We start from the raw sequence: 112,559 nt of genomic DNA on the forward strand, positions 1-112,559 counted from the left end.
GCAAGGTCGACCGGGCTTTCCCAATCCCAAGAAGACTCCTCGGGGAGACCGGATATGCATTCGCTCAGGTCGGCATCTGGTTTCGTGCGACGCCGTTGCACGGCGATAAGGATACGCCGGAGCACAAGACAGACGCCAACCGAGGCAACTGCTGCTATCCCGCCCAGGACGGCGGGATCTGCGTTGTTCGCGTAAATTTCGGCAAAGTGATTTGGCATTGCCGTGCCTGTGCGCTCTTGCGTGTATTCTCAAGCTCGTGAAGCTGTGTCCGGTCCCTCACCTTGGTGCTGGCTAAAGCCTTTGGTCGCTCTCGAAGCTGTCATTTTCTTCGAGGTCCCTCCAGTGCCCGAATTGTCGTTGCATGGCGGAGCGCCGGTCGCGCGCTTCCGGTGCAGATGGCGTTTGTTTGAAACGAACTTGAAGATGCCGTGGCCGCCAATTGTCGGCCGCCGAGGCGCACGCGTGTGAAAAGCCGACTCGCATCTCTGCATCTCGACGTTCCGAGAGTTCTCCCACGGTGCGTATCGTTCCGCATTTCCGGCTTTGGACGGTCCATCCTGATCTAAGCTAGGTCACAGGCCGTCACGGTCAACCGTCACTCACATTAAAGTCGATCGGCAGCACTTCGGCCATGCAAAACGGCCATTGCAGCGCCCGCTCCTGGCGGCGAATCTGGGTCGGTGCATGCACCGGCAAGGGCCGCGATTTATCTTGTCCGTCAGGACGTGGCAGGTCTTCCCGGGTATTGGCGGCCGCTCGATGACCGGGATGGAGCTTCGTCTCATCGTTGCGGGCTTGGTCCGGCGGTTCGGCAGAGCCTGCCGTGGCAAACAGCGATCCGGCGATACGCTTTTCGTCACCCATGGCAGGGGAACCTTGCTGGTCGAGTAGGCGTTCATACCGCGTCTGGCCCGGGGAGGAACAAATGAACCTGCAGAAGATCTACACCGCATTGCTAACCGCAGACCTTGCGGCGGCCGAAGGCTGGTATACGAAGCTGCTCGGTCGTGGACCGGATTACCGGCCGATGGACACGCTGGTGCAGTGGGAGCTCTTCGGCCAGGGCGGGGTAGCGCTTTCAACCGACAGCGAGATTGCCGGCAGGGGCGTGATGTTCCTTATCGTCGACGATGTTGCGGCCGAGCGCCGTAGGCTGCATGGCCTGGGGATCGTGCTTGAGGACGATATTGAGGGCGACTACTCGACGCTGGCGCAGGTGCGTGATCCTGACGGCAACCTGCTCACGCTGGCGACGCCGCCCTCGCGGCCCTATCCGCCGGCATGATCCCGGCGCAAGAGCGAAAGCCGCCTCACGCAAGAAACGTCGCCGTCAAAGGCGGTTTGTCTACCATATTCACGGCTCAGGAGTTTAAGTCCCCGAAGTTCAAAATCGCGCTTGTGGTGCACAGAGTGACTGCCAATGCCGTCAGAGGCGCCAGCTTTCAGTGCCGATTGGTTGCGCCGCGAGATGTTCACGATGCCCTCCACGGGCGCTACGAATCGGCTGACGTGCGGAGTCGTCGGCTGTGAAGAAGGTCGATTTCGCTGACGGCGGTTGCGATCAGGGCCGGAAAGACTGGGCTGGTAAATGGGCGTGCGCCGGTTGGATCGTCCAGAGCGGTGATTAGGCTGTTCGTGGCTGGATCGGCGGCGCTGCGGGGGTGGCGAACAGCGCCAGGAAGAGCGCACACAAAAGCCTCAGCCAGTTGAGCAGGAGGCTGAAGTTATAGCCGACGGCTGCAAGGACAGCGTTGTTGGCATCGCCCTCGGAGAAGGCCAGGAAGTTGCGGCCCATGCGGTGGTCGTTCTTGAGATGGCCGATGACGGGTTCTACGGCGGCCCGGCGTCGCAGCGCCCGTTTGACGGCCTGGGTGAGGCCGCGCTTGTAGCCGGCGACATGGACCTTGAACATCTTGTCCTTCGGCGCGTTGTGGCCGCGGTAGCCGGCATCGGTGACGATCTTGCCGAGGCTGACGCCGATGGTGTCCTCGATCGCCGGGATGATGGTCGCCAGCGTGTGGCCGTCATACGGATTGCCGGGCAGCGCCTTGACATGGGCGACGAACTGGCCGCCGCGGCTGCGCTGCAGCGGGGTGGCGACGGAGACCTTGACGCCGAACTCGTAGGGCTTGTGGGCCTTGCCCTTGCCAATGCACTCGACCTCCGGAGCGTGCAGGGAATACACCTTCTTGCCCCGCTCGCGCTGGCGCTGGTCTCTGACGCGCCGGGCCAGCGACAGCGGCAGGGCGAAGGCCTGCATCAGCTCTGGCCGCATGGCGAGCTTGCGGGTGATGTCGCGGATCACCGCTCCCAGCATGGTGCGCAGGCGCTTGAGTTGCCGGTTGGCCCGCTTGAATTGCTTGGCATGGGCATAGCGCTGATGCTTGATCAGCGCGATCTTGCCGACCCGCGCATAGGACTGGCGCAGGGCAATGCCATGCTTCCTGGCCAGCTTGACCAGCCGCTCGCGGGCGCGATGCATCAGCTTGGCGTCGGTCGGGAAGGTGATGGCCTTTTCCTGCACGGTAGTGTCGACGATTACCGCGCGGAAGTCCGACGGCTTGGCCGCCCCCAACCTGGTCGCCGCCGCAAGGCTCTCCTGGAGCAGAGCCGTGAGCCGCTCTTCGCCCATGCGCAGGCGCCAGCGCGTCAATGACGTGCGGTCGAAGGGCAAGCGGTGCTGGAAGAACTCCTCGCCGCAGAACAGCTGGTAGTAGGGATTCTCCAGCCAGCGTTCGCACAGGCTTTCGTCGGACAGGTTGTGCATCGACTTGAGGATGGCCAATCCCGCCATCAGCCGGGTCGGCAAAGGCGGCCGGCCAGGATCGTCGTCATAGACCTCGCCCAGCCGTTCTTCGAGGAAACGCCAGTCGATCGTCTTGGCCAGCTTCACCAGCGCATGATCCATATTGAGAATGTGGTCGAGCCGGGATCGCAACAGGTCCGTCTGGCCGCTCTCGCGCCGTTCCTTCGGTCGCATCGCTCGCTTCCCTCGCTGCTTCGTCATCGTCTCGAATCACGCAGAACAAGCGCATCCAATTTGCCGGAAACCGCAGCCCAAAGCCACGAAATTCGGCAATCTGAAAACCGAAATCAGGGGAAATTGTTAAACGGAATCAAAGCATTCCGAGTTCTTCACGGACGACGGAGTCAGCCGGCGCGCTGAAATGTACGCTGACGTGTCCTACGGGGGGAGTTTAGGTCTGCCCGGCCATGTCCTTGAATGTGAGTCCGGCCTTTTTGAGCGAACCGAGGAAGAAATCGACGTCCTCTGGTCGAATGATCCGCATCGCGACCTCCTGCCGGAGGTTCTTGATCAAGCCTGGCGCATTTTCTTCAAGCCAGACACGCTCGCGCCGGGCGTCCGCTTCATATCCGCCCTCGCCGAAAATCGCGGCCGCGATGGTGTGATAGTTGGCATTGCCTGGAACCGTGGCTTTCCTGATCCACATGGCCGCCTGCGGATAATCGCCGCGAAAATAGGCGCAAAGGGCAAGCGCGGTCTCGTAATAGGCTAAGGGACCCGGATTGCGTGTCCGAGCTTCCGCGACCAGCGGGCAGCCGTCGTCCCAGCCTCCTGAAAGCGCCAGCCGGTAACCGTACTCGCCCATCAGTTCGGTATCGTTGGGGTTGATGATCAAGGCACGTTTGCCCACGGACAGCGCCGCCTCGATCTCTTTACCGAAATAGAGCGCGAACATTTCCGCCTGCAGGCCGCGGATGTTGAGCGGGTCCAGGCCCACGGCCCGCCTGGCCGCGGCAAGAGCGCGAGCGATCGAGGCCGAAGTCGCGGCTTCGTCGGAAGGATAGAGGAATCGAATTTCGTCGATATAGGCCTGCGACAGCAGGCCCCAGGCCGTGGCGTAGCCGGGGAAACGTTCAACGGCCTTCTCCAGGCAACCGCGCACCGCTGGAAGTGCCTTTTGGTCGAGCTTCGCCCGGTATGCGTAGAAGGAGAGCGTGCAAGAATAGGCAGCCCAATCCTCGGGAGGATTCGAGACGTGGAGCGAGGCGTCGGCCTGAAAGATCACGCCATATGTCTGGGCCAGGCTCGTCGCTACTTTCTGTGCGATATTGGCCTCGGTCTCGAGAAGCGCGGTTACTTTCATCTCTCCATCATAACTGTCCGCCCATAGGACGGAGCCATCGGCGCGGTTGATAAACCTGACCCGAAGCCGGAAGGAATCCGCCGACAGGTGGACGCTTCCCGCAAGAACAAAGCGCGATGGCGCGACCGAATTTTCGGAAGACTGGACGACGATGACATCCTTGAACTTAGAGAGTTGCCCGACAATTTCCTGTGTCAATCCGCTTGCAATCGCCCTGGAGGCTTCCGTTCCTGAAAGATCGTCGAACGTCTCGACCAGCAGTCGCGGAATCTCAGGCGAAGTTGGGCGGACGCCGCCGCTCGCCAATCCCAACGCCAGAACGGCCAATGCCGCGACGGTAGCCGCGAGAGCTACCGTCAGCCATGATGCCCTCATCCATCGAGGAAGGGTCGGGACTTTCTCTGCCCAGTTAACCGGCAAGACCGGCTCAACGGTCTCGGGGGGCGATCGCGCCGAGAACGTTGGAACGTAACCGCCCTTCGGAATCGTGATGAGAATTGGATCGTCGTGTCCGGCAGTCAGGTAGTAACGCTCGAGCCCGCGCCGGAGGTGGCCAGCCTCGATGCGGACAATCGGATCCGTCTGCGGGTCGAAAGACATATCGCGGCCGAACACTTCGACTGCGATCGAATAGGCCTTGATACGGTCACCGCGGCCCGCCAACGTCTCCTCCACCACATGGCTGAGGAAGCGGCGCTCGCGACCGGTTGCATCGAAGTCCGCGCTGTTGAGGATAAGGGCAAGCTGGGCGCGACAATCCTCTGGGGGCAACCCTATGCCCCTCGCTGCGGCTGGTTCCGCCCGGATCACCTTGGTTTTCCTCACCTGACGTTCTGGGGTGACTACTCCAGTTATATTTCTTTTTTCGCCAGTCACCCCTCACCGCACAATTTACATGCGCGAGCTAATTCCCGCAATACTCCTAGTAGTAGTAGTCTGAACGATAACATCCGGATGAAGGCGAAGATTGTGCAGCAGCGGCGGATGACACCGATCGACAGATAGGCGACGTCACCGGCAGCGCAGTTTGCATTTACGATTCTATAGGCTTGGCGCCCACCGAACTCGCTACGGATGTTCAGAAATTACCCTGTCACCCACGTAACTTACATTCCGCAGCCGGCTCCATGCGATAGGGTAAGGTGGTTTCGGGAAAATACGAATTTGCGCCATGAGGATGGACGACGAACCGGCTGATAGACAAAGAGCGGTCTCGGCGGCGGTGCGCCGTTTCCCGCAATTTGAATTGGCGATCCATCGGCTGATGGACCGAAATGAGGGCTTTCAGGATATGTGCGAGGAACTTGCTGAAGCGGAGCTCGCACTGTCGAGGATCGACATGGTCGCGCCGGAAGTGCGCGAGTCTAGACGAGCCGAATGGCAGGAGCTGGTGGATCGGTTGGTTGGGGAAGTCGGAGCCTTTCTGCACGCGGACGCCACCCGCAAATCACGCGTCATTCCTTGGCCGCCACGGTGAGCGGCCAAAATTAGCGGAGGCTGGCTTGGAATTTCTGTCAGGCAATCGACCTCTGCAAACCATGGCAGCCATGCTCCCGGCCCTGCTTGTCGTCACGGCGGCGTGGGCCCAGGATGACACCCAGGATCTCGCCAAGAAGCTATCCAATCCGATCGCCTCGCTGATCAGCGTGCCGTTCCAGTTCAACTACGACAGCGGCTATGGCCCGAACGACGGTGACAAAGCTTATGTCAACGTGCAGCCGGTCATCCCGATCACGCTCAACGACAACTGGAACCTGATATCGCGCACCATCTTGCCGATTGCCTGGCAGCACGACATTGCAGGACCATCCGGCGACCAGTCCGGGCTCGGCGACATAACCCAAAGCCTGTTCTTCTCGCCTTCCCAACCCACGGCGAGCGGGATCATTTGGGGTGCCGGCCCGGTGTTTCTATTGCCCACCGCGACTGACGAGTTGCTTGGCGGAGAAAAATGGGGAGCGGGACCGACCGGCGTCGTCTTGAAGCAATTCGATGGGTGGACGGTCGGCATGCTGGCCAACCACATTTGGTCATTTGCAGGCGACAGCGACCGCAGCGACATAAATTCCACTTTCCTGCAGCCTTTCGTCGCTTACACGACGAAGGATGCCTGGACCTTCACGCTCAATACCGAGAGCGCCTACAACTGGGAGGCGCATCAATGGTCGGTCCCGATCAACTTCCAGGTCTCGAAGCTGGTTGTGATCGACAAGCAGCCAATCAGCCTCTTCGCCGGTGTGCGGTATTGGGCGGTAAGCCCCGATAGCGGACCCGACGGCTTCGGATTCCGCACGGGAATTGCCCTGCTGTTCCCGAAGTAGACCCAGAACTGTCCGTCCGTGACAGCCACGAACAAATGAACCGCTGTCGACATGAAAAACGATCAAAATCCGATATCGATTAGCTGGGCAGCATGAATACATATATGTTGTCACTGCGGCGTGCAGGGCGATCGCATCGGACATGAAGTAAAAGACGGAAATTAGAGGGGACTTCGATATGGGAATCATCCGAGCTCTCGTGTTGGCTTCGGCGGGAACAGCGGCAGCGCTGTTTGCGGTGCCGGCGATCGCCGCGGACGCTGCGACGCAACTTCCTGAAACCGCACCCGCGCCTGCTGAAGCCGCGCCCGCGCCGGTCTGGACCTTCACCGCAGAGCCCTATTTCTGGATGGCGGGCATGAAGGGCAGGGTCGGCGTGAGGGGCCTGTCGCCGACGGATATCGATGTCGATTTCAGCCAGGTTTTCGACCACATCGATTGGTCTCCCCCGCCGGTCATGTTTGCCGGTGAGGCGCGCAATGGCCGCTACGCTCTTTTCACCGACTTCATCTACCTGGGACTCGAGGCCGATGGCACGTCGGCCGGCCCGTTGGCTCTTTCGGCCGAAGTGAACATGAACGCGGTGGTGTGGACCTTCGGCGGCTCCTATCGGGTCGCCGACAATGGCACCGCGACCTTGGACGTTCTGGCCGGCGGACGGCTCTGGTACCTGGATACGGATATGACCGTTACTGGCCCTCTCGCCGTAAGGGAGGCCAGCGGCAGCAAGACTTGGGTCGACCCCTTGATTGGCGTGGCCGGCGATGTTGCTCTCGGTAACGGATTCGGGCTCCATGGCGAGGCGGATGTCGGTGGCTTCGGTGTTGGCGCCGACATCGATTGGCAAGTGCAGGGCACGCTTCAATACCGGTACAGTGATTCGGTCACGCTGGAAGCGGGCTATCGCTACCTTGCCGTAGACTACGAGGACGACGGATTTGTGTTTGACATAGCAATGCAGGGACCAATCATCGGCGCCAGATTTCGGTTCTGATCGGGTCTGCGCCGGGGGTTCAATTAGATCATGGCCGCGTGTTTGAGTAATCGCATCGCGAAGTTCGCGCCAGCAGTACAGTGCTGATCGTTTTCGCTCCCGGTTGCAGGGTAGCTTTTGCTGCCCGAGGACGCTTTGGGACGATTTCGAAACGGGAGGAGAGTTTGGGTAATTGTTTCGTGAGCCTGTCCAAGGTCAGGCGTATCAGCAACGTTTTGCTGGCGTCGGCGTTGGTTGGCCTGCTGTGGGGGTGCGCGTCCCGTCCGACGAATGTGCTGCTGCCCGTGGCCGATACCTCCCCTTCCTCAAGCAAGGTGGAGATGCTGGTCGCAACGACCCGCAGTCGTTCCTCCAACCCGGCACAAATGTATACGGGCGAGCGGGGACTGGCCCCTTCGTTCGCGGAAATCACGGTGTCGATCCCTCCGGCATCGGTCCGCAAGGTTGGAGAGGTGGCTTGGCCCAAGAAGCTGCCATCGAACCCGGCAACTGATTTTGCAGTCGTGCAGGCCCAAGAATTGACGGTCCAGACCGCGAAGGAGTGGCTTAGCGCCTCCGTCAGGAAGAGCCCGGATCACAGCGTCCTCGTCTTTATTCACGGGTTCAACAATCGCTTTGAAGACTCGGTCTATCGCTTTGCGCAGATCGCGAAGGATACGGGCACGCAGAGTGCCCCGATCCTGGTCACATGGCCCTCCCGAGGCAGTGCGCTGGCGTATGGCTACGATCGTGAAAGCACCAACTACACGCGAAATGCCCTCGAACTGCTGTTCCAATATCTGGCACGCGATCCTGAAATCAAGGAAGTTTCGATCCTCGCCCATTCGATGGGCAACTGGCTTGCGTTGGAAGGCTTGCGCCAGATGGCCATCCGCAATGGCAGACTTCCAGCGAAGTTCAAAAACGTCATGCTGGCCGCGCCTGACGTCGATGTCGACGTGTTTCGCACTCAGATTGCCGACATGGGCAAACAGCACCCGCAGTTCACCCTCTTTGTCTCGCAGGATGATCGCGCGCTCAAAGTGTCGCGACGGGTCTGGGGCGATATCCCCCGGCTCGGATCGATTGATCCGGAACAGGCTCCATACAAGGAAGAACTCGAGAGCAACAATATTACCGTCATCGATATGACGAAAGTCAAATCGGGAGATCGCTTGCATCACGGCAAATTCGCGTCGTCGCCGCAGATCGTGCAACTGATTGGGACGCGTATGGCCGGCGGCCAGACGTTGACCGACAACAGGATAGGCCTGGGCGACACGATCATTCAGGCAACGACCGGTGCGGCGGCTGCGGCCGGCAGCGCGGCAGGGGTGGTGATTGCGGCACCTGTTGCAGCTGTCGATCAAAACAGCAGGGAAAATTTGGGCAGTCACATCGGCGCCCTGACGGGTTCCGAGACCAGCCAGAAATCGAACCCTAGCAGTAAGGATTGCGCTGTCTCCTCTCCGACTAGGAAAGACTGCAAGAAATAATCATTCGTCGAAGCCAAAGCGGCAGCACTGAGGCCGATGACGGGGAGTCAACTGCATCCGCAGGAACGTTGCCGCGATCCCGTCTGGCTGAAAAGGGGAATGAATGCGTCGCATCGCTCGGATCTCGCTTGCCATCATCCTTTCGCTAGCCGTCGCAATCCTGACTGCCTGGGCCGGACTTGCCATGTGGTATCGCCTGCCCGTGGCTGAGCTTGGACGGGCTCTGGCCAGCGTCCTTTTCATCTTGTTCGGCCTCGTCACTATCGTCGCGCTCTTCAGCCGGTTTCGCATCAGGGCGTTTGTCCTGTTTGCAGCTGCGTTAGCTGTGGTTCTGGTTTGGTGGAGCACCATCAGGCCTTTCGATCACGCGGACTGGGCGCTCGACGTCGCCCGTCAGGTGACCGGCACCCACGACGGGAACCTGTTGACGCTGACTGATGTGCGCGACTTCGAATGGCGTAGCGCTACTGATTTCACTGAACGCTGGACAACGCGGACCTACGACCTCTCCAACCTTCAGACGGTCGACCTCTTCATGTCTTATTGGTCCGGGACCAAAATCGCCCATGTCATCATGAGCTTTGGCTTCGCAGGCGGTGAGTATCTTGCCTGGTCCATTGAGGTGCGGCGCCATGGAAGCGGCAAGTTTTCTCCCGTGGCAGACCTGTTCAAGAGCAATCCCCTGGTCATTATTGCGGCTGACGAGCGAGACGTCGTCGGCGTCAGGTCAAACGTTCGCGGAGAGGACGTCCAAATCTATCGGCTAAAAGCGTCACCGGAGGCGGCCCGGGCGCTCTTGCTGGAATACGTCTTGGACGCAAATACACTTTCCACGACTCCGGAGTTCTATAATTCCATCACGACGAACTGCACGACCACGATCGTCAAGATGATGCGAGCGGTCGGTGACGTGGTCCCGCTTGACTGGCGCCTCATCGTTAACGGTTATCTTCCCGAATATGCGTATGCACGGGGTGCACTCGATGTCAGCTTGCCGATGTCGGTTTTGAGGGAGGCAGCCCACATTGACGGCCGTGCGCGAGAGTCAGGCCTTTCGCCAGATTTTTCGAGATTGATCCGGATTGGCGTGCCATCTCCCATCCCAAATGCGCATTGATCTGCATCATGTCCGGCAAAACGCGTACGCATCGTCACTGACCGACGATATATGCAACGATTCCAGGACGCTGGCGCGAATGCCGGTGGTCCAATGATGTCGCTTCGAACTGCCCGGTAACGCTGCGAGCCGGCGAGGGATAACCGGTTGTCCGCCGCCATGAGGGTCCCATTGCAGCGCGTGCCGCGGTGCTCTCGGCCTTCGCGGCGATCAATGCCGACATCAAGAAAATGGCCAAAGCTTCCACGGCCTGCGACCGATTGATGACGCTCCCCGGCGTCGGTCATCTCATCGCGCTCGCAGTTACCGCCGCCGTGGATAATCCCGGCCGCTCAGGAACGGGTCACTGCGTGAGGCACTTGTGGCCCATTGCCATTGCCTTGTAAGTCCCCTTCAGATCGACGACAAAGGCCCCCTTGGTTTCCGGAAACACGATCATTTCATATTGCTTCGCTACGTCGCGCTTGAACTTCGGGTCGTCGGTCAAGATGTAGCCGCCAGAATATCCGCCCTTGAGTTCGCCGCTCGTGCTGGTGGCCACACCCTCGTAGAGACGGCCGCCGATGGAGACGAAGATTTCCGACTTGGTCCCGTTCTGAAGGCCGATATCCTGCTTCGTGAACACGCCAAGATACCCAACCTCCCGATTTGCGGTAACGCCCATTTGCACCGCACTTGGGCCATCCGTGTGCACGATCAAGCAGTCTCCGCGGGTTTGATTGGCATAGACGGTCCAGCCCTCGACGTCGTCCCCGTATCGGACAAGCACATCGCTGGCCTTGGGAAGGGGGTTTTGATCTTGTGCGTAGGCTGCCATCGCAGACGAAAGTGCTACTGACGTTGCCGCGAAGAGTGTCGTGAATTTTCGCATTGATATTCCCCTTTGTGTGCAGGCTAAATTGTTTCTGACTATGAGCGCCCTATTCGATTGCTCAGAGGCTGCTGTCCTCTTGCGGGGCGAGGCGATATTACGCGCTGACCTTGGCCGATCGGCTCACGCCAGGGAACGTAAATAACTGTAACCTACGGGCTAATGCTGGCCAGCGCACTGCGGACCGTTCAGTCCTCGACGCCATCGACAAATGGCGGTTGGCACACATACGAACGCCGCCTAATGTCTTGCCATCCGACTATGTTCGTCAGAACGTCCGCAACGACCGCATGATTTCCGGTTTGATCCATTGCGGCCGTTCCTGAGAGATAGCCGACATTCCGCGAAGGGCTATCTCGCGACAGCCATTGCCCTTTGGTTGGATGTCGGTTTTGGCACGGCCCGAATTCCGTTCGCTCGGAATGCGTCAAAAGACCAGGGTCCCGTCCTCGAGATCGGCAATACCTTTGCTCAATGCCTTTGCTTATGAAGGGCTCCAAGCCAAGAACACTAAGTCTGATCGCCATCTGCGTAACTCCCGTCGTCTCGTTGGGGCTATTAGGCCAAGTCTCCTGCGCCATTCGCATTCCCTTCTTGAAGTCGGCGTACTGAATATCCCCTGTCGCTCGAAAGGGGGCATTGTCGGGGATACTCGTCACTCCGGCGCTTTTGGCCGCCGCTCATCGAGCGCGATGACCACGGCAGCGTCCAACGCGCTCTCGATCTCCTTAGCCAGATAGCTAACGAGTTCCAGGTATTCAGCGCGAAATTTATCGCGTTTCGGCGCAGTCGAACTCTCCCATTTCCGGGCTTCTGCCTCGGCATCGGCGAGATCGATGCACAATGTGCAAAAGTCTTCATTGCGCAAAGCCAGTTCCTCGATCGCGTGACTTCGGTCGGGAAAGTGGCGTTTGGCAGCCGTCAGTTTTTGATCCAAGTCAATGTCACTTCCCCACGTCCGGCAATAGTTCTCATTCGCGGAAAATCGCGGCGCGGACAATTCAGGTCATAATGATGGACCGATGAGCGTTCGAGGAGTATGTTACTGTAGTCTCTGCTCGTGGCTGGACGTCTAGGGGTGCACCACGCGAGGCACGGGGGATGGTTAGATGCAGATTTTGGAGCAAGCAGCGCATGCGCTTGCTCAGGCATCGCGACCGCCGCCCTGCCCGGAAGAAATCCGCGCTCAACTCGATCGCATTCTCTCCAGTCCCGAATTTCCGGTTCCTGCGCGCGGATGTGCTTTTCTTCGCTACGTGGTCGAGGAAACCCTCGCGGGTCGGGCGTCACGTATCAAGGGCTACTCCATTGCAATTGAAGTCTTCGAGCGCGACGAAAAATTCACGCAGGACGATCCGGTGGTTCGTATCGAGGCTAGCCGTATACGTCGTGCGTTAGAGCGCTATTTTCTGGTTGCCGGTCAGGAAGATCCGATCCGTATCGAAATGCCCAAGGGCGGGTATATCCCCGTCTTCACTTGGAGTATTTCGAGCGCCGACGCTGCAGAACCTGCGCTTGCCAAGGCTGCCGAGGTTCCGCCAACTTCGAACCGTACCTCGTGGGAACGGACCCATTGGCTGGTAACGGCGGCCCTGGCGATTCTTGTCTGCCTGACGACCATTGCCTATTGGACCTCCGGCCCGTCGGTGTTCCAACCTACTTTGCCGTCGGCACAAGGGGTCAATCCAGAGGGGCCGACGCTGGTTGTCGCGCCATTTGTCAGTCTTGGCGAAACATCGGAAGCTAAGCTTTACGCACTTGGTTTTACAGAGGAATTGCTGACTGCGCTCCCACGCTTTAAGGAGCTCACGGTATTTGGCCGCGAGACATCTGAAGCCCTGCCGCCGCAGGCCGGAGCCTCACACGTCCGTGAGCTACTCGGGGCTCGCTATTTGCTTGAAGGCGCCGTGCGCGTGTCACGCGATCGGGTAAGGGTGACCGCTCGCCTGGTTGAAACCGAAAACAATGCGATCCTGTGGTCGCAGACCTATGACGACGATCTGGGCTCTCGCGACCTTTTTGTCATTCAATCGGACGTAGCTGCCCAGGTTGCTACAGTTGTGGCCCAGCCCTACGGCGTGATCCATCAGGCCGATGTAGCGAACCCTCCGCCGAATGATCTTGATACTTACCATTGTACGCTGCAATTTTATTCTTACCGCTTGGAATTGAGCGTTCAACAGCATGCGGCAGTCCGCGACTGCCTTGAACGAGCCGTCGCACGCTTTCCCTCCTATGCTACCACCTGGTCGATGTTGTCCATTGTCTATCTCGACGAAGACAGGTTTGGCTTTAACCCGCGAGCAGGCGCGGCCACATCGGTGCAGCGGGCCCTTTCCGCGGCGCGCCGAGCGGTCGATCTCAATTCGGGCAACACGCGTGCACTTCAGGCGTTGATGACAGCATTGTTCTTCAACCAACAAGTAGAAGAGTCGATAGAAGTCGGGGAAAGCGCACTAGCCCTTAATCCCAACGATGCCGAGTTTCTCGGCGAATTCGGCACCCGATTGGCATTGGGCGGCGAATGGCAGCGTGGAGCGGAGATCGTGCAGCAAGCCCTCGTCTACAATCCGGGCGCCGGCGGTTCCTATCATACAGTCCTCGCGCTCGCCGCCTATATGCAGGATGACGACAAAACGGCTGTGGCCGAGATCCAGAAGGCCAATCTGCAGAAACTCCCGCTGTTTCATGCCGTCGCGGCGGCCATCTATGCACAAGCCGATATGATGGCTGAAGCTACCCGGGAGGGCGAAATATTCGTCAAGATGCACCCGGAGTTTCTCTCCAACCTCGATTTCGAACTCGTGAAGCGCAACATCCGGGTGCAGGATCGGGCACGCATAGTCGCGAGCCTCCGGAAGGCCGGTCTGTTGCCCTCAAATGACGAAGCAGCGAGGACGTCGTCGCAGTAACAGGGCCTAAAGTTTGGTGCTCTATCAAGTTAGATCCATTCAATAGGCGCCTTACGCACCCAAGTCAGAGTCACGTCTCTGCGACTGGGCGAAGCTGACCGTTGCGCTTCCGACAGACCCGATCGATCTCAGCACGACAGAGACTCTCCGATGCTACGGGCTTCCTGACAGAAGGGCGTTTAACTTCTCGCGTCTGAGGCTAGCGCCTGATCCCGCCTTCGGCGGCGTGATCAAGGATGATGCGGGAGGACATGCAGGCCATCGCAGTGGACGGCAAGCCGATTCATCACATGCAGTCCGGGCCGCAATAAAGGCCGCACTGCAGATTGCAAGACCAGCGAACGCCTGAGCCCAGCGGGCTCAGGTGACCCAAGGTGGGTGTGAGTTTAGCGGAGGAATTGAAAATGATGCAGAAATCAGCCGGGTTCGCCAGGGCAGCGATGTCAGCCACGGCGTTGGTACTCGTGCTCGGCCTGGGAGCGCCCACCGCCGCACGGGCCGACGAGACTCACGCCAAGAACATGCTGAAAGCCATGTCAGATTATCTCGCAGCGCAGCAGATGATTTCGTTTGGCTACGATACCAACCTTGAAATGGTCACCAAGGATCATCAGAAGCTCCTGTTCGCAAGTTCGGGCACTGCCGCCCTCGGCCGCCCCGACAAGATTCGCGCCACGCGCGACGGCGGCTTTGCCAGTGTCGAGTTGATCTTCGACGGAAAGACACTCACTCTGCTGGGCAAGGATGCCAACCTCTACGCCCAGGCCGAGGTCCCAGGCGATCTTGACCATCTGATCAACGAGCTACGCGACAAGTTGCACAGGCCCGTCCCGGGCGCCGATTTGCTTATGTCCAACGTCTACGACGTGCTGATGGACGGCGTGACCGATGTGAAGGACCTCGGCAGCGGCGTGATCGGTGGCACCGAATGCGACCACTTGGCGTTCCGGGCCAAGGAGGTCGACTGGCAGATCTGGATCGCGCAAGGTGCGAGTCCCTATCCCTGCCGTTATGTCATCACCTCCAAGGAGGTGGATCAGGGCCCGCAATACAGCGTCCAAGTCAGGGACTGGAAGACAGGGAGCGAGGTTGCGGTCGATGATTTTGCCTTCAAGAACGCGACCAATGCCAAGAAGGTCGAGGCGACGGAACTCACAGATACGGATGAATTGCCAGCTCAGTTTGCTCCAGGAGGTAACTAAAGACCATGACAATCAAGATGAGACTTATTCTACTCGCCGCGGCAATTGGAGTTCTTGGGATCGGAGTTTCTGAACGGCTTGCGGCTCCGGGTTCGTTTGGCTTCGTCTCGAGCGCTGAGGCCAGGGTCGGACGCCCACTCACGCCAGTGAGCTATGCCGGGGTGGCGCGGCGCACGGTGCGGCGCTGCGCCGTTGGTGTGTACTATTGCTAGAAGTGAGGCCGGGCAGCTTCCACTGTGCCGGTGTCGTCGGGCGCTCGTTCCGACGTCTGGTTCTCTAGCCGCAGCCAGCGCCGTTCTACACTCCCCAACCCATCCAAAGGAGAGCATCATGTCGGTTTCGCGTCGTACCGTTTCTCTCGGAGGCGCCGGCCTGCTTGCCGCCGCCTCCCTCAGTTCGATGGCCTCACATGCCGAAGGCCTGGTCTCGGACCTGATGGAAGGTGCGGACGAATTCGGCCTCGCCGTCGAGGCCTACACCTATGGCTATCCTCTCGTCACAATGGAGATGACCCGTCGTGTCATCTCCAATGTCGTTGAGCCCAAGGGGACGAAAGGTCCGATGGGCCACCTCATAAAGGTGCGTGAATATCCGAATGCGGCGTTCCGGGACGTGACCGCGCCGAATGCGGACACGCTTTATACAACGGCTTTTCTCGATGTCGGCAAGGAGCCCTGGGTTGTCAGCCTGCCGGACTTGTATGATCGCTATGCCCTGTTCCCGATGCTCGACGGATGGACGACGGTCTTCGACGTTCCGGGAAAGCGCACCACCGGAACCGGCGCGCAGACATTCGCCGTCACCGGCCCGGGCTGGGAAGGCACGCTGCCGGAAGGCGTCAAGCAGTACAAGTCGCCGACTAGCATCGTCTGGCTACTCGGCCGCATTTACTGCACCGGCACACCCGAGGAATATGCTGCGGTTCACAAAATCCAGGATGAGGTAAAGCTCTATCCGCTGAGCGCCAATGGCAAGGAATGGACGCCGCCCCCGGGCAAGGTGGACCCCTCGATCGACATGAAGACCGCGGTACGCGAGCAGGTCAACAAGATGGACGCGGTCGAGTATTTTTCGCTGCTCGCCGAACTTCTGAAGACCAATCCGCCGTCCGAGGCCGACGCGCCGATGGTCGAAAAGCTGGCCCAGATCGGCATCGTGCCGGGGCAGGATTTCGACAAGACGAAGTTCGATCCCGCTTTCGCCAAGCGCGTCCCGGAGATCGCCTTCGCCCGCATCATGCTGCATTTCAAGTTCAGTGGCGGCGACGTCCAGGATATTGACGGCTGGGGCTTCACGACCAAGTCGGGTCTCTACGGCACCAATTATATCCAACGCGCCCTCGTCACCGCCATCGGACTTGGGGCTAACCGGCCGCAGGACGCGATCTATCCGACGTCGATGAAGGCTGATGCCGGCCTGATCAGGAGAGCCTACAACGGTTCAGAAAAATACGTCCTGACCTTCGAGAAGGGCCTGACGCCGCCTGTCTCAGGTTTCTGGTCGCTGACCATGTATGACGAGAACTACTTCTTCGTCGACAATCCTTTGAACCGCTATTCGATCAGCGCCCGCCAGCCGCTCAAGGCCAATGCCGACGGATCGATCGATCTTCTGATCCAGAACGAATCCCCGGGCGCTGACAAGGAATCCAATTGGCTGCCGGCGCCTAAGGGCAAGTTTGTGCTGATGATGCGGCTCTACTGGCCCAATGAGAGCAATCCATCGATCATCGACAGTTCATGGAAGATACCGCCTGTGAAGAAGGTAGGCTGAATATCTGCAGCATACCGACCCAGAAGAAAATAGGGGGAGATGAGCCTCAAGCGCACCATGTGGGAAGGTCCTTACTTGGAGCCCGGTAAACACACCATCGTCTTCGACTACAAGTCGGACGGTCCAGAACTGGGCAAGTGCGGCACGGGTGTGCTGTCCCTGGACGGCAAGGAAGTGGCCACCAATTCGATGGAACGCGGCACTCCGATCACGTTCCCGGAGGACGAGAGCTTCGACCTCGGCCTGGACACAAGAACAGGAGTGGCGCTGGTGGAGTCGCTACGACGCTCCGTTCAGGTTCACCGGCAAGATCGACATGCTGACAGTCAAACTGCAGTAGGCGCGCTACGGCAACGCGGCCTGGCATCTGCCAGACGGATCGCGGGGCAAGGACCGGGTGGACTGGTGCGATGAAGAATGTGCTCACTTTCACGGCCATGGGTGAAACAGTGATGGGCTTGGCCTTGCTCATCGTCCCATCATTGGTCGGTCAGCTTTTGCTTGGCGCGGAGCTTGCCGGCGCGGCCTCAGCGGTGGCGCGGGTCGCCGGCATCGCCTTGATAGGCTTGGCGATAGCCTGTTGGCCGGGTCCGCCGCTCGCCGGCATGTTGACGTACAGCAGTGGGGTGGCTGTGTTCCTTGCTTACGCAGGCCTTGCAGGTTCGGCCGGTGTCCTGCTGTGGCCGGCAGTCGCGCTTCACGTGATCCTGTCAGTCCTCCTTGCGTTTGCCTGGATAACTGGCAGTCGGCGGCCTCATGAAAACTAGAGTTCAGACGGTCGACAACCACGACATCAACAACCAAGACAACCGTTCAGTCCTCGACGCCATCGACAAATGGCGGTTGGCACACATACGAACGCCGCCGCTGCTTCATGGCCACACTCGATCTTTGACAAGACTAGTGTGTTGCGCTTGAGCCCACCCCCCATTGCGGCCGTTCCTGAGAGATAGCCGACATTCCGCGAACGGCTATCTCGCGACAGCCATTGCCCTTTGGTCGGATGTCGGTTTTGGCACGGCCCGAATTCTCAGAGAGGTCAGCCCGAATTCGGATGACTTGGACAGGACCGCGCAGCTCTATGGCGTGTCCCTTACGCCTCCAAGAGGGCCCTGCTCTTTTTCAGGGTTTGGTTTGCCTGATGAGCAGCGGCCGCGGTTTCCCCGCCACTCTCGACGTGAACGGTGGGAACCGCGATCTTGATACCGTTTTCCTCGAATGCCGCCTTGATCATCATGAATGCGCGCCGCTTGATGCCGAATTGGGTGCCGGGCTTCGTCGTCAACTTCATCCTGAGAACGATCGCATAGTCCCCGAAATTGTCGATGCCCTGCATCTTGAGCGGCTCAATCGTGTCGGCCGCAAATTCAGGATCGGCTGCCAGCTCCAGGCCGATCTTCTTGATCAGCTTGCGCGCCAGCTCCACGTCGGAATCATAGGTCACGCCGATCGTGATCTTGTCGATCACCCAATCCCTGCTCATGTTCTGGATCGCCCCGAGCTCACCGAACGGGACGGTATAGATGGGGCCGCGATGATGGCGCAGCTTCACCGAGCGGAGGCTGAAGGATTCGACGGTTCCCTTGTAGCTGCCGCTCTGGATGTACTCACCGACCCGGAAGGCATCGTCGAGCATGTAGAAGACGCCACTCAGCACATCCTTGACCAGGGTCTGCGAGCCGAAGCCGATGGCAACCCCGAAGATGCCCGCGCCGGCGATCAACGGGGCGATCTGCACGCCGAGCCCCGAAAGCACCATGAGAACGGCCACAGTAGCAAGCAGCACAGCCAGCATGTTGCGGAAGATCGGCAGCAAGGTCCTGAGCCGGCTCCGGCGTGCCGCCTCGGACGGCGTGATTGTGTCGTCGACCGCGGCCAGTTCCAGCGTCCGGCCGATATAGGCTTTCGCCAGTTGCCAGATGAGATCGGCAACCAGCAAGATCAGGGCACCGTGGAACAGGCCGCGCACGATCCGGTTTAAAGTGGTATTACCTTCTGCCATTGCACCTGGGTCCAGGCGCCAGACCAGGCTCAGCCACAGCACAGCGAGCAGGATCACCAGCGCGCGAACGCCGCGGTTGATCAGCACTGTGCGAAGGGAATTCGCCGAGGTGGCATTGTCCGGCCGGACCACCAGTGCCTCTGCCACCTGGCCGGCGATGGTCAACGCGTTCGGCAAAAGCAAGGCATAGATGCCGAGCCACAGCGCGCCGTTGAGACCGGCGACCCAGAGCCCCCAGAGGAGAACCAGGTAGATGGTAAGGAGCCATTCCCTCGTGCTTATACGCTGTGTGGTCGCCGGGCGGCCTGGACGCCGCCAGACTATCTCGACGGCGAGGACCAGAAGCCCGATCCCCAGCAGATAGGCGATCAAACGCGTTGCATCCGGCGAAAAGCCCAGGTGCGGAAGCAGGCTGACGGTCGCCCAGCCGGCCATCAGATAGCCGGTGAAAACGGCCAGCCGGCGATACCAGAAATGGGCTTCGGCATCGCTCGCCGGAACAAGCCGGAGCGGTTTCTCCTGTCCCGCCGGAATGGCGCCGCCATTCGGTGCAAGCAGTATCCTGCCGATGGTCATCACCAGCCGCGCGACGATGAATGCGACCAGATAGGTCAGGATGACAACGCGCAGCAAGGCGGGCCAATCGAAGGCCAGGAAAACCCCAGCGCTGACGAGGGAAAACACGACGAGCGGCGCCAGTTCCGCGAATAATCGGGCGGTACGATTGCCCTCGCGTGCGGCGCTTGCACCGGCTGCCTGGCCCGAGCCGGGCTGCTTCACTCCGCCCACCGCACGCTTGAATAGCCACTCCGCTCCGAAGCCAAGCGCCAGCAAGGCTGCGAAGAGAACAAGTATGGTGGCGAATCCACGGTTGTTGATTTCCGACCTCACAATTCGGACGGTGTTTGCGGCCTCGCCCGGGATGCGCGGAACCGCGTTACGCAACGCAACGAGATGGTTGCGAATGTGGCTGTCCCAGACCGCCATCTGGGAGGCGGCTGGCGCAACTGGTTTGTCCGCAGGGGGCACTGCCATGGCGTCCAGCCGCGCGCGGATGTCGGGATCATCAAGCATCTTGATGAATGCCTGAAGTTTTTCATCCGCCACCGGCACGGTCGAAGTTTGCTGCGCCTGCGCCATCGAGGCGCTGCCCATTGCCGCCAACCACACCAATGCCAGCGCGGCCATGACGCACACCGCCAAAAATGGCGACTTTTGCCGGGATAACTCGATCGCTCTCATGCCGCCCTCCCGCGAAAATCCGATCTCGACTGATCTACCCAGTCACCGAGCCGGCTCCCAATAACAACCAATCCGTCGAGCCACATTATCACCAAAGCTCCACTTTCTTTCATGCTTTGAGGCACGCTTGGCGAGATGGATTTCGCGATTTCGTCCCTCGAGTGTATCCCGCTGGCCTCCCCGTCAATCAGCTCGGCCGCCTTGCATGCGGTCGAGTTCATCCGGCAAGCGGATGGAAGGGTCTATGTCACGGGCCTTGGCTGCATTCTCCTTTGCCCGATCCAGTCGCCTTTTGCGTAGTAAGCGATGGCGATGACCGCATAGGCCTGAGCGTTGGCGGGTTCATGGCTGAGCAGCTTTGCCGTGACTTCAATTGCCAGGCCTCAGCCTCTCGTAGAGCAGCTCTTACTGTCGCGGAATGCCTCAATTTGCGGGTCGCAAATTCGGCATGCGGCATGCGTCGCCTGCCGCCGAATATGATTGCTCCCCGCCAGGAGGTTTGCCGTTGTTGCCATAGGGCCATCACTTACCCGCTAGAATGCGCATAGTCTTTTTGATGGTGCCAGTATCAGTATGTAAGTTACGTAGTCTGACTGTTGCTCGCGAAGCTGTATCCGCCTGCGGCCAACGAGGATCGACACGCTTGGGCAGGCGGCCCCAAAGAACCCGCAACGTCTTCCCGATCCCAGCAAGCTATTGCGCGATATCGCCACCGGGAGTTGTAGCCCCCTGGCGGGCAATGTGCCTTGGTGGTTTCAGCCTTGTGGTTTGCGAGGATCGACGTCAGCCGAAGTACGCCCGATACTCCACGACTCATAGAAACGTTTGATGATCTGACTGGAACCGAAGCCTCTGTAGCCATCGCATCGTGCGATCGCGGCTGCGATTTTCGGCAAAGGCGCCTACGAAACGGGCGCTGCGCGTAAGCCTGCCTCGAAAAATCGTGCCAGATTTGGTGGAGAACACGCAGCAAGAGGCTCGTTGCGGTTTGTTCGCTCAAAGAACGTGGAGTTCTTCCCTGGCTCATCGAGGAAGCCGGAATCACCCCAAGGACCGACTCTTGCGCTGGCCGAGCGGATTCTGTCCGTAGGTTACCGTTAATTACCTTCCGCCCCGAGCGGCAATAGGCAAACCTCACATACCTGCCCTTCGAAGATATGTGGCAAGAGCGCCGCCAAATGGGAGATCACGATGAGCGACGGCACAGACAACATCAACCGCGGCGTCCTTCCAATACCGACGCGCCCGCGAACCGGTCTCATCACCTACGACGCCAAGGATCCGGAATCGAAGTATCCGGTCATCGAGCAGTTGCGTCCGCCAAAGGGCGCCCCGAACGTCTTGGTGATCCTGATCGACGATGTGGGCTTCGGCGCCTCAAGCGCCTTCGGCGGTCCGTGCCAGACGCCCAACGCCGAACGCCTGGCTGCCGGCGGTCTCAAGTACAATCGCTTCCATACGACAGCTCTTTGTTCGCCGACGCGCCAGGCGCTGCTCACGGGGCGCAACCACCACTCGGTCGGCATGGGCGGCATCACCGAGATCGCCAGCGGTTCGCCCGGCTATTGCTCGGTCCTGCCGAACACGGCTTCGCCACTGGCAAAGACGCTGAAGTTGAACGGTTATGCGACCGCGCAGTTCGGCAAATGCCATGAGGTCCCTGTCTGGGAAACGAGCCCCGCAGGCCCGTTCAACGCGTGGCCCACCGGTGGCGGCGGCTTCGAATATTTCTACGGCTTCATCGGCGGCGAGGCACACCAGTGGTACCCATCTCTCTATGAGGGCACCACGCCGATCGAGGTGCACAAGACGCCGGAAGAAGGCTACCACTTCATGGCGGACATGACCGACAAGGCGATTGCCTGGGTTGGCCAGCAGAAGGCGCTGATACCGGACAAGCCCTTCTTCATGTATTTCGCACCCGGCGCAACCCACGCTCCCCACCATGTTCCGAAGGAGTGGGCGGACAAGTATAAGGGCAAGTTCGATCAGGGCTGGGACAAGCTGCGAGAGGAGACCTTTGCCCGCCAGCTCAAGCTCGGCGTCATTCCCTCCGACTGCCAGCTGACGCCGCGCCACGAGCAGATCCCTGCCTGGGATCAAATGCCCGAGGAGATGAAGCCTGTTCTGAGGCGTCAGATGGAGGTCTACGCCGGATTCCTGGAATACGCCGACCACCATGTCGGACGGCTCCTCGACAGCCTCGACCAGATGAAGCTGACGGACGACACGCTGATCTACTATATTATTGGCGACAACGGCGCTTCGGCCGAGGGAACGCTGATCGGCTGCTATAATGAAATGGCCAATTTCAATGGCCTGGCCGCTCTCGAGACGCCACAATTCCTCATAGAGCGGCTGGACAAGCTCGGCGGACCGGACTCCTACAATCACTTTGCCGTCGGCTGGGCGCACGCCATGAACACGCCCTACCAGTGGACAAAGCAGGTCGCTTCGCATTGGGGCGGGACCCGAAACGGCACGATCGTGCACTGGCCAAACGGTATTGCAGGCAAGGGCGAGATTCGCTCCCAGTTTCATCATGTCATCGATGTCGCACCGACCATACTGGAGGCGGCAGGGCTCCCGCAACCACAGGCGGTAGACGGGGTTGCACAGATGCCGATCGAAGGCGTCAGCATGCTCTATTCGTTCAACGAAGCGAAGGCCGCGGAGCGGCACGAGACCCAATACTTCGAAATGTTCGGCAACCGTGGCATCTACCACAAGGGTTGGACCGCGGTGACGCGACACAAGACGCCGTGGCTGTTGCACGGAGAGACGGTCCCCGCCTTCGACGACGACGTCTGGGAGCTTTACGACACCAGCAAGGACTGGAGCCAGGCCGACAATCTGGCAAAGCAGATGCCGGACAAGCTGCATCAGCTTCAGCGCCTGTGGCTGATCGAGGCCGCTCGCTATAATGTGCTGCCGCTGGACGACAATGTCGCCGCTCGCTTTGACTCTGATCTGGCGGGACGGCCGGTTCTGATCAAGGGGAAATCCCAGATCCTGTTCGGAGGCATGGGTCGCCTCTCGGAGAACTCCGTCCTCAACCTCAAGAACAAGTCGCATTCGGTGACCGCCGAGATCGTGGTGCCGGAGGGAGGCGCCGAAGGGGTCATCATCTCCCAAGGAGCCAATATCGGCGGCTGGAGCCTCTATGCCAAGGGCGGCAAGCTCAAATACTGCTACAACCTGATCGGCGTACAGTATTTCTTCGCCGAATCCGCCGACGCGATCCCGCCGGGATCGCATCAGGTCCGCATGGAATTCGCCTATGCCGGCGGCGGTCCTGCCAAGGGCGGCACGGTGTCCTTGTTCATCGACAGCAAGAAGGTCGGAGAAGGCGCTGTAGGCGCAACTGCTCCCTCGGTCTTCTCGGCGGACGACGGCTGCGATGTCGGTTGCGACACGGGAGCGCCCGTTTCGCCGGACTACGGCCCGCGTGGAAACGCGTTCAATGGAGTCATAAAGGGCGTGCAACTCGCCATTGGCGAAGACGCCGACCGTGCCGACCACCACGTCTCGCCGGAAGAGGCCCTTCGCGTCGCACTGGCGCGGCAGTGATGCCGCGCTGAAGAAAACGCCAAGTCCATTCAAACGATGCGCCCGTCCACGATGGCGGGCGCGACCCAGGCGAACGAAGAAAGTGCAATGAAAATCAAGGGCGGCCTCATGACTGCTGTATTCGCTGGCACTTTGGCTGCCACCACCAATGCATACGCTGCCGGTGCACTTCCATCCTGGAACGAAGGTCAAGCCAAGCAGTCCGTTGTCGCGTTCGTCGAGCGGGTGACAGCGCAAGGCTCTCCCGATTTCGTGCCTGAGTCCGAACGCATCGCGACATTCGATAATGACGGCACGCTCTGGTCCGAGCAGCCGATATACTTCCAGCTTGCTTTCGCACTCGATCGCGTGAAGGCGTTGGCGCCGCAGCATCCCGAGTGGAAGGACAAGGAACCCTTCTCCTCTCTGCTCAGGGGCGACCTCAAAGCTGCGCTCGCCGGTGGCAAGCCGGCAGTTTTTGAGATCATCGTCGCGACCCATGCGGGGATGACATCCGAGGAATTTGCGGGTGTTGTCCACACTTGGATCGCCACCGCGAAGCATCCGAAGACCGGCCGCTTGTACAGCGAAATGGCCTATCAGCCGATGCTCGAACTGCTCGCCTATCTCCGTGCCAATGGCTTCAAGACCTTCATCGTCTCCGGCGGTGGCATCGAGTTCATGCGGGTCTTCGCCGAAGAAGTCTACGGCATCCCGCCGGAGCAGGTGATCGGCAGCAGCGGCAGGCTGAAATTCGAGATCCGTGATGGCAAGCCGGCTCTCGTCAAACTGCCGGAGGTCGACTTCATCGACAACGACGCCGACAAGCCGGTCGCCATCCAGAAGCATATCGGCCGCCGGCCTATCGCGGCATTCGGCAATTCCGACGGCGATCTGCAGATGCTGCAATGGACGACGGCCGCGTCTGGGGCGCGCTTCGGACTGATCGTTCATCACACCGATGCGGAACGCGAATGGGCCTATGACCGGCAATCGTCCATCGGCCGTCTCGACAAGGCGCTTGATGAAGCCGAGGCGAATGGCTGGACGGTCGTGGATATGAAGGACGACTGGAACACCATTTTCCCGAACATTCACAAGGTCGAGCCATGACCGGTATCACCGACATTGGAGTGTCTGATCAAGCATCCGAGAGGCGCAGAGCCGGAAAAGGGCTACCGTCTTCGCACGAGGAATGAACAGGGATGGCGATCGAAGATATTCTGCAACGTTTTTGGGAAGACCTCGTCGCAAGGCCCAGTGGGCCACTGGCGCTTCGGTTCCTGCTTCAGCCGGTAATGGCGACGCTCTTCGCGATACGCGACGGCATCAAGGACGCGCGCGACGGGCGCTCGCCTTATTTCTGGGCGGTCCTGTCGAAAGCCGACGAACGTCGCGCACGGCTAAGCGAAGGTCTGAAGTCGACAGGTAAAATCATGGTACTCGCGCTGGTCCTGGACGCCGTCTATCAGTTTATCGAACTCGGCACCTTCTATCCGTTTGAAGCTGCGGTCGTCGCGATTGTTCTCGCCTTCGTTCCCTATCTCCTGATCCGCGGGCCCGCGGCGCGTATCGCGCGCTGGTGGAGCCGCAGCCGTCTCGGACCAAATCATGAGCGATAAAGAAGCCCTGGGGCCAGTCTCGTACGTGAAACAATGTCGTTGAATAGGGAATTCGGGGATCAGAATGGCGAGCCAGCCCGCGGATGAGAACCCGCCAAGATTTGAAGTCCATGTGACATCGGACAGTCATTTCTCTTGGCTGCGTACGCGTCTCAGCGTCGAGCGCACGCTGATGTCGTGGGTGCGAACGGCCGTCTCGCTTATCGGCTTCGGCTTCACGATCGTCCAGTTCTTCGAGCGTTTTCAGGACATGCAAGGCGTCGCCCCGGCGCTTCGCCCGCAGGCGCCGCGCATTCTTGGCCTTGCGCTCATCCTCGCCGGCGTGGGTGCGCTTGCTGTCTCGCTGTGGCAATACCGATCGCTACTTCGTTATCTGTGGAGCAAACAGTTCGCTCCGCTCGCCGGAGTGGACAGGGACCCGCACAAGACGCCGCTCCTTGCCGTCACGATCGTTCTGTTGCTCATCGGCATTTTCACTTTCATTGCCGTGCTGTTCCGGCTGGTCTGATGGCAAGGATGGGGCGGCGTCCGAGTGGCAACACGAAAACATGGAGAGGAGACGAAAATGGCAGACAAGAAACCGAACATTCTCATCCTGTGGGGCGACGACATCGGTCAGTTCAATGTCAGCGCCTACAATCAGGGCATGATGGGTTACAAGACGCCCAACATCGACAGCATCGCCAAGGAGGGAGCGCTGTTCACCGACTGGTATGGGCAGCAGAGCTGCACCGCAGGTCGTGCGGCATTTATCACCGGGCAGTCGCCCATCCGCTCCGGCCTCACCAAGGTCGGCCTGCCGGGAGCGCCCGAGGGCATGAAGAAGGAAGATCCGACGATCGCCGGCCTGCTCAAGAACCACGGCTACATGACCGGGCAGTTCGGCAAGAATCACCTCGGCGACCGTGACGAGATGTTGCCTTCGAACCACGGCTTCGACGAGTTCTTCGGCAACCTCTACCACCTGAACGCAGAGGAAGAGCCGGAAAACCCCGACTATCCTAAGGAATCGGAGTTTCCGAATTTCAAGAAGAACTTTGGTCCGCGCGGCGTCATTCACAGCTTCGCCGACGGCCGCCTCACAGATACGGGTCCGCTGACCAAGAAGCGCATGGAGACCTTCGACGAAGAGGTCTCCGCCAAGGCGATCGACTTTATGGAGCGCGCCAAAAAAGCGGACAAGCCGTTCTTCCTCTGGTGGAATTCCACCAAGATGCATATCTTCACGCATCTCAAGAAGGAGGTTCAGGGAAGAACGGGGCTCGGCATCTATGCCGATGGCATGGTCGAGCACGACCGTCAGGTCGGCGAGATGCTGGCCAAGCTCAAGGAACTGGGTCTCGATGAGAACACCATCGTCATGTATTCCACCGACAACGGCTCGGAATCCTTCTCCTGGCCCGACGGTGGCACGACGATGTTCCGGGGTGAAAAGAACACCAATTGGGAAGGCGGCTATCGGGTGCCGTGCGCCATTCGCTGGCCCGGCGTGATCAAACCCGGCACGGTCATCAACGATGTCGGATCGCATGAGGACATTCTCACGACCATCCTGGCCGCGGCTGGCGAGCCTGACGTCAAGGAGAAGCTGCTGAAAGGTCACAAGGCCATGGGCCGGGACTACAAGGTCCACCTCGACGGCTACGACCTCATGCCCGCATTGAAGGGCGAGGCCAAATGGCCACGCCAGGAGTTCATCTATTGGACCGATGACGGCAGCGTCGCCGCCCTGCGTTACGGCAACTGGAAGGTTACCTTCCTGCGGCAAGACGCACACGGCCTGCACGTTTGGCAGGAGCCCTTCGTGGCGCTGCGTGCACCGATGTTGACCAATCTACGGATGGACCCCTTTGAACTCGCGCATCAGATCGGCATGGACTATAACCGCTGGTTCTGCGAGCACATGTTTATGATCGCACCCGCGGGCGCCTTCGTGGGACGATGGCTGCAGAGTTTCCGCGAGTTCCCGCCGCGCCAGAAGCCAGGAAGCTTCAACCTCGATCATGTGATGGAAGCGGTGACCGGCACGGGCGGAGGCGGACACTAGCGCCGTTGGCCGGGCGGCGGGCATCCCGCCACCCGGCATTGACTGCCGAGCGATAGCTTGGACGATACAAAAGGTGCTCTGTCGTGAATGACTCTGTTGATCTGACCACGCGCGATCGAAACAACGGCGTTCCGCCTTTCGAAGGCATGCTGTGGATTCCCGGCGGTACATTCCTCATGGGCTCGGACCAGCATTACCCGGAAGAGGCGCCGGCGCACCGCGTCAAGGTGAGTGGCTTCTGGATGGATTGCCACACGGTAACCAATCGCGAATTCGAACGTTTCGTATCAGAGACCGGATATGTGACGCTGGCTGAACGTCCGGCAGATCCCGCGGACTACCCCGGAGCGATACCAGAACTCCTGGTGCCGTCGTCCTCCATGTTCAAGAAGCCGGCTCAGAAGGTCGACATCCGGAACTCCTATAACTGGTGGGTCTATGTAGCCGGCGCCAATTGGCGCCATCCACGCGGCCCTGCGAGTTCCATCAAGAAGCTGCGCGACCACCCAGTGGTCCATGTTGCGTTCGAGGATGCCGAAGCCTTTGCGAAATGGGCGGGCAAGGAACTGCCGACCGAAGCCGAGTGGGAGTTCGCAGCCCGCGGTGGACTCGACGGCGCCGAATTTGTCTGGGGTGACGAACTGACGCCAGGCGGCAAGCATCTGGCCAATACCTGGCAAGGCGAGTTTCCCTATGAGAATCGCAACGAGGACGGCTACGAGTGGACGGCTCCGGTCTGTTCGTTCCCGGCCAACGGTTTCGGGCTCCACGATATGGCGGGCAATGTCTGGCAGTGGACTGCAGACTGGTATCAGGAGCACTCTCGGATCGAGAGCCCGTGCTGTACGATCGATAATCCGCGGGGTGGCCAGCGCGAAGCCAGTTTTGACCCTCACACCCCTGAGATCAGGATCCCGCGCAAGGTAACCAAAGGCGGCTCTTATCTATGCGCGCCCAATTACTGTCGGCGATATCGGCCTGCAGCGCGCATGTCGCAGCCGGTTGATACATCGACCTGCCATCTCGGCTTGCGCTGCGTCGTTCGTTCACGCTCGTGAGGGAGTGATGCAAGAGGGCTTCGCCGTCATCACCGGGTATGCGATCCTCTTCATCGATGCTATCGCGCTGATCGCTATCGTCGTCGGGACAATTGAGGCATTCGTCGGCGCGTTTCGAGCGATGTTAGCCTCTTCGGGACCAACCGAGGCACGCGTTGTCTGGCTGCGCTATGCTCGCTGGCTGGTTGCCGGCCTGACCTTCCAGCTCGGGGCCGACATCATAGAAACTTCGATTGCACCGGGCTGGGATGACATTGGACGACTAGCGGCAATTGCCGTGATCCGAACGTTTCTCAACTACTTCCTCGAGCGGGATTTGCTTGAGGTGCGGGCGTCTCAGCAGACTTGACGGGAGCTATTGCAAGGCAAGGAGAATTTGGACGCTGAGATGCGGAATCCGTATCGCCGCCCTGGTCGTGATGCTCTAAAAAAGCAATTCCTTCAGTCCTGCCAAGATTTCCGCCATGGGTAGCGCCAGGAACACGATCGGAACGAACGGCAGCAGCAATGCGATCCCGAGCGTGACGATGCTTTTGAGGTCGATCGGCACTAAGCGCAGCGCATAAACATTTGCGACGATCGCGTACAAATCGGTAGTGGCGGAGAAGTCCGGCTTTTCGATCGCGGATTTGTCGACGGGTCCATTGCGTCCAAGCCATTTCTCTTCGAAAACCGCTCCGACCCGGTTGGCAAGTGCGCCGTATTCGAATGAGCCGCGCTGCAACGCCTTCATCAGAATCGGCGTAAAAAGGAACAATGGCGCGGCAAACAAGGCGACGACCGCCACCAAGAGGCCGGCACTGAAGATCGTTTGGTCTCTCGGCAGCGCCCCATCGACCAAGACAATATTCGCCGAACGCCCGGCAATGATCGTGGCCAGCGCCATCGCTACGAGGGAAAATGCCCGCAGCGAATATCCCAGCACGGCAAGGCCCGCCGTGCCATCCGGATGGGATGGCAAGAGGCGGAGGTCGAGCCGGGCGATCCGCCACAGAAGATGCGCCCACAGAGCAAACCTCCACGCCCAGCCAAGGAGCAAGGTCAGGAGCAAGGGTAAACTCACCAGCACGTGCCACCAGCCGGCTGGCGAGAAGGCAGGCGCGGAGCCGCCGGTCTTGTGCCAAATTGGAATCTGATCGAATGGCAGCGAAAAGACCGCCGCAGACATGAGGAGATAGGCCATGGCGATTACAATAATTTCCGCAGTACTCCAATTGAGGAGCGTACGGGTCGATGCAACGGCAGCGTCATATGACCCACGGTCCTTATCGGTTACAAGCCCGGCATCAGCAAAGTGCCGTACGATCGCATTGAGCCTTAATGCGCACTGAGCTTCGGCCAAGACGAGCAGTGGTGCGGCGATCAGGTACCGCGCGTGCATACCCGCATCCCAAAGGAGCGACGTAATTCCGTCGGTGTGCATAGTCACATTTTGAATGCCGGCCAAAACGAGAAGGGGCGCCCAGCCTACCGCACCGACGATCATCGCGCGGCGGCCAACGTTGAGTTGACTACCCTTAACGAAGCCGAGACGCCGCTGGACCCCGACAGGCGGACCATTCTCAAACAGTGCTTCGTTTGCGTGCAGGGCTTCATTCATTTGCGTGTGCACATCTACTCCCGATCCCGACAGCGCAGCTCATCAGCATCGAGATGTTTCCAGTTGGCGCTACGGTTCCACGGAAATTAGTTCATCGATCCCCGGCGAGAGTTTAAGCTGATCTGATTTCCGTTCGTCCATTCCTGGTCCGATCGACCTTTTCCCGAGATCGGAACAATCCGCGGGACGCCTTCGGGGTTGTGCACGCCTGCGGCAACCGAGGTGTAGATCGCCTCGTAGCCGTCGACCATGCGGGACGCGCTGAAGCGCTCCTCGAACCTGCGCCTTACCTGACGCCGGTCGAGCGAATGCACCCGTTGGATGGCGGCGACCGCATCGTCGATGGTGTCGACCACGAAGCCGGTGACACCGTCCTCCACGACTTCGGGCACCGCACCTTGCGGCCAGGCGATGACCGGCACTCCAAATGCCATGGCTTCGATCATCGCAAGGCCGAAAGGCTCCGGCCAATCGATTGGAAAAAGCAGGGCGTGCGCGCCGGCGAAAAGAGCGGCCTTACCGACTTCGTCCACTTCCCCCAAGAATTCGACATGGGGGCTTTTCATCTGCTCGACGAGCTCTTCGCAGTAGGCGCGGTTGCTGTAATCCATCTTGGCGGCGATCTTGAGCCGCATGCCTGCCAACCTGGCGATCTCGATCGCGCGGTCGGGCCGCTTGTCGCGGTAAATCCGGCCCAGAAAAACTAGGTAGGCGTCTTGTTGGGGAGCCCGGTCGGTGGCGGGATAAAGATGCAGGGGCAGGCCGTGATAGACGTTGCCCACCCATCGCGCCTTGGCTAGCGGCTGGCGCTGGCGCATCGAGATCGAGCTTAGCGAGAAGTAAGGCCACCTGGCATATGTGCCAGGAAGATCGCTGTAGTCGAGCCGCCCGTGCGGCGTGGTTATTGTCTTTTCTGCGAATGTCTCGAAGAGCGGGAAATGCTGAAAATGGCTGAGATGGCAATGAATTACGTCGAACCGGTCCTGTTGCCGGCGCACTTCATCCAGCATCGCCAGATGGGCGGCGATGGAGGACCGTCGCGCGTTTGGGTCAAGGCGCAGCGCCGTGGTGCCCTGCGGCACCAGATTGGCGGTGGTGACGGAGTTCCCGCTCGCGAACAGCGAGACCTCATGACCTCTTCTGACAAGCTCCTCGGTGAGGAACGATACGATCCGTTCCGTTCCCCCGTAAAGGCGTGGCGGGACCGATTCGTCTAGGGGCGCGACCTGAGCAATTCTCATTTCTTGCGGCTTTCGGTGACGACCGGAAGGTTGGTGTGAAGTTACCGCGTGGAGGGCAGTGGGGGAATGTAAGTTACGTGGTTGGCTTGGGTAAGGCAGCTATGTGGATCAAAGATCGCCGCCTTTGTGCGATCCGATCAATCACGGGATTGGCACAGACATTTCTGCGACCGCTGGAAGCAAAATCGAGCTGATCGCAGAGCCTGCCCGGCTGGACAAAAATGCGCTAGAACTGGTGAAGAACAGGTTCGATGCTTGCTGAAAAAGCAGGGCTCACATCGAGGACCGACTTTCGACATTGTCCAATACAGTAAATTACCTTCCGCGCAGAGAGGCGATGTCTCAACGTCACCTGAGCGCGCCAAGTCGGAAGGTGATGTTGATGAAAACTCCGACGCATTCGAACTCGGTCCCGACGCGAGGAGGGAAGCACTTCGCGCTGGTCGATAAAAAGAAAGCCAGCGCTGCAAAGCCACGTTTCCAGCGTTCCGCAAATCTTCAGCCATACAAACCGCAGGGTCAACCGCGAGAACTGGATGCGTTGTGCGGCCTCGCGGCGAACCGGATTGCCATCGAGGGCGTAAGCCCGGAGATCGACGGCGGGCGCTTCCCGGCCAAATGTGTCGCCGGCGATCAGGTTCTGATCGAGGCGGACATCTTCGGCAACAGTCACGACAGGATCGTTGCTTGCCTGCTTTACCGGCCTGCAGGGACCGAAAGCTGGACCGAGCAGCCGATGATCCTGTTGGAAAACGACCGCTGGAGTACCAGGGTCGTGCTCGGCGAAAACCGGCTCTACCAGTTCACCTTCTGCGCATGGCACGACCTTTATGCGACCTGGCGCGAGGAAGTAGCCAGGAAGCTTACGACGGGCCGGAACATCGCCCTCGAACTGCAGGAAGGACGCCGCCTGCTTCAATCTGCGGCGCGGTCCGACCGGGCAGGCCGAGACGATGTCGCGGAGCTTGAGCAGGTGCTGGCGTCGTTCGAAATTCTGCATGCCGACACGCAGCGCCTTGCTCTACTTGGTTCCGATGCGGTGGCCGCCGTGATGAGCCGGGGCGGGGTCAGAGCCAACCTCAGCTATTACCACAAGGTTCTCGAGATATTCGCCGACCGCAAGGCCGCGGCATTCAGCGCTTGGTACGAGCTTTTCCCGCGTTCCCAATCAGGTGATCCCGCGCGCCACGGCACCTTTGACGACGTCATCAACCGTCTGCCCTATGTGCGCGATCTCGGCTTCGACGTGCTTTACTTCCCACCCATTCACCCCATCGGCGAGACCAATCGCAAGGGCCGCAACAACAGCCCCAAGGCCGAACTGGGCGACGTCGGCAGCCCCTATGCCATCGGCGCGCAGCATGGAGGGCATGATGCCATCCACCCGGAACTGGGGAGTTTCGAGGATTTCCATCGCCTGGTGGCTGCTGCGCGGCGGCACGGGCTGGAGGTCGCGATCGACTTTGCAATTCAATGTTCTCCAGACCACCCCTGGATTAAGGCGCATCCGGAATGGTTCGACTGGCGGCCGGACGGCTCCCTCGAATTCGCAGAGAACCCGCCCAAGAAGTACGAGGACATCGTCAATGTGAACTTCCACAGGGACGCCTTCCCAGGTCTCTGGCACGCCTTGCGCGACATCTTGCTATTTTGGATTGGCCACGGGGTAAAGATTTTCAGGGTCGACAACCCGCACACCAAGCCGTTCGCCTTCTGGGAGTGGATGATCGGGGAAGTCCGCTCCAGGCATCCCGAAACTATCTTCCTCGCCGAAGGCTTCACGCGTCCCAAGGTCACGAAACGCCTCGCCAAAGTCGGGTTCAACCAGAGTTATTCCTACTTCACCTGGCGCAATTCCAAGCGGGAACTGGAGGAATACCTTATCGAACTCACTCAGGAAGAATGCCGCCACTATATGCGGCCGAACTTCTTCGCCAATACGCCCGATATCAACCCAACCTATCTCCAGCATGGCGGCAGGCCGGGATTCCAGGCCAGGCTGATCTTGGCCGGCACGCTCGGCGGAAATTACGGCATCTATAACGGCTTCGAGATCTGCGAGGCTGAGGCCGTGCCCGGCAAGGAGGAGTACCTCAACTCCGAGAAGTACCAAATCCGCGCCTGGAACATGGACGAGCCCGGCAATTTGCAGTGGGACATCAGGTTCGTCAACCGCCTCCGCCGAAACCACAAGTCGCTGCAGGACTTCACCAGTCTCGCCTTCTACAATGCCTGGAACGACAACATCATCTACTACGGCAAGCGCACGGCCGACCTGTCCGACTTTCTGCTGTTCCATGTCTGCCTCGATCCGCACTCGGCTCAGGGCGCGGATTTCGAGGTGCCGCTTTGGGAGTTGGGTCTCACCGACGACGCCCCGATCGAAGTGGAGGACATGGTCACCGGCCGCCACTTCACCTGGCACGGCAAAATTCAGCACATCCATCTCGATCCGTTCTACAAGCCCTATGCGGTGTGGCGACTTATCTCGCCGGGAGCACACGCAGGGCAGTCTCGACCAGACGCTTGAGGCGGCTTCGAACCAGCCTTCTCGACGCCTCGCGTATTCTGCGGCTTTGGTCGCGATATCGGCGCGGTATGTCGAGCATTGGATCCAGAGTAGTCACCGGCAAAGTGCGGTTTTCCGCTCGCCGCCAATTGTGCGGCTGCCCTCGCATTTGGCTGCGCGCGTTCGACGTAAATTACATAGAGTCGCTGGTGCAGCAGGGCCTATTGGCGCATCTTTTCGCCTGCGGACGGGCGTCCTCAGCAAGGACGCTGGCGCCGGCCCTCAGAGCCCTTCTGCCGGCTAGGAGGAGGGGGTGAGATGAAGACCTTTCTTGCCGCTGGAGCTGTCGTGGCTTTCTTGTTTCCGGGACTGCCTTTCGCAGACGCATAGGCCGACCGGCACAGGCCTGCCGGGACGACGACAAGGGAGGATCGAAGCATGATGGGCAATGACATGTTGAAGGCGGGCGCTGCGGCGCTGGCGCTGCTGCTTGCCGGGCTTGGTTCGGTGCACCCTGTCCTTGCACAAGAACAGGTCGCGGCGGCTGACGCTTCGGGCGCGGCGACGACTTCGCCGGACCCGCTGAGCGCCGACGAAATGGAGGTCCTGGTTGCGCGGATTGCGCTCTATCCGGACGAGCTGATCGCGGTGATCACGGCGGCAGCGCTCTATCCGCTGGAGATCGTCGAGGCGGCGCGCTTCCTCGACCGGTACGCGAAGGACAAGAGCTTGAAGCCGAAGGAGAGCTGGGACGGCTCGGTGGTGTCGCTGCTCAACTATCCGGACATCGTCAAGATGATGAGCGACGACCTTGAGTGGACGCAGGCGCTCGGCGACGCCATCGCATACCAGCAGAAGGATGTGCTGATCGCCATCCAGCAGTTGCGCGACGAGGCGGTCGCCAAGGGGGTGATCAAGACCGACGACAAAATCCAGGTCGTAGAAGAGAACGACAACGTCGTCATAAAGTCTGCCAGCCCGGAGGTGATCTATGTCCCGCAATATCCGCCTCAAATGCTCTATGAACCGAACTATGTGTGGGAGCCGATCCGCTACTATCCCGACCCCTATCCCTATTACTGGTATCCCGGAGCAACCTTCTTCGCCGGGGCGGTGACGGGCGCCATCTGGGCCGCCGCCGTCGACTGGGACGACTGGGGCGTGTGGGGCGGCCGCTGGAACGGCGGCGACATCGACATCGATTGCAACAACTGCTTCAACAACCGCGACTTCAACGGCAAGGTCAACTTCAATGACGTGGACTGGAAGAACGTCGACCGCAGCAAGATCAACATCGACCGAAACCAACTGAACAAGTTCGACCAGAACAACATCAAGAACCGGATCGAAAAGAACGGCGACAACGCCATCCGCGACCGCGCCAAGGACATCAAGAAGCGCGATCAGGTCGCCAACAGGGGGCCGGGCAAGACGGCTGGAACCAGGGACATTCGCAAGAGCACGCTGGACGGGCTGAAGGGCCAGGGAAGTCAGGCGACAAACAGGCCGGCCAACAAAGCGAACGTCAAACGCCCTGCGGCGAAGCCCACCGCCAACCGTCCCGCGGCCAAGTCTGCCAACGTTAACCGCAAGGCCGGCAAGCCGAAGCCCGCGGCGAGGGTCGACAGTCGCCCGAAGAAGACGTCCGGACTCGGCAACGTCAACCGCGGCAAGGCTACCAAGGTCAGCTCAAACCGGGGCCACAAGTCGATGGGCGGTGGCAGTCGCGGAGGCGGTGCCCACAAGCAGATCAGGCGACCCAGCGGCGGCGGCGGGCGGCGGCGTTGAGCAAACGGGAGGACAGGATCATGACCAGGATGTTCAGCACCACCCGTCTCACGGGCCTTCATCACAGCGTCTGCGCGGTCGTCGTTGCTCTTGGCGTCGCTCTGTCGCTGTCGTCAGTCGCCTCCGCACAGGATGCGGCGGCCCCGGATGTAGCCAGACCGGAGATCGAATCGTTTGCGGCTGCCGACGAGCCGCCGTCCTTCGACACGCCGGAGGCGGCGCTCGACGCCTTCAAGCAGGCGCTTCAGGCTGAAGGCTCGGACGCGGTCGCAGCACTGCTCGGCCTCGACGCCGCAAAACTCAAGGCCGACGAGAACACCGACGACACGCTTGCGGCGGCCAAGGAAGGGGCAGCAAAGCAGCTCGTGCTCGACGGCGAGGGCGACCGCCGCACGGTGCAGATCGGCGAGAAGCTGTGGCCCCTGCCATTCCCGATCGTCAAGGGCGAGGATGGCAAATGGGCCTTCGACACCTATGGCGGGCTTGAGGAGATCGTGAACCGCCGCGTCGGCGAGAACGAGTTGCAGGCGATCGAGACGATGCGCGCCTATGTCGACGCGCAGGAGGACTATGCATCCGAGGACCGTGACGAGGACGGCGTCGAGGAGTTCGCACAAAAACTCGTCAGTACGGAAGGCCTGACCGACGGGATCTACTGGCCGGCGGACGACATCAACGGGGAAAGCCCGGCCGGTGACCTCAGCCAGTCCGAACTCGACGATGCAGCCAGGGGCGAAGGCTATTTCGGTTACAAGTACAAGATCCTGACCGGACAGGGGGACAGGATCGCCGGCGGCGCCTACGACTACGTCATCAACGGCAACATGATCGCCGGCTTCGGCCTCATCGCCTGGCCAGCCAAATATGGCGAGACGGGCGTAAAGACCTTCGCCGTCAACCAGCACGGCATCGTCTACGAGACCGATCTCGGTCCGACCACCGAGGCGATCGTCAAATACATAGACCGCTTCAATCCAGACGAAACCTGGGAGGTCGTCGCCGATTGAGGGGAAACGCGTTCCATGCGCCCAAGGCTAATACCGGCAAGTCCCGCGGGGCGCGACGCCAGACGGACCGGGAGCGTCGTTGATGCAGATCAAGGAACAAGGCGCGCTTGTGAACGAATGCAAATGTAGCCCAAGGGGAGGGGGGACAATGTGGAAAATACGCGCTGCTTCGATTTTGGCGGCGCTCGCCGCCTTCGGGATTGCCGGGCTTGGACTGGCGCGGCCAGCCGCCGCTGAGGAGACTACCGATATCGGCACCCTCGACGCGGCGAAGGCCGGAAGGGTGTTTGCCGCCAAACCTCCTTACTCGCCCTATGCGGGGCGCAACTTTCCGACCCGCCCTCTGTTCGGCGACACGCATCTGCACACGGGAGCTTCCTTCGATGCTGGCGCATTCGGCGCCCGGTTGACGCCGCGAGACGCCTACCGCTTCGCGCACGGCGAGGAGATCACGGCGTCGAGCGGCCAGCCTGCCAAACTGTCGCGGCCGCTCGACTTCCTGGTGGTGGCCGACCACTCCGACAATATGGGTATGTTCCCCGACCTGTTCGCAGGCAAGCCTGACGTGATCGCCGATCCGCAGGCCAAGACCTGGTACGAGGAGATCAAGGCGGGACAAGGCGGCAAAGCCGCGCTCGAGATCATCTTTAGCTTCGGCAAGGGAACGCTGCCGAAGGCGATGATCTACGGGCCGGACACGCGACCTTACAAGAATGCGTGGCAGGACACTGTCAAGGCGGCCGAGGAATACAATGATCCGGGCCGGTTCACCGCCTTCATCGGCTACGAATGGACATCAAACACGGCCGGCAACAATTTGCACCGCAACGTCATTTTTCGCGACAATGCAGACAAGGCCGATCAGGTCGTGCCCTATACGACGCTTAAGCCCTTGGGCAGCGACAATCCGCGCGATCTATGGAAGTGGATGCAGGCCTATGAGGATAAGACCGGCGGCAATGTGCTGGCGATTGCGCACAACGGCAATCTGTCCAACGGCCGCATGTTTCCGCTGATCGAGTCCTTCACCGGCAAGCCGGCCGACAAGGAATATGTCGAGCAGCGCTCCAGGTGGGAACGCCTCTACGAGACAACCCAGACGAAGGGCGACGGCGAGGCGCACGCGGTCTTGTCGCCCAATGACGAGTTCGCGGATTTCGAGACTTGGGATTTCGGTAATCTTGATGCCAGCGTGCCGAAGACGCCTGACATGCTCGAGTTCGAATATACACGGTCCGCGCTGAAGAACGGGCTCAAGCTCGAAGCCGAACTCGGCACCAACCCCTACAAGTTCGGGCTGGTCGGTAGCTCCGACGCGCATACCGGCCTTGCGGCCATGGAAGAGGAGAACTTCTTCGGCAAGACGACGCCGCAGGAACCGAGCCCGGAGCGCCTGACGGCGACGTTCGTCAAAGACGGTAAGACCGGAATCACGGTGATGGACTGGGAGGTCGGCGCATCGGGCTACGCCGCGGTCTGGGCGGAGGAGAACACCCGCGAATCGATCTGGGACGCGATGCAGCGCAAGGAGACCTATGCCACCACCGGGCCGCGCATGGCCGTGCGCTTCTTTGGCGGCTGGGACTTCGAGCCGGCCGATGCGCAGAACCGCAATCCGGGCGCGATCGGCTACGGCAAGGGTGTGCCGATGGGCGGTGATTTGACCAGCGCGCCGGAAGGCAAGGCACCGACCTTCCTGGTTGCGGCGCTGAAGGATCCGATCGGCGCCAATCTCGACCGCTACCAGATCGTCAAGGGCTGGCTCGACGACAAGGGCGAAACGCATGAGCAGGTCTACGACGTGGTGTGGGGCGGCGACCGCAAGCCGGGCGCCGACGGCAAGGTGCCGTCTGTCGGCAGCACCGTCGACGTTGAGAACGCCACATGGACCAACACCATAGGGGCGCCGGAATTGATCGCGGTCTGGAAGGACCCAAGCTTCGATCCGGAACAAAAGGCATTCTACTACGGGCGCGTCATCGAGATTCCGACGCCTCGCTGGACCGCCTACGACGCCAAACGGTTCGGCACGAAGGCGCTGGACGGTACTCGCATGACCGTCACCGAGCGGGCCTATACCTCGCCGATCTGGTACACGCCCGAAGAGTCTTGACGCCAACACACGACAACAAGGAGTGGTGACATGATGCACCCATTGAGAAGTCTTAACGAGAGAGCTTGGACCGTCATCGCAGTGCTGGCGCTTTGCGGGCTGGCAGGCGCGACGGGCACTCTGCCCGCCGCGGCCGATGAGGCTCAGGCGAAGCAGATGTTCAAGGGCATGACCGACTACCTTGCCGGCCAGCAGGCCTTCTCGTTCAACTATGACGCGACACTCGACATCGTCACGGCCGACATGATGAAGGTCGGCCTGGCGAGTTCCGGCTCGCTCACGCTGCAACGCCCTGACAAGGCGCGCATGACCCGGACCGGCGTGGCCGATGTCGAACTGACCTATGACGGAAAGATGGTATCGGCGATCGGAAAGAACCTCGACGTCTATACGAAGTTCCCCCTGGAGGGCTCGGTCGAGGATATGCTCGATACGCTCCGTTTCGTTTATGGCGTCGAAGCGCCGGCCGCCGACCTTCTATCGGCCAACGCCTTCGAGGTCATGATGGAGAACGTCACGGCGGGCAAGGATCTCGGAAGCGGCGTGATCGGTGGTGAGGTCTGCAACCACCTGGCGTTCCGCACCAACGACACCGACTGGGAGATCTGGATCGCCGATGGCGATGCGCCCCGTCCCTGCCGCATCACCATCACCAGCAGGATGATGGCCATGGCGCCGTCCTACACGGTGCAGATTTCCGACTGGAAGGCCGGCAAGGACGTAGCCGCCGACGATTTCAATCTGGAGACCGGGGATGCCAAGGAAGTGAAGATCGAGGAGATGCGCGGGCTGGACGATCTCGCCGGCCTGCTTGAAGAAGGAGATGCGCAATGAGATCGTCTACGAAAGCTTTGATAGCATCACTCGCACTGCTGTTCGGTGCCTCGGACCTCCACGTCGCCGATTGGCGGGTGGGCTTGGGTATCTTCAGCCTGGTCGCCGATGCCGAAGCCCGCGTCGGGCGTCCGGCGACTCCCGGCAGCGTTGCCGGCGTCGCCCGCAGGACGACGCGCCGCGTTATCCGCCGCGGCGCCTATATCGGCGCTATTCCCGTCGGCTGCCCGTATGGCAGCTACTACGGCTACAATCTCTACTACTGCGGTGGCAGCTATTACCAAAAGTCGGGCGGCGGATATGTCGTCGTCTATTTCTAGGCGACGATGCCTGGAAGCATTGCGAAGGCGCCGCTGCGTGTTGTGTGCCGCAACCAGGCAATCGTGACCGGTGACGGGCAAACTCGCCGGAGCTAATGGTGATCGGGCCAACCCCGGAGGAATGAATCGATGGACCCGGCCAGATATTTCGAAAAGATAGCTCCCGAGCTATTGCAAGTCCGAGCGCTTACGAAGCCTTCAACGAAGGCATCCCGTCGAGAGGACCAAGAGCGAGGACGAAGACGATCTGGCCAATGACTAGCGGCGGTTCGGCGAGCCCGCCGATGAGCCATGATGTCCGAGACCTGCCCATCGCGACCCGTCCCTGGACGCACCGACTGATGCTGAAGCCGCTGTTGAAAGAACCGCTTCTTCACTTCCTCTTGATCGCGCTCGCGATCTTCGCGGTGCACGGGCTGGTCGGCGCCGATGCGGAGAAGAAGACGGACAGCATCGTCGTCACGGCGCCGAAGATCGAGCAGATGGCCAGCCTGTTCGCCAAGACCTGGCAGCGCCCGCCGACCGCCGACGAACTCAAGGGGCTGGTCGACGATCACGTGAAGGAGGAAATCCTCGTCCGCCAGGCGCTCGAAATCGGGCTCGACAAGGACGACACGGTCGTCAGACGGCGTCTTCGCCAGAAGATGGAGTTCCTGAACAACGCCGACGCCGAGGCGCTGGAAGCGACGGAGGTGGAGCTGCAGGCCTATCTGGCGGCCAATCCGGGCGCGTTCAGGGTCGACGGCATGCTGGCCTTCCAGCAGGTGTTCCTCAACCCGCAGCGGCGCGGCGAGGCGATCGATCAGAACGCCGCATCTGTACTGGAGGCGCTGCTGGCCGACCCAGCCGCGGACCCTTCTCCGCTCGGCGACCCGACCCTGCTGCCGCCCGGGCTGCCGCTTTCCGGCGCCGCATCGATCGGCCAGACCTTCGGCTTCGATTTCGCCGAAGCGCTCGGCAAGGCGCCCGTGGGCCATTGGACGGGTCCCGTCACCTCCACCTTCGGGCTTCACCTGGTGCGCGTGACGGAGCGCGTGCAAGGCCGGACGCCGACGCTCGACGAGGTGCGCGAGGCGGTGGCACGGGAGTGGACGAACGCCAGGCGCAAGGAGCTCGAAGACAAGCATCTAGCTGAACTGCTCAAGGGCTATAAGGTCACCATCGAGAGCCCGGACGGCATGGAAGCCAGCCAGTGACGCGACTTGGCGCGATGCTCGCAATCGTGGTTGCGGCGCTTCTCGCCGCACCCGCGATGGCGCATGAGGTCCGGCCGGCCTATCTCGACATGCGCGAAACGGGCAGCGGCGCGTTCGCCGTCGTCTGGAAGGTCCCCGCTCTGGGCGATATGCGCCTCGGGCTCCATGCCCGCCTGCCCGGCTCCTGTGTCGAGAAGACGGAGCCGGTGGGTTCGATCGAGGCTGGAGCCTATCTGGAGCGATGGTCCGTCGCCTGCGCCGGCGGACTGAAAGGCCGCGAGATAGGCGTCGACGGGCTTGGATCGACGATGACCGATGCGCTGGTCCGCATCCAGTACGCGACGGGCGACACGGAGGTCGCTCGCCTATTGCCGGAGGGGCCGGCCTTCGTCGCGGCGGGAACGCAGACCAACGTTGAAGTGGCGCGGACCTATTTCCTGCTCGGTGTGGACCATATCCTGTCGGGCCTCGACCACCTGCTGTTCGTGTTGGCGCTGATGCTGCTCATCCGCGACCGCTGGATGCTGGTGAAGACGATCACGGCCTTCACGGTGGCGCACAGTATCACGCTGGCCGGTGCATCGCTCGGCTATTTCAGCCTGCCGCAGGCGCCCGTCGAGGCGACGATCGCGCTCAGCATCGCCTTCGTGGCGAGCGAACTGGTCAAGATGAAACCGGGCGAACGGCGGCTTTCGGAGAGCTATCCATGGGTCGTCGCATTCGCGTTCGGGCTGTTGCACGGTTTCGGCTTCGCAGGCGCGCTGAAGGAAATCGGCCTGCCGCAAGCCGACGTGCCGCTCAGCCTGCTGACGTTCAACCTCGGCGTCGAGGCGGGCCAGTTGATCTTCGTTGCCGGGGCGCTGGTGCTGCTCGCGGCGGCGGGCACGCTGCTCAGGGTGCCGCCCGCCCCGGCCCGCCTGGCCGGCGCCTACGCGATCGGCACTGCGGCGATGCTGTGGCTGGTGCCGAGGATCGCCGGCCTGGCGGCGTGACAGAGGCCGATCGGCTACGTGATCAACGGGTCGTGATGTGGACAGAACAGAGCCGTGGCCGGAAGGCCCAGATCGCTGCAGGTTTCGGCCCACTGCGGTCATTCGAGAACTAGAGGCGGATGGCCGCTTCTGGGGCTAAGCGATCAGAGAGAAGTTCCTTATTGGCCTTCAAAACTCGGCGGAAACAGAGACGGATCGCGCGGCTCAGCCAGACTGTCCGGAGAAGGCTGCGGCTAACTCGCGGATAGTCGACCGACGTTCGAGCCAGCCGATATGGGCTATGTCTACAGTGACTGAGTGGTGATCCCGACAGGAATCGAACCTGTGACCTACAGATTAGGAATTATGTTGTAGAAATTATCTTTTGAAATCAATATCTTATGAGATTTTTGCTCTTTGATAGATACCCAGAAGTCTCAAAGTCTGGATTGGCATTTACGCCCCGAACGGCCTGGTCGGCTATCACACCGTCATTAAAGCAACTGTGTTAACGCACGAGGCCTGTGGTCCTGACGTCACTTGCCGCCGTGCTGGCCTTCATCCCTCTAACACACCCGACTTCCGGGGATCGATGCCATATATGCTGGTCGGCGGAACGGCGGCCGGCACGCTGCTTATCCGTATGCGACAAGGCGCCTTCATGCGCCCCGCACTCTTGGGATTCTTGGTCCTTCAGCTGGCGGTCACTACCGCCCCGAGCTTTGCGTCCGAGACCTTTCGCAAGCTTACAGCCAGAGCGACGCCACTGACGATGACGAGCAGGCCGCCGATAACAATGCCCGGTGTGGGCAACTCCGAGAATATCACGATGCCAAAAAGGCATGCCCAGATCACAGTCGAATATTCCATTGGACCTACAAGCGATGCCGGCGCGAATCGGCAGGCCTCGAAGAAGAAAAGCTGCGCCAGGTAGATCTGGAGTCCGAGCGCCAGCATGAGCGCGCCATCCAAGAGTGTCTGAGGTGGCTGCCACTGCATGAACCCGGCACTTAGCAGCATGAAGACGACGCCGGTGCTGAACAGTTGCACATCCGAACTTTCTCGCGCGCCACTCTTCCGGGTGAGGACCACAGCCATCGCCCATAACAGGCCAGCTCCCAGAGCGATCAGAGAAGGAACCGGACTGACATCGCCTGCCGGATTCGCGGCAATGACCGCGCCGGCAAGGCCGAGGAGAATGGCGATCCAGTGGAAGCCGCAGATCCTTTCGCCAAGAAGCAGGGCCGCGAGGAGTACGCCGATCAGCGGCGACGTGGAGTAGAGCGTGGTGACGTTCGCAAGTGGCATGAGCCCGGCTGCAACGAAGAAGCCAAGCGCAGATAGGAAATGAAGGATGGCGCGCAACGCAGTAGGAACTTTGTAGGGACTCGCAATAAAGCCCCTAACCGTCGCCTGCCGCCCCAGGGTCAGAGTTATGACGAGCATCACGGCGCTGCGAGCGAAGATGAGCTGCCACAGCGAGTAGCTCTCCCCCAACCATTTCATGGTTGCGTAGTGCAGCGAGTACATGGCGTAGCAGGCAAGGGCTAACAGTATGCCCAGCATTTTTCGATCTGCGACGTGGTTCATTTCATGCGCCTCCCGTTTCCGGTCCCCTGTCATCCACCGCTTGGGCCGCGCCGGACTTGTCGAGGCAGGTGACGAATCCAGTTGGCTTGGCGAGCGGATGGTGGTATGGCTAGCAACTAGTAAACTGGTCTACTAGGCATGCTCGAAAAGAATAATCCAACCCGCGACAGGTTGATCGCTGAGGGCCTCAAGTCACTGATCCTGAATGGTTTCGACGGCATCGGCCTGAACGCCATCTTGCATTCCGCAGGCGTCCCGAAGGGCTCTTTCTACTATTTTTTCAAGAGCAAAGAGGAATTTGCCGGCGCGGTTCTGGACGCCTACGAGCGCCATTACGTCAAGATGCGCGCGGAAATATTCCAAGACACGTCCTGCAGCCCTCTGCAACGGCTTCGCAACTATTTCGATGCGGTCGAGCGTCTCCACCTGAGCGAAGTGCCCATCGGGGGATGTCTTTTCGGCGTGCTGAGCCAGACCGCCGCGGCGCGCAGCCCTGAGTTCAGGGCAAGGCTTGCCCGGGTGTTTTCCCGCTGGGAGGCACAGCTGTGCCGATTGCTGGAAGAAGCTCAGGCCATTGGCGAAGCCGACCCGAATCTTGATCCCAAGGATGCAGCAGCCTTCCTTATCGATTGCTACGAGGGAACGCTGGTCCGCATGAAAGTCGATGGCGATCAAAACTCTTTCCGCAGGTTCCGACGCCTTGCCCTCGATCCTCTGGGGATCAACAAACGATCACATTGACCGAAATCGATACCGGGCCCTAAACTGCGCCCGCGTTTTGCTGCCGCTGGTCCGATGGGACGGACGATGGTAGCATCGATCAAAGCATCGAGTGCGGCGTGCAGCAGCGAGAACCCGAAAACCCGTAGCTACGGGACGGCGCGGCCTTCATACATGTACACCATAGGCCGAGGCCCCTTTGCATAGCCCTCTTGGATCCGCGAGATGCTGAAGCCGGCAGTCTCGACAAGCGTGCCGATCGCCCGGTTGAGATGGCAGCCGCCGGCGATGTGCTTCCAGACCGGCGTCAGCCGGTCCTGCCAGCGTTGAACAGACCCGTCTGGCGACAAGCCGTGCTCGACAAAGAGGAGTTGTCCACCCGGCTTAAGAATCCGCCGCATCTCGCTGAGCGCCTGTCCAGTCACATGGATCGAGCAGAGCGTCCAGGTCGTGACAACTGTGTCAACGGAATGGTTGTCCAGCGGGATCTCCTCCGCCGATCCGTCGATGAAACCGACCGGACAGGCGCAATGCTCAGCGGCACGCCGGGCCATCGCCAAAAGCCGCAAGGAAGGATCAAGGCCGATCACCTCGCGCACGGCGGCGGGGTAAAGCGGCAGGTTGAGGCCAGAGCCAATCCCGACCTCGAGCACCCGTCCTTCGGCGGCGGAGAGCACGCGCTGCCTGTAGGGCAGCAGTTCGCGGTTGGCCATCGAATGATTCACGAGGCGCGGTAGGACAACATCTTGATAGAAACCCATGATGCTTCTCCCGTCAGTTCGCCGCACGCCGGGCGCGCAATGCACACTGGCTTACTGCCCGCCTGAACGCGTCGTAGTAGGTCGGATCCTCGGTTCTCATGACCTTGTCCCACCACGTGAAATACAGTCCGAAATTGGTGCGCGGCCGGGCATGGTGCAGGTCGTGATGCGTGACGGTGGTGATCCAGTCGAACAGCGGGCGACCGTCGGCCGTCGCCGGAAAGATCTCGTAGCCGCAATGCCCGATTGCATTGCGCAGCATCATGTGCGCGGTGAAGATGAAGGCAGCGAGCACGCTGGTCGGCATGATCGCCATCATGATCAACAGGTAGATCGCGTTGACGAATGCTTCGCTGACGTCGAAGGCATATGCGGTCCAAGGTGTTGGATTGTACGACCGGTGATGCAAGCGATGGAACCACCGGAACAATTTTGGGCGATGCATGATCCAATGGGTCCAGTAGAACCACGCATCGTGCGCGACGATTAATACGACGACGTTGATGACGAAATAGGTCAACCCATACTGCGCCGGGTCTTCATAGACGGGCAGCAGGCCAAGGCTGGCCAGAATAGCGATCGTGAGCCCTACGAGTGAGAAGACCAGAACGGTTCTGAGAGATGCCAGGATCTCGCGGAGGATCTGCCGCGCATCCGGCGTCTCGTCGCGAATCTTGCGTGACGCAAGGCGCGCCGAAAGGAGGACGTTGATCACGAGAAACGTCCCGCCGGCGCCGAGCAGGTAACGGTAGAGGTCACCCTGAAGGATGAGAGGATAGACGCCAGCGGCGAACTGAAAAAGCGGCGAGGCGAACAATGTTTCGCACATGACGGTAGTCTCCCGTTGGATGGCCGGGACTACCGAGGCGCGCTCATGGCCGCTCCGCGCCGCAAGAAATCGATAGCAAAATACCGATTTCGATCAGAGATTTTCGGAATCGACGAGCCTGCCAAGCGCGTCCCTGCGAAATTGCGTCGGCGTCGTTCCGGTGCGGTCGCGAAATGCCCGATTGAACGGTGCGAGCGACGCATAGCCCACGCCAAAGGCGATCGACACGATCTGCTCTCGCACGCGGTTCGGGTCGGCAAGACGCCGCCGCGCCTCATCGACGCGATGTTCGTTGACGAAAGCGGAAAAGCTCCGAAAACCGAGGCCGACATTGATCAGCCTGCGCAGCCGGTGTTCGGGCACACCGAGGCGGCCAGCCAGTCGGCCGAGCGAAAGATCAGGCTCGAGCAAGACGCCTTCCGCAACGGCGCGCTTCAGACGCTCGAGTTCGATGCGCTCGGCGGTGGAAAGATCAGTCACGTCGATGATGCCACGCTGAGCGGGCGCCTCGAACAGGTCCATGCGCAGCGGCGCCAACCATGCGGTGAAGACAAACGAGATCGCGAACAGCATTGCGGCCTGCGCTGGTGTCGTCCAACCGGGAAGTGGCGCGAACATCGCGTAGATCTCGCCCGCCGCGACGAAGGCAGCCGCGATCGGCAGCACGATGGCAAGTGCTATGCGGAAGCGACGACGTGAATCGACAAGGTCGTTGCGCAGGTCCTGGATGGCCATCCAAACCACGTGCGCCAGCAATGCCAGAAGTATCGTTTGATGCAGAACTGTCCGGGCGTCCTCAAGCTTGGGGCCGCCCAAGACGCCGAGCAGCAGCGCCCCGAGAAGAAGCGCTGCAGGCAGTGCATGCACAGGCTTCCAAACAAAATCGTCGCGGAAGAGCGCCATTGCGAACCACCAGAGGAACGCCGGATTAAGCACGGCCAACAACAATGGAATGAGACGGATAGTGCCCAGCCCTTGCGGCATGGCGGGCGCGGAGAGCAGCGTGTAGCTGGCGACGCCCAACGTTAGCAGGCAGCCGCTCAGCGTTCCGACGCCAATCGGCCTCGCGCGGAGGAACTGGGTCGCCAAGAGCAGGTTGAGGGCGATCGCGCCGCCCCGCAACATCAAGTCGAATGTGGCCATCCCAGTCATGTTGCCTAGTAAGCGCAGTTTCGGTCCGCAAGGCAACGAAGTCGGAAATTGGGAAGTGCGAGTAAGCCGCGAGCTATTAGGAGGCGAATACGCATCCGAGGCGACGTTCAGCCGGTCTTTCCGGCATGACATTCGCGCATCATGAAAGCGACCACGGTACCGGACAGGAAAGTGAGGGCGGCGATCGAGGCAATCGCCCAAGCCAGGCCGAAGAAGTCGGCGATCAGTCCCGCCGACAGCGCGCCGATCGCATAGCCGAGATCGCGCCAGAAGCGATATACGCTGAGCGAGCGGGCGCGCCATGATGGGTGCGACGCATCCGAAACAGCGGCGATCAGGCTCGGATAGACCATCGCGGTGCCAAGCCCCGAACATGAGGCTCGCCACCAGCCACCAGCCGAAATTGGCGGTTAGCGCGGTGAGAAAGAGCGCCGCCGCCTGAACCCACATGCCGGCGACGATCAGGCCCTTGCGGCCCCAGCGGTCGCTGAGCGGTCCCGTCACGACCTGCAGCACGCCCCAGGTGACGGGATAAACGGCCTTCAGAATGCCGATGCGCTCCACACCAAGCCCGCCGGCGGCGAAGAAGAGTGGAAAGACGCCCCAGCTCATGCCGTCATTGAGGTTGTTGACCAACCCGGCCTGCGAAGCGGCGAAGAGGTTGCGATCACGAAAGGAGGTCAACGCAAAAACCTCGCGGAAGGAAAGGGGTGAGGCCTCGCGCGGATGGTTCGCCAGTTCCGCACGCACATGATCGCGCGTGTCGCGCACGAGCAGGATCGAGAGCACCGTGCCCAGCACCGCGTAGCCGACGCCGAGGTAGATGGGGATTGGTCGCAGACCGTAACGACTGGCGAGATAGCCGGTGAGGAAGGCGGTGATCCCGACCGCGAGGTAACCCGCGAATTCGTTGAGCCCTACGGCGAGGCCGCGCCCCTTCGGGCCGACGAGATCGACCTTCATGATGACCGTCATCGACCAGGCGAAGCCCTGGCTGATCCCAAGCAGCGCGTTGGCGGCGATGACCCAGTTCCAGTCCGGGGCCCACATGATCATGAAGGGCACCGGCAGGCCGAACAGCCAGCCGAGGACAAGCACGCGGTCGCGGCCCCAATTGTCGGCGAGTTGTCCGGAGACGAGGTTGGCCAGCGCCTTCACCACCCCGAAGCTGACAATGAAGGAGACGACCAGGGTGGTCGAAGCAATCCCGAATTCCTCTGAGCCGATCGCGGCACGACGGTGCGCTCGATTCCGACCATGCCGCCGACGAAGGCATTGATAAGCACCAGAAGCGCGAACTGCCGCCAGTTTGCTTTGAAGCCGAGGCTTACGGCAGGCGCCGCGACCGATGTCATGCCGCACCGGCGTTGAGGGCGCGTGTGCGTGCCGCCTCAGGAGGCGGCGGAATGTCCGCTGTCATCGTGGCGACGAACGCGGCCTCGTCCTCGATGCGAAAGGCTTTGTTGAAACGTCGTTCGAAGCCGATGGTCGAGGTGGGCTTGCCACTGAGCGATCTGCCGCAGACGGATCCAGAAAACGCGCCGGGCAGCACTTCGACATGGTCAGGCAATTCCTTCAGCCGCCGCACGCTGGAAAACAAGGCGCGTGCTCCGTCTTCCGCACTGGAGGCGAGTTCGGTGCGTCCGAGGTCGCCTACCATCAGCGTGTGGCCCGTCAGCACGAACCACGGCTCGGCCGCGCGGGTGCGGTCGGTCACGAGCAGCGATATGTGTTCCGGCGTGTGGCCGGGCGTATGCACGACCGTTGCGGTGACGTTGCCGAGTTCCAGGACACTTGACTGCATGGAACGGAAAATCGGCAGCCGCGCCTTCGAAAAGCACATACTCGGCACCGGCCGCCTCGGCCAGTGTACGTCCGGCGGACACATGGTCTGCATGAACGTGCGTATCGATCACATAGAGGATGCGCATGCCGGTCGCGCTTGCCGCGTCGAGATAGGGCTCGATTGGAAAGATCGGGTCGACGACGGCGGCCGCGGCCCTACCGCCGCAGCCGAACAGATAGGACGCAGCGACGGGATCGAAATGAAGAAATTGCCTCAGGATCATGACGGTTCTCCGGACGATGGAAAAACTGGAATTCCGATCACTCGGCCGGCTTGAGCCGCGCGCGCCGCGAGTAGCCCAGCCACACCAGCGAAGCAGCGGCGAGCCCCAGCCACGGCAGCAAAAGCACGTTGAGCAATTGCCAGCCGAAGCTTTGCAGGAACACCGCGGCGCTAAACGAGCAAGCAAGGCCGACAGAGAAGATGGTCATGTCGTTGGTCGCCTGCGCGCGGCCCCGCTCTGCGGAGGTATATGTGCCGGTCAGCAAGGTCGTGCCGCCGACGTAGAGGAAATTCCAGCCCACGCCGAGCAGGACAAGCGCGCCCGCGAAAGAGCCAAAACCTACTCCACTGAGAGTGGTCACCACGTGTCCCGCAAGGAGGAGAACTCCCGTCAGCATGACGCGCAGGACGCCGAAGCGGGCGATGAGTGATCCGGTGAAGAAGGATGGGAGAAACATGCCTAGCACATGGAGTTGGATAACGGTTGCCGCGGTCGAGAGATCGTGGTGGTGATGCACCATCGCCAGCGGTGTTGCCGTCATCGCCAGGATCATGACTCCATAGCCCGTCGCGGCGCCGAAAAGGGCGACCAAGTAGGCGGGCTGGGAGACTATGGCGAACCAAGGCCGACCGGACGTCGCGTTGCCTATCTCCTCCTTTGACGCTGGAACGCGCAGTCCGAGCAGCACGCCAGCACCAAGCAGGGAGACGAGGGCAAGCAGAAGAAAGGAGCCGGCATATTCAGTATCGAGCAGAGGCGCTCCGATCCGACCGACCATCGGGCCTGCCAAGGCTGCGACGATGCCTCCGGCGAGGACGAGGGAGATCGCACGCGGACGGAACGTGTCGTCGGCGACCTCGCCCGCCGCGAAACGATAGAATTGCGCGAAGGCCTGGTAGGCTCCGACGAAAAACGTGCCAGCAGCGAGGAGCGCGAGGGAGCCGATCCAGATGCCCGTCGCGGCGATCAGACCACCGGCCACGCCTAGTAACGCACCGAGGACGAAGCCCGCCCGACGGCCGACCTTCGCCATCCACATCGAGGCGGGGAAAGTGGTGACCGCCGTTCCGAGAAACATCGAGGCAATCGGCATGGTCGCCAGTTCCGGGCGCGACGCGATCATCCCTCCCGCCAACCCGCCAACGGTCATGACCAGCACCGAAACGGTCTGGAACAGAGCCTGCGCGCTCGCGAGCAAGAACACCTGCCTGTGCATGGAGGCGCGCAGCATCACAGCACCAACGCCTTTCGGGAGCCTTCAGAGCTATGGCTGTTGAGGGGCAGAAGGACCTTCACGACCACGGACTTGTCTCCCTAAAGGCTGTATGATAACTGTCATTCAATAACTATGTTGAATGAACTAACGTGGTCAGCACCTGGATGTCAATCCGCAATCCCAAGAAGGCGCTTTACGAGCAGTTCGCCGCCGTGGCGAAGGCCCTGGGCAACCCGCAAAGGCTGGAACTGATCGAGCAACTCGCGCAGGGTCCACGCAGCGTGGAAGCCTTGGCCAGGAAGCTTGGGCTTCCGGTGGCGAACGTTTCGCAGCATCTCCAGGCGATGCGCCGCGCCCGACTGGTGACGTCAGAGCGGGACGGCAAGTTCGTCAACTACCAACTCGCGGATGAAAGCGTGCTTGCAGCCTTCGCCGCCGTCCGTTGCGTTGCCGAGCGGCATTCGGCCGAGGTCGAACGCATCGTGAGGGGCTATTTTGACCGACGCGACGATATGGAGCCCGTGTCGCGGGAAGAACTGGCTGCGCGCATGAACGACGGGCTCGTTACTGTCATCGACGTCCGACCGCGCGATGAGTTTGCGCTCGGACATCTGCCCGGCGCGATCAACGTGCCACTCGGTGAGCTTGAGGGTCGCCTGTCAGCGTTCGATGCGGATCGAGAAATCGTTGCCTACTGCCGAGGCCCCTGGTGCGTGCTGTCGTTCGAAGCCGTCGCGGTACTGCGCAAACGCGGCTTTCGGGCGCGGCGCGTGGAAGATGGACTGCCGGAATGGAGAGCGGCCGGCCTCCCAGTCGAGCTGCCGTGATGCCTTGCGACCTCGGGGGGTGAAGATGACTGTTGATGAAATGCTAAATGAAGCTCGGGCTATGCTTGGTCGGCTCTCGCCCGACGACGCATTCAAGGAGCACTGCTCGTTGACATCCGGTGTCTTGAGCAAAGAGCACGCGATGGCGACATTCCGAACGCAGCGGTCATCAACCGCAACGAATTCGAGTGGCGTTGCGATCCAAGTGCTGAATGGCGGCACCCCATGGTCAAGGCGAACGATTACGAGCAGCGGATAATCGTTCTCTGCAATCAAGGGTTTCAGTCGGGTCTTGCGGCAGCGAACCTCGTTCGCCTTGGTCTTAAGAACGCGGCCGACGTGGACGGTGGAATGGAGAACTGGCTTCTGCGCGGGCTACCAGTCACTCCGTTTTGGAAGCCAGAGCTGCGCCTCCTACTTGAGACCTAACGATGTTTTAGTCTTGGGCGACGTTGGACGCTCTCTTCCGTTGGCCGGGCTCAAAGTCACTCTCGCCGGCGGTGGGTGCCGTTTCGGACCTGTCAACCGACGTTTCGGCCGTACGGATCGGCAATCCTGATCAGGCCTTTTCGCGTAGCGGCAAGGTTGACACAACGCAACAGTCCATGCTAACGCGTTAGTGGTGACTAACGTGAACAGCTGGACCGCGCTCGGCGACAAGACTAGGCGCACGATCTTCGAAATGCTGGTCGAGCATCCGTGCTCGGTTGGCGAACTAGCTCGTACCCTGCCGGTTACTCGCTCGGCGGTCTCGCAGCATCTGAAAGTACTCAAGGACGCCGGGCTCGTGGGCGACACACGGGCAGGCAAACATCGCATCTACCAGGTCGATCCCGATGGGCTGGCGGCCCTGCGCGCGGAACTCGACCGGTTTTGGAGCAAGACGCTGGAGGCCTACAAGACGGCCGTTGAGCAAAAGCCGGAGGATTGGCAATGAACGTCCATGCAGCAGAAGCGACCGTCAGACACTCCATCGTGGTCGAGGCGCCGATCGAGCGCGCATTCAAGGTTTTCACCGAGGACTTCGGGAGTTTCAAACCCCGCGAGCACAATCTGCTCGCCGTGCCGATCGCCGAAACCGTCTTCGAGACTCGGGTCGGCGGCCACATCTATGATCGTGGCAGCGACGGCAGCGAGTGCCGCTGGGCACGCGTCTTGGCCTACGAGCCCCCCAACCGGTTGCTCTTGAGCTGGGACATCAGCCCTCGATGGCAGCTGGAGACTGACCCGCACAAGACCAGTGAGTGGGAGGTGCGGTTCACCGCCGAAACGGCGCACCGGACCCGCGTCGAGATTGAGCACCGGAGGCTGGAGCGCCATGGCGATGGTTGGGAAGGCGTGCGAGATGGTGTTGCCGCCGATCAAGGCTGGCCGCTCTACCTGCAGCGGTACGCCGACCTGTTCGGCCGTCGGGCCTGACGGCCACATATGGCGAACGCGAAGATTTGACCGATGCCGTTCAACTCACCAGGTGGGGTCCCGACCTTCGAGATCATCGCCCGGGACGACCTGCGGCCGGCGACGGAGACTGGTGTAGGGGGCAACGTAGGCCATGCTGAGTGCATCGCCCACCAAACCGGAAATGGCGGCAAGCGATGCGCCGATTTCGAGCCTCGGAAAGCTTAGCCGTGGCAGGCTGAAGCGGCGGATGGTGATGGGGGCTTTGGTGGAGATGTCGGTCATGGCGTCCTCCTGTCAAGATGAGGATGACACCGCTTCCCATTCAGGTCCTTGGCCCGGACCTGAAGAGTCCTGAACAGTCCTGAAGTTCGCGTTCAGGGTCGTATTGGATTATCCTGCCCGCGAGGAATGGGTTCTTGGCCAATGGATTTGGAGTTTGGGAACTATCGTTTGAAACGGGCCGAACGGCTGCTGCTGGGGCCGAAAGGACCAGTGGAACTTTCGGCGCGTTCCTTCGACATCCTCGCCATATTGCTGGAGAGGCCGGACGAGGTGATCGGCAAGGCTCAATTCTTCGACGCGGCCTGGCCCGGCCTGGTGGTGGAGGAGAACACGCTGCAGGTCCACATCTCGGCGCTGCGCAAGGCGCTCGATGCCGGCATGATCATGACGGTGCACGGCCGGGGCTACAAATATGCGGGACCGAGGCCAGTCGCAGCGTCATCGGCCGCGCCTGTTATAATTGAGGCTTCGCCGCCGACCAAACCGTCTATCGCCGTCCTTCCCTTCGCCAATTTGAGCGGCGATGCGGCGCAGGATATTTTCTGCGAAGGACTGGCGCTCAACATCATCGCCAGCCTCGGGCGTTTTCACGAATTGTTCGTCATCGATCGGTTTTCGACCCTGGCCTACCGGAACCGGCCGGTGACATCGGCTGAGGCCGCGCGTGAACTTTCGGTTCGCTACATTCTCGAGGGAAGTGTTCAGAAAACTGGGGATCGCATCCGCGTCTCGGTCCAACTTGTCGACGGAGCCGAGAGCCGGCAGCTTTGGACCGAGACCTATGACCGGCAACTGACAGATATCTTCTCGGTCCAGGACGAAATCACCGGGACGATCATCGGCACGCTGGCATCCGGCTATGGCGGCAGGCTCGGCAAGGCCTGGCGCAACCGGAGCATGTCCGCCGGACCTGAAAGCTTCGCCGCATTGGACCATCTCTTACGCGCCATCGATGTCTGCCGCTTCACCAAGGAGGACGAGATCCTCGCAAGAGAGCATCTGACGAAGGCAATCGAATGCGATCCGGGACTTGCCAAGGCCTATAGCAAGATGTCCTTGACCCATGCTACCGATGCCTGCCTTGGCTGGGCCGACGACTTTGACGCCTCCATGGAACTGGCCCGCCAATGGGCCGTGAAAGCAATTGCCTGCGACGACAGCGATTCGTGGTCCCATTGGGCCTTCGCCAACTACCATCTGTATACCTTGAATCATGGCCTGGCGCTTGAGGCCTTCCGCAAGGCTCTCGACTGCAATCCCAACGACGCCGATGTGACAACCGACTACGGATTTTGCCTGAGCTATGCGGGCAAGGCCGAAGAAGGTATCGAGTACGCGCGGAAGGCGATGCGCCTCAACCCGTATCATTTTGAGTGGTACACCTCTCAGTTAGGCATGATCTATTTCGATGCCCGCCACTATGACAAGGCGATCGCCACCTTCGCCAGCCTGCGGACACTCGATGGCGCCATCATGCGCGTCTATCAGGCCGCCAGCTTCGCTGCCGCCGGGAACCAGCAGGAGGCTCAGAAATCGGTGAAACGCGCGCTCGAGCTCGATCCCGGCGCCACGCTGGAAAAATGGACCGATCCGAAGCTCGCGCCCTATGGTGATGCCGCTTACCTTCGGCATTTTCGCAAGAATCTCCGCATGGCCGGCCTGCCGGAGCGGGATGAGCGGTAGGCACACATGTGGGCCTGACGGCGAGGTGTTCGAGCATAAACGCAGCGACGTCCGCCCATCGAGTCAGGCGAAGACCGGCGTGCCGGCGATGAAGCCGAGCTGCACGGCGATCGTGATGTCGCCGACGGCGGACGCCGGCAGGCCGGCGCTGCGCTGCAGGTCGGGCATCACCGCATTGCCGGCGAACCACAGCGATGTCGCGGCGAACTGCGAGATGACGATCGTCGGCAGGATGCGGGCAGGAACGGCGGGCAAGGCGGAATTCTCGTCATGACCTTTTGAATGGTTCCTAACACGCTGCGGCGCGCGGCAGCAGTGACGGGTGCCAGCGGCTCATCCCTACGACTTCTGACGTTCGCCTCAGCCTACAAGGCGGCCCTTTTACCGGAGGGGATGCTCAACAAGCGACCGGCAGGCAGTTCCGGCAATGGCCTGTCACCGCCTTACAGGTACCGTCATTCTTAGCCAACGGTGCCCGACAACTTTCGCCAAGGTTTGCCATACTAATTGCCATACTATTTCTCATTTAGAGCGGGATGGGATTTGTAGGAGTCGTAGGATTCCCAAATCAGTAATGATCTGATTCAACATCGATGCTGGGAAGGAGGCCAGCATGGATGGCATCATATTCGATGGACCTTCGCGAACGGGTTGTGGCAGCGGTCAAGCAGGAGGGCATGTCGCGGCGTGCGGCGGCGGCTCGCCTTGGGGTCAGCTACAGCGCGGCGATCGAGTGGCTGAAGCTTTTCGAGGAGACCGGCAGCGTCAAGCCCCGCCAGGTCGGCGGCTATAAGCCGAAGAAGATATCGGGGGCGTGGCGCGACTGGCTGGTCGAGCGTTGCCGGGATAAGGCCTTCACCTTGCGCGGGCTTGTCGCCGAACTTGGCGAGCGCGGCCTGAAGGTCGACTATCGTTCGGTGTGGGAGTTCGTGCACGCCGAGGGGCTGTCGCATAAAAAAAGACGCTGATCGCCGCCGAGCAGGACCGTCCCGATGTGGCGCGCCGGCGGGCGCAGTGGGTTCAGTATCAGGGCCGGATCGACCCCGCCCGCCTGGTGTTCATCGACGAGACCTGGACCAAGACCAACATGGCCCCGCTCAGGGGCTGGGCGCCGGTCGGACAGCGGATCAAGGCCAAAGTTCCCAATGGCCACTGGAAGACAATGACCTTCCTGGCAGCGCTACGCCAGGATCGCGTCGACGCGCCTTGGCTCATCGACGGGCCGATCAACGGCGAGAGGTTCCTCCTCTATGTCGAGAAGGTTCTCTCGCCGACCCTTCGTCCGGGCGACATCGTCGTCTTGGACAATCTCGGCAGTCACAAAGGCAAGGCCGTGCGCCGCGCGATCCGAAACGCCGGCGCGAGGCTCTTCTTCCTGCCGAAATACTCGCCCGACCTCAATCCGATCGAACAGCTCTTCGCCAAGCTCAAGCACTGGCTGCGAAAGGCCGCAAAACGGACCGTCGAAACGGTTTGCGACGCCATCGGCCAGATTCTCAACCGCGTCACACCTGTCGAGTGCTCAAATTATTTCGCAAACTCAGGATATGACTGGAGGTAATCTCATCCCGCTCTAGTATGGCGGTATGTCACCTAACTGATTGAAAAGTTTGGTGATCCCGACAGGAATCGAACCTGTGACCTACAGATTAGGAATTTGCTTTGAGAAAAAATCATTTAAAAACAATAAGGTACGGTTGTCTAACGTCTTGGTAGCACGGATAGAACAGACAACTTGTCAAAGCATAACAATTGTCGATTGGTCCCATGATGGATGGGACGGATCGAGCCGAAAAAGTCAATAAATTTCAAAGCTTAGGACAAAGTCGCTTGGGTCATGCTGTAAACCGTGCAGACGATCTATCGACGAACCTAGAGATTTAAGCTCGCTGCCATCGCTTCGAACCGGAGGAATTGACCGAGGTCGTGTGAAAACGCGATTGCGTACGACGGCCGCTGTTTTGAGCGTGGCAGCGATGAGGCCGCTAGCAGGCGGGGCGTGGATCAGTCGGCGATTGCCGTCATCAGCGGCTTGACCCCGAAGATGTTGATCATGCGCTTCATGTTGTAGGCGAGCACCTGCAAGCTCATCTCGGTTTTGACCTTTTCGAGGGTCCTGGTCAGGAAATGGGTACTGCCCATCCACGCCTTGAGCGTTCCGAACGGGTGCTCGACGGTCTGCCGGCGGATGGTCATGGCGTCCGGCATGCGATCGAGCCTGTCCTGCATCTTGTCGAGGACGCCTTCGTGTTCCCAGCGCTTCAGGCGCTTGTGCTTGTCGGGCGTGCATCTGGGTTTGAGCGCGCAGGACGAACAGGCCGTGAGATTGCGATAGTGATCGATATTGTCCCGGCGGTCCGAGCGTACCTTTCCCTTGGTCAGGTGCTTGCCGGCCGGGCATGTGTAGCGGTCCTTCCCGGCGTCATAGATGAAGTCGGCAACGGTGAAGAGGCCGCGCTTGGCGTTGCCGGATGTCTGTGTTTTGGGAATGCAGGGCAACACTCCGCTGCCCTCGCAGGCCAGCACCTCGTCGCCGTTGTAATAGCCACGGTCGGCCAGCACCGTGATCTCTTCGCATCCGGTAGCGTCCCGCGCCCGTTGCCCCATCGAGGTCAGCTGCGCCCGGTCGCTGCCAATATTGGTGACCTCGTGCGCGACGATCAGATGGTGCTCGGCATCGACGGCCATCTGGACATTGTAACCGACGATGCCGGTGCCCTTGCCGCTGGTCGCCATCGACCGGGCGTCGGGATCGGTCAGGGAGACCTGTTTATCAGGCGCGGCCTCGACCTGCTTGCCCATCTCCTTGAGGGACTGCATCTGCCGCCGCAGGCCCTCGATCTTCTCCTTGAGGCGCACCGTCTTGGCCTCGGCGACATCATCGTCCTGCCGGTCCGCACGGTCGAGCGCCGCCAGATAGCGCGCGATGCTGGCCTCGACCTGCTCGATGCGCTTAGCGACCTTGGCCACCGTGAAGTTCTTGTCGCGGGTGTTGACGGCTTTGAACTTGCTGCCGTCGATGGCCACGACAGCCCGGGTGAACAGACTGAGCTGGCGACACAGCACGACGAACTGGGCGCAGGCCGCGCGGATCGCCGGCCCATTGTCGCGGCGGAAGTCGGCGATCGTCTTGAAGTCCGGCATCAATCGGCCGGTCAGCCACATCAGCTCGATGTTGCGCTGGGTCTCCCGCTCGAGCCGGCGGCTCGACTGGATGCGGTTGAGATAGCCGTAGAGATAGATCTTCAGCAGCGTCGCGGGATGATAGGCAGGCCGCCCGGTCGCTTCCGGCACGACCCCGGCAAAGCCCACAGCGCCGAGGTCGAGTTCGTCGATGAAGACTTCGACGACGCGGACCGGATTGTCGTGCGTCACGTAATCGTCCAGGCACTCGGGAAGCAGTGTCGCTTGCCGGCGATCCTCGCCCTCGACAAACCGCTTCATCCCGACTCCCCTCGCTGATCGGGAATCACTTTACCAAATCAACGCGTTTCCACACAGCCTGGACCCTTCGGCGACCTCCGCAAGGATACTGCTGAGGGTCTCGATTGGGGTGGAAGGGAGAGGTATTCGGCAACAAGTGCTCCAGCACCTCGTTCGTGATATGGTTGAGCTGCTGTCTGACAAAGAGAGGACAGTCATGGATCGAAAGCTTGCAGCAATCTTAGCCGCCGATGTTGTTGCCTATTCCAGCCTGATGGAGCAGGACGAACAGGGCACCTTCGAACGCCTTAGGGCTGCGAGAAAGGAGCTTTTCGAACCAGAAATCGCCCGCCATCACGGTCGCATCTTCAAGCTAATGGGCGACGGCCTCCTCGCGGAATTTGGCAGTGTAGTGGACGCAGTCGAATGCGGTGTGGCTGTGCAACGGGGCCTCGCCGAGCGCAACGAGGCCGTCCCTGAAGCCGAGCGCATCCAGGTGCGCATCGGGATCAATCTCGGCGAGGTGATCGTCGACGGGAAAGACCGTTACGGTGAAGGCGTGAACATCGCGACCAGGCTTGAACAGATTGCCGAGCCGGGAAGCGTCTACGTCTCCGGCAAGGTTGCCAAGGAAGTGGAGGGAAAGCTCACGTTCGGCCTCGAGTCCATGGGTGACCAATGGGTGAAGAACTTGGCCGAACCCGTGTCTGTATTCCGGGTCAATCTCGCCGATGCGACTCGGGGAAGACGCTTGCTTCGCGGCCGACGCTCGGGCCGGACGAAATGGGCCGGCATCACGGCAGCGGGACTGCTGGCGGCGGTTGGCGGAGGCTTGGCATGGTTCGGCGCACCCGCCCAATTTTTTGCGCCGCTTGTAGAAGCGGGCGTTCCTGCGATCGCCGTTCTCGCCTTTGACAACATGACCGGAGATCCGACGCTCGAATATTTCAGCGACGGCGTGACTGAGGACATCATCACGATGCTCGCCCGCTCGCCGGACGTGTCAGTTATCGCAAGAAACTCCTCCTTCACCTACAAGGGCAAGCCCACGGATGTGCGTCAGATCGGCAGGGAACTGAACGTCGGCTTTGTGCTCGAAGGGAGCGTCAGAAAGGACGGCGACAAGGTCCGCATCGTCGCGCAATTGATAAACGCGAAGAACGGAGAGCACGTCTGGGCCGACCGTTTCGATGAGACCGGGAGCGACCCTATGGCCCTTCAGGATTCGGTAACCGGGAAGATCGTTGGTTCGGTCGCTGGCGACAAGGGGCAGGTCAAGCAAGCTGCATATCGAGCTGCTTGGGGCAAGGACGCTGCGAACCTGGAGGAGTATGACTACTATCTGCGCGGCCACGACAAATTTCTCAAGCTCTCCCCCGAGAGCTTCGAGGAAGCCGCACGCATCTGGACCGAAGGGCTTTCAAAGTTCCCGGCATCTGCGTTGCTCAAGCTCAAACTCGGTCTCTATCATTACTACAATGCAGATATCGGTTGGAGCCAGGATCGAGAGGATGACTACCGCAAGGCGGGAGAGCTGGCTCGCGAAGCAATGAAATCAAACAACCTCAGCCCGCTGGAGCAGAAGCTGGGCCATTGGCTTCTGGCTTTTGTTCACGGCTATGAGGGAGACTTCAAGCGCTCCATGGATGAAGCTGAGCTTGCACTGACGATGTATCCGAACGACGCTTGGATGAGTGCCCACCTTTCGCAGGCGGCTATCCAGGCAGGCCAGCCGGACAAGGCCATTGCCTGGGTGGATTTCGGCATCCGGAACGATCCCGCGAACACCCTATATTATGCCTGCTCGTTCAAGGGTTCGGCGCTGCAAATGGCAGAAAGGTATCAGGAGTCTGCCGACATACTGCACAAATGTGGAGACTGGTCGGTTTTCGCGTTGCTGGACCAATCCATCAACGGCACTCGTCTTGGAAGGCCAGAGGAGGCCAAGGCTTACGTTGCCAGGGCTTTGAAGCTGCAGCCTGCATTCACCGCGAAAATGTGGCGTGCGACCTTAATACAGATTGATCCGACGATAGTCGAACGCCAGGTAGCCGACCTGATCCAGGCGGGACTGCCGGAGAAATAATAGCAGAAATGAGTCGTCGTTGTCGTAAGTGGCGCTTGCGTGAGTCTATGGTAGCCACCAAGAGCCCCAGAGTTAGCGGGTCTCAATGACCGCAAAGGGTTCCGGAAAGCGACCTCGTTAGTTGTCGAACGAACGTCCGCTGCTGGCGCAACCTTCCCGTTCGAGAACCGGAAGAATTGACCCCTTACGCACTGTCGGCCTTATGAATTCGAAAGGCGCGCTGTCAATTGCGCGACCTCCCCGATCTCCTGCGTGCGAGGATATTCCTGGGATCCTCTCCGGGCATTGGGGACGCTTCAAGTCCACAGATGGAGCGAACGAGCCGCCGTAACCGCGAGCGTGTCGTCGCAACCTGTTTACTTGACACTACGGATCTGATCGGCAATCACTGGTCAGACCACTGTAAGGCCAGTAAGGGAGGAGAAACGGCCGATGGCGACCATGCTTGCCGAGGGCGACGACCTGTCGGGCGCAGAGAAGGTGTTCGCCTTCTTCCGCGACGCCTTGCTGGATGGCACCCTGAAGCCGGGTGAGCGCCTGCTGGGCGAGCGTGAACTGTCACTGAGGCTCAGCGTGTCTCGGCCGCTGCTGCGCGAGGCATTGCGCTCGCTCGCAATGCTCGGCTTCCTCGATATCCGCCATGGCAAGGGCGCCTATGTCCGTCAGGCCGATATCAACGTCCTCTCGGATTTCTTCACCTTTAGCCTCGCGCAGCAGCCCGATATTCTCGACGACGTGATGCAGGCACGCATCGCGATCGAGTGCCAGGCGATCCGGCTTGCCTGCGAGCGCGCGACGGAAAGCGATCTGAAGCGCATCGGCTCGAAGCTCACCCGGCTGATGGACACGCTGCACGATCCGATCGAGGGCGGCGCAGCCGACTTCGCTTTCCACCAGGCGATCGTCGAGGCCGGGCACAGCGAGGCACTGACCACGCTCTACGGCGCGATCGGCGAATTGCTGCGCCGCAGCCATGTCCAGCGGCGCGAAGTGACCATCTCAGAGCCTGGCATCGTGGACTATCTCGTGGAAGCGCACCGCGAAGTGTTTCTATCGATTGTCGATCGCAATCCGGACGCGGCCGACCGCAAGCTCCGCGACCATTTCGCCATCGGCGACGAATTCCGGCGCCGCAGCCTCATCTCGGCCTTCGCCCGGAGGCCGCAGACCTAGCAACCAGCATCAAATCAAGGGAGGATTCGACATGCTGCACAGGACCATCATCAACGCGCTGACGGGCGCAGCCGTCGCGCTCGTCATGACGAGCGCTGCACGCTCCGCCGAATTGCGCTACGCGCATGTGGGTGCCGAGGGCGACATCCAGACGGTCTACGCCGCCGAGGCCGCGAAAGGCATCGCCGGCGCGACGAACAATGAAGTGACCGTGACGGTCTATCCGGCGAGCCAGCTCGGCGGCGTCGCCGAGATGGTCGACGGCGTCAAGATGGGCTCGATCTCGATGGGGCATCACGACTTCGCCTCGCTCGCACGCCTCGTGCCTGAGGTTGCGGTATTCAACGCGCCCTTCATCTACCGCGACGGTGCGCATGCGCTTGGCGCGACAGACCCGGCGACGTCGCCCGCACTGCAGGCGATCAACGAGAAGCTCGTCGCACAGGGCGTGCGCATCATCGGCCGCATCTACCGCGGCGACCGCCAGATCTCGTCCAACTTCCCGGTCAAGACGCCGGCCGATCTCGCCGGCAAGCCGTTCCGCGCCGTCCCGCTCGAGCTGTGGGTCTCGATGGTCAAGGGCTTTGGCGCGATCCCGACTCCGGTCGAGGTCGCGGAACTGCCGACCGCCCTGATGACGGGCGTGGTGGTCGGGCAAGAGAACCCGCTGACCATGATCGCCTCGAACAACCTCAACGAAGTGCAGTCACATATCTCAATGACCGGCCACATGCGTGCCGTCCTCGCCGTGTTCGTCAATGAGGAGGTCTGGCAGGGGCTGACTGAGGCGCAGCGCGCCTCGATCACCAAAGTGCTCGAGGACGAGGCAAAGACGTCGCTGCAAATGGCCCAGGATGGCGAGGCCAAGCTCGTCGAAGAGCTGAAGGGACGTGGCATGACCATCATCACCGAGGCCGACGGGCTGGACATCGCCGCATTCCGCGATGGCGTCAACAAGCAGATCGCGCAGGACTTTCCGAACTTCACGCCGCTGATCGAGCAGATTCAGGCGGTCAAGTGATCGACGACGGCCGGGGCTCGCGCCCCGGTCAGCCCCTTTGGTAAATTGTCGCCGCCATCGCCGGTTCGCCGGCCGGAAGGGAGGAATGGGATGCGCATCGCCGAACGCGTTCTTACAGCTTTCGTGGTCATCATCATGGCCGGCCTGGTGCTCGTGCCGACCGCGCAGGTGATCATGCGTGGGGTCTTCGTGCTGCCTTTCATCGGAGCCGAGGAGTTCACGCGCTTCCTGCTCATCTGCCTGGTCTTCTGCGCCTATCCACTGGTGGTGGAGAACGGCGAGAACATCGTCATGGGCGAGTTCAAGGCGGCGATGCCGGCGCGCCTGCGCGGGGTTGTCAACTGGTCGATCTCGATCGCCGCCATCGCCGCGACCGGCTTCCTCGCCTATGTCACGGCAACCAACATTTCGAGGAACCTGGTGAACGCGACGCCGACGCTCGGCATCCCGTTCTGGATCTTCCTGGGCGCGACCTTGTTCGGCTTCGCCGGCGCAGCTCTCGTCCACCTCCTCCACCTGCGCAAGTCGCCGCAGGCCGACACCAACATCGCGGTCTGACATGGGCTTCGCGGTCGTCATCGGCTTCCTGGCGCTCTTCATGCTCGGCTTTCCGGCGGTCTATGCCATTCTCCTGCCGTCCATTGCCTATGTGATCATCGAAGGCCTTCCGCTCGGCCTCCTGGCACAGCGCGTCACCTACGCGCTCGATTCCTTCCCGCTGGTTGCGGTGCCGCTGTTCATCTTCGTCGGCAACCTGATGAATCTGTCGGGGATCACTGACCGCATCTTCCGATTTGCCTACACGTTGGTCGGCCGCGTGCCGGGCGGTCTGGCGCAGGTGAACGTATTCGGCAGCCTGGTCTTCTCCGGCATGTCGGGCGCCGCACTCGCCGACATCGGCGGGCTCGGACGCATCGAGATCGACGCGATGAAGAAGCGCGGATTCGACGCCTCCTTCGCAGGGGCCGTCACCGGCGCCTCGGCGACGCTGGGGCCGATCTTCCCGCCGTCCATTCCCCTGATCGTCTACGGCTCGGTGACCAGCGTCTCGATCGTGCAGCTCCTGGTCGCGGGCATCGTTCCGGCCATCCTGTGCACTGCGCTCCTGATGCTGACGGTGCTCGCGGTGGCGACAATCCACAAGCATCCGCGGGCCGACCGCTGGCCAACGCTGTGGGAAGTGGGACGCGACTTCCTGCCAGCGCTGCCCGCGATCGTCGCGCCCGCCCTGATGATTGCCGGCATGACATCCGGCGCCTTCACGCCGACCGAGGCGGCGGCCATCACCGCCGTCTACGTCATCCTCATTAGCGCCTTGCTCTACCGCGAGTTGACCCTCGATCATCTGTGGAACTCGGCCGTGCTCACCGCGCGCAGTTCCTCGGCGATCCTGATCATCGTGGCAGTAGCGGCCCTCTTTGGCTGGATCCTCGCGGTCGAGCAGGTGCCGCAGAGCTTCGCGGCCGCACTGCTTGGCCTCTCACGCGATCCGGTGATGCTACTCGTCATCGCGAATCTCATCTTCTTTGTGGCGGGCATGTTCCTGGATTCCACGACGGCTACACTGCTGCTGGTGCCGATCATCGCGCCGCCGCTGGTGCTGGCAGGCGTCGACCCGGTTCAGCTCGGCATCGTGACGATCTTCAATCTGATGCTCGGCCTGCTGACACCGCCGATGGGCCTGTCGCTTTTCCTGGTGGCCGACATCGCCAAGGTCTCGATCCGGCAACTGCTCAAGGCGCTGCTGCCGTTCTACATCCCGCTGCTGACCACGCTTGCGATCCTGACCTTCGCGAAGGATCTCACCTTGTGGCTGCCCCGCATGATCGCTCAGTAACACCCTGGAGAATTCTGAAGATGCGCATCGTCATCGGTTCCGACCACGCCGGCTTCCCGCTCAAAGCGACAATCATCGATCACATCAAGTCGCTCGGACACGAGGTGAACGACGCCGGATCCTACGATCCCAATCCGGTGGACTTTCCGGACATCGCGAAGACGGTGACGTCATCGATCATCGAGGGTAAGGCGGAGCGCGGCCTGATGGTCTGCGGCACGGGAGTCGGCGCTTCAATCGCGGCTAACAAGGTGAAGGGCATCCGCGCGGCGGTCTGCCACGACGTGCATTCGGCCCACCAGTCGGTCGAGCACGACGACGTCAACGTCATGTGCATCGGCGCGCAGATCGTCGGCGCCTGGCTGGCCAAGGACCTGGTCACCGCGTACCTCCAGGCCGAGTTTTCCACCGACGAAGATTTCCGCCGCCGCGTGCGCAAGCTCGCCGAGATGGACGGCGAGCGCTGAAGTCGACGCGCTAGGAGATTGCCTTCCGTTCAGGGCCCCTCAGATCGTCGGAGAGCGGACCGCTACCTGCCCTTTAAGTGCGTGGCTAGGAGCATCGGCGCATCTACGACGTCGCAGGGCAGATCAACCGGTTCGGCCGACATCGGATGGGACGGATTTTCCAAATCGAGCCATTTTGGTTCAATACCTTATGCCCGTTTGTGAATGTCGTGCTGTACTAGATGCAGTACCGAGCGCTCGCAAGAAGCCACAGACGTCAGACGGGACCCCTCTACTCGGTCAGGCTTTTCAGTTCCCTCTGGGCAGCTTCCGTCCGCCGGTCGAGGTATTGAGCTAGGTCGTTCAGGTGAATACCCTTCGCGCACTTCTGGCTGTCTTCGATCCGGACAAGCGGGAGTGCGATCTCTCCCGCCGAGATTTTTCGGATCAGCTTATTCGGCGTGAGATGGAAGAAGTAATCGCGGCAGACTTGATCAATGGGAATGATCGCCTTGCCCTCATACTGGGCCATCAGAAGGAATGCGGTCTTCATGCTGCAACGTCCGATGGTCCGCCCGGGGGCTAACGCATTGTTCGCAAATTTTGTTCAACGCGTTTGCCGGCCTCATGGCCCACATGGGTTCCTGAACCTTGTGTAGGAGACGGAGACGCTGCCGGGGAAAGACCAGCCGCTAACATATCGAATTTCTGTAGAAACCGTTGACCCCTCCCGGTCCGCCAGTTGCTCAACTTACCAAGCTCTGCGCGGAGCACCGATTCGCTAGCAGGAGACGGGCAGCCAATTCTGGCGATGGCCTGTCACCACCTAACAACTTTCGTCAAAGTCTGCCATACTAATTGCCATACTATTTTCTCGTTTAGTATGGCGGGCGTCACCTAACTACTTGAAAAGAATGGTGATCCCGACAGGAATCGAACCTGTGACCTACAGATTAGGAATCTGCCGCTCTATCCTACTGAGCTACGGGACCACGCGGCCCGACACATAACCGCTTCGGATCGTTTCGCCAAGAGGCGCTCTGCATCCAATCAAATCGGTTTCGACAAGGGCTGTGCCGCCCAGTTCGATGCTTGCCGGGCGGCAAGTTGATCGGGAGCGCTCTGCACCCAATCAGCTTGTCGCCGCGCGGTCCCTGTGTCAACAGCTAAGCCGCCAGCGCCGTTTCCGCGAGCTTCACCCAGTAACTCATGCCATGCGGGATGACCTCATCATTGAAGTCGTAGGCGGGGTTGTGGAGACCGGCGGTGTCGCCGTTGCCGATGAAGATGAAGGCGCCCGGCCGCGCCTCCAGCATATAGGAGAAGTCCTCGCCGCCCATCACCGGCTGGATGGCACGGTGCACATGGGCGTCGCCGGCGATATCGGCCGCGACGTCGCTGGCAAAGACCGTCTCTTCCGCGTGGTTGAAGGTGACGGGATAATTGGCATTGTAATCGACCTCGATCGTTGCGCCGAAGGCCGCGGCCAACCCCGCGCAGATGGTGCGGATGCGCTCTTCCGCTCTCTTGGCGATCTCCTTCTTCAGCGTGCGTACCGTGCCGGCGATCTCGGCGCTCTCGGGAATGACGTTGTAGGCGTCGCCGGCGTGGAATTTCGTCACCGACACCACGACGGCCTCGACCGGATCGGTGCTGCGCGAGGCGATCGTCTGCAGCGCGCCGACGAGCTGGCTGGTGATGACGATCGGGTCGATCGTGCCGTGCGGCATCGCCGCATGCCCGCCCCGGCCCTTGACGGTGATGGTGAATTCGGCGGTCGCCGCCATGATCGGGCCCGGCCTGATGGCGAACTGCCCGACCGGCAGGCCCGGCATGTTGTGCATGCCGAACACCTTGGAGATGCCGAAGCGCTCCATCATGCCGTCCTTGACCATCTCGTTGCCGCCGCCGCCGCCTTCTTCGGCCGGCTGGAAGATCACTGCGACCGAGCCGGCGAAATTGCGCGTCTCGGCGAGATATTTGGCCGCGCCGAGCAGCATCGCGGTGTGGCCGTCATGGCCGCAGGCATGCATCTTGCCCGGAACGGTCGAGGCGTAGGGTTTGCCGGTGATCTCGTTGAGCGGCAGCGCGTCCATGTCAGCGCGGAGCCCAATGGTCGTGCCTTCGCCCTGGCGGCCGCGGATGATGCCGACGACGCCGGTCTTGCCGAGCCCGGTCACCACGTCGTCGCAGCCGAAAGCCTTCAGCTTCTCGGTGACGAAGGAGGCGGTCTGGAAGACGTCGAAATTAAGCTCTGGAGTCTGGTGCAGATGGCGACGCCAGCCGGCGACCTCGTCCTGCATTTCGGCGGCGCGGTTCAGGATTGGCATGATGGTTCCATCTCGCTGTTGGAGCAGACGGTCTTGGCCTGCTGTTTTGCGATTGTGCCTGCTGTTTTGCAATTGTGATTGTCAGGCACTTTGCCATCTTGACGTCACATAGGCTAAATAGCACCGCAACCATGGTCCGAGGAGGGTCGGATCCACTTTGCTGGCGATCGCGTAACGAAATCTTACGGAGCCAGGGGCGACTACGGCAAGAGGCGATTTCGGATTCCACCATGCGGCACAGGTATTTTCTCAAACTATTGCTGGCCGGCGCCTTGGCGCTTCCGGTGCTGGCCGGGACGGCTCTCGCCAATCCGACGATCGTGTTCGACCTGGAGAATGGCAGGATCCTCCAGCATCAGGAGGCTTTCAAGCGCTGGTATCCTGCCTCGCTGACCAAGCTGATGACCGCCTATGTGACGTTCCGCGCAATCGCGGCCGGCGAGGCCCAGCTCGATTCGCCGATCAAGGTCACGAAACGATCCGCTGGCGAGCCGCCAAGCAAGATGGGCTTCAAGCCGGGCTCCGTCATGCGGCTGGACAATGCGCTGAAGATGATGCTGGTCAAATCGGCCAACGACGTCGCCATGGCGGTGGGCGAGAACATCGGCGGTTCGCAAGCCGCTTTCGCCGAACGCATGAACGCCGAGGCGCGCCGGCTCGGCATGACCGGATCGCATTTCGTCAACCCGAACGGGCTCTTTTCGCCGGACCAGTATACGACGGCGCGCGACCTCGGCTTGCTGGTGATGGCGATCCGCACGGAATTTCCGCAATATGGCCCCTGGTTCTCGATCGAGGGTCTCGCCGTCGGCAAGAAGCAGATCCCGAACTACAATCTTCTGATCGGCCGCTATCGCGGTGCCGACGGCATGAAAACGGGCTTCGTCTGCCCCTCGGGCTTCAACATGATCGGCTCGGCAACGCGCGACGGCCGCACGCTGGTCGCCGTGGTGCTCGGCGAACAGTCGCCCATTACCCGTGCCGAGACCACTGCGAGATTGCTTGACCAGGGGTTCGCGGCGCCTGAGTCGAGCTGGACCACGGTCGCGGCGCTGCCTGCCTATGGCGACACCACGTCCGTCAACGATCTGCGTGACGAGCTTTGCAAGAAAAAGCCGGCTAAGGAGCAGTCGGAAGCTGCCGTCCCGGTCGGCGATAAGGCGCCAAAATCCCCTTATCGGGAAAAGCTCGACCACGTGCCGACATTGGTTGCCGTCGGTCTTGGCGGTGCTACCGGGCCGAAGCCGAGGGCGATGCTCGATGCATCGGGCCGGGAATATGCCGACGTGCCGCTGCCGACCTGGCGGCCCGACCTGCCGCAGCCGCCCGGTGCCGAGCCGACAGTGATCGGTTCCGCCACGGCGACCCAGGAGCCCGCCAAGGCCTTGAACTAGCCTGATGAGCAGCGACTTTCCTATTCCCGTCTCGGTGCTGACCGGTTTTCTCGGCGCCGGCAAGACGACGCTGCTCAACCGGCTGCTCAGGGATCCGGCGCTCGCCGACACCGCGGTCATCATCAACGAGTTCGGCGAGGTCGCAATCGACCATCTCCTGGTCGAGCAAGCCTCCGATGGCATCATCCAGCTTTCAGACGGCTGTCTCTGCTGCACGGTGCGCGGCGAACTGGTCGACACGCTGGCCGATCTCGTCGACCGGTTGCAGACCGGCCGCATCGCCCGGCTTGCCCGCGTCGTCATCGAAACCACCGGCCTCGCCGATCCGGCGCCGGTGCTGCAGTCGGTCATGGCGCATCCGGCGCTTGTGCAGGCCTTCCGGCTCGACGGCGTCATCACGCTGGTCGACGCGGTCAACGGCACTGCGACGCTCGACGCCCATGTCGAGGCGGTGAAGCAGGTGGCCGTCGCCGACCGCATCGTGCTGACAAAAGCCGATCTGGCCACCGGTCCGGGGGATGTAGAGGCGTTGCGGACCCGGCTGCGGCAGATCAATCCGGGCGCCGAGCTGCTCGATGCCGGTGACAGTAAGACCGACGCAGCGGCGCTGTTCGATTGCGGTCTGTACAACCCAGCCAATAAGTCCGCCGACGTCCGGCGCTGGCTGGGCGAGGAGGCCGCCCATGATCACCACCATGGCGACCATGACCACGGCGACCATAATCACGATCACGATCACGGCCATCGGCACGATTCCCGCGTGCGCTCCTACGCGCTCGTCCATGATGGTCCGGTGCCGTTTTCTGCGATCGAGATGTTCCTGGACCTGTTGCGATCGACGCATGGCGAGCGCCTGCTGCGCATGAAGGGCATCATCGAACTCAGGGAAGACCCGGCGCGGCCGCTGGTCGTCCACGGCGTGCAGAAGATCCTGCATCCGCCGGCGCGGTTGCCGTCCTGGCCTGACGGCCAACGCGGCACGAGGCTGGTGCTGATCACGCTCGACATGCCGGAAGATTACGTCCGCCGGCTGTTTGCCGCCTTCACCAACCGGCCGTCGATCGACACACCGGATCGTGCGGCGCTGGAAGACAACCCGCTGGCGATTGCCGGGCGATAGGCCTTTTCACCTACCTGCGATTTGCAAGCGCTGAACTGGCAGAATGGCGAGATCGCAGAGCTTACGCGGCCCCGCCGCGCTCGACCAGAAAGCGATGGCCACCGGAAACCGGTGTCGTTTCCACCAGATGATGACCGCTCTCGGCACAGAAGGAGGGAATGTCGATGACGGCGAGCGGGTCGGTGGTCTCCAACCAGAGCTGGCTGCCCGGCTGCATCGCCGCCAGCCGTTTCTTCGCCTTGAGCACCGGCAAGGGACAGTTCAGCCCTTTCAGATCGTAAATAGCAGCGCGCCTGGTCAAGCGAGAACCTCAGCCGCCGAACATGCCGAGCAGTTTGTTCTTCAGCTTTGTGACCCTGCTTTCATCGGCATTCGCCGCCTGCGTTTCGGCCGGGGCGGCCTCGGGGGACGACGCGATTGTCGCGGTAGCGACAGGCGCTTCGGGCGAGGCCCTGGCCTCCTCCTCTTCGGCCAGCGAATTGATCTTGGCCGCTTCCTTTTGGGCCAGAGCCTGAGCCTTGGCCGCCTCTTTCTCGGCCTTGGCTGCCTGTATCGCGGCAAGCCTTTGTTCCTCGGCCTTCTGCTTGGCGGCCTTCTCCGCATCGAGCGCGGCCATCTTGCGGCCTGCCGGCGAATCGATGCGGCCCATGCGAGCTGTCTCGGTCAACGAGCCGTCGGCGTTGAGCGACGGCGGCTCGATCGGCACGCGTTCGCCGCGGGCGCGGCGCTTGGACCAGTCGGAAACGATGCTGGCTTCCTTGATGCCGGCGATGGTCGGCTTGGGTGCCGGCACCGAGGCCTTGACCGCGCCATTGAAGGCCGCGTCATAGGTGCTTTGGTAGGCGCTGTAGGCCGTTTTCAGCGAGTCCGGCTGCGTCGTCATGGGGCAGGCACCGGTCGGATCGAACGTCGCGCCGTCGCCCGCAACCTGGTTGAAGACATAGCGCTTCTCGCAGACGTCGACCTTCGGCGGCACCTTGGTGATCTCGAAATTGTCGTAGCCGACCTTCAGCATCTTCCAGAATTCGTAGTTCGGATCGTTGCGGTAGCGCGCCATGTTGGCGGCGGTCATGCGAAACGGGAAGGCCTGGATCTGGAATTCGGTCTGGCCGCCCTGGAAGGCATCGCGGCCGAAGGCGTAGATTTGCTCGATCTGCGCATCGGTCATCGAATAGCAGCCCGACGACGAACAGGCGCCATGGACCATCAGATGGGAACCGGTGCGGCCATTGGCGCGGTCGTAGGCGTTGGGATAGCCGATGTTGAAGGCAAGGTGGTAGCTCGACCGCGGATTCATCTGCGCCGGACGGACCGTATAGAACCCCTCCGGCGCCTGACGGTCGCCTTCGGTGAATTTGGGACCCAGCTTGCCCGACCATTTGCAGATGTCGTAGCTGGCGACGATGTCGTAGCGGCCGTTGGTCTTGGCCTTCCAGATTTCGAGCTTGCCCTCTTCCTTGAAGATGCGGGCCATCACCGGCGAGGTACGGGTCATGCCCTTGGCCTTCATGCTGGCCAGGATCTTCTCGGGCAGCGGGTTGTTGGCCGAAGGGTTGAAATCCTTCATCGAGGAATCGGTGCAGCCGGCGACCCCTATCGCGGCAATCAGTAGTCCGGTGCGGGCAAGCTTGGCAAACATGCGTATGGCTATGTCTTTTCTTTCGGGCTGCAGGCATTAGCGCCATCGGCCCCACCCTAAGCCCGTTAACCTTGAAAATTCCTTACCGCAAGCGCCGGGCGCAATCCCTCACGGCAATCTGATTGAACCGAATGCAACGGCAATTTTGTGGCGAAAGTGCTCAATCTCGCCACATTGCGCCGCCGAAATCGTCTCACAGTCCGTCCGATTGAAATCGGACGGACTGAATCTTCTTGTTTGACCATGATCCTTTCCGAAAACCGGTTCCCACTTTTTGCTGCGCTGACCATCGGTTCGGGATCACGGTCTAAAGGTTCCGGCCCATGGCCAGGTATTTCTCGCGGCGCTGCTCGCGAAAATCGGTGTTGGCGCCGGAGAAGTCCTTCATCGTTTTCGCGATGAGGTCGCCGGTGGCGGCGATCACCGTTTCCGGACCGCGATGGGCGCCGCCGAGCGGCTCGGAAACGATGGCGTCGATGACCTTCAGCTCGAGCAGATCCTGAGCCGTGATCTTCATGTTGGTCGCCGCATCCTTCGAGCGGGTGGTATCGCGCCACAGGATCGAGGCGGCGCCCTCCGGCGAGATCACCGAATAGATGGCGTGTTCGAGCATGTAGACGCGATTGGCGGTGGCGATCGCAATGGCGCCGCCCGAGCCGCCTTCGCCGATGACCACCGAGATCGACGGCACCTTCAGGCGGAGACAGGCCGAGGTCGAACGGGCGATGGCCTCCGCCTGGCCGCGCTCCTCTGCGTTGACGCCGGGATATGCGCCGGCCGTGTCGACCAATGTCAGCAGCGGGATGTTGAAGCGGTCGGCGAGTTCCATCAGCCGCACCGCCTTGCGGTAACCCTCCGGTCGCACCGAGCCGAAATTATGCTTCAAGCGGCTCGCCGTATCCGACCCTTTTTCCTGGCCGATGATCGCCACCGGTTCACCGCGGAAGCGGGCGAAGCCGCCGACGATCGCCTGATCCTCGCCGAAATTGCGATCGCCGGCGAGCGGCGTGAAATCGCTGAACAGACCCTTGATGTAGTCGACGCAATGCGGTCGGTCCGGATGGCGCGCCACCTGCACCTTCTGCCATGGCGTCAGTGCTTTATAGATGTCGCGCAGCGCGTCGCGGACGCGTTTCTCGAGACGGCCGATCTCATCGCCGACATCGACCGCCTCGCCGTTCTCGGCAAGCTTCTTCAGCTCGAGGATCTTGCCTTCGAGATCGGCGATCGGCTTTTCGAAATCGAGGTAATTGTACATTCTTGAGCGGACCGGTAAGTCGGAAGGCAATGACTGGTGGAACCTGGGAAACAGAGGCTCCGAGCGGCGGAACGTCGCCTCACATAGCGATATGACGCCTAGTCGGCAAGCGGATGATGATCGTTGACCAGCCGCACGAGCCGCTCCTCCAGCACATGCGTGTAGATCTGGGTGGTTGAGATGTCGGCATGGCCGAGCAACTGCTGCACGGCCCTGAGATCGGCGCCGTTCTGCAGGAGATGGCTGGCGAAGGCATGGCGCAGCACATGCGGCGATATTTTCGCCGAGGCGATGCCGGCCCGCGCGGCAAGGCCCTTCAAGTCGCGGGCGAAGACCTGCCTGGAGAGATAGCCGCTGTCGCTTGCTGCCGGAAACAAGAACGGGCTGTCCGCCAAAGCCGGCACCGTTGCCCGGGCAGCGAGCCAGGCCCGCATCGCCATGCGCGCCTTTGCCGACAGCGGCACCATGCGTTCCTTGTCGCCCTTGCCGCGCACCATGAAGAAACGATCGTCGCGCAACGCCACCGTCACCGGCAGGCCGACCAGCTCGGAAACGCGCAGACCGGTGGCGTAGAGCACCTCGACCAGCGCATGCAGGCGCAGCGCCGCCAGGCTGTCGCCGTCGTTCAGCGAGGCGTCGCCTGCCTCTAGCGCCGCACGGTCGATCAGCCGGCCGGTATCGACCTCGCTCATCGTCTTCGGCAGCGGCCGGCCTTTCTTCGGACTGTCCAGGGTTCCGGTCGGATCGTCGCCGCGCAGGCCCTCGGCATAAAGGAACTTGAAGAACTGACGGATCGCCGACAGTTTGCGTGCCTGCGAGGTGGCGGCAAAACCGCGCGCGGCGATATCGTCGAGATAGGCGCGGATATCGGCGGCGGCAGCAGCCGCAAGTCCGCCGTCGATCTCGGCCGAAGCGTCTTCGAGGTCGCGGCGATAGCTGGAAAGCGTATTTTCGGCAGCGCCCCGCTCGGCGCTCATCATTTCCAGAAAGGCTTCGATGCGGGCCGCGCTGTTCATTTCTTTTGGGTCAATTTTTCTTGGGATTCAGCTTTTCGGGAGGAATGCGTACGCTCATTTCGACCTTTCTCGGCTCGACAAACATCGCCAGAGCGAACATCGCGCCATAGACAATGCCGGCCAGAATCGTGAGCGTCACGACAAAGCGAAACAGTGTCGGCATCAATTTTCGCCCGTCTTCTTGTCTGCGTTTCCAAACCCTGTGCCCTTATGGGATGCCAATCCGGCCAATTCAAGGACGAAGCTCGAGTGACCCGCGGTGCGCGTCACGCTTGACGCAAACAGGCTTTTGATGTCGATACGCCGGCAAGGAGGGCTTCAAGCAGGCATTTATGCCAGCCCACGAACACCTGCTTGGATTCTTTGGTTTGTCGCAGGTTCTTATCGCCAACCCGTGGGGCACTTTTGCGGGACCTGCTTGGAAACACCATGGTGTCATGAACGCGCTGCCAGCAAATCCTCATGATGAAAGCCACGCCGCGCTGCTCGGCCGGCTGGGTGACCGTTCCGTCGTCTTTGTCGGCCTTATGGGCGCAGGCAAGACAGCGATCGGCCGCAAGGTCGCAGGGATGCTGGGGCTGCCTTTCATCGACAGCGACCAGGAGATCGAAAGCGTGTCGCGCATGACCGTTCCCGAGCTGTTCGAACGCTATGGCGAGACCGAGTTCCGGGCGCTGGAGCAACGCGTCATCCTGCGCGTGCTTGAACAGGGCCCACAGGTGCTGTCGACCGGCGGCGGCGCCTTCATGAGCGCGCAGACGCGGGAGGCAATTGCGGGCCATGGCGTGTCGGTATGGCTGAAGGCGGAGATCGACCTGCTGATGGAGCGCGTTTCCAAGAAGCAGAACCGGCCGCTCCTGAAAAGCGCCGATCCCCGCGCCGTGATCGAGCGGCTGATGGTCGAGCGCTATCCGGTCTACGCAACCGCAGATGTCACCGTGCCGACCCGCGACGATCGCAAGGAGGTCATCGCGGCCGAGGTGGTGAGCGCGCTTTGCAGGCATTTCGGCGTTGCAGCCGCGACAGGCGAGGTGCGGTCGTGAGCGCCAACGCGACAGTCACCGTCGAAGTCGGGCTTGGCGACCGCGCCTACGACATATTGATCGGCCCCGGCTTGCTTTCCCGCGCAGGCACCGAGATTTCGCGCCGCTTGCCCGGCACGCGCGCCGCGGTGGTCACCGACGACAATGTCGCCACAGCACATCTCGAAACGTTAAAGGCCGGTCTCGAACAGGGCGGCATCCAGCCTGCCGTCATCACGCTGCCGGCCGGGGAAAAGACCAAGAGTTTCGCGCATCTCGAGGAGGTGGTGGACGGCGTGCTCGCCGCAAGGCTCGAGCGTGGCGACGTCGTCATCGCGCTCGGCGGCGGCGTCATCGGCGATCTGGCCGGCTTTGCCGCCGGCATTGTACGCCGCGGCATGAATTTCGTGCAGATCCCGACCTCGCTCCTCGCCCAGGTCGATTCCTCGGTCGGCGGCAAGACCGGCATCAACAGTGCGCGTGGCAAGAACCTCGTCGGCGTCTTCCATCAGCCGAAGCTGGTGCTGGCCGACACCGAAGTGCTCGACACGCTGCCGATCCGGGAGTTCAGGGCGGGTTACGCCGAACTCGCCAAATACGGCCTCATCGACCGCCCGGACTTCTTCGCCTGGCTGGAGGAGAACTGGGGCCAAGTGTTTGCCGGTGGCCCGGAGCGGGCGCAGGCCATCGCCGAAGCCTGCCGCGCCAAGGCCGATGTCGTCGCTCGCGACGAGTTCGAGACCAGCGACCGCGCCCTGCTCAATCTCGGCCACACGTTCGGCCATGCGCTGGAGGCCGCCACCCGCTATGACGGCGCCCGTCTCGTCCATGGCGAGGGGGTCGCCATCGGCATGGCGCTGGCTTATCGCTTTTCGTCACGTCTCAATCTGGCGAGCCCCGACGATGCGGCGCGCGTCGAGGCCCATCTTCGCTCCGTTGGCCTGCCCTGGCGCATGGCCGACATTCCCGGCGAATTGCCTGATGCCGAGGCGCTGCTTGCCTTCATCACCCAGGACAAGAAGGTGTCGCGCGGCGCGCTGACCTTCATCCTGACACACGGCATCGGCCAGGCGTTCATCGCCAGGGATGTGCCGGCGTCGGAAGTGCTGTCGTTTCTGAAGGAGAACCATCCGGATCGGCAGAAAAGCCCGGGTCAGCAGGGCCGCCCGGGATGAACGAGCCCGGCTGGATCGTCGCTGCTGTCCTTGCCGGGCTCGGCCTGCTCGCTTTCGCCTTTCGCGCGCGCCTGCTTGCGGCCTTCGGCTACAAACTGCTGCGCATCGAGCCGCAGAACCATGACGAATCGCGCCATGCCGCCGACGATTTTCGGCGCGATGGCCAGGTGGCGCGCGAGGATCGCGCCCGCATCGGCCGCCTCTCCGATCTCGACGAGCTCGAAGTGTCCGATGTCATGGTCCATCGCACCAACATGCGCTCGGTCAATGCCGACAATCCGCCGGAAGCGGTGGTGCGCGAGATTCTGCAGAGCCCGCACACCCGCATGCCCTTGTGGAAGGGCTCGCTCGACAACATCGTCGGCGTGCTGCATGCCAAGGACCTGCTGCGCGCGCTGAACGATGTCGGCAACGATTTTTCCAAGATCGACGTGATGAAGATCGCTTCAAAACCGTGGTTCGTGCCCGACACCACGACGCTGCAGGAACAGCTCAACGCCTTCCTGCGCCGCAAGGCGCATTTCGCCATCGTCGTCGACGAGTATGGCGAGGTCGAGGGGCTGGTGACGCTGGAGGACATCATCGAGGAGATCGTCGGCGAGATCGCCGACGAGCACGATATCGACATGCAGGGCGTCAAGCAGGAAGCCGACGGCTCCGTCGTCGTCGACGGCACGGTGTCGATCCGCGACCTGAACCGGGCGCTCGGCTGGGATCTGCCGGACGAGGAAGCCACCACCATTGCCGGTCTTGTCATCCACGAGACGCAATTGATCCCGGACGAAAAGCAGGCTTTCACCTTTCACGGCAAGCGCTTCGTCGTCATGAAACGCGACAAGAACCGGATCGCAAGGCTGAGGATCAGGCCGGCCGGCGAGGTTTAGGTTGTTGTCCGGCTGACCAATCCTTGACTGGACGTTCGCCGCGCCTCGATGCACTTTCCCCTGGGCTGTCTGGAACTGGGCTGTCTGGAGATGACGGTGATCGATCGGCGAACCCTGCTTTTGATGTCGATGGCTTTGTTGCCGGCCAGCGCTTCAGCGGCATCGCGCCAGCATTCGCCTTCTCCGCAAACCTTCGACTACGGACCGGCCAGGCTCGACATCTACTCGCGCGATGGCGCGCGCGGCCTGCCTGTGGTGTTTTACATCCATGGCGGTGCCTGGCGCGCCGGCAATCGCAACAACGTGGATTCCAAGCCGGGCTTCCTGCTCGACAACGGCTTCTGCTTCGTCTCCATCGATTACCGGCTGCTGCCCAAGGCCGATGTCGCCAGCCAGGCGCACGATGTCGAGCAGGCATATCGCTACGTGCGCGCCAACATCGCCAAACACGGCGGCGATCCGGACCGGATAGCGGTGATGGGCCATTCGGCCGGTTGCCATCTCGCTGCGTTGACCGGCCTGCGCGGCGGCTTGCCCGGCGTCGCGGCGCTCGTCCTTGGCGATACCAAGGCCTATGACCTTGAGGCGCTTGCGAGGAGCGGCGGCATGACACGTGCCTATGCCAGGGCCTTTCCCGACCCCGCGCAGTGGCGCGCGCTGTCGCCTGCCGCCCAGGTCGGCGGACGCAAACATCCGCCGACCTTCATCGCCTATTCGCGCGCATCCGGTCGCGCGACAGTTTCACGGGCGTTCGCCGAGCGCCTGCGGGCGACCGGAACGGAGGTGACACTATTCGACGGCAGCGCCTATTCGCACATGGCGATCGATCGCGCTTTCGGTGACGAGGGCGAAGCCTTGACCTCTGCGGTGATGATCTTCCTCAAGTCGGCGCTCGGCTGATCCTACCACCTGGTGTTTTCGCCAGGTGCTGCCGGCTCGATGGCAAGCGCATGGACACCGGCCTTCAACTCGTCGGCCAGCAATTCGTTGACCGCGCGGTGGCGGTCGATGCGGCTCATGCCGGCAAAGGCCGAGGAGACGATGCGGACGCGGAAATGCGTCTCGCCGGTGCCGTCATAGGCGCCGTGGTGGTCGGAGTCCTGATGGTGATGGCCGGCATGAAGGTGGCTTTCGTTGATGATGATCAGCCGCTCCGGCGAGAATGCCGTCTTCAACTTGCCTTCCATCGTCGACTGTATGGACATTCGCACTTCCCTTCACCACATATGGCCGGCGCATGATCCCCGAAAATCGGTGCTCTTTGCGCGTCCCAGAGGACGCGCGATGCCGTCGCCGCGACAAAATCCGCCAATCGCCCGCTTTATGCCGCGATTCAGCGGTTAGGGCGATCATCGCGAAAATGTCAATTCTTGTTTCGCATCAGCGAACAGCCCATAAATGGGTGAGATGAAACCGTACCCCAAATATTTCGAGAAAATTCGTATCCGGCCGGAGAAGGATGCGGAGCTGAAGTCGCGCTCGCCGATCTGCCAATGGGACGGTTGCAAGGAGGCCGGCACCCATCGCGCGCCGGTCGGACGCATGAAGGAGGGCGAGTATTTCCAGTTCTGCTTTGACCACGTGCGCGAGTACAACAAGGGCTTCAATTATTTCTCCGGCGTTCCCGACACTGAGATCGCCCGCTTCCAGAAGGAAGCGATGACCGGCCACCGGCCGACCTGGAAGATGGGCATCAACGGCGCCTCGACGCGCTCTTCACCCGACTTCGCCCAGCAGCGTTCCGGCCGCGCCGGTTATTACAACCGTATGCGCGACCCCTTCAACCTGTTCAACGATCCGCAGACGCCGCGCGAGCGCAAGGCCAAGCCGCTTGAGGCCAAGGCGCTGGAAACGCTTGGTCTTGATACAAAGGCGACTGGCAAGGATATCAAGGCGCGCTATAAGGAACTGGTAAAACGCCACCATCCGGATGCGAATGGCGGCGACAGAGGTTCGGAAGACCGGTTCCGCGATGTGCTTCATGCCTATCGCGTGCTCAAGCAGGCAGGATTGTGCTGAGCGACCTTACGGTCCGTGTCGTTTTCCAACTTTCATAAGGTTGGAAAAGGCTCTAAGACCGCCCCCGGACAAAATCGATTGCCGGCGAAATCAGGCGTTTCGCCCGTGGAGACGTTGATAGTGATGAACAAGGTCGATCGCGACATCGCCAACCTGCCCGACACCACGGTGTCGGTGAAGGAGAAATTCGGCTTCGAGTCCAAGATGGTCGTGCCGGCCTATTCGGTGACGAGCGAGCATGTGCCCGACATCGATCCGGACTATCTGTTCGACAAGAACACGACGATGGCGATCCTCGCCGGCTTCGCCTACAACCGCCGCGTCATGGTGTCGGGCTATCACGGCACCGGCAAGTCGACGCATATCGAGCAGGTCGCCGCCCGCCTCAACTGGCCCATGGTGCGCGTCAACCTCGACAGCCATGTCAGCCGTATCGATCTCGTCGGCAAGGACGCGATCGTCGTCAAGGAAGGGCTGCAGATCACCGAATTCCGCGACGGCATCCTGCCTTGGGCCTACCAGCATAATGTCGCGCTGTGCTTCGACGAGTACGATGCCGGCCGGCCGGACGTGATGTTCGTCATCCAGCGCGTGCTGGAATCGTCGGGCCGGCTGACGCTGCTCGACCAGAGCCGGGTCATCCGCCCGCATCCGGCGTTTCGGCTGTTTTCCACCGCCAACACGGTCGGCCTCGGCGATACCACCGGCCTCTATCATGGCACCCAGCAGATCAACCAGGCGCAGATGGACCGCTGGTCGATCGTCACCACGCTGAACTATCTGCCGCACGACAATGAGGTGAACATCGTGCTGGCCAAGGCCAAGCACTATCGCGACGGCAAGGGCAAGGAGATCGTCAACAAGATGGTGCGCGTCGCCGACATGACGCGTTCGGCCTTCATAAACGGCGACCTTTCGACCGTCATGAGCCCGCGCACGGTCATCACCTGGGCCGAGAATGCCGAGATCTTCGGCGACATCGGCATGGCGTTCCGGCTGACCTTCCTCAACAAGTGCGACGAACTGGAACGCTCGCTCGTGGCCGAGTTCTACCAGCGCGCCTTCGGTGAAGACCTGCCGGAGAGCGCCGCCAATGTGGTGCTGGGTTAAGCATGGTTCTGAAAAGTCGCACGGCTTTTCGGACAAGATCGCGCGTCAAGGAATGATCGATGGCGGGTCCGGGCGACAACACGCGCAACAAGTCGAAGACGGGTTCTGAAGCCGACGGCTTCAAGCGCGCCGTCACCGTCTGCATGCGCGCGATTGCCGGCGACAAGGATCTCGAAGTCGGTTTCGCCAAGGATCGGCCGGCGCTCGCCGGCAGCCGCGCCCGGCTGCCCGAACTGCCGAAGAAAGCGTCGAAAGCCGACATCGCCATCACCCGCGGCCTCGGCGATTCCATGGCGCTGAAGCGCGCCTGCCACGACGCGCGCATCCACACCAGGCTGGCGCCGGAGGGCAAGCAGGCCCGCGCCGTCTACGATGCGGTCGAGCAGGCCCGCGTCGAGGCGATCGGCTCTCGCGCCATGCAAGGTGTGGGCGACAATATCGGCTCGATGCTCGAGGACAAATACGCCAAGGCGAACCTCGTCGACGTCAAGGACAAGGCCGACGCGCCGATCGAGGAGGCGCTGGCCTTGATGGTGCGCGAAAAGCTGACCGGCCGCACTGTCCCGAAGAGCGGCGAGCGACTGGTCGACCTCTGGCGCCCCTGGGTCGAGGAGAAAGCCGGCGCCGATCTCGACGGGCTGTCGGCAAGGCTCGACGACCAGCAGGCCTTCGCCCGCGTCGTGCGCGAGATGCTGGCCTCCATGGAAATGGCCGAGGAACTCGGCGACGACCAGGAGACCGAAGACTCGGACGACGATGACGACAACCAGCCGCAAGGCGAGGAGCAGAGCGAGGAGGGCGGCGAGGAGGATTCCGGCTCCGATCAGTCGCAGTCCGACGACGCCGAGGCGTCTTCCGACGACGAGCAATCGGCCGAGACGGAGGCGTCAGATGCCACCGCCGACGACCTGTCCGACGATGACGACGCCGATGCCGAGACGCCCGGCGAGGCGCGCCGCAACGACGATCCCTTCACCAATCTGTCGAAGGAGATCGACTACAAGGTCTTCACCACCGCCTTCGACGAGACGGTGGGCGCGGAGGATCTGTGCGAGGAGGAAGAGCTGGATCGGCTGCGCGCCTTCCTCGACAAGCAGCTTGCCAGCCTGTCCGGCGTCGTCGGCCGGCTGGCCAACCGGCTGCAGCGCCGCCTGATGGCGCAGCAGAACCGCTCCTGGGATTTCGATCTCGAAGAGGGTTATCTCGATCCAGCGCGGCTGGTGCGCGTCGTCATCGATCCGATGCAGCCGCTGTCCTTCAAGCAGGAACGCGAGACCAAGTTCCGCGACACGGTGGTGACGCTGGTGCTCGACAATTCGGGCTCGATGCGCGGCCGGCCGATAACGGTCGCCGCGACCTGCGCCGACATCCTGGCGCGCACGCTGGAGCGCTGCGGCGTCTCGGTCGAGATCCTCGGTTTCACCACCCGCGCCTGGAAGGGCGGACAGGCACGCGAGAAATGGCTGAAGGAGGGCAAGCCGCCTAGCCCCGGGCGGCTCAACGATCTGCGACACATCATCTACAAATCCGCCGACCATCCGTGGCGGCGGGCGCGCCGCAATCTCGGCCTGATGATGCGCGAGGGCCTGCTCAAGGAAAACATCGACGGCGAGGCGCTGCTGTGGGCACATAACCGCCTGATCGCCCGGCCGGAGCAGCGCAAGATCCTGATGATGATTTCGGACGGCGCGCCGGTCGACGATTCGACGCTGTCGGTCAATCCGGGCAACTATCTCGAACGGCATCTGCGCGCCGTCATCGAACTGATCGAGACGCGCTCGCCGGTCGAGCTCCTGGCCATCGGTATCGGCCACGACGTTACCCGCTACTATCGCCGCGCCGTCACCATCGTCGATGCCGAGGAACTGGCCGGCGCCATGACCGAGCAGCTCGCTTCGTTGTTCGGCGAGGAAAGCGCGCGGGACACGCGACGCGGCAGCATGCGGCGCGCCGGATGAGTTTTTCGCGGGGCGGCTTTCGGCACACGCTTTTCGCCGCCACAGCACTGTTCGTTGCCGGCATCGCCTTGTCGCCTTCCACCACTGCCGCCCCGGTTTCGGTCGAGCCGACCGAAGTGTCGGTCCGGCGGATAACCCGGTTTCATATCGGCCGTGACGAAGAACGGTTCGGCCCGCTCGAATTCGTCGGCGGGCTGGAGATGACCTCGCCGTCACGCGATTTGGGCGGGCTGTCGGCGTTTCGCTTTCTCAAGCCGGGCAGCGATTTCATCGGCGTCGCCGACACCGGCTTCTGGTTCTTCGGCACGATTGTCCACGATGCCGACAAGCGCCCCGCGGGCATTCAGAATTTCCGCATGCAAGAGATGGTCGACGTATCGGGCCAGCCGGTCGAGGAGAAATGGGAGGTCGACGCCGAAGGCCTCGCGGTCGAGGACGGCATCGCCACCGTCGGCTTCGAGCGCCAGCAGCGCGTCGCCCAGTTCAGCATCGAGCCGGACAATATGAAAGCGCCGTTCAAACAGCTGGATTTCCTGGTTCCGGCCCGGGAGCTTCGCCTGAATCGCGGCTTCGAGACCGTCACCCATGCCAATCCAAACGGCCAGCATCAGGGCGGGTTGGTCGTGGTCTCGGAAAAGAGCCTCGACACATCAGGCAACATCTATGCCGCCATCATCGAAGGGCCGCACAAGGGCGTCTTCACCGTCAAGCGCAACGGCGATTTCGACATCACCGACGGCGCCTTCCTGCCCGACGGCGACCTCCTGCTTTTGGAGCGCAGCTTTTCGATGGCCGGCGGCGTCAAGATGCGGCTGAGGCGTATCTATGGCGAAAGCGTCGAGAAGGGCGCCGTTGCCGACGGGCCGGTGCTGATGGAGGCCGATATGGGCTACCAGATCGACAACATGGAAGGGCTGGATGTCTGGACCCGCGACGATGGCGCGCTGATGGTGTCGCTGGTCTCGGACGACAACCACTCGATCCTGCAGCGCAATCTTTACCTGGAATTTGTCCTGCACCAGGATTGAGCAGTCGGCAGGATGGTAGAGGCAGGTCTACAGCTTCGCGCCGGCTGCTGCGGGCAGGGGTCCGTTGGTCGCGATCCAGATGACGTGGCGGGCACCGCGTTTGCCGTTGGCGCGGACTTTGACCTCCTCGACCGCGAAGCCCACCTGCTTGAGCCTGCGGGTAAAGCCGCTGTCGGGGCCTTGCGACCACACCGCCAGAATGCCGCCGGGCTTGAGCGCTGCTCTCGCGCTATTCAGTCCGGCAATGCTGTAAAGAGCATCATTGGCCTTGTGGACGATCCCTTCCGGCCCGTTGTCGACGTCGAGCAGGATGGCATCCCAGGCCGAGGCTTCCGATCGTATGAGTTGTCCGACATCCGCTTCGCGAACAGTCACGCGCGGATCGTCGAGACAACCGCCGAACACCGGGGCCACCGGGCCGCGCGCCCACGCGACGACGGCGGGCACCAACTCGGCGACAACGATATCGGCATCCGCGCCAATCTCGGCAAGGGCCGCGCGCAGCGTAAAACCCATGCCCAGCCCGCCGATCAGGATTTTGGGTTGCCGGCGGCCGGCAATTCTCTGGCAGGACAATCTCGCCAGCGCTTCCTCGGAGCCGCTGAGACGGCTGTTCATCAGCTCGTTGGTGCCGAGCATGATGCAGAACTCGGCGCCGCGCCGTTTCAGGCGAAGCTCGTGGTCGCCGTCAGGCGTTTTCGCGGTATCGAGCTGGACCCATGGGATCATACTTGAGAACCTGTGAGCGTGATCTTTCCCGAAAACCGGTTCCCACTTTTCGGGATCATGCTCTATACCGCCAGTGCCGGCTGGCTCCAGCGGGCGGCAAGCAGCCGATAGGGGATCAGCGCCACCACCGCGATGATCAGCTTCACCGCCAGATCACCGAGGGCCCATGACACCCAGCGCATGGCCTCGATCGGCAGCACGCCCATCAGCGGCGCGGTCTCGAGCGCGAAGCCATCGTTCGGGCCAGCAAAGGCGAAGGCCGCTGAAAAGGCGACCGTGAAGAACACGGCGGTGTCGAACACCGAGCCGGCCAGCGTGCCGACGATCGGCGCACGCCACCAGCTCTGCCGGCGGAGCCGGTTGAACACGGCCACGTCGAGCAATTGTGCGATCAGGAACGCGGTACCGGAAGCCGCGGCAATGCGCACCAGCCGGTCGGCGGCGGTCTCGAATTCGATCAGGCCGTAGCGGAACAGCAAGGGCGGAATGAGGATCGAGCAGATCACCGCCGTCATGAAGCCGACAAAGACGATCCGGCGCGCCACGGCCGGGCCGTAGCGGCGGTTGGCAAGGTCAGTGACCAGGAAGGAGAACGGGTAGGTGAAGGCGCCCCAGGTCAAAATATCGGCCAGCGACAGGCCGCCGACCGCACCTTGCATCGGGAACTGAACGAGGATGTTCGACGCGACGACGACAAGCGCCATAGCGGCCACGAAGGGCAGGTAACGGGAGAAAAAAGTCATTTTTTTATCCTGGGTAATGGAACCAGCGGGGTGTCATGCCGAGTTCGGACGACACTCCTTGGAAGGCGGTTGTCCCCCGCCTGGAAAAAATTAAGCGGCCGGCTGTTCGGCAAGCTTCTTGGCGATCTGCTTCTTCAACAGACGAGCGCGCTGCGACAGCTCCTTGGCGTCGGCCTTGGCCAGGAACGCATCGAGACCGCCGCGATGCTCGACCGAGCGCAGCGCGTTGGCCGAAATGCGCAGGCGCACATTCTGGTTCAGCGCTTCCGAGATCAGCGTCACATTGACGAGATTGGGCAGGAAGCGACGCTTGGTCTTGTTGTTGGCGTGGCTCACATTGTTGCCGGACATGACTGCCTTGGCAGTGAGTTCGCAGGTGCGGGACATGGGTTCTAACCTTCAGTTCTCGGTCTGACCAAACATTCAACCCGCGCCGGGCGGCGCGCGGTTTCGGTCAGGCGGCCTTATGGAAAAAGTTGGCGTTCCATAGTTGCATTTCGCCGATGCGTCAAGCTCCGTCGGTGAAGCTGGGGTGAAGCTGCCAATCTCCCCGCTTGCGGGGGAGATTCCTGGCAGTGCAGAGGAGCTGTCCCTCAAACTCTCAGACCTGGGGTTCCTCGCCCACTGCGAAGCCGGGGAGAGGTGGCAGCGAAGCGAATGAAGGCGCGATCCTTCCCTGTCCTGCCGTACACCTCCGCGCAAGGGGAATCGGATGTTACCTTCGCCGATTTCCAAAGCTGAAGGCAGCAAATTTGTTCTTGCTTTGTGCCGGCAGTTATGCTACCAATCTTGGCGTGGTGCTGATCCGCGCCGACGACCCGCCACGAGGCGGGTTTTTTCATTTCTGGCGCCGTCGCCTGGCCATCAACCGGCACGGCGCTCAAGGCCGCTGTGCCTTTCACATTAAGGCCGGAATTCAGCCTATAAGCGTTCGCACAGGGACATGCCAGGCCGGAGTTTCTCCTCGTCTCCGGCCGAAAATCGAGGACCGATTGCCGCCATGCTTCGTTCGTCTCATGCTCTTGCTGCCTTGCTCGCCGTTGCGCTGCCGACGTCAACGTCCTCCGCCGCGCCACGGTCCTTCAAGGGCGAGTATACGGTATCGTTCCTTGGCCTCTCGGTGGCGAAAGCAACCTTTTCCAGCAGTTACGAAGGCGATGCCTATTCGATCGACGGCAGTGTCTCCAGCGCCGGCCTTGCCACAATTTTCGACGACACGCGTGGCACGATCTCGTCAAAAGGGCGCATTTCGGGCGCGCAATTGCAGCCGCAGGCGTTCCGTGCCGACTACAAGTCAGGCGAGAAGGCATCGATGATCGATATCCAGTTCGCCAATGGCGCTGTTACCGCGACAAAGGTCGTGCCTGCGCCAAGGAAGCGCAATCCCAGGAATTGGATACCGCTGGGAGCCAACGATCTCGCGTCGGTGCTCGATCCGATGGCCGCCACCGTCATCCATGCCGACAGTCTCGACAAGGTCTGCGGGCGCACGGTGAAACTCTATGACGGCGAGATGCGCGCCAACCTCACGCTGACCTACGATTCGAAGGGCTCGACGTCGGTGCGGGGCTACGAGGGCGAGACCGTCACTTGCAAGATGGGTTTTGAGCCGGTGGCGGGCTACCGCAAGAATCGCAAAGCCTTGAATTATTTGAAGAATCGCAGCCGTATCATGGTAACGTTTGCACCGGTTGGCCAAACCGGCGTATATGCGCCGATCCACGCCACGGTCGGTACGAAAATCGGCACTCTCACCGTCAGTGCGGAGCGGTTCGAAGCTACAGAATAGGCGCGTTTCGCGCGCCGCCGGAGACGGATATGGGGCGCGCAACACTGATCGGCTTCTCGGCGGTCGCCATGTGGGCGCTGCTGGCGCTGCTTACGGATGCGTCCGGCGCGGTGCCGCCGTTCCTGCTTTCGGCGATCACCTTCACGATCGGCACCGGCGTCGGGCTCGTTGCGCGGCTGTTCATGCCGGCTGCCGACAGGAGCGAGAAGATACCGCCGCAGGTCTGGGTGATCGGCATTGCCGGCCTGTTCGGCTACCACTTCTTCTACTTCACCGCGCTGCGCAATGCGCCGGCGGTGGAGGCGAGCCTCATCGCCTATCTGTGGCCGCTGCTGATTGTGCTCGGATCGGCGCTGATGCCGGGCGAGCGGCTGGCCTGGAACCATGTCGTCGGCGCCCTGCTCGGCCTCGCCGGCACTTTCCTGATCGTCACCAAGGGCGGCGGGCTGGCCTTCGACGCGCGCTATTCCTTTGGCTATGCGATGGCCGGCGTCTGCGCGGTGCTGTGGTCGTCCTATTCGCTGCTGTCACGGCGCTTCCCATCGGTGCCGACCGGCATCGTCACCTGGTTCTGTGCCGCTACGGCCGCGCTGTCGCTTATCTGCCATCTCGTGCTGGAAGAAACGGTGCTGCCTGACGGCGCCGGCCAGTGGCTCGCCGTGCTCGGCCTCGGGGTGATGCCGGTGGGCGCTGCCTTCTACGCCTGGGATATCGGCGTCAAGCGTGGCAACATCCAGGTGCTCGGCGCGGCCAGCTATGCCGCGCCGCTGCTGTCGACGCTGGTGCTGATATCGGCCGGCTTCGCCGAGCCGTCCTTGCGCATCCTCGCCGCCTGCGTGCTGATCACCGGCGGGGCTGCCCTTGCGGCGAAATCGCTGTTGTTGCGCAGGCAGGCAACGAGCGAGGCCGGGGCATGATGCCGTTTCCCGGCGGCATCGAAGCCAATGCCAATGCGACGCTGCTGTTTTCGGTGGTGGCGGCGATGATCTACGCCTTCACCCTCGATATGCCACAAAGCCTCGCACGCCTGGCGGTCAAGACGCTGGCCGTGGCATTGCTTGCCGTGCTGGCCCTGCTGCAGGGCGGTCCGGGGCTGCTCGTCGCGGCGCTGGCGCTCGCCGCCATCGGCGATGCCTTGCTGTCGCGCGACGGCGAAAAGGCGTTTCTCGGCGGGCTTGCCAGTTTTCTCGCCGCGCATGTGCTCTATGTCGTGCTGTTCGTACGCTCCGGCGGCGGGTTCGGGCTGCTCCCGGCCGAACCGTGGCGCCCGGCGATTGCCGTGGCGATGGCCGTCTTCGCGCTCGCCATGCTTCTTGCGCTCTGGCGCCGTGTCGGCCCCGCCCTGCGCCTTCCGGTCGGCGGCTATATCGCAGCAATCCTCGCCATGGGCATTTCGGTGCTCACCCTGAACAGCCTTTGGGTCATCGGCGGCGCGGTTTTGTTCATGGCATCCGACGGGCTGCTGGCCGCGGAAAAATTCCTGGCGCCCGCCATCTCGCCGCACCGCGCCTGGATGCGCCACGCGGTCTGGGGGCTGTACTACGCCGCGCAGTTGGGGATTACCCTGGGTTTTCTGCTCGATACACCCTAGGATCAAAATTCACTCGGCTGGCTGCCACCAATGGCCGGGATTGGGTGGAAAGCGGAAGGACCGGTCTCAGGCGGCCGCGCCGCGAAAGCTGCCGTTCATCTGGCCAACGAGCTTCGGCGGTAAGACGCCGCTATATCCGGTCTTGGAGGATTGCTTCGCCGCTGCCCCGAAAACGCGACTGGCTACCAGTGTCACATACTTTGAGTTCGGATGTCCTAGCGATCGGTTTATAAATCACAAGAAGACTATGGCGTTAGGGGGCAATTATCGGCTTGACGTACCACGGTACGTCAAGCCGATAATTGCCGCTATGGACACAAGTGTCAGTTGACGAGTAGCATCGTGCGGCTCTTTTTGAGGGGGTATTTATGCTGCAAAACGTCAGCTTGCTCAACGCGATGGATATCAGCTGTGGTATTGACTCCACTTCGTTTGAGAAAAGTCTTGTAATGAATGTCCTTTTTCAAGAGAAGATATTGGGATACGATGCTTCAATATTTTCGTGCAGCAATCTTCTTTCTCATATGTCGCGAACCCAGGGACAAGAATCCCTCTTTGAACTTGCGTGTCGGGACGGGATAATAACTCCAACATTCCGAGATAGATCAGTTCAACCATTCCGCGATGCGGTGGCTATTCTTAGGAAGAATGACAATATTTCGGAAATACCCGGAGGAGCCGCCTACTACGAGTAATGGTTAAGGTCGACCATGCACTATTAAATGGCAAGACCCAACCATTCTACGCTTCAGGTGAAGACGTCGGCCTACGGTTTGCACGCTCCGTGCGAACAATGTTGTGCCGAGATACCCCGCCAGAAGATACACTCAGAGACATTATCGATGCGGGCCGCTCCGACCACCTCAATCGAATATGGGAGCGTACGACGAAATGGCGAACAGATCTGATTGAAATCGCAGATAAACGTACCGCTGCACGGGGGCATACGGGTATAAGACGTCAAGAAATATACAATGCGGTCGGGCAGTCCCTCGGTCTGTCGAGTGAAAAGGTAACCTATGGAGACCTTTATGATGCTTGCCGACTTTCAGGATATAGTAGGGAATTCGAGGCTTACGCCCGCTGGCTTGCTCAATGTCATTTCATCAGCCAGGCTGGGAGTTTCAACACATCGATTAATTTTCCCGTCTACAACTACGAGCACGACTTCATGTTAGATAGCGTTTTACGGTCAGGCAAGGACGCCCCCCCGAAGCCCGGCGTTGGCTTCCGATGTCAGGTAGTGCTGCCCGATATCGGTCGCCTTTCGCAAGTTGACCCCACGGAATTGATGGCAATACGCAATGATCTCGGCCAGTACTATCTGAAAGCCTTAAACGACTGGCAAGCCGAGCCAGACGATAAGAGGCAATCGGAACTGGCTAAAGCCCTCGAATTCTACTGCACGGAGATCTCCGCACGGTACAAGTATGTCAAGCCCAAGAAAGTTGGTGTAAAATATGGGCAAGAGGGTGCCGCAAAAATTGCCATCACGCTGGCGGATCAGTTACTGAAATATGTGCCATTCTACAGTCAGGTTAAAGCCATCGGGACTGTGATATTTGAAGAAATACAGAGAGGGAAGGAGGAGGAAATCAACAAGATTTCCCCGGCAGAGATCGAAATCACGCTGCCAGCGACACAAAATCCACAGCTTTAGGAACATTCGGCAGTGTTGCTTTCCCTTCGTGGCTGTCAACTAAAGTGATCCCTGCTCAGGCGGAGCCTCGCTCCACATAGCTAATTTGCCCCTGGCGCACCTTCTGCTAAAGGGGCGGTCTGACTGGATACGGCGTCAGCCAAACCGAAAGCCAAGTGCCCTTCGATTGGCGGGTTTCGGGTCACGGCAAATTGGGCAGAAGGGCCGCATTGAGGTCGAATTTCGTCGTTCGAAGCGATTGGGTTTTAACCCTGGGGCGTGCCCGGCTCCCAGCCCGGTGCGGCCATCTCGAAGGCGGCGAAATCGAAGCCCGGCGCCACGGTGCAGCCGACCAGCGTCCATTCACCCAGGCTGCGAGCCGACTGCCACCAACCGGCAGGGACGACGATCTGCGGCCGTTCACCGGCGGCAAGAGCCGTGCCGAGCACCTGCTCGATCACCGGCCCGCCTCCCTGATGGATCGACAGCGCCAGCGGGGCGCCGGCGTAGAAATGCCAGACCTCGGCCGCGTCCTTGACGCGGTGCCAGGCCGACAGTTGCTCCTGCTCCAAAAGGAAATAGATCGCGGTCGAATGGCCGCGCGCACCTTCCGCGCCATCGCGAAAGGTTTCGGCATACCAACCGCCTTCAGGATGCGGTTTCAGGCCGAGCGTGGCGATGATTTCGGCGGAGCTGGTCATGGCCTCCAGAACGTCATGGTTTCGAGATGATCAATGGTCAGAAATTGTCCTTGCGCTTGCGGATCTCGGCGAACACTTCGGCGTCGGAGGCCTTCTCCATGCCGAGATGCTTGCGGATTGCCGGGTCGTGCCAGCGCAGGAACGGATTGGTCGACAGTTCCTCACCGATCGTGGTCGGCAGCGTCGGCTTGCCATCGGCGCGTAGCGCCTCGATCTTCGCGGCGCGCTCCTTCAACGCCGAATTGGTCGGGTCGACGGTCAGCGCGAAGCGGGCGTTGGCGAGCGTGTATTCATGGCCGCAATAGACGACCGTGTCGGCCGGAAGTGCGGCGAGCTTTTTCAACGAATCGTACATCACCGGCGGCTTGCATTCGAACAGCCGGCCACAGCCGAGCGCGAACAGCGTATCGGCGGTGAAGGCCACTTTCGACGCCGGCAGATGATAGGAGACATGGCCCGCTGTATGGCCGGGCGTGGCGATCACGTCGATCCTCTCCTCGCCGAGGTGGACGACCGAACCTTGCTCGACGGTCTCGTCTATGCCCGGGATCTTGGCCTTTTCCGCCTCCGGTCCGACGATGCGCAGCTTGAAGCGCTCCTTCAGCGCCATATTGGCCTCGACATGGTCGACATGATGGTGGGTGGTCAGGATCATGGTCGGCGTCCAGCCGGTCCGCTCGATAGCGGCAAGGATCGGCGCCTCCTCGGGCGCGTCGACGATCGCGGTCTGGCCGCTCTTCGGGTCATGCACCAGCACACCGAAATTGTCGCTGCGGCACATGAACTGTTCGATTTCAACCGGCATCGCGTCTCTCTCCTTCGTCGGCCCCTTGTCGCCGCAGACATAGGGCGCTTGCCTGCGGATGTCATCCGCCTTTGTTGAACTTGAGCAGCATCGAAGATACCGTCGCGCGCATGCATTCCGATATCGTCGATCTCCGCTCCTTCTATTCGACCACGCTCGGGCGACTGGCCGAACGCTCGATCACCATGGCGTTGTCCTCGATATGGGCTGTCGTGCCCAATGAGCGGCTGGTCGGCCTCGGTTACACCTTGCCGTGGCTGGAGCGGTTCGGCACCGACGCGGAGCGCGTCTTTGCCTTCATGCCGGCGACGCAGGGCGCGGTGGTCTGGCCGGCCACGGGGCCGACCGCGACCGCGCTGGTCTTCGATGAGGAATTGCCGCTGGTCGATGCCTCCATCGACCGCATGCTGCTCGTCCACTCGCTCGAACATGCCGAGAACCCGCGCGAGACGCTGAACGAGATCTGGCGGGTGCTGTCGCCCGCCGGCCGCGTCGTCATCGTCGTGCCGAACCGGCGCGGTGTCTGGGCGCGTTTCGAGCATACGCCTTTCGGCAGCGGCCGACCGTTCTCGCGCGGCCAGCTCACCGAACTGCTGCGCGAAGCAAACTTCACCCCCGCGGCCTGGTCCGATGCCCTGTTCTTCCCGCCATCGCGGCGCCGCTTCATGATGCGGTTCCACAATGTGATTGAGCGCGCCGGCCGCAGGTTCTGGCCGATCTTTTCCGGCGTCATCGTGGTCGAGGCGCAGAAGCGGCTCTATCAGGGCGTGCCGGTCGTCCAGCGCGCCTCCCGCCGCGTCTTCGTGCCGGTTTTCTCGCCGCATGGCGCCACGAGACTCGGTCGGCTGTCCAGGCTGGGAACGCAACGTCGCCGGCTGGCCGAGTGACGCGTTCGTGACAGGGGGTGCCCCTTGCCTCCCGTGCTTTTTCTGGTCCTATCTGCCTATCTGTAGACTGTAGACGCAGGGTCCTGGTTGAAGGCGTGAGCCATCAATGCTGTGACCGGCGCCGCTTCCGAATGTAAGGATCTCACTCATGGCTGATCATCCGGACGACAAGGCCGACACACGGCCAGGTGCCGCGTCGGCCGAGGCCAGCAGCCTGCGCGACCAGCTGGCGACAATCCGCCTGGCGCTGACCACCTCGCCGGTTCGCAAGACGCTGCTGTGGATGTCGATAGGCATCATGGCCGTCATTGTGGCGACCTCGATCGGACAGATCCTGCTCAACCGCTGGAATCAGCCTTTCTACGACGCAATCGCACGCCGCGACATGCAAGGCTTCCTGCATCAGCTTGTTGTCTTTGCGGTAATAGCCGGCGGGCTCTTGGTGCTCAATATCGGCCAGACCTGGCTCGATCAGATGATCCGGTTGAAGCTGCGTGAGGCGCTGACGCTCGACCTGATCGACGAATGGATGCGGCCGAGCCGTGCCTTCCGGCTCGCCAATGCCGGGGCCATCGGCGTCAACCCCGACCAGCGCATGCAGCAGGATGCCGGGCATCTCTCCGATCTTTCTACCGGTCTCGGCATCGGGCTGTTGCAGTCGCTCATTCTGCTCGTTTCCTTCGTCGGCGTCCTGTGGTCGCTGTCTTCGGGCTTCGTTTTCCATGTCGGCGGCTATTCCCTGGCCATTCCGGGCTATATGGTTTGGGCCGCGATCCTTTATGCCGGAACCGCCTCCTGGCTGAGCTGGCTGGTCGGACGGCCGCTCATCCGCTTCAACAACGACCGCTATACGCGTGAAGCGGAGCTGCGGTCCTCGGTGGTCCGCGTCAACGAGAATGTCGATGCCATCGCGCTTGCGCATGGCGAGGCTGACGCGAAACGACGGCTTGAGTTCGACCTTGGAAGCCTGCTCGGCGCCATGCGGCGCATCTACAGCGCGCAAATCAATCTTGCCTGGGTGACCGATACCTATGGCTGGATCACTGTCGTTGCGCCGATCCTGGTCGCGGCGCCGGTCTATTTCGCCGGCGATATCAGCTTCGGCGGGCTGATGATGGCGGTCGGCGCCTTCAACCAGGTCCACTCGTCGCTGCGCTGGTTCATCAACAATATCGGCGGCATCGCCGATTGGCGGGCCACGCTGATGCGGGTCGCCGACTTCCGCATTGCGCTTGGCGAAACCGACGTACTTCACCACACCGAAAGGCGCATCGCGTTCGGCGAGAACCCAAACGACAGCCTGACATTCGAGGCGCTCGAGGTTGCGTCGCCGGATGGGTGCACGAAACTTGCCGAGCCGCATGTCGAAATCCGCGCCGGCGAGCGCGTCATGATCACGGGAGAGCCGCGCGCCGGCAAGACGCTGCTCTTTCGCGCCCTTGCCGGTCTGTGGCCGTGGGGAAGCGGGCGTATCGGCATGCCGGCCGGAGCGGTGCTCGCCTTCGTTCCGCGCACCCCCTATTTCCCGCTAGGCACGCTGCGCGAGGTGCTCAACCATGCCGACAGGACGGCGGACGATGCCGAGATCTCAGCGCTGCTTGCCGAGGTCGGTCTCGAGCGCCTGTCGTCCTCGCTCGACCGCTCCGCGCGCTGGGAGCGTGAACTGGGCGTAGACGAGCAACGTCTGCTTGCCTTTGCCCGGCTCGCCTTGCGGCGGCCGAAATGGGTGATTATCGACGAGGCTCTGGATACGTTCGACGGTGCGACGCTGAGGCGGGTGCTGTCGATGCTGAAGGCGCGTCTTGCCGGCGCCGCGATCCTCAATATCGGCCGTGGCCAGCACAACATTGAATTCTTTCCGCGCTCATTGACGATCGTGAAAGACGTCGACCGACCCGCTCTCAAGCCAGTCCGTGTCAAGGCCGGCGCGATCGAGCCACCCCCGGCCCTCGCCCCAGCCTATCAAGAGGAATAGCGGTCATACGCAGCCAAGCTTTATTTCGCCGTGATCGCAGCGAAAGATTGCCTTATCGTTCGGACGTCCGCGGCGTTAGACCATGCTTGACGCGCTTAAAGCGCGTCCCATTGAAGGATTCATGCGACGCTTTAAGTCTTGTTTCTATGCATGTCGTTACCCCAAAACCGCTGCGCACTTTTGGGCGACATGCATTGGCCTGCTTGCCTGCCTTGCCTGCGCCCAGGCAGCACCGCTGGCCGCGCCCGCCGACACCATTGCCGTGGATGTCGAATTGGTGCTGGCGGTCGACATTTCGCACTCGATGGACGAAAGGGAATTCGCCCTGCAGCGCGCCGGTTATGTCGAGGCGCTGCGCCACCCCGACTTCATCAACGCGGTGCGTTCGGGTGCGACCGGCCGCATTGCGCTCGCCTATTTCGAATGGGCTGGCACTGTCCGCGACGATGCTGTCATTGCCTGGCAGGTCGTCGACGGTGCAGGAAGCGCCGACGCTTTCGCCGACAAGATCGAAGCCCGCCCGTTCAGGAGTTTTCGCGGCACCTCGATTTCCGGTGCGCTCGCCTTCGGCGCGGAGCTTTTCGATGGAACCGCTTTCGAGAGCAAACGCCGCGTCATAGACATCTCAGGCGACGGCCCCAACAATATCGGGATGCCCGTCACCACGACGCGCGACGCCGCGGTGGCAAACGACATCGTCATCAACGGCCTGCCGATCCTGATCAGCCCGTCGCCCAGCTTCAGCCATCTCGACCAATATTATGCCCAGTGCGTTACCGGCGGGCCCGGCTCCTTCGTGCTGCCGGTCTATGCCGCGTCCGAATTCGTGACCGCCATACGCCGCAAGCTGGTGCTCGAGGTCAGCGGTGTTGCCGATCCGTTGACCAATCCCGGGGCCAATCCCGGGACGACCCGGATCGATGCGGCAGCACCGGTCGACTGTTTGCAAGGCGAGCGCGACCGGCGGTTCTTTTCCGATCCCTATTTTCCGGAGCTTGACCGGTAACATAGTGCCGGGAAGTCGGGGCGGTTCTTGTATTCATTGTTATTACCTCAGGGGTAATCGACCACTGCGCAACGTCTCGGCAGACTGCTTCCATCAAGCCGGTAGTTCGGCTTCGAAACCACCAGGGAGCGCAGCCATGACCGCTTATGCCGTCGCCCATATGCACCAGGTTGCGCCGGGGCCGCAAATTGTCGAATACCTGCAGAAGATCGATGCCACGCTGGAGCCGTTTGACGGGCGATTCATTGTCCATGGCAGCGAGGTGGACGTGGTTGAAAACATCTGGCCGGGGCATCTCGTCATCATCGAGTTTCCAGACTTGCAGCAGGCGCGCGGATGGTACCACTCGCCCGCCTATCAGGAGATATTGCCGCTGCGTACCGACAATTCCCGGTCCGATGTGTTCTTCGTCGACGGCGTCAGGCATCCGCACAAGGCCACCGACGTTCTTGAGTGAGGAAGGATCGGCCCGAGCAATTCCTAACGCCTCAGCAGGAACACCGCTTGCTGGCCAAAGAAATTCCAGAACCACCACGGCATCGAGAGGCCGATCTTCTGGCCGTTGGCGTCGAGCGCGGTTGCCTTTTCCACCGTTGCGCCGAGCTCGTCGCAGAGATTGACGAAATCGCGGATGGTGCAGAAATGGATGTTGGGCGTGTCGTACCAGGAATAGGGCAGGTCCTTGGTTACCGGCATGCGCCCGTCGAGAAACAGCGAGAGGCGCACCCGCCAGTGGCCGAAATTGGGGAAGGAGACGATGGCGTGCTTGCCGATCCTGAGCAACTCGTCGAGCACCAGCTTTGGGTTGCGGGTCGCCTGCAAGGTCTGCGAGAGAACGACGAAATCAAAACCCTTGTCGGGATAGAATTCGAGGTCCTTGTCGGCGTCGCCCTGGATGACCGACAGGCCGCGCGCCACGCATTCGTTGACGCCGCGCTGCGACAGTTCCATCCCGCGGCCGTCGACCTGCTTCGTTGCCTGCAGCAATTCGAGCAGCAGCCCGTCGCCGGAGCCGACGTCGAGCACCCGCGACTGCGCCGGGATGAGATCGGCGACGACTTCGAGGTCGACGCGCTGGGCATGGTTGACACTCATGGTCGTGCCTCTTCCGCTGCGCATGATCCCGATCCGAAAAGTCTGCAACTTTTCGGGGTCATGCGCTGATGCCTGGCGCATGATGCCGATCCGGAACGCCTGCGCCCTTTCGAGATCATGCGCTGAGCCCCCTGGCGCGGGCCGCCGAGGCGATGAAGCCGTTGATGGCGGCAAACAGCTCCGGCTCGTCGAGCAGGAAGGCGTCGTGGCCGCGATCGGTCTCGATCTCGACGAAGGATACCGAGGCGCCGGCCGCGTTCAGCGCGTGAACGACCGAGCGGCTCTCCTCGGTCGGGAACAGCCAGTCGCTAGTGAAGGAGACCAGGCAAAAACGGGTCTTGTTGCCGGCGAAGGCGTCGGCCAGCCGTCCGCCATGGTCGGCGGCGAGGTCGAAATAGTCCATTGCCCTGGTCATGTAGAGATAGGAATTGGCGTCGAAACGGTCGACGAAGGTCATGCCCTGATGGCGCAGATAACTTTCGATCTGGAAATCCGCGTCGAAACCGAAGGTGAGCGCTTCACGGTCCTGAAGGTTGCGGCCGAATTTCCGGTGCAAGGCCGCCTCCGACAGATAGGTGATGTGAGCGGCCATGCGCGCCACCGCCAGTCCTTTTTCCGGGCGCTTGCCATGCTCGAAATATTTGCCGCCATGCCAGTCCGGATCAGCCATCACCGCTTGCCGGCCGACCTCATGGAAAGCGATGTTCTGCGAGGAATGGCGCGCGCCGGTGGCGATCGGCAACGCCGAGAAAACGCGCTCCGGATAGCTCGACGCCCACTGCAGCACCTGCATGCCGCCCATCGACCCGCCGAGCACCGAGAATAGTTTGTCGATGCCGAAATGGTCGACCAGCATCAACTGCGCCCGAACCATGTCGCGGATAGTGATGATCGGCAGGTCGAGCCCGTAAGGCTTGCCGGTGGCGGGGTTGGTCGAGGCGGGGCCGGTGGAGCCGAGGCAGCCGCCGATAACGTTGGAGCAGATGACGAAGAAGCGGTTGGTGTCGATGATCCTGCCGGGGCCGATCAGCACTTCCCACCAGCCCGGCTTGCCGGTCACCGGATTGGTGCTGGCGACATGCTGGTCGCCGGTCAGCGCATGGCAGACGAGGATCGCGTTGGAGCGGGCTTCGTTGAGCGTGCCGTAGGTCTTGTAGGCGATCTGAAACGGCGACAACAGCGTGCCGGCGTCGAGCTTGAGCGGCTTGTCGGCACCGAAACGCAACACCGGGCTCGACGGCTCGTCGGCCTCGTTGTTGGTTCTTTTAGCGCGCAGCGCGACCATCGCGTCCCTCTTACACTAACCCATCGCGCTTTCCGAAAATCAGAACCGATTTTCGGGCCGATGCAATTGTCCGGCCGGTTGCGGACAATAAAAAACCGGCATTGCCTTCGCAAAGCCGGTTACAGGATGCAAACGGCCCTTTAGCGAGTTGTTTAACGTGGCTGCAAGCCGACCGGCCAAATCACCACGGGATTTCGCCTCTCTTCTAGGACCGGCGCGCCCCGGCGTCAACGGCCAGCCGCTCACCCATGATTGCCGCCTCTCGACATTCCAGGCCGCGGCTTGTATTTCCGCTGCGGCTTCCTGGGTGGAAGCGTTCTCGACGGATTTTTGCAATATGAACCAGGCATCGGATCAGGCACGTCCAACGCCCCGCGCGGGGATCATGGACATCGAAGCCTATGTGCCGGGCAAAAGCACGGCGCCGGCCGGTGTCGCCAAGGTCCACAAATTGTCGTCGAACGAGAACCCTCTCGGCCCCTCGCCGAAGGCCATAGAGGCCGCGCGCGACGTCGCTGCCAGGCTCGACATCTATCCCGACGGCACCGCCAGGCGCCTTAGGGAGGCGATCGCCGAGGTGCATGGCCTCAATCCGGCGAACATCATCTGTTCCAATGGTTCCGACGAGATTCTGGGCCTGCTTGCGCAGACCTATCTCGCGCCCGGCGATGAAGCCGTCATCACCGAACACGGCTTCATGGTCTACAAGATCTACATTCAGTCGGCAGGTGCCGTTCCGGTGTCGGTCAAGGAAACCAATGAGCGGGCCGACGTCGACGCGATCCTCGCCGCCGTGACACCGCGCACCAGGATCATTTTCCTCGCCAATCCCAACAACCCGACTGGTACCTATCTGCCGTTCCAGGAGGTGCGCCGCCTGCATGCCGGCCTGCCCCGGAATGTGCTTCTGGTGCTGGATGCTGCCTATGCCGAATATGTCCGCCGCAACGACTATGAAGCTGGCGTCGAACTTGTGGCTGGCGCGGAAAACGTGGTCATGACCCGCACCTTCTCCAAGCTCGGCTTGGGAGGCGCGCGGGTCGGCTGGATGTACGCGCCGATGCATGTCATCGACGCGATCAACCGTGTGCGCGGTCCCTTCAACGTCAACGCGACGGCGATCGAGGCCGGCATTGCCGCGATCCGCGACCGTGCCCATGTCGAGCGCAGCGTGGCGCATAACGAGACCTGGCTGCCATGGGTGAGCGAGGAATTGACCAGGCTCGGGCTGCGGGTGACGCCGAGCGTCGGCAATTTCGTCCTCATCCACTTTCCCGAGGACAAAAAACATTCGGCTGAAGCTGCGGACAATTACCTCGCCGCGCGCGGCTACATATTGCGGCGCGTTTCCGGCTACGGCTTCCCGAATGCACTGCGCATGAGCATCGGCACCGAAGAGGCCAATCGCGGCGTTGTAGCCGCCCTCACGACATTTTTGAAAAGCTGAAGCAATGACATCACCGATGTTCGAAAAGATCGCGCTGGTCGGCATCGGCCTCATCGGCTCGTCGCTGGCCCGCGTCATCCGTCGCGAAGGCCTTGCCCGCCACGTTGCCATCTCGACGCGCAGCAAAACGACGCTGGCGCGGGCAAGCGAACTCGGCCTAGGCTGCTCCTACACGATGGACGCGAAAGAGGCGGTCCGCGATGCCGACCTGATCATCGTCTCGGTACCGGTCGGCTCTTCGGGCGAGGTTGCCGAGGAAATCGCGCCGGCGCTGAAGCAGGGCGCCATTCTCACCGATGTCGGTTCGACCAAGGCGTCGGTCATCGCGCAGATTGGGCCGCATGTGCCTGATGGCGTGCATTTCATTCCCGGCCATCCGTTGGCCGGCACTGAAAAATCAGGCCCGGACGCCGGCTTTGCCGAGCTGTTCGAAAACCGCTGGTGCATCTTCACGCCGTTGCCCGGCACCGATCCGGCAGCCTTGGAAAAGCTTTCGGAATTCTGGCGCCGCTGCGGCTCCAACATCGACACGATGGATCCCCAGCATCACGACATGACGCTGGCCATCGTCTCGCATCTGCCGCACATCATCGCCTACAACATCGTCGGCACCGCCGACGATCTGCAGTCGGTGACCAAGTCCGAAGTCATCAAATATTCGGCCTCCGGCTTTCGCGACTTCACCCGCCTTGCCGCCTCCGACCCGACCATGTGGCGGGATGTCTGCCTGCACAACAAGGATGCCATCCTCGAGATGCTGGCGCGGTTCTCGGAAGATCTGGCGTCGCTGCAGCGGGCGATCCGCTGGGGCGACGGCGAAAAGCTGTTCGACCTGTTCACCCGCACCCGCGCCGTCCGCCGCTCGATCATCGAGGCCGGCCAGGACATCGACGCGCCGGACTTTGGCCGGCAGGCAGTCGAGCACCCTGTAAAGGGGTAGGCTCTCTCAGACCGGCCAGTCTCAGGCCGGCCAGTGTGCCGCCATCATCGCCAGCGTCTCGGCCCTGTCCGGTGCGCCGAGCCTGCCGCCGAAGCGCAGGCATTTGAGCGCGGCGGCGGCGCTGGCAAAGCGCAATGCCAGTTCGATCGGCATGGCTTCCGCCAGTCCGACGGCGAAGGCGCCGTGAAACACGTCGCCGGCGGCAAGCGTATCCACGGCCTTGATGCCTGGCGCTGCGACATGGCGCACGGACCCCACCGAGCGGTCGAACCACCAGCTTCCCGCCGCGCCGCCCGTCACGGCGACGAACGCATCGGTGCGTCTGGCCAGCGTTTCACAGGCCTTTTGCGGGGTTTGCTCCTCGCCGCAGAGGATGAGCGCCGCCGGCTCCGATGCGACGATGTGCGAGGCCAGCGGAAACAGGCGTTCCAGCACGTCGCGTGGCGCGGTGTCGGCATCCAGTATGGCCGGACGGCCGATTGCGCGCGCCGCAGCAAGGGCCAGAGCCGCGGCGCCCGGCCAGCGCACGTCGACCATGACGGCATCGAATACCGACAGGTCGCGGACAGGCAGCGCCTCGGGGTCGGCCTGTGCCCGCCTGTCGTAGAAGGGAACGATGATGCGCTCGCCATGAGTATCGACCAAGATGGCCGACAGCGCCGACCGCGCACCGGTGACGCGCCGGACAAGGCTGCAATCGACGCCCTCGGCCTCGATCCCGGCGACCAGCTGATCGCCGACTGGGTCGTCCCCCGCGCTCGCCCACAGCGATACGTCGGCGCCGAGGCGGCGTGCGGCGCAGGCTGCGCTCGAAGCCATGCCCGAGGCGATCTGTACGCCGTCGGACGCGATGAACTTGCCCTGACGTGTCGGAAGCGTGTCGACGCCAAGGATCGTATCGAGCGTCAGCGCGCCAACACTGAGGAGCTTCACCGGGCTGTTCATCTATCTTCCTGTTTGATCATGTTCTTTTTCCGAACCAAAGGTCAGCGACGCAAAAACTGGGTCCCACTTTTTGCTTCACTGACCTTCGGTTCGGGATCATGGTCTAATCGACCGGGCTGATCTTGCCCAGCGGGATGAAACCGAGCGAGGTCTTGCCCTTGACGATCTTCAGGGGCATCGACGGTTCGTTGCCAAGCAGCGCCAATCCGGCAAAACCGGTCTTGATCTGGCTCTTCTGCTCGGGAATGGCCTTGACGAGGATTGCCGCCACGGCTTTCGGGTCGCTGATTTTGATCATCAGGTCGGCGTCGATAAGCCCGTCGGCATCGACCGACACCGGGCCGGAAACGGTGATGCGCGCGGTTCCCGACGACAGATCGAGCTTGCCGATATCGATCGCCTGGCCGCGCAGGCTCCTTGGCTGCGTCTTGATCAGCGCCACGCCGTTCTTCAGCGTCACATCGCCGCCGCCGTCGAGCGGCGGCAGCAAGCGGCCATCGATCGCCCGCGGATCGATTTCGAGATCGGTAAAACTCCCGGCATAGTCGATGTCCTGGCCATTCGGCCGCAGTTGTCCGGCCGCCGTCCCTGCGCTGAACAGCTCGACCGGGTCTGTACCGTCCGTCGGATCGGTCTGGCCGGACAGGCCCTCCGCCTCAAGCGAAACGCGCCGGGGCAGCGGCCAGGACAGTTTCACATTCGCTCGCAGCGTGTCCCAGTCGATCCACAGCAGCGCCATCCCCGGAACGGAGGCCCTGAGCGGCCCGCGCAGGTCGGCGCCAGGCGACAGGATTTGGGTGACATGCGTGGCTGCGCTGAGGCTGCCGAGCGAGGCGGCGACGTTCCTGGTGTCGTCCTGATAAGCCAGACTGTCGCAGGAAATGGCGAAGCTCAGCGGATAGCCGCTGACCGTGAGGTTGGCGCAGTCCGCCTGGATGCCATTGCCGTTGAGCTCGGCCACCGTTTTGTCGGCCTCGTTCTTGACCTTGTCTGCCAGGTAGAACCAGCCGGCGCTGTAGAGGCCGAACGGCACGACGACGAAAGCGCCGAGCCAGGAGAGGCGGCGGAGGAAATTCGGCGGGCGCTCGTCACTCGACGTCATGCTGTGGCTCTCATTAGCGCGTGTTGCAGATGTCGTTTCCGGCAACATCAGGTAGACGGAGATGGATTGAAAAAACACCGATTCCGGTGGCGGTGTTGCAACCAGGCTTGGCGATATGGGCGATTTTTGGGTTTTTGGCTACGGTTCGCTGATCTGGCGGCCCGGATTCGCGCATGTCGAGACGCGCCGCGCCCGCCTGCACGGCTACCGCCGGTCGCTGTGCGTCTACTCTTTCGTGCACCGCGGCACGCGCGAGCGGCCTGGCCTGGTGCTCGGCCTCGACCGTGGCGGCTCCTGCATCGGGCTGGCTTTCCGCGTCCCCGGCGATCTGCGCAACGAGGTCATTACCTATCTGCGCGAGCGTGAACTGGTCACCAATGTCTATGTCGAGCGCATGCTTAGCATTCGCCTGGACGAGGGCGGGGGTGAGAACGGCAGGGGCAAGACGGACGGGGGCGAGACGGTTTCGGCGGTCGCCTATGTGGTCGACCGTAGCCACGAGCAATATGCCGGCGCGCTCGATGCGGCCGATGCGGCGACCGTCGTTCGCGGCGCCGTCGGCCAGTCCGGAAAGAACGAGGATTACGTCTCCAGCACGCTGGAGCACCTCGAGGCACTGGGAATCCGCGACCACTGGCTGGAAGAGGTGGCGGAACGGATCGGGTCGTAATCTTCTTTCGTTGTTTTGACCATGATCTCAAGCGAGAACCGGTTCTCACGTTTGGCTTTCGGTTCTCGATGATGGCCCGGGCTACATTCTGAAAACCTGCTTTCCGAGATCAGCACGATCCAGGCTGTTTGTAACAGCGAGCTCGGACTCCGTCAGCGGATGGATGCCGCCGACAGGGACATGGAAATCCGGTTGGCCGAAGATGTCGACAATCTCGCGCAACACTGGCCGGTCGGCTTCGACAGGCGGCGAAAAGAAGTAGCGGTAGATATTTGCCCTGATCTCGACGCCGCTCAGCAGCACGTCGAAATTGTGCAGTTCGAAACGCTCGGTGCTCATGCCGCCATTGATGATCACCTGCCCGCCCATCGCGAGGGTGCGGATCAATTCGCCACTGGCGGGGCCGCCGACATTATCGATGATCCCGTTCAGCCCTGCGCCGCCGGTCATGTCCATGACCGCTTCCCTGATGCCGACCTTTAAGCCCGACAGATCAAGGATGGCGGTGGCGCCAAGCGCCTTCAGGTCCAGCCTGTCGGGAGAGCGTCGCACCAGCGCGATCACCTTGATGCCGCGCCGTTGGGCGAACTGCATTACCATCGTCGAAACCGATGAATAGCCGGCCGTGACGGCCAGCCACTGGCCAGGCTGCACACGGGAATCCGCAAGCAGATCCCAGGCGGTGATGGGGTTCACCATCTGCCCGGCGCGTTCGACCGGATAGTCAGCGGGAAGCGGAATCAGCCATTCGGCCGGAACCGCCGCATATTCGGCCCAGCTGTTGTAGTAGCTGAATGCGACAAGCGTGCCCGGTTCCAAAACGACGTTCGCGCCCACGGCCTCGACAATGCCGGCGCCATGGTTTCCGGCTATCTGCCGGGGAAAATGTGGCTTCTTCGGTTCGGGATAGAGGTTCTGGATGAACAGGAAGTCGCCAGGATTGACCGAGGCGGAGACCATCCTGAGCAGCACTTGGCCGTCGCCAATTCGCGGCATGGGCATGTCGTGCAGATAAAGCACGTCCCGCGGCGCGCCGATTGCGTCGAATACAATTGCTTTCATGTCGGTCTCCAGTAACGGGCGATCCGGGGGAAGCAAGCCTGGACGTCACCAGATTGCAGCACCGTCGTTTGCATCGGTGTCGCGGAGCCTAAGATCGCTGGCAAAAGTCGGAATTGGCAGATTTGACAATCTATATGCTAAACTTGCCATAGCTGTTCAAAGGAGGCATCTTGGACAATCATCCCGTCCACGCCGTGATCTGGCTGCCGTCGACCTTCTATTCGGCCGTCGCCGCGACACTTGTCGAAATGTTCGAGCTGGTGAACACCATTCGCGGCGCGCCGGCGATTTCCTTCGAATTCGTGGCGCGGCAGGCCGACGCCGCGACGACGTCTGGAATTTCCTTTCACACCAGGCGCGAACCCTCGCAGCGCATGGACCTGCTGGTCCTGCTGGCCATGCCCGGCATGCAAATCCCCGAGCTTGTTGCGGCTCTGGAGGAAGAGAGCCGCCATGCCGCGCCGCTTGTCGCAAGCGCGCAGCGCGACGGCGCTATCATCGCCGCGCATTGCGGGGCCGGTTACTTCCTGGCGGATGCCGGTCTTCTCGACCAAAAGCGCGCAACGATCTCCTGGTGGCTGAAGGCCGATGCCCAGCGCCGCTTTCCGGAGGTACGTTGGGACGCTTCGCGTGTGCTGATCGGAGACGGGCGGATCTACACTTGCGGCGGCGGTTTTTCAGGTCTGGAACTCGGCAAGGCGCTTCTGCGGGACCTTGGCTTCGCCAAGGAGGAGCGCCTGGTTCGCAAACTGCTGGTGCTGCCACCGTCGCGTCAGATCCAGACGCCCTATGAATTCCCGCTCACCGATTTGCTGCCTTCGCAAGAGCCGTTCCGCGACCGGCTCGAAGCCTTGTCCAGACGACAACTCAGGACGCTCGACCTTGCGTTCCTCGGAGCGCAACTCGGTCTGTCTCCGCGAACGCTGGCGCGCCGGTTTTCCGATGAATTGCACACCACTCCCGGCCGATGGATTCAAGACCGGCGCCTTGAGGCCGCAAAGACGCTTCTAGAAAGCACCAAGCTTGGTATTTCGGAAATATGTTACCAGGTCGGATACGGGGATACGGCCTCATTCAGCCGGCTTTTCAACCGCGTGGTCGGACTGCCGCCTGGCGAATATCGGCGCCAGAGCCGGTAGATAACGGCACTGGGCGCGGTGGGTTGCGTCTTTGTGAAGCGTGGTCAATGGAAAAGGCGGCTGGCACTTTGACGTCGATGCGGCGCGCCTTAGGTTAAACCCGTCACGGGCCGTTCGCCCGATCCTTCCCATGCCACGGAGATCAATCTTGCAGAAGCGTCGTCTCGGTCAAACCGACCTGTCCATCGCGCCGCTGGTCCTGGGCGGCAACGTCTTCGGCTGGACCGCCGACGAGAAAACCTCTTTCAACCTGCTCGACCGCTTCGTCGGCGCCGGCCTCAACGCCATCGACACCGCCGATTCCTATTCGCGGTGGGTGCCCGGCAACAAAGGCGGCGAATCCGAAACCATCATCGGCAAATGGATGAAGAGCCGTGGCAACCGCAACGAAGTCGTGGTTATCACCAAGGTCGGGTCGGACATGGGGCAGGGCAGGAAAGATCTCTCCGCCGCCTATATCGAAAAGGCCATCGATGCATCGCTGAGGCGGCTGCAGACCGACGTCGTCGATCTCTATCTGTCGCACTGGCCGGACCCGGCCACCCCCTACGAGGAAACGCTTGGCGCCTACCAGACGCTGCTCGCCAAGGGCAAGATCCGCCACGTCGGCGCCTCCAATCTCGATGCCGGCCAGTTGCGCGCCGCGCTCGATGTGGCAAGCCTGCGCGGCCTGCCGCGCTATGCGGTGCTGCAGCCGGAATACAATCTCTACGATCGCGCCTCGTTCGATGGGCCGCTCCGCGATCTGTGCATGGCCGAGGATATCGGCGTCATCACCTATTTCAGCCTCGCCAAGGGATTTTTGAGCGGCAAGTACCGCAGCGAAGCCGATCTCGGCAAAAGCGAGCGTGGCGACGACGCGAAGGACTACCTCAATGCGCGCGGCATTCGCATCCTGGCAGCACTCGACGCCGTGTCGGCGCGTCACTCGGCCAAGCAGGCGGAAGTGGCGCTCGCCTGGGTGATCGCGCGGCCCGGCGTCACGGCGCCGATCGCCAGCGCCACGACGCTGGACCAGGTCGACAGCCTCGTCCGCGCCGCATCGCTGAAGCTCAATGCGGACGACATCGCCGAGCTCGACAGCGCGAGTGCGTAGAAGCGGCGGCGGCTTGCTCAAACAGCAGCCAAGGATCGCGCACGGCCCGCGCCGAGTGCCCGCGCACGATCGTTCAAGACGTCCCGCTTTGGCCTGCCATACCATCGGTCGCATCGCGTCTGGATACTGGTATACAGATGGCCGAACAGGTCTTTTCCCATCCGGATCTATGGCAGCAATTGCTGACGCTCATCCTGGCGTCGGCGGTCGTCATGGGCAGTCCGGGGCCGGCGACGATAAGTGTGACCGCCGTTGGCGCCGCCTTCGGTCTGCGCGATTCGCTCCGCTACGCCTCGGGCATCGTTTTTGGCACGGTCGCCGTGCTTCTTGTCGTGGCCACGGGCATTGCGGCCATGCTTGCTTCCGTGCCGAAGCTCACACCGCTCCTGGCTGTGGCGTCCGCAGCCTACATCCTCTACCTCGCCTTCAAGATAGCAACGGCTCCGCCTCCGGCAGCGCGTACCAGCGGGACAGTGCTTCCCACGTTCCTGGGCGGGTTTCTTCTGGCCGTGGCGAACCCAAAAGCCTATGTGGCGATTGCCGCCGTATTCGCCGGCACGTCATCCACCGGTGAGCTCGACGCGGGGCTCAAGCTGGCGGTCCTTGCCTTGATGATCGTCGCCATCCATGCCCTGTGGCTTCTCGCCGGGGCAGCGTTTGCGCGCTTCCTGCGCAAGCCGCTGGCTTCGCGAATCATCAATCTGACGTTCGCGGCGATACTTGTTTTGACGACGGCGCTGGCTGTGGTCTCTTAGGGGATAGTGCCGGTCCCGACAGGCGTCTCAGGCTGGGGTATCGGAGGCCAATTCGCTCAGCCGCTTCACCGCCGTCGGCGGCATGGGCGGCGGGTTCGGCGCACGGGACGCCTCCACGAGCAGCTGGTCGCAGGCGGCCTCCGTCTTGCCGATCAGCCGTTCCATGAATTCCTCCTTGCCGAGGCCCGGTGGGATCGGTGGCAGGAAGCGGGCCTTGATCGTGCCCGGATAGCGGAGGAATTTCCGGCGTGGCCAGTAGAGGCCGGCGACATGGGCGACAGGCACCACCGGGACCCCAAGCTGCGCATAGATCTCGACGATGCCGTATTTATAGGCCGGCTCGTCGCCCGGCGCCCGGCGCGTGCCCTCGGGATAGATGATCAGCTGGCGGGGATTGCGCGCCAGCTCCTGCCTGGTCGCGGCGACCACCGCTTTCAGCGCCTTCGAGCGGCTGCCGCGGTCGACCGGGATCATCCGCATCTTCAGGATGTACCAGCCGAAGAACGGGATCCAGGTCAATTCCCGCTTCAGGATGTAGAGCGGATCCTGCAGGAAGGGGAAGAAGGCGATCGCATCCCAGAAGGACTGGTGCTTCGGCGCCAGGATGAAGGAACCCTCGGGCAGGTTCTCCTGGCCGGTGATCTCGCTTTGGGTGCCGGCGATCTTGTCGTAAAGCCACATGCAGGTGCGCGACCAGAATTTCGGCACGAACCAGGCCCGATGGCGCGGCGACAGGAAATAGTACGGCGTCCAGAGGATCATCTGGACGATCAGATTGACGTAGAAGACGAAGTTGAACGCCAGCGAGCGGATATAAAGCATGCAGGAAGAGCCCGGTGAGGAGGTGTGCGTTGGTTACACCAAGCGCGGGCAAAAAGGAAACGGCTCGAGATCGATCCGACTTGATGAACCCGCTATCCGTTCGTCAGGCCTGCCACGTCGCTTGCACCAGCCGCTTCTTCAGGCGTGGGGCGGCGAAATCGAGGAACGCACGCAGTTTCACCGGCAGCAGGCCTTGGCCGGCATGCACGAGACTGACCGGCCATGGCTGTGGCTCAAACGCCTCCAGCACAGCACAGAGTGTGCCCGACCGCACCGCAGCCGTGATCTGATAGGAAAGCACCCTCGTCATTCCGACACCGGCAACCGCGGCATCGATCGCCGCTTCCGCGGTGTTGACCCGAAGCCGTGAGCGGATCGGAACAGCGAATTCGCTCTTGCCCGTGGCAAAAGTCCATGCGGCGGGAACGGTGAGCCCCTCGAAGGTGATGCAGCTGTGTGCCGCGAGGTCTCTCGGGGTCTCCGGCGTGCCGTGCTTGGCCAGATAGGCCGGGCTCGCGCAAACAACGCGCCGGATCGAACCGATGCGGGCGGCCACCAGGCTCGAGTCGGGAAGCTCGCCGATGCGGACAGCGAGATCGATATGCTCCTCGGTCAATTGGGTTATCCTGTCCGCGAGCATCAGGCGGATGGCCACGTCGGGGTAGGCTGCGAGGAAGCCGGTGACGACCGGCAGCACATGCAGGCGGCCAAAGACGATCGGTGCGGTGATGATCAGTTCGCCCGTCGGGATGCTGTATTCGCCAGCGGCGGTCCGCTCGGCCTCGCCGACCTCGTCGAGGATGCGATAACAGGCAGCGAGGTAGGCGTGACCCGCGTCGGTCAGCGTCAGCTGCCGCGTCGAGCGGTTCAAGAGACGCGTCTTCAGATGCCGCTCCAGGTCCGAGACCTTGCGGCTGACCGTTGCAAGCGGGATGCCGAAACGGCGTCCGGCGGCCGAAAGGCTGCCGGCCTCCACCGCGGCGGCGAAAAGCGACATGGCCTCGAGGCGATCCATGATTCTCTCAAAAAATGGAAGGATTAATTGCGAATATGCCATCTACGTCCGAAAGATGGAAGGGGCCATGTCTGGTGGCGAAGCCGATCGATCAGAAGGAAATGCCGATGCCCCTTGTCGCTTTATACGCATCCACGGAGGCGGCGCCTGCTGCGTCGCAGCCGATGCCTCTCGCAAGGAGTTCCCATGCCTGAAAGCCGCCCGCCGCTCCCGCCATTCACCGGCGAGACCGCCGCACAGAAGGCACGCATGGCGGAGGATGCCTGGAATTCCCGTGATCCGGTTCGGGTCGCGCTTGCGTACACAATCGACAGCCGCTGGCGCAACCGGGCCGAGTTCCTGCAAGGCCGCGAGGCCATCCAGGCTTTCCTGACACGCAAATGGGATCGCGAACGCGACTACCGGCTCATCAAGGAGGTCTGGGCCTTTCGCGACAATCGTATCGCCGTGCGCTTCGCTTATGAATGGCACGACGACAGCGGCTCTTGGTTTCGCAGCTACGGCAACGAGAACTGGGAGTTCGACGAATATGGATTGATGCGCCTGCGCATCGCCAGCATCAATGACCTGCCGATCCGCGAGGCCGACCGCAAATATCATTGGCCGCTCGGCCGGCGTCCGGACGACCATCCCTCTCTGACGGAACTCGGCCTTTGAAGGAGCCTTTCCATGAATGCTCACGTCTTCACCAGCGATGTCGCCTTTACTCCAACCGTCAAGGCGATCCAGGCCCGCAAGGGCTCACGCGAGGCCTATGCCCGCGTCGAGGCGCGCGGCGGCTGGCAAGCTGACATCACGCCCGGCCTCGCCGCCTTCATCGGGACGCAGACCAGCGTCTTCCTGTCGACGGCCAATGGCGACGGGCAGCCCTACATCCAACATCGCGGCGGGCCGGCCGGCTTTCTCAAGGTGCTCGACGAGCGGACGATCGGCTTCACGGATTTCTCCGGCAACAGGCAATTCATCACCCAGGGCAATCTCGACGACAACCCCCGTGCTTTCCTGTTCCTGATCGACTATGCCCACCGGCAGCGCATCAAGATCTGGGGCAGCGCGCGCGTCGTCGAGGACGATGCCGAACTGATGGCGAAGCTGATACCGGAAGGCTACAAGGCGCGCCCGGAGCAAATCATCCTGTTCACGGTTTCGGCCTGGGATTCCAATTGCCCGCAGCACATTCCACAGCGCTTCGAAGCGGCCGACGTGGCGGCGGCGCTGGCCGAGCGAGATAAGCGCATCGAACGGCTCGAACAGGAGATCGCGCGCCTGCGCGGATGAGGCACGAAGCGCGGGCTGCTCAGTCTTCGGCTGTCGAAATTTCGGCGAGCGCGATGCCGGTTGGCGTTGGCTTCACCGGCACGATGCCGCGCGCCAGCGCCAGCAGATATTTGTTGTATTCGGTAAACAGCACGCGCAAGGCCCTGGGCTTGATCAGCCAGCCGCCATTGCCAAGATTGCTGTTGACCACCGGGTAGGGCTCGAGCTTGGCGTTGCGCAGCAGCCGCCCCATTTCCAGCAGGCTTCGCGGCATGTGATAATTGTTGGTGACAAGGATCACGGTGCCATAGGCGTGGTCCTCCACCCATTTGGCGCTTTCCTCCGCATTGCCGATCGTGTCGAGCGCGGCGCGGTCGATGTCGACGCAGCAGGAAAATAATCTCTTGTCGCCGCGGGTCGCGACCTGAAGCTGGCGGCGGCTTGCGGAAGGATGCACGCCGCTGATCAGCAGTCGCTCGCCCTTGCCGGACGCAAGCAGGCCCATAGCGGCGTCGAGACGCGAGTGGCCGCCGGTCAGCACGATGATGGCATCGGCCTTTGCCGGATTGGCGGGCGTCGTGAGATGACTGACGGTGTTGGCGAACCAGCCGAAACCGCCGGCAAACAACGTTGCCAGCACGAGCAGAAAGAGAGCGGAGATGCGCAACACGCCGACCAATCGGCTGGACCTGGTGTGCTCGCGGGAACGCGCAATCACCAAGGGCAACTGTCCAGCCGTTCCGGTCGAGTCGGGCGCGTCCATCATCTTTATCGTTAACCCCGAAATACGGCGTTTAGTAGGTGACAAAGCACAAATTGCGTTACGCTAATTCTCTATCCGTGATCACCCCGCGTCCGGTTGGCGGACATCGATGTCGCTGAGATAGGTGACCACAGTGACATGGGAGGTTGCCGCCGTCAGCGCACCGATAACCAGCACCATCAGGACGACGCCGAAATAGCCGGCCGAGCCGATGGCGAAATTGCCGAACAGGGCGGTTGCCTGATCGGCCTGCGGCGTCGCCATGTTGCGCGACGACCACCATGAGAAGACGATGAAGACGAGCACCGCCGCCGCACCTCCGGCGGCCGCGCCCTTCATTCCGGTGACCAGAAAATGCTGGCGGAATTCGCGCGCGATGAAACGCGCTTCGGCGCCGACGAAATGCAGCACCTCGATAATGTGGCCGTTGCCGGCCATGGCGCCGCGCGTTGCGAACACCACGGTCAGCACGGTTGCCGACAGCATCAGCGCCAGCACGGCTACGCCGATGGTCACCGTGGTGCGGGCCATGGCCACCAGCCGGTCGACCCAGGTGCGATGGTCGTCAAGTGCTGCGCTGGGCAGTTTCGGCGTGATCGCGGCGCGCATCGCCGCAAAATCGGGCGGGCTGTTCTCATCTATGGTGACGATGACCAGACGCGGCACCGGGAGGTCGTCGATGTTGAGACCCGAACCCAGCCAAGGCTCCAAAAGCCGCGCCGTGGCGCCGCGGTCGACGATCCGGGTAGCCTTGACGCCGGGAAACTCACTGGCGATCTGCGAGGCCTGGGCAAGTGCCGCCTCCATGTCGAGGCCGTCAACCGGCTTGATCTGGATCGTCGCCTCGCGCGAGATCTGATTCTCCCAGACCGAGGCGGTGTCGCGCACCAGCGTCACCGCGCCGAAGGTCAGACAGGAGAGGAAGGTCATGATGGCTATGACCAGGACCAGCGCCCGGCCGGCGATGTTCTGCGCCGGCACGATCGGCGCCATCTTGCGCTGCACGCGCTGTGTCGGCCGAGCCTGCTCGGCGTGTTGGTCTTCGACGTGGTCAACGGAAAGGTCAGTCATAGATGTCCAGCCTTCCGCCAGCCAGGATCATGCGTCGTGCGTCGACCTGTTCCATCAGACCGAGGTCGTGCGTTGCAATCACGACCGCGGTGCCCAGCCGGTTGAGTTCGATGAACAGCCGCAACAGGCGTCGCGCCAGCGGTGGATCGACATTGCCGGTCGGCTCGTCGGCAAGCAGGATCTCGGGCTGCTCGATCAGCGCCCTGGCGATCGCGGCGCGCTGCTTCTCGCCACCCGACAGCACCGGCGGCAGCACATGCATGCGCTCACCGAGGCCGACCCATTTCAGCAACTCGGTCACGTCGGTGCGGTAGCTTGCTTCCTCGCGCCCGCGCACGCGCAGCGGCAAAGCCACATTCTCATAGGTCGTCATGTGGTCGAGCAGGCGAAAATCCTGGAAGACCACGCCGATGCGACGCCTCAGATGCGGCAGTTCCGTGCGCGAGATGCGCGAGCGGTCCTTGCCGAAGATGGTGATCAGTCCGCGCGTCGGTTTGAGCGACATGAACAATAGCCGCAAAAGCGTCGTCTTGCCTGCGCCCGAAGGGCCGCTCAGGAACTGGAAGGAGCGCTCCGGTATATGCAAGGAGATGTCGCGGAGGATTTCCGGACCCATGCCATAGCGGAGGCCGACATTTTCGAAGCGGATCACGTTCGACGACCTGAAACTTGCGGTGGCGACGAGCCAGCCTTCTCTGAGTAAAGACCATCGGCCCGCATGGTTAACCGGCGGTTAATTTCGAGGTTTTTTGGGCGCGTCACAAGGGCTCCGGTGGGGAAGCGTTAACCATTTCCGTTTACGCAAAAGATACGAAGAGCGAACAGGTGCTGTAGTGCTGGGCCGTATGGCTGAGGATCGAACCGCGCGCCCGATTTCCGGCGAAATCATGACCGATGCGGCTGCCGCACCGGAACGCATCATGCGTGCTCCAGCCGATGACATTGTCGATGCCGACTACCAGGTGCTGCCGCGCTTCATCGCCGGCATCGACCCTTCACCGCCGCTTTCGCGCGTGATCGCCACGCCATCGATCGAAGGCATGGACATGCTGCGCAAACCCGAAGCCGCGATGGAACGGCCGCGAGCATCGCGCGGCGGGCCGGTCTTCTGGATCGCCGGCCTCGGTGCCGCCTTTGCAGCCTTCTGGGTTTCGGGTGGGCATGCGCTGGTGCGCCAGGTGCCGTTTCTTCTGGCTGCACCGGAAACGGGCGATGCACTCAGCATTTCAGGTGTCACCTCGCGTGTCGATGCGTCCGGATCGACACCTGCCCTGTTCGTAGACGGCGAGGCCGCGAACGACGGCACCGGCCCATCGCCACTGCCGCCGCTGGAGATCCGGGTCACCGGCAAGGATGGACGCATCACCCGCTACACGCTGGCAGCATCCAGCCGTCCGCTGGCGCCCGGCGAAAGATTCGGCTTTTCCAGCCGGCTCCAGGTGCCTAGAAACGGAGTGAGGGCCGTTTCGGTCACTTTCGCCAACTAGGGCGAACATTTTTGGAAAGGCTGCCAATGCCAGTCGTGCGCGGCAAGGATATAGAAGTTCTGTTTTCAGCATCGGCGATTGCGCGCCGCAATCTGGAGCTCGCCAAGGAGATAGCCGGGCACGACTATCAGGACCTTCTGGTGATTTCGGTGTTGAAAGGATCGTTCATCTTCGCCGCCGATCTCATCCGCGCCATGCACGATGTCGGCCTGTCGCCCGAGGTCGAGTTCATCTTCATCTCGAGCTATGGCGCCGGCACCACCAGCGGCGAGGTGAGGGTGCTGCGCGACATCGACAATGAGGTCGCCGGCCGCGACGTGCTGTTGATCGACGACATTCTCGAATCCGGCAAGACGCTGTCCTTCACCCGGGACCTGATGCTGTCGCGCGGCGCCAAAAGC

At 61.7% G+C, this 112,559-nt stretch carries 107 protein-coding genes, 1 tRNA gene, 4 pseudogenes and 1 riboswitch (1 of these 113 only partly in view); of the genes and pseudogenes, 69 read left to right on the forward strand and 43 right to left on the reverse strand.

The features are described from left to right. Positions 1 to 588: 588 nt before the first annotated feature. The gene (locus tag AC0NID_RS09230; protein ID WP_473456204.1) at positions 589 to 864 is read right to left on the reverse strand and encodes a hypothetical protein; all 276 of its coding nucleotides are present in this window, start codon (positions 862 to 864) and stop codon (positions 589 to 591) included. Between the two features lie 61 nt (positions 865 to 925). Here AC0NID_RS09230 and AC0NID_RS09235 point away from each other — a divergent pair, with 61 nt between their 5' ends. Continuing rightward, on the forward strand, positions 926 to 1,285 hold the full coding sequence (locus tag AC0NID_RS09235) for a VOC family protein (protein ID WP_473456205.1): 360 nt from the start codon (positions 926 to 928) through the stop codon (positions 1,283 to 1,285). A gap of 339 nt (positions 1,286 to 1,624) precedes the next feature. Here AC0NID_RS09235 and AC0NID_RS09240 read toward each other — a convergent pair whose 3' ends face one another. Together AC0NID_RS09240 and AC0NID_RS09245 are read right to left on the reverse strand one after the other, a co-directional pair. Further along, positions 1,625 to 2,980, reverse strand: coding sequence for an IS5 family transposase (locus AC0NID_RS09240; RefSeq protein ID WP_474033428.1), 1,356 nt, complete (start codon positions 2,978 to 2,980; stop codon positions 1,625 to 1,627). Positions 2,981 to 3,197: 217 nt separating this feature from the next. Beyond that, on the reverse strand, positions 3,198 to 4,919 hold the full coding sequence (locus AC0NID_RS09245; RefSeq protein WP_473458825.1) for a hypothetical protein: 1,722 nt from the start codon (positions 4,917 to 4,919) through the stop codon (positions 3,198 to 3,200). A 361-nt stretch (positions 4,920 to 5,280) separates the two neighbouring features. On the opposite strand from AC0NID_RS09245, the gene AC0NID_RS09250 reads away from it, so the two are divergent. The 6 genes and pseudogenes from AC0NID_RS09250 to AC0NID_RS09275 all read left to right on the forward strand — a co-directional run. Beyond that, positions 5,281 to 5,586, forward strand: a complete 306-nt coding sequence (locus AC0NID_RS09250) for a hypothetical protein (protein WP_473458823.1) — start codon at positions 5,281 to 5,283, stop codon at positions 5,584 to 5,586. 61 nt (positions 5,587 to 5,647) lie between these two features. After that, entirely contained in the window at positions 5,648 to 6,430 is a 783-nt protein-coding gene (locus AC0NID_RS09255; protein WP_473458821.1) for a transporter, read from the forward strand. Positions 6,431 to 6,629: 199 nt separating this feature from the next. Further along, positions 6,630 to 7,424: a porin family protein gene (locus AC0NID_RS09260; RefSeq protein WP_473458819.1), complete on the forward strand. Its 795-nt coding sequence runs from the start codon at positions 6,630 to 6,632 to the stop codon at positions 7,422 to 7,424. 203 nt (positions 7,425 to 7,627) lie between these two features. Further along, entirely contained in the window at positions 7,628 to 8,899 is a 1,272-nt protein-coding gene (locus tag AC0NID_RS09265) for an alpha/beta hydrolase (protein WP_473458841.1), read from the forward strand. A 103-nt stretch (positions 8,900 to 9,002) separates the two neighbouring features. Then, on the forward strand, positions 9,003 to 10,016 hold the full coding sequence (locus tag AC0NID_RS09270) for an Lnb N-terminal periplasmic domain-containing protein (RefSeq protein ID WP_473458817.1): 1,014 nt from the start codon (positions 9,003 to 9,005) through the stop codon (positions 10,014 to 10,016). 164 nt (positions 10,017 to 10,180) lie between these two features. Further along, a pseudogene (locus tag AC0NID_RS09275) lies at positions 10,181 to 10,348 on the forward strand (IS110 family transposase); the annotation flags it as partial. A gap of 11 nt (positions 10,349 to 10,359) precedes the next feature. Here the strand turns inward: AC0NID_RS09275 and AC0NID_RS09280 are convergent. Beyond that, the gene (locus AC0NID_RS09280) at positions 10,360 to 10,887 is read right to left on the reverse strand and encodes a hypothetical protein (protein WP_473458815.1); all 528 of its coding nucleotides are present in this window, start codon (positions 10,885 to 10,887) and stop codon (positions 10,360 to 10,362) included. A 655-nt stretch (positions 10,888 to 11,542) separates the two neighbouring features. Next, a complete protein-coding gene (locus AC0NID_RS09285; protein WP_473458813.1) occupies positions 11,543 to 11,824 on the reverse strand; it encodes a hypothetical protein in 282 nt (93 codons plus the stop codon). A 172-nt stretch (positions 11,825 to 11,996) separates the two neighbouring features. On the opposite strand from AC0NID_RS09285, the gene AC0NID_RS09290 reads away from it, so the two are divergent. The 6 genes and pseudogenes from AC0NID_RS09290 (at position 11,997) to AC0NID_RS09315 (ending at position 17,541) form a co-directional block, all read left to right on the forward strand. Next, positions 11,997 to 13,799 carry an adenylate cyclase gene (locus AC0NID_RS09290; RefSeq protein ID WP_473458812.1) on the forward strand — a complete coding sequence of 601 codons (1,803 nt, stop codon included), beginning with the start codon at positions 11,997 to 11,999 and terminating at the stop codon, positions 13,797 to 13,799. 404 nt (positions 13,800 to 14,203) lie between these two features. Continuing rightward, positions 14,204 to 15,001 carry a DUF2092 domain-containing protein gene (locus tag AC0NID_RS09295; protein WP_473458839.1) on the forward strand — a complete coding sequence of 266 codons (798 nt, stop codon included), beginning with the start codon at positions 14,204 to 14,206 and terminating at the stop codon, positions 14,999 to 15,001. A gap of 5 nt (positions 15,002 to 15,006) precedes the next feature. Then, complete coding sequence (locus tag AC0NID_RS09300) at positions 15,007 to 15,213, forward strand: hypothetical protein (protein WP_473458811.1); 207 nt, start codon at positions 15,007 to 15,009, stop codon at positions 15,211 to 15,213. Positions 15,214 to 15,331: 118 nt separating this feature from the next. Beyond that, complete coding sequence (locus tag AC0NID_RS09305) at positions 15,332 to 16,774, forward strand: DUF1254 domain-containing protein (protein ID WP_473458809.1); 1,443 nt, start codon at positions 15,332 to 15,334, stop codon at positions 16,772 to 16,774. Positions 16,775 to 16,813: 39 nt separating this feature from the next. Further along, positions 16,814 to 17,114: pseudogene (locus AC0NID_RS09310) on the forward strand (arylsulfatase); the annotation flags it as partial. Positions 17,115 to 17,184: 70 nt separating this feature from the next. After that, positions 17,185 to 17,541 carry a hypothetical protein gene (locus AC0NID_RS09315; protein ID WP_473458807.1) on the forward strand — a complete coding sequence of 119 codons (357 nt, stop codon included), beginning with the start codon at positions 17,185 to 17,187 and terminating at the stop codon, positions 17,539 to 17,541. Positions 17,542 to 17,867: 326 nt separating this feature from the next. Here AC0NID_RS09315 and AC0NID_RS09320 read toward each other — a convergent pair whose 3' ends face one another. Next, positions 17,868 to 19,964: a mechanosensitive ion channel family protein gene (locus tag AC0NID_RS09320; RefSeq protein WP_473458805.1), complete on the reverse strand. Its 2,097-nt coding sequence runs from the start codon at positions 19,962 to 19,964 to the stop codon at positions 17,868 to 17,870. Between the two features lie 1,245 nt (positions 19,965 to 21,209). Here AC0NID_RS09320 and AC0NID_RS09325 point away from each other — a divergent pair. The 7 genes from AC0NID_RS09325 (at position 21,210) to AC0NID_RS09355 (ending at position 28,643) form a co-directional block, all read left to right on the forward strand. Continuing rightward, positions 21,210 to 23,588 carry an arylsulfatase gene (locus AC0NID_RS09325; protein WP_473458803.1) on the forward strand — a complete coding sequence of 793 codons (2,379 nt, stop codon included), beginning with the start codon at positions 21,210 to 21,212 and terminating at the stop codon, positions 23,586 to 23,588. 87 nt (positions 23,589 to 23,675) lie between these two features. Continuing rightward, entirely contained in the window at positions 23,676 to 24,680 is a 1,005-nt protein-coding gene (locus AC0NID_RS09330; RefSeq protein ID WP_473458801.1) for an HAD family hydrolase, read from the forward strand. A 92-nt stretch (positions 24,681 to 24,772) separates the two neighbouring features. Next, on the forward strand, positions 24,773 to 25,189 hold the full coding sequence (locus tag AC0NID_RS09335; protein WP_473458800.1) for a hypothetical protein: 417 nt from the start codon (positions 24,773 to 24,775) through the stop codon (positions 25,187 to 25,189). A 64-nt stretch (positions 25,190 to 25,253) separates the two neighbouring features. After that, positions 25,254 to 25,697 carry a YidH family protein gene (locus AC0NID_RS09340; protein WP_473458798.1) on the forward strand — a complete coding sequence of 148 codons (444 nt, stop codon included), beginning with the start codon at positions 25,254 to 25,256 and terminating at the stop codon, positions 25,695 to 25,697. 57 nt (positions 25,698 to 25,754) lie between these two features. Continuing rightward, complete coding sequence (locus AC0NID_RS09345) at positions 25,755 to 27,236, forward strand: arylsulfatase (RefSeq protein WP_473458796.1); 1,482 nt, start codon at positions 25,755 to 25,757, stop codon at positions 27,234 to 27,236. A 146-nt stretch (positions 27,237 to 27,382) separates the two neighbouring features. Continuing rightward, positions 27,383 to 28,294 (forward strand): formylglycine-generating enzyme family protein, encoded by a 912-nt coding sequence (locus AC0NID_RS09350; RefSeq protein ID WP_473458837.1) that lies wholly within the window; start codon positions 27,383 to 27,385, stop codon positions 28,292 to 28,294. Between the two features lie 7 nt (positions 28,295 to 28,301). Continuing rightward, positions 28,302 to 28,643, forward strand: coding sequence for a DUF1622 domain-containing protein (locus AC0NID_RS09355; protein ID WP_473458795.1), 342 nt, complete (start codon positions 28,302 to 28,304; stop codon positions 28,641 to 28,643). Positions 28,644 to 28,718: 75 nt separating this feature from the next. On the opposite strand, the gene AC0NID_RS09360 is transcribed toward AC0NID_RS09355, so the two are convergent. Beyond that, positions 28,719 to 29,894, reverse strand: coding sequence for a hypothetical protein (locus AC0NID_RS09360; RefSeq protein ID WP_473458793.1), 1,176 nt, complete (start codon positions 29,892 to 29,894; stop codon positions 28,719 to 28,721). A gap of 86 nt (positions 29,895 to 29,980) precedes the next feature. Next, the gene (locus tag AC0NID_RS09365) at positions 29,981 to 31,135 is read right to left on the reverse strand and encodes a glycosyltransferase family 4 protein (protein WP_473458791.1); all 1,155 of its coding nucleotides are present in this window, start codon (positions 31,133 to 31,135) and stop codon (positions 29,981 to 29,983) included. A gap of 382 nt (positions 31,136 to 31,517) precedes the next feature. On the opposite strand from AC0NID_RS09365, the gene AC0NID_RS09370 reads away from it, so the two are divergent. The 8 genes from AC0NID_RS09370 to AC0NID_RS09405 all read left to right on the forward strand — a co-directional run bounded on the left by AC0NID_RS09370 (position 31,518) and on the right by AC0NID_RS09405 (position 41,894). Further along, positions 31,518 to 33,665: an alpha-1,4-glucan--maltose-1-phosphate maltosyltransferase gene (locus AC0NID_RS09370; protein ID WP_473458789.1), complete on the forward strand. Its 2,148-nt coding sequence runs from the start codon at positions 31,518 to 31,520 to the stop codon at positions 33,663 to 33,665. Between the two features lie 432 nt (positions 33,666 to 34,097). Further along, a complete protein-coding gene (locus tag AC0NID_RS09375; protein WP_473458835.1) occupies positions 34,098 to 35,432 on the forward strand; it encodes a DUF3300 domain-containing protein in 1,335 nt (444 codons plus the stop codon). Between the two features lie 29 nt (positions 35,433 to 35,461). Further along, a complete protein-coding gene (locus AC0NID_RS09380; protein WP_473458833.1) occupies positions 35,462 to 36,439 on the forward strand; it encodes a DUF2950 family protein in 978 nt (325 codons plus the stop codon). Between the two features lie 148 nt (positions 36,440 to 36,587). Next, the gene (locus tag AC0NID_RS09385; protein ID WP_473458787.1) at positions 36,588 to 38,552 is read left to right on the forward strand and encodes a DUF3604 domain-containing protein; all 1,965 of its coding nucleotides are present in this window, start codon (positions 36,588 to 36,590) and stop codon (positions 38,550 to 38,552) included. Between the two features lie 30 nt (positions 38,553 to 38,582). Next, positions 38,583 to 39,386: a DUF2092 domain-containing protein gene (locus AC0NID_RS09390; RefSeq protein ID WP_473458785.1), complete on the forward strand. Its 804-nt coding sequence runs from the start codon at positions 38,583 to 38,585 to the stop codon at positions 39,384 to 39,386. After that, entirely contained in the window at positions 39,383 to 39,706 is a 324-nt protein-coding gene (locus AC0NID_RS09395; RefSeq protein WP_473458783.1) for a hypothetical protein, read from the forward strand. Before AC0NID_RS09390 ends, AC0NID_RS09395 begins: the two co-directional genes overlap by 4 nt. Positions 39,707 to 40,047: 341 nt before the next feature. Further along, positions 40,048 to 40,902, forward strand: coding sequence for a peptidyl-prolyl cis-trans isomerase (locus AC0NID_RS09400; RefSeq protein ID WP_473458781.1), 855 nt, complete (start codon positions 40,048 to 40,050; stop codon positions 40,900 to 40,902). Beyond that, the gene (locus AC0NID_RS09405; RefSeq protein ID WP_473458779.1) at positions 40,899 to 41,894 is read left to right on the forward strand and encodes a HupE/UreJ family protein; all 996 of its coding nucleotides are present in this window, start codon (positions 40,899 to 40,901) and stop codon (positions 41,892 to 41,894) included. The genes AC0NID_RS09400 and AC0NID_RS09405 overlap by 4 nt, the downstream gene beginning before the upstream one ends. A gap of 672 nt (positions 41,895 to 42,566) precedes the next feature. On the opposite strand, the gene AC0NID_RS09410 is transcribed toward AC0NID_RS09405, so the two are convergent. Beyond that, entirely contained in the window at positions 42,567 to 43,463 is an 897-nt protein-coding gene (locus AC0NID_RS09410) for a DMT family transporter (RefSeq protein ID WP_473458777.1), read from the reverse strand. Positions 43,464 to 43,601: 138 nt separating this feature from the next. Here AC0NID_RS09410 and AC0NID_RS09415 point away from each other — a divergent pair, with 138 nt between their 5' ends. Next, entirely contained in the window at positions 43,602 to 44,204 is a 603-nt protein-coding gene (locus AC0NID_RS09415; RefSeq protein WP_473458775.1) for a TetR/AcrR family transcriptional regulator, read from the forward strand. Positions 44,205 to 44,332: 128 nt separating this feature from the next. Here AC0NID_RS09415 and AC0NID_RS09420 read toward each other — a convergent pair whose 3' ends face one another. The 7 genes and pseudogenes from AC0NID_RS09420 to AC0NID_RS09450 form a co-directional block, all read right to left on the reverse strand. After that, positions 44,333 to 44,944, reverse strand: a complete 612-nt coding sequence (locus tag AC0NID_RS09420) for a class I SAM-dependent methyltransferase (RefSeq protein WP_473458773.1) — start codon at positions 44,942 to 44,944, stop codon at positions 44,333 to 44,335. 13 nt (positions 44,945 to 44,957) lie between these two features. Beyond that, positions 44,958 to 45,773 carry a sterol desaturase family protein gene (locus AC0NID_RS09425; protein ID WP_473458771.1) on the reverse strand — a complete coding sequence of 272 codons (816 nt, stop codon included), beginning with the start codon at positions 45,771 to 45,773 and terminating at the stop codon, positions 44,958 to 44,960. Positions 45,774 to 45,866: 93 nt separating this feature from the next. Beyond that, on the reverse strand, positions 45,867 to 47,057 hold the full coding sequence (locus AC0NID_RS09430) for a helix-turn-helix domain-containing protein (protein WP_473522344.1): 1,191 nt from the start codon (positions 47,055 to 47,057) through the stop codon (positions 45,867 to 45,869). After that, positions 47,033 to 48,280: pseudogene (locus AC0NID_RS09435) on the reverse strand (MFS transporter). The gene AC0NID_RS09430 and the pseudogene AC0NID_RS09435 overlap by 25 nt, the downstream one beginning before the upstream one ends. Then, complete coding sequence (locus AC0NID_RS09440; RefSeq protein ID WP_473458769.1) at positions 48,277 to 48,525, reverse strand: hypothetical protein; 249 nt, start codon at positions 48,523 to 48,525, stop codon at positions 48,277 to 48,279. Before AC0NID_RS09440 ends, AC0NID_RS09435 begins: the two are co-directional and overlap by 4 nt. After that, a complete protein-coding gene (locus AC0NID_RS09445; protein ID WP_473458767.1) occupies positions 48,488 to 48,994 on the reverse strand; it encodes an MBL fold metallo-hydrolase in 507 nt (168 codons plus the stop codon). The genes AC0NID_RS09440 and AC0NID_RS09445 overlap by 38 nt, the downstream gene beginning before the upstream one ends. Positions 48,995 to 49,031: 37 nt before the next feature. Further along, entirely contained in the window at positions 49,032 to 50,225 is a 1,194-nt protein-coding gene (locus tag AC0NID_RS09450; RefSeq protein WP_473458765.1) for an MFS transporter, read from the reverse strand. 149 nt (positions 50,226 to 50,374) lie between these two features. On the opposite strand from AC0NID_RS09450, the gene AC0NID_RS09455 reads away from it, so the two are divergent. The 4 genes from AC0NID_RS09455 (at position 50,375) to AC0NID_RS09470 (ending at position 52,456) form a co-directional block, all read left to right on the forward strand. Next, on the forward strand, positions 50,375 to 51,037 hold the full coding sequence (locus AC0NID_RS09455; RefSeq protein ID WP_473458829.1) for an ArsR/SmtB family transcription factor: 663 nt from the start codon (positions 50,375 to 50,377) through the stop codon (positions 51,035 to 51,037). 150 nt (positions 51,038 to 51,187) lie between these two features. Further along, on the forward strand, positions 51,188 to 51,466 hold the full coding sequence (locus tag AC0NID_RS09460) for a rhodanese-like domain-containing protein (RefSeq protein WP_474033470.1): 279 nt from the start codon (positions 51,188 to 51,190) through the stop codon (positions 51,464 to 51,466). A gap of 253 nt (positions 51,467 to 51,719) precedes the next feature. Beyond that, complete coding sequence (locus tag AC0NID_RS09465; protein WP_474033471.1) at positions 51,720 to 51,974, forward strand: ArsR/SmtB family transcription factor; 255 nt, start codon at positions 51,720 to 51,722, stop codon at positions 51,972 to 51,974. Continuing rightward, positions 51,971 to 52,456: an SRPBCC family protein gene (locus tag AC0NID_RS09470; protein WP_473458761.1), complete on the forward strand. Its 486-nt coding sequence runs from the start codon at positions 51,971 to 51,973 to the stop codon at positions 52,454 to 52,456. Before AC0NID_RS09465 ends, AC0NID_RS09470 begins: the two co-directional genes overlap by 4 nt. A gap of 45 nt (positions 52,457 to 52,501) precedes the next feature. Here the strand turns inward: AC0NID_RS09470 and AC0NID_RS09475 are convergent, their stop codons facing one another. Next, the gene (locus tag AC0NID_RS09475) at positions 52,502 to 52,720 is read right to left on the reverse strand and encodes a hypothetical protein (protein WP_473458759.1); all 219 of its coding nucleotides are present in this window, start codon (positions 52,718 to 52,720) and stop codon (positions 52,502 to 52,504) included. 168 nt (positions 52,721 to 52,888) lie between these two features. Here AC0NID_RS09475 and AC0NID_RS09480 point away from each other — a divergent pair, with 168 nt between their 5' ends. Next, positions 52,889 to 54,403: a winged helix-turn-helix domain-containing tetratricopeptide repeat protein gene (locus tag AC0NID_RS09480; protein WP_473458757.1), complete on the forward strand. Its 1,515-nt coding sequence runs from the start codon at positions 52,889 to 52,891 to the stop codon at positions 54,401 to 54,403. 63 nt (positions 54,404 to 54,466) lie between these two features. Here AC0NID_RS09480 and AC0NID_RS09485 read toward each other — a convergent pair whose 3' ends face one another. Further along, complete coding sequence (locus AC0NID_RS09485; protein WP_473458755.1) at positions 54,467 to 54,658, reverse strand: hypothetical protein; 192 nt, start codon at positions 54,656 to 54,658, stop codon at positions 54,467 to 54,469. A gap of 362 nt (positions 54,659 to 55,020) precedes the next feature. Here AC0NID_RS09485 and AC0NID_RS09490 point away from each other — a divergent pair. After that, a protein-coding gene (locus AC0NID_RS09490) for an IS630 family transposase (RefSeq protein WP_474033429.1) occupies positions 55,021 to 55,964 on the forward strand; the annotation gives its coding sequence in 2 pieces (ribosomal slippage) (positions 55,021 to 55,357 and positions 55,357 to 55,964; 945 coding nt in all). A 443-nt stretch (positions 55,965 to 56,407) separates the two neighbouring features. On the opposite strand, the gene AC0NID_RS09495 is transcribed toward AC0NID_RS09490, so the two are convergent. Then, complete coding sequence (locus AC0NID_RS09495) at positions 56,408 to 57,847, reverse strand: IS1182 family transposase (RefSeq protein WP_474033430.1); 1,440 nt, start codon at positions 57,845 to 57,847, stop codon at positions 56,408 to 56,410. Between the two features lie 196 nt (positions 57,848 to 58,043). On the opposite strand from AC0NID_RS09495, the gene AC0NID_RS09500 reads away from it, so the two are divergent. The 6 genes from AC0NID_RS09500 to rpiB all read left to right on the forward strand — a co-directional run bounded on the left by AC0NID_RS09500 (position 58,044) and on the right by rpiB (position 64,410). Next, on the forward strand, positions 58,044 to 59,912 hold the full coding sequence (locus AC0NID_RS09500; RefSeq protein WP_473457726.1) for an adenylate/guanylate cyclase domain-containing protein: 1,869 nt from the start codon (positions 58,044 to 58,046) through the stop codon (positions 59,910 to 59,912). A gap of 432 nt (positions 59,913 to 60,344) precedes the next feature. Further along, the gene (locus tag AC0NID_RS09505; protein WP_473457725.1) at positions 60,345 to 61,085 is read left to right on the forward strand and encodes a FadR/GntR family transcriptional regulator; all 741 of its coding nucleotides are present in this window, start codon (positions 60,345 to 60,347) and stop codon (positions 61,083 to 61,085) included. 85 nt (positions 61,086 to 61,170) lie between these two features. After that, positions 61,171 to 62,106: a TRAP transporter substrate-binding protein gene (locus tag AC0NID_RS09510; protein WP_473457729.1), complete on the forward strand. Its 936-nt coding sequence runs from the start codon at positions 61,171 to 61,173 to the stop codon at positions 62,104 to 62,106. Positions 62,107 to 62,196: 90 nt separating this feature from the next. After that, positions 62,197 to 62,664 (forward strand): TRAP transporter small permease, encoded by a 468-nt coding sequence (locus AC0NID_RS09515; RefSeq protein ID WP_473457723.1) that lies wholly within the window; start codon positions 62,197 to 62,199, stop codon positions 62,662 to 62,664. A gap of 1 nt (position 62,665) precedes the next feature. Then, complete coding sequence (locus AC0NID_RS09520) at positions 62,666 to 63,943, forward strand: TRAP transporter large permease (RefSeq protein ID WP_473457722.1); 1,278 nt, start codon at positions 62,666 to 62,668, stop codon at positions 63,941 to 63,943. Between the two features lie 20 nt (positions 63,944 to 63,963). Further along, complete coding sequence (gene rpiB, locus AC0NID_RS09525; RefSeq protein WP_473457721.1) at positions 63,964 to 64,410, forward strand: ribose 5-phosphate isomerase B; 447 nt, start codon at positions 63,964 to 63,966, stop codon at positions 64,408 to 64,410. Between the two features lie 271 nt (positions 64,411 to 64,681). Here rpiB and AC0NID_RS09530 read toward each other — a convergent pair whose 3' ends face one another. From AC0NID_RS09530 to AC0NID_RS09540, 3 genes are all read right to left on the reverse strand, one after another. Continuing rightward, positions 64,682 to 64,942, reverse strand: a complete 261-nt coding sequence (locus tag AC0NID_RS09530) for a pyocin activator PrtN family protein (RefSeq protein WP_473457720.1) — start codon at positions 64,940 to 64,942, stop codon at positions 64,682 to 64,684. Positions 64,943 to 65,304: 362 nt separating this feature from the next. After that, a tRNA-Arg gene (locus AC0NID_RS09535) sits at positions 65,305 to 65,381 on the reverse strand. A 174-nt stretch (positions 65,382 to 65,555) separates the two neighbouring features. After that, complete coding sequence (locus tag AC0NID_RS09540; RefSeq protein WP_473457718.1) at positions 65,556 to 66,719, reverse strand: M20 aminoacylase family protein; 1,164 nt, start codon at positions 66,717 to 66,719, stop codon at positions 65,556 to 65,558. A gap of 230 nt (positions 66,720 to 66,949) precedes the next feature. Between AC0NID_RS09540 and AC0NID_RS09545 the strand changes: the two genes are divergently transcribed. Both AC0NID_RS09545 and AC0NID_RS09550 read left to right on the forward strand, forming a co-directional pair. Then, positions 66,950 to 68,113: a D-alanyl-D-alanine carboxypeptidase family protein gene (locus AC0NID_RS09545; protein WP_473457717.1), complete on the forward strand. Its 1,164-nt coding sequence runs from the start codon at positions 66,950 to 66,952 to the stop codon at positions 68,111 to 68,113. Positions 68,114 to 68,117: 4 nt separating this feature from the next. After that, on the forward strand, positions 68,118 to 69,233 hold the full coding sequence (locus AC0NID_RS09550) for a CobW family GTP-binding protein (RefSeq protein ID WP_473457716.1): 1,116 nt from the start codon (positions 68,118 to 68,120) through the stop codon (positions 69,231 to 69,233). Between the two features lie 61 nt (positions 69,234 to 69,294). On the opposite strand, the gene AC0NID_RS09555 is transcribed toward AC0NID_RS09550, so the two are convergent. The 5 genes from AC0NID_RS09555 to AC0NID_RS09575 all read right to left on the reverse strand — a co-directional run bounded on the left by AC0NID_RS09555 (position 69,295) and on the right by AC0NID_RS09575 (position 73,309). Continuing rightward, the gene (locus AC0NID_RS09555) at positions 69,295 to 69,534 is read right to left on the reverse strand and encodes a sulfurtransferase TusA family protein (protein ID WP_473457715.1); all 240 of its coding nucleotides are present in this window, start codon (positions 69,532 to 69,534) and stop codon (positions 69,295 to 69,297) included. 9 nt (positions 69,535 to 69,543) lie between these two features. Further along, the gene (locus AC0NID_RS09560; protein WP_473457714.1) at positions 69,544 to 70,872 is read right to left on the reverse strand and encodes a L,D-transpeptidase family protein; all 1,329 of its coding nucleotides are present in this window, start codon (positions 70,870 to 70,872) and stop codon (positions 69,544 to 69,546) included. Between the two features lie 307 nt (positions 70,873 to 71,179). Continuing rightward, positions 71,180 to 72,130 (reverse strand): acetyl-CoA carboxylase carboxyltransferase subunit alpha, encoded by a 951-nt coding sequence (locus AC0NID_RS09565; RefSeq protein WP_473457713.1) that lies wholly within the window; start codon positions 72,128 to 72,130, stop codon positions 71,180 to 71,182. A gap of 98 nt (positions 72,131 to 72,228) precedes the next feature. After that, positions 72,229 to 73,146, reverse strand: a complete 918-nt coding sequence (locus tag AC0NID_RS09570; protein ID WP_473457712.1) for a site-specific tyrosine recombinase XerD — start codon at positions 73,144 to 73,146, stop codon at positions 72,229 to 72,231. A gap of 10 nt (positions 73,147 to 73,156) precedes the next feature. Next, positions 73,157 to 73,309 carry a histidine kinase gene (locus AC0NID_RS09575; protein ID WP_145720154.1) on the reverse strand — a complete coding sequence of 51 codons (153 nt, stop codon included), beginning with the start codon at positions 73,307 to 73,309 and terminating at the stop codon, positions 73,157 to 73,159. Between the two features lie 274 nt (positions 73,310 to 73,583). Here AC0NID_RS09575 and AC0NID_RS09580 point away from each other — a divergent pair, with 274 nt between their 5' ends. From AC0NID_RS09580 to AC0NID_RS09595, 4 genes are all read left to right on the forward strand, one after another. Further along, positions 73,584 to 74,189 (forward strand): shikimate kinase, encoded by a 606-nt coding sequence (locus AC0NID_RS09580; RefSeq protein WP_473457711.1) that lies wholly within the window; start codon positions 73,584 to 73,586, stop codon positions 74,187 to 74,189. Next, positions 74,186 to 75,343: a 3-dehydroquinate synthase gene (aroB, locus tag AC0NID_RS09585; RefSeq protein WP_473457710.1), complete on the forward strand. Its 1,158-nt coding sequence runs from the start codon at positions 74,186 to 74,188 to the stop codon at positions 75,341 to 75,343. Before AC0NID_RS09580 ends, aroB begins: the two co-directional genes overlap by 4 nt. Then, a complete protein-coding gene (locus tag AC0NID_RS09590) occupies positions 75,340 to 76,227 on the forward strand; it encodes an HlyC/CorC family transporter (RefSeq protein ID WP_473457708.1) in 888 nt (295 codons plus the stop codon). Before aroB ends, AC0NID_RS09590 begins: the two co-directional genes overlap by 4 nt. Positions 76,228 to 76,323: 96 nt before the next feature. Continuing rightward, complete coding sequence (locus AC0NID_RS09595) at positions 76,324 to 77,127, forward strand: alpha/beta hydrolase (RefSeq protein WP_473457706.1); 804 nt, start codon at positions 76,324 to 76,326, stop codon at positions 77,125 to 77,127. A 2-nt stretch (positions 77,128 to 77,129) separates the two neighbouring features. On the opposite strand, the gene AC0NID_RS09600 is transcribed toward AC0NID_RS09595, so the two are convergent. Further along, positions 77,130 to 77,432, reverse strand: a complete 303-nt coding sequence (locus AC0NID_RS09600) for a BolA family protein (protein WP_473457704.1) — start codon at positions 77,430 to 77,432, stop codon at positions 77,130 to 77,132. A 193-nt stretch (positions 77,433 to 77,625) separates the two neighbouring features. On the opposite strand from AC0NID_RS09600, the gene AC0NID_RS09605 reads away from it, so the two are divergent. From AC0NID_RS09605 to AC0NID_RS09620, 4 genes are all read left to right on the forward strand, one after another. Next, positions 77,626 to 78,246 (forward strand): J domain-containing protein, encoded by a 621-nt coding sequence (locus tag AC0NID_RS09605; protein WP_473457702.1) that lies wholly within the window; start codon positions 77,626 to 77,628, stop codon positions 78,244 to 78,246. A gap of 123 nt (positions 78,247 to 78,369) precedes the next feature. Next, positions 78,370 to 79,356: a cobaltochelatase subunit CobS gene (gene cobS / locus AC0NID_RS09610; RefSeq protein ID WP_292165477.1), complete on the forward strand. Its 987-nt coding sequence runs from the start codon at positions 78,370 to 78,372 to the stop codon at positions 79,354 to 79,356. Positions 79,357 to 79,415: 59 nt separating this feature from the next. Beyond that, positions 79,416 to 81,314, forward strand: coding sequence for a cobaltochelatase subunit CobT (gene cobT, locus AC0NID_RS09615; RefSeq protein ID WP_473457700.1), 1,899 nt, complete (start codon positions 79,416 to 79,418; stop codon positions 81,312 to 81,314). Beyond that, complete coding sequence (locus AC0NID_RS09620) at positions 81,311 to 82,342, forward strand: esterase-like activity of phytase family protein (RefSeq protein ID WP_473457699.1); 1,032 nt, start codon at positions 81,311 to 81,313, stop codon at positions 82,340 to 82,342. Before cobT ends, AC0NID_RS09620 begins: the two co-directional genes overlap by 4 nt. A gap of 27 nt (positions 82,343 to 82,369) precedes the next feature. Here AC0NID_RS09620 and AC0NID_RS09625 read toward each other — a convergent pair whose 3' ends face one another. From AC0NID_RS09625 to rpmB, 3 genes are all read right to left on the reverse strand, one after another. After that, positions 82,370 to 83,071 (reverse strand): spermidine synthase, encoded by a 702-nt coding sequence (locus AC0NID_RS09625; protein ID WP_473457698.1) that lies wholly within the window; start codon positions 83,069 to 83,071, stop codon positions 82,370 to 82,372. A gap of 62 nt (positions 83,072 to 83,133) precedes the next feature. Then, positions 83,134 to 83,814: a queuosine precursor transporter gene (locus tag AC0NID_RS09630; protein ID WP_473457697.1), complete on the reverse strand. Its 681-nt coding sequence runs from the start codon at positions 83,812 to 83,814 to the stop codon at positions 83,134 to 83,136. Between the two features lie 90 nt (positions 83,815 to 83,904). Then, complete coding sequence (rpmB, locus tag AC0NID_RS09635) at positions 83,905 to 84,201, reverse strand: 50S ribosomal protein L28 (RefSeq protein ID WP_006328411.1); 297 nt, start codon at positions 84,199 to 84,201, stop codon at positions 83,905 to 83,907. A gap of 613 nt (positions 84,202 to 84,814) precedes the next feature. Between rpmB and AC0NID_RS09640 the strand changes: the two genes are divergently transcribed. The 4 genes from AC0NID_RS09640 (at position 84,815) to AC0NID_RS09655 (ending at position 88,854) form a co-directional block, all read left to right on the forward strand. Next, positions 84,815 to 85,603 carry a DUF3108 domain-containing protein gene (locus AC0NID_RS09640; RefSeq protein WP_473457695.1) on the forward strand — a complete coding sequence of 263 codons (789 nt, stop codon included), beginning with the start codon at positions 84,815 to 84,817 and terminating at the stop codon, positions 85,601 to 85,603. A 29-nt stretch (positions 85,604 to 85,632) separates the two neighbouring features. After that, entirely contained in the window at positions 85,633 to 86,520 is an 888-nt protein-coding gene (gene yddG / locus AC0NID_RS09645) for an aromatic amino acid exporter YddG (RefSeq protein ID WP_473457693.1), read from the forward strand. Further along, positions 86,517 to 87,194, forward strand: coding sequence for a lysoplasmalogenase family protein (locus AC0NID_RS09650; protein ID WP_473457692.1), 678 nt, complete (start codon positions 86,517 to 86,519; stop codon positions 87,192 to 87,194). Before yddG ends, AC0NID_RS09650 begins: the two co-directional genes overlap by 4 nt. Before the next feature lie 694 nt (positions 87,195 to 87,888). Continuing rightward, on the forward strand, positions 87,889 to 88,854 hold the full coding sequence (locus AC0NID_RS09655) for a hypothetical protein (protein ID WP_473457691.1): 966 nt from the start codon (positions 87,889 to 87,891) through the stop codon (positions 88,852 to 88,854). Positions 88,855 to 89,099: 245 nt separating this feature from the next. Here the strand turns inward: AC0NID_RS09655 and AC0NID_RS09660 are convergent, their stop codons facing one another. Together AC0NID_RS09660 and gloB are read right to left on the reverse strand one after the other, a co-directional pair. Beyond that, a complete protein-coding gene (locus AC0NID_RS09660) occupies positions 89,100 to 89,534 on the reverse strand; it encodes a cupin domain-containing protein (RefSeq protein WP_473457690.1) in 435 nt (144 codons plus the stop codon). 37 nt (positions 89,535 to 89,571) lie between these two features. Next, positions 89,572 to 90,339, reverse strand: a complete 768-nt coding sequence (gloB, locus tag AC0NID_RS09665) for a hydroxyacylglutathione hydrolase (protein WP_473457689.1) — start codon at positions 90,337 to 90,339, stop codon at positions 89,572 to 89,574. A gap of 110 nt (positions 90,340 to 90,449) precedes the next feature. Here gloB and AC0NID_RS09670 point away from each other — a divergent pair. The 4 genes and pseudogenes from AC0NID_RS09670 to AC0NID_RS09685 all read left to right on the forward strand — a co-directional run bounded on the left by AC0NID_RS09670 (position 90,450) and on the right by AC0NID_RS09685 (position 94,664). Beyond that, a pseudogene (locus AC0NID_RS09670) lies at positions 90,450 to 91,237 on the forward strand (class I SAM-dependent methyltransferase). Positions 91,238 to 91,374: 137 nt separating this feature from the next. Beyond that, positions 91,375 to 93,201 (forward strand): ABC transporter ATP-binding protein/permease, encoded by a 1,827-nt coding sequence (locus tag AC0NID_RS09675; RefSeq protein WP_473457688.1) that lies wholly within the window; start codon positions 91,375 to 91,377, stop codon positions 93,199 to 93,201. A gap of 121 nt (positions 93,202 to 93,322) precedes the next feature. Next, entirely contained in the window at positions 93,323 to 94,207 is an 885-nt protein-coding gene (locus tag AC0NID_RS09680; protein ID WP_473457687.1) for a DUF1194 domain-containing protein, read from the forward strand. 136 nt (positions 94,208 to 94,343) lie between these two features. Continuing rightward, a complete protein-coding gene (locus AC0NID_RS09685; protein ID WP_473457686.1) occupies positions 94,344 to 94,664 on the forward strand; it encodes a DUF1330 domain-containing protein in 321 nt (106 codons plus the stop codon). A 23-nt stretch (positions 94,665 to 94,687) separates the two neighbouring features. Here AC0NID_RS09685 and metW read toward each other — a convergent pair whose 3' ends face one another. Both metW and metX read right to left on the reverse strand, forming a co-directional pair. After that, positions 94,688 to 95,302 (reverse strand): methionine biosynthesis protein MetW, encoded by a 615-nt coding sequence (gene metW / locus AC0NID_RS09690; protein ID WP_126043736.1) that lies wholly within the window; start codon positions 95,300 to 95,302, stop codon positions 94,688 to 94,690. 115 nt (positions 95,303 to 95,417) lie between these two features. Next, on the reverse strand, positions 95,418 to 96,587 hold the full coding sequence (gene metX, locus AC0NID_RS09695) for a homoserine O-acetyltransferase MetX (protein WP_473457685.1): 1,170 nt from the start codon (positions 96,585 to 96,587) through the stop codon (positions 95,418 to 95,420). 120 nt (positions 96,588 to 96,707) lie between these two features. Continuing rightward, positions 96,708 to 96,785, reverse strand: a riboswitch (SAM riboswitch). A gap of 139 nt (positions 96,786 to 96,924) precedes the next feature. Between metX and hisC the strand changes: the two genes are divergently transcribed. Beyond that, entirely contained in the window at positions 96,925 to 98,034 is a 1,110-nt protein-coding gene (hisC, locus tag AC0NID_RS09700; RefSeq protein ID WP_473457684.1) for a histidinol-phosphate transaminase, read from the forward strand. Positions 98,035 to 98,038: 4 nt separating this feature from the next. Then, complete coding sequence (locus tag AC0NID_RS09705; protein ID WP_473457683.1) at positions 98,039 to 98,974, forward strand: prephenate/arogenate dehydrogenase family protein; 936 nt, start codon at positions 98,039 to 98,041, stop codon at positions 98,972 to 98,974. A 21-nt stretch (positions 98,975 to 98,995) separates the two neighbouring features. Here AC0NID_RS09705 and AC0NID_RS09710 read toward each other — a convergent pair whose 3' ends face one another. Next, a complete protein-coding gene (locus AC0NID_RS09710; protein ID WP_473457682.1) occupies positions 98,996 to 99,919 on the reverse strand; it encodes a PfkB family carbohydrate kinase in 924 nt (307 codons plus the stop codon). 103 nt (positions 99,920 to 100,022) lie between these two features. Continuing rightward, on the reverse strand, positions 100,023 to 101,021 hold the full coding sequence (locus AC0NID_RS09715; protein ID WP_473457681.1) for a DUF2125 domain-containing protein: 999 nt from the start codon (positions 101,019 to 101,021) through the stop codon (positions 100,023 to 100,025). Between the two features lie 115 nt (positions 101,022 to 101,136). On the opposite strand from AC0NID_RS09715, the gene AC0NID_RS09720 reads away from it, so the two are divergent. Beyond that, complete coding sequence (locus AC0NID_RS09720; RefSeq protein ID WP_473457680.1) at positions 101,137 to 101,691, forward strand: gamma-glutamylcyclotransferase; 555 nt, start codon at positions 101,137 to 101,139, stop codon at positions 101,689 to 101,691. A gap of 81 nt (positions 101,692 to 101,772) precedes the next feature. Here AC0NID_RS09720 and AC0NID_RS09725 read toward each other — a convergent pair whose 3' ends face one another. Beyond that, positions 101,773 to 102,753 carry a quinone oxidoreductase family protein gene (locus AC0NID_RS09725; RefSeq protein WP_473457679.1) on the reverse strand — a complete coding sequence of 327 codons (981 nt, stop codon included), beginning with the start codon at positions 102,751 to 102,753 and terminating at the stop codon, positions 101,773 to 101,775. Between the two features lie 170 nt (positions 102,754 to 102,923). Between AC0NID_RS09725 and AC0NID_RS09730 the strand changes: the two genes are divergently transcribed. From AC0NID_RS09730 to AC0NID_RS09740, 3 genes are all read left to right on the forward strand, one after another. Continuing rightward, the gene (locus tag AC0NID_RS09730; protein ID WP_473457678.1) at positions 102,924 to 103,892 is read left to right on the forward strand and encodes a GlxA family transcriptional regulator; all 969 of its coding nucleotides are present in this window, start codon (positions 102,924 to 102,926) and stop codon (positions 103,890 to 103,892) included. Positions 103,893 to 104,040: 148 nt separating this feature from the next. After that, on the forward strand, positions 104,041 to 104,988 hold the full coding sequence (locus AC0NID_RS09735; RefSeq protein ID WP_473457677.1) for an aldo/keto reductase: 948 nt from the start codon (positions 104,041 to 104,043) through the stop codon (positions 104,986 to 104,988). Positions 104,989 to 105,125: 137 nt separating this feature from the next. Next, positions 105,126 to 105,743, forward strand: a complete 618-nt coding sequence (locus AC0NID_RS09740) for a LysE family translocator (RefSeq protein WP_473457676.1) — start codon at positions 105,126 to 105,128, stop codon at positions 105,741 to 105,743. A 27-nt stretch (positions 105,744 to 105,770) separates the two neighbouring features. Here AC0NID_RS09740 and AC0NID_RS09745 read toward each other — a convergent pair whose 3' ends face one another. Continuing rightward, complete coding sequence (locus AC0NID_RS09745) at positions 105,771 to 106,565, reverse strand: lysophospholipid acyltransferase family protein (protein ID WP_473457675.1); 795 nt, start codon at positions 106,563 to 106,565, stop codon at positions 105,771 to 105,773. Between the two features lie 103 nt (positions 106,566 to 106,668). Further along, positions 106,669 to 107,580, reverse strand: a complete 912-nt coding sequence (locus AC0NID_RS09750) for a LysR family transcriptional regulator (RefSeq protein ID WP_473457674.1) — start codon at positions 107,578 to 107,580, stop codon at positions 106,669 to 106,671. A gap of 186 nt (positions 107,581 to 107,766) precedes the next feature. Here AC0NID_RS09750 and AC0NID_RS09755 point away from each other — a divergent pair, with 186 nt between their 5' ends. Next, positions 107,767 to 108,237: a nuclear transport factor 2 family protein gene (locus tag AC0NID_RS09755; protein WP_473457673.1), complete on the forward strand. Its 471-nt coding sequence runs from the start codon at positions 107,767 to 107,769 to the stop codon at positions 108,235 to 108,237. 12 nt (positions 108,238 to 108,249) lie between these two features. Beyond that, complete coding sequence (locus AC0NID_RS09760; protein WP_473457671.1) at positions 108,250 to 108,858, forward strand: pyridoxamine 5'-phosphate oxidase family protein; 609 nt, start codon at positions 108,250 to 108,252, stop codon at positions 108,856 to 108,858. A 19-nt stretch (positions 108,859 to 108,877) separates the two neighbouring features. On the opposite strand, the gene AC0NID_RS09765 is transcribed toward AC0NID_RS09760, so the two are convergent. The 3 genes from AC0NID_RS09765 to ftsE form a co-directional block, all read right to left on the reverse strand. After that, on the reverse strand, positions 108,878 to 109,603 hold the full coding sequence (locus AC0NID_RS09765; RefSeq protein WP_473457669.1) for a YdcF family protein: 726 nt from the start codon (positions 109,601 to 109,603) through the stop codon (positions 108,878 to 108,880). A 78-nt stretch (positions 109,604 to 109,681) separates the two neighbouring features. Further along, entirely contained in the window at positions 109,682 to 110,671 is a 990-nt protein-coding gene (locus AC0NID_RS09770) for a cell division protein FtsX (protein WP_473457668.1), read from the reverse strand. After that, entirely contained in the window at positions 110,664 to 111,323 is a 660-nt protein-coding gene (gene ftsE, locus AC0NID_RS09775) for a cell division ATP-binding protein FtsE (protein ID WP_010911739.1), read from the reverse strand. Before ftsE ends, AC0NID_RS09770 begins: the two co-directional genes overlap by 8 nt. A 235-nt stretch (positions 111,324 to 111,558) precedes the next feature. Between ftsE and AC0NID_RS09780 the strand changes: the two genes are divergently transcribed. Together AC0NID_RS09780 and hpt are read left to right on the forward strand one after the other, a co-directional pair. Beyond that, positions 111,559 to 112,158: a hypothetical protein gene (locus tag AC0NID_RS09780; RefSeq protein ID WP_473457666.1), complete on the forward strand. Its 600-nt coding sequence runs from the start codon at positions 111,559 to 111,561 to the stop codon at positions 112,156 to 112,158. A 26-nt stretch (positions 112,159 to 112,184) separates the two neighbouring features. Beyond that, positions 112,185 to 112,559, forward strand: the 5' portion of a protein-coding gene (hpt, locus tag AC0NID_RS09785) for a hypoxanthine phosphoribosyltransferase (RefSeq protein ID WP_473457664.1). Its footprint extends 168 nt past the window's final position; 375 of the gene's 543 nt are visible here — the first part of the coding sequence; its start codon is at positions 112,185 to 112,187; the stop codon falls past the right edge of the window.

The sequence above is a fragment of the Mesorhizobium sp. WSM4821 genome (assembly GCF_055901555.1).

Bases quoted from the DNA above. Each gene is read 5' to 3' on its own strand.
- AC0NID_RS09420 (WP_473458773.1), bottom strand. From the start codon at position 44,944: ATGGGTTTCTATCAAGATGTTGTCCTACCGCGCCTCGTGAATCATTCG.
- gloB (WP_473457689.1), bottom strand. From the start codon at position 90,339: ATGCCGGTTGAAATCGAACAGTTCATGTGCCGCAGCGACAATTTCGGT.
- AC0NID_RS09530 (WP_473457720.1), bottom strand. From the start codon at position 64,942: ATGAAGACCGCATTCCTTCTGATGGCCCAGTATGAGGGCAAGGCGATC.
- AC0NID_RS09350 (WP_473458837.1), top strand. From the start codon at position 27,383: ATGCTGTGGATTCCCGGCGGTACATTCCTCATGGGCTCGGACCAGCAT.
- AC0NID_RS09495 (WP_474033430.1), bottom strand. From the start codon at position 57,847: ATGAAGCGGTTTGTCGAGGGCGAGGATCGCCGGCAAGCGACACTGCTT.
- AC0NID_RS09370 (WP_473458789.1), top strand. From the start codon at position 31,518: ATGAAAACTCCGACGCATTCGAACTCGGTCCCGACGCGAGGAGGGAAG.
- AC0NID_RS09625 (WP_473457698.1), bottom strand. From the start codon at position 83,071: ATGATCCCATGGGTCCAGCTCGATACCGCGAAAACGCCTGACGGCGAC.
- AC0NID_RS09455 (WP_473458829.1), top strand. From the start codon at position 50,375: ATGTCAATCCGCAATCCCAAGAAGGCGCTTTACGAGCAGTTCGCCGCC.
- AC0NID_RS09430 (WP_473522344.1), bottom strand. From the start codon at position 47,057: ATGTCATGCCGGAAAGACCGGCTGAACGTCGCCTCGGATGCGTATTCG.
- AC0NID_RS09655 (WP_473457691.1), top strand. From the start codon at position 87,889: ATGGTTAAGGTCGACCATGCACTATTAAATGGCAAGACCCAACCATTC.
- AC0NID_RS09715 (WP_473457681.1), bottom strand. From the start codon at position 101,021: ATGACGTCGAGTGACGAGCGCCCGCCGAATTTCCTCCGCCGCCTCTCC.
- AC0NID_RS09315 (WP_473458807.1), top strand. From the start codon at position 17,185: ATGAAGAATGTGCTCACTTTCACGGCCATGGGTGAAACAGTGATGGGC.
- AC0NID_RS09470 (WP_473458761.1), top strand. From the start codon at position 51,971: ATGAACGTCCATGCAGCAGAAGCGACCGTCAGACACTCCATCGTGGTC.
- AC0NID_RS09270 (WP_473458817.1), top strand. From the start codon at position 9,003: ATGCGTCGCATCGCTCGGATCTCGCTTGCCATCATCCTTTCGCTAGCC.
- cobS (WP_292165477.1), top strand. From the start codon at position 78,370: ATGAACAAGGTCGATCGCGACATCGCCAACCTGCCCGACACCACGGTG.
- metX (WP_473457685.1), bottom strand. From the start codon at position 96,587: ATGGTCGCGCTGCGCGCTAAAAGAACCAACAACGAGGCCGACGAGCCG.
- AC0NID_RS09325 (WP_473458803.1), top strand. From the start codon at position 21,210: ATGAGCGACGGCACAGACAACATCAACCGCGGCGTCCTTCCAATACCG.
- AC0NID_RS09355 (WP_473458795.1), top strand. From the start codon at position 28,302: ATGCAAGAGGGCTTCGCCGTCATCACCGGGTATGCGATCCTCTTCATC.
- AC0NID_RS09605 (WP_473457702.1), top strand. From the start codon at position 77,626: ATGGGTGAGATGAAACCGTACCCCAAATATTTCGAGAAAATTCGTATC.
- AC0NID_RS09255 (WP_473458821.1), top strand. From the start codon at position 5,648: ATGGCAGCCATGCTCCCGGCCCTGCTTGTCGTCACGGCGGCGTGGGCC.
- AC0NID_RS09770 (WP_473457668.1), bottom strand. From the start codon at position 110,671: ATGACTGACCTTTCCGTTGACCACGTCGAAGACCAACACGCCGAGCAG.
- AC0NID_RS09660 (WP_473457690.1), bottom strand. From the start codon at position 89,534: ATGACCAGCTCCGCCGAAATCATCGCCACGCTCGGCCTGAAACCGCAT.
- hisC (WP_473457684.1), top strand. From the start codon at position 96,925: ATGAACCAGGCATCGGATCAGGCACGTCCAACGCCCCGCGCGGGGATC.
- AC0NID_RS09515 (WP_473457723.1), top strand. From the start codon at position 62,197: ATGCGCATCGCCGAACGCGTTCTTACAGCTTTCGTGGTCATCATCATG.
- AC0NID_RS09565 (WP_473457713.1), bottom strand. From the start codon at position 72,130: ATGTACAATTACCTCGATTTCGAAAAGCCGATCGCCGATCTCGAAGGC.
- AC0NID_RS09750 (WP_473457674.1), bottom strand. From the start codon at position 107,580: ATGGATCGCCTCGAGGCCATGTCGCTTTTCGCCGCCGCGGTGGAGGCC.
- cobT (WP_473457700.1), top strand. From the start codon at position 79,416: ATGGCGGGTCCGGGCGACAACACGCGCAACAAGTCGAAGACGGGTTCT.
- AC0NID_RS09230 (WP_473456204.1), bottom strand. From the start codon at position 864: ATGGGTGACGAAAAGCGTATCGCCGGATCGCTGTTTGCCACGGCAGGC.
- AC0NID_RS09570 (WP_473457712.1), bottom strand. From the start codon at position 73,146: ATGAACAGCGCGGCCCGCATCGAAGCCTTTCTGGAAATGATGAGCGCC.
- AC0NID_RS09685 (WP_473457686.1), top strand. From the start codon at position 94,344: ATGACCGCTTATGCCGTCGCCCATATGCACCAGGTTGCGCCGGGGCCG.
- AC0NID_RS09575 (WP_145720154.1), bottom strand. From the start codon at position 73,309: ATGCCGACACTGTTTCGCTTTGTCGTGACGCTCACGATTCTGGCCGGC.
- AC0NID_RS09290 (WP_473458812.1), top strand. From the start codon at position 11,997: ATGCAGATTTTGGAGCAAGCAGCGCATGCGCTTGCTCAGGCATCGCGA.
- AC0NID_RS09300 (WP_473458811.1), top strand. From the start codon at position 15,007: ATGACAATCAAGATGAGACTTATTCTACTCGCCGCGGCAATTGGAGTT.
- AC0NID_RS09400 (WP_473458781.1), top strand. From the start codon at position 40,048: ATGCTGAAGCCGCTGTTGAAAGAACCGCTTCTTCACTTCCTCTTGATC.
- AC0NID_RS09240 (WP_474033428.1), bottom strand. From the start codon at position 2,980: ATGCGACCGAAGGAACGGCGCGAGAGCGGCCAGACGGACCTGTTGCGA.
- AC0NID_RS09375 (WP_473458835.1), top strand. From the start codon at position 34,098: ATGTTGAAGGCGGGCGCTGCGGCGCTGGCGCTGCTGCTTGCCGGGCTT.
- AC0NID_RS09650 (WP_473457692.1), top strand. From the start codon at position 86,517: ATGATGCCGTTTCCCGGCGGCATCGAAGCCAATGCCAATGCGACGCTG.
- metW (WP_126043736.1), bottom strand. From the start codon at position 95,302: ATGAGTGTCAACCATGCCCAGCGCGTCGACCTCGAAGTCGTCGCCGAT.
- AC0NID_RS09360 (WP_473458793.1), bottom strand. From the start codon at position 29,894: ATGAATGAAGCCCTGCACGCAAACGAAGCACTGTTTGAGAATGGTCCG.
- AC0NID_RS09235 (WP_473456205.1), top strand. From the start codon at position 926: ATGAACCTGCAGAAGATCTACACCGCATTGCTAACCGCAGACCTTGCG.
- AC0NID_RS09410 (WP_473458777.1), bottom strand. From the start codon at position 43,463: ATGAACCACGTCGCAGATCGAAAAATGCTGGGCATACTGTTAGCCCTT.
- AC0NID_RS09740 (WP_473457676.1), top strand. From the start codon at position 105,126: ATGGCCGAACAGGTCTTTTCCCATCCGGATCTATGGCAGCAATTGCTG.
- AC0NID_RS09385 (WP_473458787.1), top strand. From the start codon at position 36,588: ATGTGGAAAATACGCGCTGCTTCGATTTTGGCGGCGCTCGCCGCCTTC.
- AC0NID_RS09680 (WP_473457687.1), top strand. From the start codon at position 93,323: ATGCGACGCTTTAAGTCTTGTTTCTATGCATGTCGTTACCCCAAAACC.
- AC0NID_RS09280 (WP_473458815.1), bottom strand. From the start codon at position 10,887: ATGCGAAAATTCACGACACTCTTCGCGGCAACGTCAGTAGCACTTTCG.
- AC0NID_RS09330 (WP_473458801.1), top strand. From the start codon at position 23,676: ATGAAAATCAAGGGCGGCCTCATGACTGCTGTATTCGCTGGCACTTTG.
- AC0NID_RS09620 (WP_473457699.1), top strand. From the start codon at position 81,311: ATGAGTTTTTCGCGGGGCGGCTTTCGGCACACGCTTTTCGCCGCCACA.
- AC0NID_RS09445 (WP_473458767.1), bottom strand. From the start codon at position 48,994: ATGATCCTGAGGCAATTTCTTCATTTCGATCCCGTCGCTGCGTCCTAT.
- AC0NID_RS09705 (WP_473457683.1), top strand. From the start codon at position 98,039: ATGACATCACCGATGTTCGAAAAGATCGCGCTGGTCGGCATCGGCCTC.
- AC0NID_RS09295 (WP_473458839.1), top strand. From the start codon at position 14,204: ATGATGCAGAAATCAGCCGGGTTCGCCAGGGCAGCGATGTCAGCCACG.
- AC0NID_RS09580 (WP_473457711.1), top strand. From the start codon at position 73,584: ATGAACGCGCTGCCAGCAAATCCTCATGATGAAAGCCACGCCGCGCTG.
- AC0NID_RS09550 (WP_473457716.1), top strand. From the start codon at position 68,118: ATGAGCAGCGACTTTCCTATTCCCGTCTCGGTGCTGACCGGTTTTCTC.
- AC0NID_RS09520 (WP_473457722.1), top strand. From the start codon at position 62,666: ATGGGCTTCGCGGTCGTCATCGGCTTCCTGGCGCTCTTCATGCTCGGC.
- rpmB (WP_006328411.1), bottom strand. From the start codon at position 84,201: ATGTCCCGCACCTGCGAACTCACTGCCAAGGCAGTCATGTCCGGCAAC.
- rpiB (WP_473457721.1), top strand. From the start codon at position 63,964: ATGCGCATCGTCATCGGTTCCGACCACGCCGGCTTCCCGCTCAAAGCG.
- AC0NID_RS09590 (WP_473457708.1), top strand. From the start codon at position 75,340: ATGAACGAGCCCGGCTGGATCGTCGCTGCTGTCCTTGCCGGGCTCGGC.
- AC0NID_RS09755 (WP_473457673.1), top strand. From the start codon at position 107,767: ATGCCTGAAAGCCGCCCGCCGCTCCCGCCATTCACCGGCGAGACCGCC.
- AC0NID_RS09710 (WP_473457682.1), bottom strand. From the start codon at position 99,919: ATGAACAGCCCGGTGAAGCTCCTCAGTGTTGGCGCGCTGACGCTCGAT.
- AC0NID_RS09425 (WP_473458771.1), bottom strand. From the start codon at position 45,773: ATGTGCGAAACATTGTTCGCCTCGCCGCTTTTTCAGTTCGCCGCTGGC.
- AC0NID_RS09760 (WP_473457671.1), top strand. From the start codon at position 108,250: ATGAATGCTCACGTCTTCACCAGCGATGTCGCCTTTACTCCAACCGTC.
- AC0NID_RS09395 (WP_473458783.1), top strand. From the start codon at position 39,383: ATGAGATCGTCTACGAAAGCTTTGATAGCATCACTCGCACTGCTGTTC.
- AC0NID_RS09510 (WP_473457729.1), top strand. From the start codon at position 61,171: ATGACGAGCGCTGCACGCTCCGCCGAATTGCGCTACGCGCATGTGGGT.
- yddG (WP_473457693.1), top strand. From the start codon at position 85,633: ATGGGGCGCGCAACACTGATCGGCTTCTCGGCGGTCGCCATGTGGGCG.
- AC0NID_RS09640 (WP_473457695.1), top strand. From the start codon at position 84,815: ATGCTTCGTTCGTCTCATGCTCTTGCTGCCTTGCTCGCCGTTGCGCTG.
- AC0NID_RS09320 (WP_473458805.1), bottom strand. From the start codon at position 19,964: ATGGCCGCGCTGGCATTGGTGTGGTTGGCGGCAATGGGCAGCGCCTCG.
- AC0NID_RS09365 (WP_473458791.1), bottom strand. From the start codon at position 31,135: ATGAGAATTGCTCAGGTCGCGCCCCTAGACGAATCGGTCCCGCCACGC.
- AC0NID_RS09390 (WP_473458785.1), top strand. From the start codon at position 38,583: ATGATGCACCCATTGAGAAGTCTTAACGAGAGAGCTTGGACCGTCATC.
- AC0NID_RS09250 (WP_473458823.1), top strand. From the start codon at position 5,281: ATGAGGATGGACGACGAACCGGCTGATAGACAAAGAGCGGTCTCGGCG.
- AC0NID_RS09450 (WP_473458765.1), bottom strand. From the start codon at position 50,225: ATGCTGCGCGCCTCCATGCACAGGCAGGTGTTCTTGCTCGCGAGCGCG.
- AC0NID_RS09600 (WP_473457704.1), bottom strand. From the start codon at position 77,432: ATGTCCATACAGTCGACGATGGAAGGCAAGTTGAAGACGGCATTCTCG.
- AC0NID_RS09720 (WP_473457680.1), top strand. From the start codon at position 101,137: ATGGGCGATTTTTGGGTTTTTGGCTACGGTTCGCTGATCTGGCGGCCC.
- AC0NID_RS09335 (WP_473458800.1), top strand. From the start codon at position 24,773: ATGGCGATCGAAGATATTCTGCAACGTTTTTGGGAAGACCTCGTCGCA.
- AC0NID_RS09475 (WP_473458759.1), bottom strand. From the start codon at position 52,720: ATGACCGACATCTCCACCAAAGCCCCCATCACCATCCGCCGCTTCAGC.
- AC0NID_RS09725 (WP_473457679.1), bottom strand. From the start codon at position 102,753: ATGAAAGCAATTGTATTCGACGCAATCGGCGCGCCGCGGGACGTGCTT.
- AC0NID_RS09345 (WP_473458796.1), top strand. From the start codon at position 25,755: ATGGCAGACAAGAAACCGAACATTCTCATCCTGTGGGGCGACGACATC.
- AC0NID_RS09765 (WP_473457669.1), bottom strand. From the start codon at position 109,603: ATGATGGACGCGCCCGACTCGACCGGAACGGCTGGACAGTTGCCCTTG.
- AC0NID_RS09305 (WP_473458809.1), top strand. From the start codon at position 15,332: ATGTCGGTTTCGCGTCGTACCGTTTCTCTCGGAGGCGCCGGCCTGCTT.
- AC0NID_RS09675 (WP_473457688.1), top strand. From the start codon at position 91,375: ATGGCTGATCATCCGGACGACAAGGCCGACACACGGCCAGGTGCCGCG.
- AC0NID_RS09380 (WP_473458833.1), top strand. From the start codon at position 35,462: ATGTTCAGCACCACCCGTCTCACGGGCCTTCATCACAGCGTCTGCGCG.
- AC0NID_RS09560 (WP_473457714.1), bottom strand. From the start codon at position 70,872: ATGTTTGCCAAGCTTGCCCGCACCGGACTACTGATTGCCGCGATAGGG.
- AC0NID_RS09465 (WP_474033471.1), top strand. From the start codon at position 51,720: ATGCTGGTCGAGCATCCGTGCTCGGTTGGCGAACTAGCTCGTACCCTG.
- AC0NID_RS09745 (WP_473457675.1), bottom strand. From the start codon at position 106,565: ATGCTTTATATCCGCTCGCTGGCGTTCAACTTCGTCTTCTACGTCAAT.
- AC0NID_RS09545 (WP_473457717.1), top strand. From the start codon at position 66,950: ATGCGGCACAGGTATTTTCTCAAACTATTGCTGGCCGGCGCCTTGGCG.
- AC0NID_RS09415 (WP_473458775.1), top strand. From the start codon at position 43,602: ATGCTCGAAAAGAATAATCCAACCCGCGACAGGTTGATCGCTGAGGGC.
- AC0NID_RS09505 (WP_473457725.1), top strand. From the start codon at position 60,345: ATGGCGACCATGCTTGCCGAGGGCGACGACCTGTCGGGCGCAGAGAAG.
- AC0NID_RS09540 (WP_473457718.1), bottom strand. From the start codon at position 66,719: ATGCCAATCCTGAACCGCGCCGCCGAAATGCAGGACGAGGTCGCCGGC.
- AC0NID_RS09630 (WP_473457697.1), bottom strand. From the start codon at position 83,814: ATGACTTTTTTCTCCCGTTACCTGCCCTTCGTGGCCGCTATGGCGCTT.
- AC0NID_RS09780 (WP_473457666.1), top strand. From the start codon at position 111,559: ATGACCGATGCGGCTGCCGCACCGGAACGCATCATGCGTGCTCCAGCC.
- AC0NID_RS09500 (WP_473457726.1), top strand. From the start codon at position 58,044: ATGGATCGAAAGCTTGCAGCAATCTTAGCCGCCGATGTTGTTGCCTAT.
- AC0NID_RS09340 (WP_473458798.1), top strand. From the start codon at position 25,254: ATGGCGAGCCAGCCCGCGGATGAGAACCCGCCAAGATTTGAAGTCCAT.